Origin of the sequence: Paenibacillus campinasensis, from assembly GCF_002272015.1 — a bacterium.
GTDB lineage: Bacteria > Bacillota > Bacilli > Paenibacillales > Paenibacillaceae > Paenibacillus_AQ > Paenibacillus_AQ campinasensis.
Genome location: NZ_NPBY01000013.1, coordinates 1 through 115343, shown reverse-complemented (window position 1 = coordinate 115343; position 115343 = coordinate 1). Strand labels below are relative to the sequence as shown.

At 51.6% G+C, this 115343-nt stretch carries 95 protein-coding genes, 1 tRNA gene and 1 pseudogene (1 of these 97 running past the window's edge); 23 read left to right on the top strand and 74 right to left on the bottom strand.

Annotated elements, in window-relative coordinates:
• On the top strand, positions 1-245 hold the final stretch of the coding sequence (locus CHH67_RS04870) for a LacI family DNA-binding transcriptional regulator (protein ID WP_095263862.1). Its footprint begins 778 nt before the window's first position; the window shows 245 of its 1023 coding nt (coding positions 779-1023); the start codon falls outside the window, past its left edge; the stop codon is at positions 243-245.
• 143 nt (positions 246-388) lie between these two features.
• Entirely contained in the window at positions 389-2374 is a 1986-nt protein-coding gene (locus tag CHH67_RS04865; RefSeq protein WP_095263861.1) for a DUF4832 domain-containing protein, read from the top strand.
• Between the two features lie 139 nt (positions 2375-2513).
• Here CHH67_RS04865 and CHH67_RS04860 read toward each other — a convergent pair whose 3' ends face one another.
• From CHH67_RS04860 to CHH67_RS04830, 8 genes and pseudogenes are all read right to left on the bottom strand, one after another.
• Positions 2514-3605, bottom strand: coding sequence for a serine hydrolase domain-containing protein (locus CHH67_RS04860; RefSeq protein WP_095263860.1), 1092 nt, complete (start codon positions 3603-3605; stop codon positions 2514-2516).
• An 82-nt stretch (positions 3606-3687) separates the two neighbouring features.
• Entirely contained in the window at positions 3688-4269 is a 582-nt protein-coding gene (locus CHH67_RS04855; protein WP_095263859.1) for a TetR/AcrR family transcriptional regulator, read from the bottom strand.
• A gap of 263 nt (positions 4270-4532) precedes the next feature.
• Positions 4533-9809 carry an endo-beta-N-acetylglucosaminidase gene (locus tag CHH67_RS04850; RefSeq protein WP_095263858.1) on the bottom strand — a complete coding sequence of 1759 codons (5277 nt, stop codon included), beginning with the start codon at positions 9807-9809 and terminating at the stop codon, positions 4533-4535.
• A gap of 367 nt (positions 9810-10176) precedes the next feature.
• The gene (locus CHH67_RS04845) at positions 10177-10869 is read right to left on the bottom strand and encodes a 4'-phosphopantetheinyl transferase family protein (RefSeq protein ID WP_095263857.1); all 693 of its coding nucleotides are present in this window, start codon (positions 10867-10869) and stop codon (positions 10177-10179) included.
• Entirely contained in the window at positions 10869-11045 is a 177-nt protein-coding gene (locus CHH67_RS26465; protein WP_218832003.1) for a hypothetical protein, read from the bottom strand. Before CHH67_RS26465 ends, CHH67_RS04845 begins: the two co-directional genes overlap by 1 nt.
• Positions 11046-11185: 140 nt before the next feature.
• Positions 11186-11338, bottom strand: a pseudogene (locus CHH67_RS04840) (diaminobutyrate--2-oxoglutarate transaminase); the annotation flags it as partial.
• Positions 11335-12054 (bottom strand): thioesterase II family protein, encoded by a 720-nt coding sequence (locus tag CHH67_RS04835; protein WP_095263856.1) that lies wholly within the window; start codon positions 12052-12054, stop codon positions 11335-11337. The gene CHH67_RS04835 and the pseudogene CHH67_RS04840, both read right to left, overlap by 4 nt.
• Entirely contained in the window at positions 12051-12485 is a 435-nt protein-coding gene (locus tag CHH67_RS04830; RefSeq protein ID WP_095263855.1) for a hypothetical protein, read from the bottom strand. Before CHH67_RS04830 ends, CHH67_RS04835 begins: the two co-directional genes overlap by 4 nt.
• A 265-nt stretch (positions 12486-12750) precedes the next feature.
• Between CHH67_RS04830 and CHH67_RS04825 the strand changes: the two genes are divergently transcribed.
• The 7 genes from CHH67_RS04825 to CHH67_RS04795 all read left to right on the top strand — a co-directional run bounded on the left by CHH67_RS04825 (position 12751) and on the right by CHH67_RS04795 (position 20740).
• A complete protein-coding gene (locus CHH67_RS04825) occupies positions 12751-13449 on the top strand; it encodes a response regulator transcription factor (RefSeq protein WP_095263854.1) in 699 nt (232 codons plus the stop codon).
• A gap of 20 nt (positions 13450-13469) precedes the next feature.
• On the top strand, positions 13470-14894 hold the full coding sequence (locus tag CHH67_RS04820) for a HAMP domain-containing sensor histidine kinase (protein ID WP_095263853.1): 1425 nt from the start codon (positions 13470-13472) through the stop codon (positions 14892-14894).
• 89 nt (positions 14895-14983) lie between these two features.
• Positions 14984-15742 carry an ABC transporter ATP-binding protein gene (locus CHH67_RS04815; RefSeq protein WP_095263852.1) on the top strand — a complete coding sequence of 253 codons (759 nt, stop codon included), beginning with the start codon at positions 14984-14986 and terminating at the stop codon, positions 15740-15742.
• Positions 15743-15746: 4 nt separating this feature from the next.
• Positions 15747-18155, top strand: coding sequence for an ABC transporter permease (locus tag CHH67_RS04810; protein ID WP_095263851.1), 2409 nt, complete (start codon positions 15747-15749; stop codon positions 18153-18155).
• 37 nt (positions 18156-18192) lie between these two features.
• Positions 18193-19044 (top strand): DUF4097 family beta strand repeat-containing protein, encoded by an 852-nt coding sequence (locus tag CHH67_RS04805; protein WP_095263850.1) that lies wholly within the window; start codon positions 18193-18195, stop codon positions 19042-19044.
• Positions 19045-19459: 415 nt separating this feature from the next.
• Positions 19460-20242, top strand: a complete 783-nt coding sequence (locus tag CHH67_RS04800; RefSeq protein ID WP_095263849.1) for a helix-turn-helix transcriptional regulator — start codon at positions 19460-19462, stop codon at positions 20240-20242.
• Positions 20243-20314: 72 nt separating this feature from the next.
• Complete coding sequence (locus tag CHH67_RS04795; RefSeq protein WP_095263848.1) at positions 20315-20740, top strand: VOC family protein; 426 nt, start codon at positions 20315-20317, stop codon at positions 20738-20740.
• Positions 20741-21062: 322 nt separating this feature from the next.
• Here CHH67_RS04795 and xynC read toward each other — a convergent pair whose 3' ends face one another.
• Positions 21063-22328 carry a glucuronoarabinoxylan endo-1,4-beta-xylanase XynC gene (gene xynC, locus CHH67_RS04790; protein ID WP_095263847.1) on the bottom strand — a complete coding sequence of 422 codons (1266 nt, stop codon included), beginning with the start codon at positions 22326-22328 and terminating at the stop codon, positions 21063-21065.
• 289 nt (positions 22329-22617) lie between these two features.
• Here xynC and CHH67_RS04785 point away from each other — a divergent pair, with 289 nt between their 5' ends.
• Positions 22618-23400: a helix-turn-helix transcriptional regulator gene (locus tag CHH67_RS04785; RefSeq protein ID WP_095263846.1), complete on the top strand. Its 783-nt coding sequence runs from the start codon at positions 22618-22620 to the stop codon at positions 23398-23400.
• A gap of 89 nt (positions 23401-23489) precedes the next feature.
• Here CHH67_RS04785 and CHH67_RS04780 read toward each other — a convergent pair whose 3' ends face one another.
• The 13 genes from CHH67_RS04780 to CHH67_RS04715 all read right to left on the bottom strand — a co-directional run bounded on the left by CHH67_RS04780 (position 23490) and on the right by CHH67_RS04715 (position 42400).
• On the bottom strand, positions 23490-24884 hold the full coding sequence (locus CHH67_RS04780; RefSeq protein ID WP_095263845.1) for an ABC transporter substrate-binding protein: 1395 nt from the start codon (positions 24882-24884) through the stop codon (positions 23490-23492).
• A gap of 358 nt (positions 24885-25242) precedes the next feature.
• Positions 25243-27429 (bottom strand): MMPL family transporter, encoded by a 2187-nt coding sequence (locus CHH67_RS04775; RefSeq protein WP_095263844.1) that lies wholly within the window; start codon positions 27427-27429, stop codon positions 25243-25245.
• Between the two features lie 345 nt (positions 27430-27774).
• Positions 27775-28425: a response regulator gene (locus CHH67_RS04765; RefSeq protein WP_095263842.1), complete on the bottom strand. Its 651-nt coding sequence runs from the start codon at positions 28423-28425 to the stop codon at positions 27775-27777.
• Positions 28426-28429: 4 nt separating this feature from the next.
• Positions 28430-29629, bottom strand: coding sequence for a sensor histidine kinase (locus CHH67_RS04760; protein ID WP_095263841.1), 1200 nt, complete (start codon positions 29627-29629; stop codon positions 28430-28432).
• Between the two features lie 54 nt (positions 29630-29683).
• On the bottom strand, positions 29684-30028 hold the full coding sequence (locus CHH67_RS04755; protein ID WP_095263840.1) for an Asp23/Gls24 family envelope stress response protein: 345 nt from the start codon (positions 30026-30028) through the stop codon (positions 29684-29686).
• A 583-nt stretch (positions 30029-30611) separates the two neighbouring features.
• Complete coding sequence (locus tag CHH67_RS04750) at positions 30612-32837, bottom strand: ABC transporter ATP-binding protein (RefSeq protein ID WP_095263839.1); 2226 nt, start codon at positions 32835-32837, stop codon at positions 30612-30614.
• 23 nt (positions 32838-32860) lie between these two features.
• Positions 32861-33388 carry a DUF1854 domain-containing protein gene (locus tag CHH67_RS04745; protein ID WP_095263838.1) on the bottom strand — a complete coding sequence of 176 codons (528 nt, stop codon included), beginning with the start codon at positions 33386-33388 and terminating at the stop codon, positions 32861-32863.
• On the bottom strand, positions 33385-35652 hold the full coding sequence (locus CHH67_RS04740) for an ABC transporter ATP-binding protein (RefSeq protein WP_244908086.1): 2268 nt from the start codon (positions 35650-35652) through the stop codon (positions 33385-33387). The genes CHH67_RS04745 and CHH67_RS04740 overlap by 4 nt, the downstream gene beginning before the upstream one ends.
• 100 nt (positions 35653-35752) lie before the next feature.
• Positions 35753-36526 carry an alpha/beta hydrolase gene (locus CHH67_RS04735; protein ID WP_095263837.1) on the bottom strand — a complete coding sequence of 258 codons (774 nt, stop codon included), beginning with the start codon at positions 36524-36526 and terminating at the stop codon, positions 35753-35755.
• Positions 36527-36647: 121 nt separating this feature from the next.
• Positions 36648-38351, bottom strand: a complete 1704-nt coding sequence (locus CHH67_RS04730) for an RICIN domain-containing protein (RefSeq protein WP_095263836.1) — start codon at positions 38349-38351, stop codon at positions 36648-36650.
• Positions 38352-38387: 36 nt separating this feature from the next.
• Positions 38388-39911 carry a glycoside hydrolase family 43 protein gene (locus CHH67_RS04725; RefSeq protein WP_095263835.1) on the bottom strand — a complete coding sequence of 508 codons (1524 nt, stop codon included), beginning with the start codon at positions 39909-39911 and terminating at the stop codon, positions 38388-38390.
• A 45-nt stretch (positions 39912-39956) separates the two neighbouring features.
• The gene (locus CHH67_RS04720; RefSeq protein ID WP_095263834.1) at positions 39957-40997 is read right to left on the bottom strand and encodes an endo-1,4-beta-xylanase; all 1041 of its coding nucleotides are present in this window, start codon (positions 40995-40997) and stop codon (positions 39957-39959) included.
• Between the two features lie 98 nt (positions 40998-41095).
• Positions 41096-42400, bottom strand: a complete 1305-nt coding sequence (locus CHH67_RS04715; protein WP_095263833.1) for an endo-1,4-beta-xylanase — start codon at positions 42398-42400, stop codon at positions 41096-41098.
• A 305-nt stretch (positions 42401-42705) separates the two neighbouring features.
• On the opposite strand from CHH67_RS04715, the gene CHH67_RS04710 reads away from it, so the two are divergent.
• Positions 42706-43485 carry a helix-turn-helix domain-containing protein gene (locus CHH67_RS04710; protein ID WP_095263898.1) on the top strand — a complete coding sequence of 260 codons (780 nt, stop codon included), beginning with the start codon at positions 42706-42708 and terminating at the stop codon, positions 43483-43485.
• Between the two features lie 111 nt (positions 43486-43596).
• Here the strand turns inward: CHH67_RS04710 and CHH67_RS04705 are convergent, their stop codons facing one another.
• The 13 genes from CHH67_RS04705 to CHH67_RS04645 form a co-directional block, all read right to left on the bottom strand.
• Entirely contained in the window at positions 43597-45258 is a 1662-nt protein-coding gene (locus CHH67_RS04705; protein ID WP_095263832.1) for a glycoside hydrolase family 43 protein, read from the bottom strand.
• Between the two features lie 170 nt (positions 45259-45428).
• Entirely contained in the window at positions 45429-47051 is a 1623-nt protein-coding gene (locus CHH67_RS04700; RefSeq protein WP_095263831.1) for a response regulator, read from the bottom strand.
• On the bottom strand, positions 47044-48795 hold the full coding sequence (locus CHH67_RS04695) for a sensor histidine kinase (RefSeq protein WP_095263830.1): 1752 nt from the start codon (positions 48793-48795) through the stop codon (positions 47044-47046). Before CHH67_RS04695 ends, CHH67_RS04700 begins: the two co-directional genes overlap by 8 nt.
• Before the next feature lie 86 nt (positions 48796-48881).
• On the bottom strand, positions 48882-50567 hold the full coding sequence (locus CHH67_RS04690; protein WP_095263829.1) for an extracellular solute-binding protein: 1686 nt from the start codon (positions 50565-50567) through the stop codon (positions 48882-48884).
• A 393-nt stretch (positions 50568-50960) separates the two neighbouring features.
• Positions 50961-51905 (bottom strand): carbohydrate ABC transporter permease, encoded by a 945-nt coding sequence (locus CHH67_RS04685; protein ID WP_095263828.1) that lies wholly within the window; start codon positions 51903-51905, stop codon positions 50961-50963.
• A 15-nt stretch (positions 51906-51920) separates the two neighbouring features.
• The gene (locus CHH67_RS04680; RefSeq protein WP_095263827.1) at positions 51921-52838 is read right to left on the bottom strand and encodes a carbohydrate ABC transporter permease; all 918 of its coding nucleotides are present in this window, start codon (positions 52836-52838) and stop codon (positions 51921-51923) included.
• Positions 52835-55393, bottom strand: coding sequence for a DUF5696 domain-containing protein (locus CHH67_RS04675; RefSeq protein WP_095263826.1), 2559 nt, complete (start codon positions 55391-55393; stop codon positions 52835-52837). Before CHH67_RS04675 ends, CHH67_RS04680 begins: the two co-directional genes overlap by 4 nt.
• 12 nt (positions 55394-55405) lie before the next feature.
• Complete coding sequence (locus CHH67_RS04670) at positions 55406-56032, bottom strand: YIP1 family protein (protein WP_095263825.1); 627 nt, start codon at positions 56030-56032, stop codon at positions 55406-55408.
• On the bottom strand, positions 56029-57480 hold the full coding sequence (locus CHH67_RS04665) for an NHL repeat-containing protein (protein ID WP_095263824.1): 1452 nt from the start codon (positions 57478-57480) through the stop codon (positions 56029-56031). The genes CHH67_RS04670 and CHH67_RS04665 overlap by 4 nt, the downstream gene beginning before the upstream one ends.
• A gap of 20 nt (positions 57481-57500) precedes the next feature.
• Positions 57501-58364 (bottom strand): carbohydrate ABC transporter permease, encoded by an 864-nt coding sequence (locus CHH67_RS04660; RefSeq protein WP_176475499.1) that lies wholly within the window; start codon positions 58362-58364, stop codon positions 57501-57503.
• 14 nt (positions 58365-58378) lie between these two features.
• Positions 58379-59290, bottom strand: coding sequence for a carbohydrate ABC transporter permease (locus CHH67_RS04655; RefSeq protein ID WP_230875634.1), 912 nt, complete (start codon positions 59288-59290; stop codon positions 58379-58381).
• Between the two features lie 68 nt (positions 59291-59358).
• On the bottom strand, positions 59359-62250 hold the full coding sequence (locus CHH67_RS04650; RefSeq protein ID WP_095263821.1) for an extracellular solute-binding protein: 2892 nt from the start codon (positions 62248-62250) through the stop codon (positions 59359-59361).
• Positions 62251-62346: 96 nt separating this feature from the next.
• Positions 62347-63738: an ABC transporter substrate-binding protein gene (locus CHH67_RS04645; RefSeq protein ID WP_095263820.1), complete on the bottom strand. Its 1392-nt coding sequence runs from the start codon at positions 63736-63738 to the stop codon at positions 62347-62349.
• 294 nt (positions 63739-64032) lie between these two features.
• Between CHH67_RS04645 and CHH67_RS04640 the strand changes: the two genes are divergently transcribed.
• Complete coding sequence (locus CHH67_RS04640) at positions 64033-64728, top strand: response regulator transcription factor (RefSeq protein ID WP_095263819.1); 696 nt, start codon at positions 64033-64035, stop codon at positions 64726-64728.
• A 250-nt stretch (positions 64729-64978) separates the two neighbouring features.
• Here CHH67_RS04640 and CHH67_RS04635 read toward each other — a convergent pair.
• Both CHH67_RS04635 and nrdR read right to left on the bottom strand, forming a co-directional pair.
• Positions 64979-65051: transfer RNA gene (locus CHH67_RS04635), tRNA-Ala, on the bottom strand.
• 255 nt (positions 65052-65306) lie between these two features.
• Entirely contained in the window at positions 65307-65780 is a 474-nt protein-coding gene (gene nrdR / locus CHH67_RS04630) for a transcriptional regulator NrdR (RefSeq protein WP_095263818.1), read from the bottom strand.
• A 115-nt stretch (positions 65781-65895) separates the two neighbouring features.
• Here nrdR and CHH67_RS04625 point away from each other — a divergent pair, with 115 nt between their 5' ends.
• Entirely contained in the window at positions 65896-66120 is a 225-nt protein-coding gene (locus CHH67_RS04625; RefSeq protein WP_095263817.1) for an alpha/beta-type small acid-soluble spore protein, read from the top strand.
• 72 nt (positions 66121-66192) lie between these two features.
• Here the strand turns inward: CHH67_RS04625 and CHH67_RS04620 are convergent, their stop codons facing one another.
• The 20 genes from CHH67_RS04620 to citZ all read right to left on the bottom strand — a co-directional run bounded on the left by CHH67_RS04620 (position 66193) and on the right by citZ (position 89085).
• A complete protein-coding gene (locus CHH67_RS04620; RefSeq protein ID WP_095263816.1) occupies positions 66193-66756 on the bottom strand; it encodes a lytic transglycosylase domain-containing protein in 564 nt (187 codons plus the stop codon).
• The gene (gene coaE / locus CHH67_RS04615; protein ID WP_095263815.1) at positions 66753-67355 is read right to left on the bottom strand and encodes a dephospho-CoA kinase; all 603 of its coding nucleotides are present in this window, start codon (positions 67353-67355) and stop codon (positions 66753-66755) included. Before coaE ends, CHH67_RS04620 begins: the two co-directional genes overlap by 4 nt.
• A 9-nt stretch (positions 67356-67364) precedes the next feature.
• Positions 67365-68114: an MntP/YtaF family protein gene (locus CHH67_RS04610; RefSeq protein WP_095263814.1), complete on the bottom strand. Its 750-nt coding sequence runs from the start codon at positions 68112-68114 to the stop codon at positions 67365-67367.
• A 138-nt stretch (positions 68115-68252) separates the two neighbouring features.
• On the bottom strand, positions 68253-69122 hold the full coding sequence (gene mutM / locus CHH67_RS04605) for a DNA-formamidopyrimidine glycosylase (RefSeq protein WP_095263813.1): 870 nt from the start codon (positions 69120-69122) through the stop codon (positions 68253-68255).
• A gap of 129 nt (positions 69123-69251) precedes the next feature.
• The gene (gene polA, locus CHH67_RS04600) at positions 69252-71912 is read right to left on the bottom strand and encodes a DNA polymerase I (RefSeq protein WP_095263812.1); all 2661 of its coding nucleotides are present in this window, start codon (positions 71910-71912) and stop codon (positions 69252-69254) included.
• Between the two features lie 193 nt (positions 71913-72105).
• Positions 72106-72765: a phosphate signaling complex protein PhoU gene (gene phoU, locus CHH67_RS04595; protein ID WP_095263811.1), complete on the bottom strand. Its 660-nt coding sequence runs from the start codon at positions 72763-72765 to the stop codon at positions 72106-72108.
• A 34-nt stretch (positions 72766-72799) separates the two neighbouring features.
• Positions 72800-73555 (bottom strand): phosphate ABC transporter ATP-binding protein PstB, encoded by a 756-nt coding sequence (pstB, locus tag CHH67_RS04590; RefSeq protein ID WP_095263810.1) that lies wholly within the window; start codon positions 73553-73555, stop codon positions 72800-72802.
• Between the two features lie 46 nt (positions 73556-73601).
• Positions 73602-74477 carry a phosphate ABC transporter permease PstA gene (gene pstA / locus CHH67_RS04585; RefSeq protein ID WP_095263809.1) on the bottom strand — a complete coding sequence of 292 codons (876 nt, stop codon included), beginning with the start codon at positions 74475-74477 and terminating at the stop codon, positions 73602-73604.
• A 1-nt stretch (position 74478) separates the two neighbouring features.
• Positions 74479-75411 carry a phosphate ABC transporter permease subunit PstC gene (gene pstC, locus CHH67_RS04580; RefSeq protein ID WP_095263808.1) on the bottom strand — a complete coding sequence of 311 codons (933 nt, stop codon included), beginning with the start codon at positions 75409-75411 and terminating at the stop codon, positions 74479-74481.
• A gap of 44 nt (positions 75412-75455) precedes the next feature.
• The gene (locus tag CHH67_RS04575; protein WP_095263807.1) at positions 75456-76472 is read right to left on the bottom strand and encodes a PstS family phosphate ABC transporter substrate-binding protein; all 1017 of its coding nucleotides are present in this window, start codon (positions 76470-76472) and stop codon (positions 75456-75458) included.
• 141 nt (positions 76473-76613) lie between these two features.
• Positions 76614-77765, bottom strand: coding sequence for a methyl-accepting chemotaxis protein (locus CHH67_RS04570; protein WP_095263806.1), 1152 nt, complete (start codon positions 77763-77765; stop codon positions 76614-76616).
• 127 nt (positions 77766-77892) lie between these two features.
• A complete protein-coding gene (locus CHH67_RS04565; protein ID WP_095263805.1) occupies positions 77893-78624 on the bottom strand; it encodes a response regulator transcription factor in 732 nt (243 codons plus the stop codon).
• A gap of 79 nt (positions 78625-78703) precedes the next feature.
• Positions 78704-80503 carry a two-component system histidine kinase PnpS gene (gene pnpS / locus CHH67_RS04560; RefSeq protein ID WP_095263804.1) on the bottom strand — a complete coding sequence of 600 codons (1800 nt, stop codon included), beginning with the start codon at positions 80501-80503 and terminating at the stop codon, positions 78704-78706.
• Between the two features lie 68 nt (positions 80504-80571).
• The gene (locus CHH67_RS04555; RefSeq protein WP_095263897.1) at positions 80572-81573 is read right to left on the bottom strand and encodes a bile acid:sodium symporter family protein; all 1002 of its coding nucleotides are present in this window, start codon (positions 81571-81573) and stop codon (positions 80572-80574) included.
• A 296-nt stretch (positions 81574-81869) separates the two neighbouring features.
• Positions 81870-83420 (bottom strand): fumarate hydratase, encoded by a 1551-nt coding sequence (locus CHH67_RS04550; protein WP_095263896.1) that lies wholly within the window; start codon positions 83418-83420, stop codon positions 81870-81872.
• 367 nt (positions 83421-83787) lie between these two features.
• Positions 83788-84654 (bottom strand): SDR family oxidoreductase, encoded by an 867-nt coding sequence (locus tag CHH67_RS04545; RefSeq protein WP_095263803.1) that lies wholly within the window; start codon positions 84652-84654, stop codon positions 83788-83790.
• Between the two features lie 364 nt (positions 84655-85018).
• Entirely contained in the window at positions 85019-85444 is a 426-nt protein-coding gene (locus tag CHH67_RS04540) for a hypothetical protein (RefSeq protein ID WP_095263802.1), read from the bottom strand.
• Positions 85445-85599: 155 nt separating this feature from the next.
• Positions 85600-86541 carry a malate dehydrogenase gene (gene mdh / locus CHH67_RS04535; RefSeq protein ID WP_095263801.1) on the bottom strand — a complete coding sequence of 314 codons (942 nt, stop codon included), beginning with the start codon at positions 86539-86541 and terminating at the stop codon, positions 85600-85602.
• Between the two features lie 13 nt (positions 86542-86554).
• On the bottom strand, positions 86555-87847 hold the full coding sequence (icd, locus tag CHH67_RS04530; RefSeq protein ID WP_095263800.1) for an NADP-dependent isocitrate dehydrogenase: 1293 nt from the start codon (positions 87845-87847) through the stop codon (positions 86555-86557).
• A gap of 125 nt (positions 87848-87972) precedes the next feature.
• Entirely contained in the window at positions 87973-89085 is a 1113-nt protein-coding gene (citZ, locus tag CHH67_RS04525) for a citrate synthase (RefSeq protein ID WP_095263799.1), read from the bottom strand.
• 384 nt (positions 89086-89469) lie between these two features.
• Here citZ and ytvI point away from each other — a divergent pair, with 384 nt between their 5' ends.
• Entirely contained in the window at positions 89470-90588 is a 1119-nt protein-coding gene (ytvI, locus tag CHH67_RS04515; RefSeq protein ID WP_095263797.1) for a sporulation integral membrane protein YtvI, read from the top strand.
• Positions 90589-90758: 170 nt separating this feature from the next.
• On the opposite strand, the gene CHH67_RS04510 is transcribed toward ytvI, so the two are convergent.
• The 8 genes from CHH67_RS04510 to CHH67_RS04475 form a co-directional block, all read right to left on the bottom strand.
• A complete protein-coding gene (locus tag CHH67_RS04510; RefSeq protein ID WP_095263796.1) occupies positions 90759-91151 on the bottom strand; it encodes an FxsA family protein in 393 nt (130 codons plus the stop codon).
• 6 nt (positions 91152-91157) lie between these two features.
• Positions 91158-91589, bottom strand: coding sequence for an acyl-CoA thioesterase (locus CHH67_RS04505; protein WP_095263895.1), 432 nt, complete (start codon positions 91587-91589; stop codon positions 91158-91160).
• Between the two features lie 184 nt (positions 91590-91773).
• Positions 91774-93198: a pyruvate kinase gene (pyk, locus tag CHH67_RS04500; protein WP_095263795.1), complete on the bottom strand. Its 1425-nt coding sequence runs from the start codon at positions 93196-93198 to the stop codon at positions 91774-91776.
• Between the two features lie 138 nt (positions 93199-93336).
• The gene (locus CHH67_RS04495) at positions 93337-94338 is read right to left on the bottom strand and encodes an acetyl-CoA carboxylase carboxyltransferase subunit alpha (protein WP_095263794.1); all 1002 of its coding nucleotides are present in this window, start codon (positions 94336-94338) and stop codon (positions 93337-93339) included.
• On the bottom strand, positions 94338-95228 hold the full coding sequence (gene accD / locus CHH67_RS04490; protein ID WP_095263793.1) for an acetyl-CoA carboxylase, carboxyltransferase subunit beta: 891 nt from the start codon (positions 95226-95228) through the stop codon (positions 94338-94340). Before accD ends, CHH67_RS04495 begins: the two co-directional genes overlap by 1 nt.
• 94 nt (positions 95229-95322) lie before the next feature.
• Entirely contained in the window at positions 95323-95511 is a 189-nt protein-coding gene (locus CHH67_RS04485; RefSeq protein WP_095263792.1) for a glutamate decarboxylase, read from the bottom strand.
• A 154-nt stretch (positions 95512-95665) separates the two neighbouring features.
• Positions 95666-96151, bottom strand: coding sequence for a phosphatidylglycerophosphatase A family protein (locus CHH67_RS04480; RefSeq protein WP_095263791.1), 486 nt, complete (start codon positions 96149-96151; stop codon positions 95666-95668).
• 160 nt (positions 96152-96311) lie between these two features.
• Entirely contained in the window at positions 96312-99995 is a 3684-nt protein-coding gene (locus CHH67_RS04475) for a DNA polymerase III subunit alpha (RefSeq protein ID WP_095263790.1), read from the bottom strand.
• 191 nt (positions 99996-100186) lie between these two features.
• On the opposite strand from CHH67_RS04475, the gene CHH67_RS04470 reads away from it, so the two are divergent.
• From CHH67_RS04470 to CHH67_RS04460, 3 genes are all read left to right on the top strand, one after another.
• Positions 100187-100513 carry a YtrH family sporulation protein gene (locus CHH67_RS04470; protein ID WP_095263789.1) on the top strand — a complete coding sequence of 109 codons (327 nt, stop codon included), beginning with the start codon at positions 100187-100189 and terminating at the stop codon, positions 100511-100513.
• Between the two features lie 3 nt (positions 100514-100516).
• A complete protein-coding gene (locus CHH67_RS04465) occupies positions 100517-101014 on the top strand; it encodes a sporulation membrane protein YtrI (RefSeq protein WP_095263788.1) in 498 nt (165 codons plus the stop codon).
• A 100-nt stretch (positions 101015-101114) separates the two neighbouring features.
• Complete coding sequence (locus tag CHH67_RS04460; protein WP_095263787.1) at positions 101115-101426, top strand: YtpI family protein; 312 nt, start codon at positions 101115-101117, stop codon at positions 101424-101426.
• A gap of 100 nt (positions 101427-101526) precedes the next feature.
• On the opposite strand, the gene CHH67_RS04455 is transcribed toward CHH67_RS04460, so the two are convergent.
• From CHH67_RS04455 to CHH67_RS04440, 4 genes are all read right to left on the bottom strand, one after another.
• Positions 101527-102858, bottom strand: a complete 1332-nt coding sequence (locus CHH67_RS04455; RefSeq protein WP_095263786.1) for a DRTGG domain-containing protein — start codon at positions 102856-102858, stop codon at positions 101527-101529.
• A gap of 200 nt (positions 102859-103058) precedes the next feature.
• Positions 103059-103364, bottom strand: coding sequence for a hypothetical protein (locus CHH67_RS04450; protein WP_095263785.1), 306 nt, complete (start codon positions 103362-103364; stop codon positions 103059-103061).
• Between the two features lie 178 nt (positions 103365-103542).
• The gene (locus tag CHH67_RS04445; RefSeq protein ID WP_095263784.1) at positions 103543-103890 is read right to left on the bottom strand and encodes a YlbF/YmcA family competence regulator; all 348 of its coding nucleotides are present in this window, start codon (positions 103888-103890) and stop codon (positions 103543-103545) included.
• Positions 103891-103990: 100 nt separating this feature from the next.
• The gene (locus CHH67_RS04440; protein ID WP_244908087.1) at positions 103991-105166 is read right to left on the bottom strand and encodes a DUF445 family protein; all 1176 of its coding nucleotides are present in this window, start codon (positions 105164-105166) and stop codon (positions 103991-103993) included.
• Between the two features lie 126 nt (positions 105167-105292).
• On the opposite strand from CHH67_RS04440, the gene CHH67_RS04435 reads away from it, so the two are divergent.
• From CHH67_RS04435 to CHH67_RS04410, 6 genes are read left to right on the top strand one after another with little or no spacing between them, the layout of a single operon-like run.
• Positions 105293-106660 carry a YheC/YheD family endospore coat-associated protein gene (locus tag CHH67_RS04435; RefSeq protein ID WP_095263783.1) on the top strand — a complete coding sequence of 456 codons (1368 nt, stop codon included), beginning with the start codon at positions 105293-105295 and terminating at the stop codon, positions 106658-106660.
• Positions 106661-106674: 14 nt separating this feature from the next.
• Positions 106675-107820, top strand: coding sequence for a YheC/YheD family endospore coat-associated protein (locus CHH67_RS04430; protein WP_095263782.1), 1146 nt, complete (start codon positions 106675-106677; stop codon positions 107818-107820).
• A complete protein-coding gene (locus CHH67_RS04425) occupies positions 107817-109190 on the top strand; it encodes a YheC/YheD family endospore coat-associated protein (RefSeq protein WP_095263781.1) in 1374 nt (457 codons plus the stop codon). The genes CHH67_RS04430 and CHH67_RS04425 overlap by 4 nt, the downstream gene beginning before the upstream one ends.
• Positions 109187-110302 (top strand): YheC/YheD family endospore coat-associated protein, encoded by a 1116-nt coding sequence (locus tag CHH67_RS04420; protein ID WP_095263780.1) that lies wholly within the window; start codon positions 109187-109189, stop codon positions 110300-110302. The genes CHH67_RS04425 and CHH67_RS04420 overlap by 4 nt, the downstream gene beginning before the upstream one ends.
• Positions 110303-110328: 26 nt before the next feature.
• Positions 110329-110862: an N-acetyltransferase gene (locus CHH67_RS04415; RefSeq protein WP_095263779.1), complete on the top strand. Its 534-nt coding sequence runs from the start codon at positions 110329-110331 to the stop codon at positions 110860-110862.
• Entirely contained in the window at positions 110844-111980 is a 1137-nt protein-coding gene (locus tag CHH67_RS04410) for a YheC/YheD family endospore coat-associated protein (RefSeq protein ID WP_095263778.1), read from the top strand. The genes CHH67_RS04415 and CHH67_RS04410 overlap by 19 nt, the downstream gene beginning before the upstream one ends.
• A 115-nt stretch (positions 111981-112095) precedes the next feature.
• On the opposite strand, the gene CHH67_RS04405 is transcribed toward CHH67_RS04410, so the two are convergent.
• The 5 genes from CHH67_RS04405 to CHH67_RS27200 form a co-directional block, all read right to left on the bottom strand.
• Entirely contained in the window at positions 112096-112752 is a 657-nt protein-coding gene (locus tag CHH67_RS04405) for an HAD family hydrolase (RefSeq protein ID WP_413773647.1), read from the bottom strand.
• A 209-nt stretch (positions 112753-112961) separates the two neighbouring features.
• The gene (locus CHH67_RS04400) at positions 112962-113294 is read right to left on the bottom strand and encodes an HIT family protein (protein ID WP_095263776.1); all 333 of its coding nucleotides are present in this window, start codon (positions 113292-113294) and stop codon (positions 112962-112964) included.
• Between the two features lie 21 nt (positions 113295-113315).
• The gene (locus CHH67_RS04395; protein WP_095263775.1) at positions 113316-113735 is read right to left on the bottom strand and encodes a hypothetical protein; all 420 of its coding nucleotides are present in this window, start codon (positions 113733-113735) and stop codon (positions 113316-113318) included.
• Positions 113736-114262: 527 nt separating this feature from the next.
• Positions 114263-114937, bottom strand: coding sequence for a hypothetical protein (locus CHH67_RS04390; protein WP_095263774.1), 675 nt, complete (start codon positions 114935-114937; stop codon positions 114263-114265).
• Positions 114934-115086 (bottom strand): hypothetical protein, encoded by a 153-nt coding sequence (locus CHH67_RS27200; RefSeq protein ID WP_369680147.1) that lies wholly within the window; start codon positions 115084-115086, stop codon positions 114934-114936. Before CHH67_RS27200 ends, CHH67_RS04390 begins: the two co-directional genes overlap by 4 nt.
• Positions 115087-115343: the final 257 nt, after the last annotated feature.

Below are 115343 nucleotides of genomic sequence, written 5' to 3'. Positions count from 1 at the left end.
CCATGGCCGCTCTGAACGCGCTATACAGCAGCGGCATTTCCGTTCCGAATGACGTGGCGGTTATCGGGCTCTCCAATATCGAAGTATCCAAGTATTCCAATCCGCCGCTATCTACAATTGATGTTCCGACTAAAGAAATTGGCATGGTTGCTGTCGATAATCTGTTAGACCGGATCAACGGAAACCAATTGCTGCCGAAGAAGGTAATATTGCCGACACGCCTGGTCGTGCGCAGTTCCACTTAGCAGGCATAACTCCAGGACAACCGACGGCATATCGCAGCCTGGTAACCCGAAGAAGCACCTGATCCGGTGCTCCTTTTAATGAAAGGAGGTGAACATTCGGATTCATTCTGCTGTACATCATCTTTCTATTGAGGAGGTTTGACATGATCGCACAGAGGAAATCTATGAAAATGTCGCTGTTGGTTGTCATGATACTGGCACTTCTGTTCCCGTTCTTCCCTTCGTCTCTATTGACGTCCACCGCAGCGGCGGCCCCGATCATCGTAGACGGAAACCCGGCGGATTGGGAGGAGGTGCCGGCCATTGCGGTCAACTCCGGAAATGCAAGGGGATTAAAGGCAACGCATGATGACACGAATCTGTATTTACTTGTCGAAGGGAGCAACCTGAGCACCGTGATAGGCAGCTTCTGGCTGAACACGGACAGAGATGCTTCGACCGGATATCAAGCATTCGGATGGGGAGCAACCGGCATCGAATGGCTTCTGGAGAACAACTCCCTGTACCGCTATGCCGGCAATGGAAGCAGCTGGGAGTGGACGCTGGAATTATCCCTCCCCTCTTCCGCTATCGCTCGTACTTCATCCGTGATTGAGGCAGCCATTCCACTGTCTACGCTTGGGCTGACCGCTGGCAGCAGCGTGAGCATAGGGTACCTGGACAACAATTCGGATATTCATCGCTTGCCGGCCCAGAGCCAGCCGCTGCCATCCTATACCCTAAATGAAGGGGGGACAGGAGCTCCAATGATTGAATTCTACCCGACCGAGCTCGACGATCCGCTTAACAATCCGTTTAAGGGCTGGGCACCATCCGCCAAATTCAGGAACTATCCTCAGGATCACCGTCTCGTTTATGCCGGTGTCACCTGGAAACAGCTTGAACCCGTGAAGGGCCAATATGATTTTAATGCCATCGAGACGGCCAATCATTTCGACTATTGGCACAGCCAGGGAGTTAAAGTCGTCCTGCGCTTTATTATGGACAGCCCTTCCGGAGTGCCGCACCAGGATATTCCCGACTGGCTCTATAATGATATGATCCGTCTAGGACAATCACCGGGCACGGCCTATCACGATGAGACCGGAGGAATGGGAGCCGGCAACAATATGGGATTCTCCCCGAACTACAGCTCTGACTATTTGATTGCAAGGCACAAGCTTGCGATTGAGGCGATTGCGGAGCATTATAACCGACCTGACAGCCCGATCGCGTTTGTCCAGATCGGTTCGCTCGGTCATTGGGCGGAATTCCACACATGGCCGTACGTCGGACCGAATGGTGAGCGCAATTATACAGGCGTATTTCCGCCGAACGAAATTTCCAATCAGTACATCCAGCATTACATTGATGCTTTTGCCGACCAGGAGTCACATACGCAGGTGTTGATCAGAAGAAGTGTGGAGCTGGCCAAGAACAACAACAAAGGGTTGATTCTCGGCATGTTCAATGATGTGTTCGGAGATCAGCCGAGCTTCGACTCGGAATGGGGATGGTATACGGGCACCCAGAACGGTTACTGGGATGATATCGGCCAGCGGCAGCCGGATCATGCGAACTTCTGGGACATCCGCATTTCCGCAGGCGAATTTTACGGCGGCGCCTATGGGATGAACGCTGCGCTTACCTCGGGCAGCGGCTTTAGCGAGACCCTTCGCCAGACCGAGCTGAGCAAGCCGAGCTGGCTGGGGCCGAATTCTCCGGCTTCCCTGGCGCTCGGAAATCCGCTGCAGGACAACATCGATCAGCTCAAGAAGCGGATGGGCTACCACTTTGTGCTGAACAAGGCCTCATATCCGCAGCAGAGTAACGGAAGCTCACTGGACGTATCGGTCGTTGTAGAGAATAAGGGCGTACAGCACTTCCCGTTCAACTGGCCTGTCGAAATTCAGCTGCGCAGCGGCAACGCCATTGTGGCCCGCCAGACCGTATCAGCCGATTTAACGACTTGGAGAACCGGACTGCATACGATCACCGGCTCCCTCTCAACCGCTGCGCTGCCAAGCGGCACTTATGATTTGGCCATCGCCATTATTGATCCGACAACGAATCAGCCCGGTGTTGATTTCGCCAATACGAACCGGCTTTCAGATGGCACTTACAAGCTGGGTACATGGACCAAGCCATAATTAACAACAACCAAGAAATATATCGATACTTACGCGTTCAACGAGCGGCATTCGGGCGGGGGAACATCCTCCCCCGCTTCGGCCCGCTGGTATTGCTGGCTCCGAAGCCGTCCCGAAAGCCTCCCGTGAATGGCCTAATTCATTTCGAGATATTCCCCAGCTTGCGCAGCACGTTAAAGAATAGGTAATTCATCGCCTTCGTGCGGTACGTCGTCTGATTGAAGGTACCAGCAAGATAAACGTCCATAGCTGGCACGTACAGCATAAAAGCCCCACTGGCGCCGAGGCCCCCCCACACCGTGTATTTGGATGTGAATGGAAGGAAGCGCAGCTGCATGAGGCCGTAGCCGTACCGAAGCCCCATCTGAAGCGGTCGCCATGTCTGCATCACACGCAGGCTTTCCTTTCTCACCAATTGACCTTTAACGAGCGCTTTCATGAAAATCAGTAAATCCGCTAAGGTGCACACGGTTTGGCCACCGGAATAAAAGCTGCTGAGACTGCGATATTGATCCACCTCGATCTTGATATGGTCCAGGTACAAATGCGCGGTCGGGGCTGCGCTTTGCACTGCAGGGAGAGAGAATTGGGACAGGTAGGAGTGATTCATCTGAAGCGGCCTGAAAATGCGCTCATGCAGCACCTCCTCATAGGAGGACCCGGTGATGGACTCAATGACCATCCCCAGCAGATTGTAGCCCGTGTCGGTATAGTACACTTTTTTGCCGGGTGGAAAATGAGGCCGAAGATGCTCCTTGGACCATTCCACCGTATCCCGGGGCGTCCAGAACCGCTGCGGATCGTCCAGCACCTCCTGTAACATGGAAGGTCGATGCTTCGGCTTTTCCTCGAAAAAATCCGGCAGTCCCGAAGTGTTGCTCAATAAGTGCTTGATCTGAATATCCTGTGAATAGTCTTTGCCTTTGTAAATATGCATGCCTTGAATCAGTTCCGGTGGCAAATACTTCGCAATCGGATCGTCAAACCGGGCTAGCCCGCTCTCGACCAGCTGGGTCAGGATGACCGAAGTGAAGGTTTTGCCTACGCTTGCGGTGTGGAATGGCTGATCGGGCGTGGCTGCCACCCCGTCCGTGCTCCCTGCTGCCATCGGCCAATGAATGTTCAGCCGATCCGAATGGACCAGCAGATAGACATTATGCAGACTGGGATCCGAGTTCACTTTATTGATGAGCTGCTGCTCCACCTCTTGCTTCAATGCTTCATATGCCACTTTCAAATTCCCCCTTATCATTCCCGGCTCCCGTCCCGCTGTAAGCGGCCTGTCTTACGCCGGATTACGCTTATCAGTCTTCTCAGTTGCTTCCCTTGCTTTTGCGCCATCGTGCAGCCAGCACGACATCCTCAGCGGCATCGTCAAGAAGCGCCTTCAAATGATCCAGATCCATCTCGGCCGGCAGCTGCCCATTTACAGCCATGATCGACAGACCCGCCTGGAACACCCTCATTTTGAACAAAATCAGCCGCAGCTCCTCTTCGTCAAACTCTGCAAGGTCCGGATCCTGCTTCATATGGCTGACCAGCGCATCGCCCATATCCTGATCATAATTTTGCATATAATCGTTGGGCTTCATGGCCAAATCCCTGAACAATATCGGATATTCCTTGGCAAACTGGAGGCTTGCCGCCCCGATATCACCGAACGGGCTGCCCGTATCCTGCTCTAGCACCATCTGCTTCCCCAGCTCATGCACTCTCTGCACCACGGCACGCTTCAGCTCCTCCACATCCTCAAAATTGACATAGATCGGCGCAATCGAGCTTCCCATCTGCTCGGCCACCTTTCGGATCGTTATGCTGTCCATCCCTTCCGTTTTGGCAATATGGAATGCCGTTTCTACAATTTGCTCTGCGGTAAATTTTTTCTTTGGCGGCATGACTGACACTCCTGTCACAATCATTATATATCACATGTTATATATCTTATGATATTTTATTTTTGGTATGTTGTAAACCCTGGAATTAGAATTTAAAGAGCTGACTTTGGCGTGAGCATCATGTTCACGTCCAAACGAAGGTCGCCGGTCATTTTATGCAGAAGCTTGTTTCCTATGGCATAAGGACCGCTGCGTTCATTCCTACAGAGATATGTAACAAGGCGCCGGTGAACATGCCTCACCAGCGCCTTGATTCGTATGACTTATTTAGAAGATTCTGCCCGAATATAATTCAATATCATCTGGGCTGTTTCCGCGCGGCTGGCTGGTTCGGCCGGTGCAAAATGATTGCCCCGTCCTTGAACCAATCCGATTGCCGCCGCCTCCCTCACATTGAGCAGTGCCCAAGGCGCAACGCTTGCTTCATCGGCAAAAACACTCGCAGACGGCTCGATCGGCTGATCCCCATGCTCCAGCCTGTATGCCCGCATCAAGATGGTAACGATCTCCTGGCGACTGATGCTTTCATTTGGCTCGAAACGGTCTTCCTTACGGCCATTGATCAAGCCTGCCTTCACCATTCGGGCCAGTTCCTCCTCGTACCATGCACCTTCCGCGACATCGCTGAAGTTCAGAGTCTCGGCATCCTGCAGTCCCAATGCTCTGGCCATAATAGCCACGAACTCTGCCCGCGTAACCGGGCGATGAGGCTGATATTGATCCTCGGATACACCCTTGATTAAGTGCTTGGCTGCCAATATTTGAACGGCTTCGGCAGCCCAGTGATGATTCGGAACATCGGTGAAATTGGCATGGTACTCCATTAAAACAAACATTCCGGTTTGCTTCACCTCAGTCTCCAGCATCTCTCCCACACGTGTTCCGCCCACATAAGTCAAGGAACCGTTGCTGCCTACTTGGTAAATTCCCAGCAAATCAACATGGTTAGAAGCACCGACGGACAGCTTGATCTTCAGAGGCTGTACAAGCTCAGATAAAGCTTGCGTCTGGCCATCATGAGTCACGACGGCAAGATTTACCCCTACAGCATAGCCGTTAACATTCACCATGTTTCGGTTCGTTACAGATTCATTCAGCAACTCCGTCTGAATGCCAATCACAATTTTGCCGCCGGAAGACGCTCCACCCTGTGTCAAATCCCGTAATTGGCTTAGAATTTCCGTTCCTAATTCAATGGTCAACCGATCCGTTGCCACTTCCAGACGGCTTGATCCGAGAAGTTCGCTAGCATGAAGCGGCAGCTCAATCGTTGTTACGTCGGGACCGATAGCGATCGTCTTCACGCCGTCCGTCTCCGGTTTGCCAAGCTCTTCAGGAGAGATGACCGCTACCGTTGAGCCTGTATCCGGCCTCGGAGCCGGTGCTGGTGTATTTCCTGGCGTCCCGTTCCCTGAACCAGATCCCGGAGAAGTTACCGGCGGGGTCACCGGAACATAAACAACCAGAATAACCCTCTTGGCCTGGAGCAGATTAGCATAGGCTTGGGCGAGTTCGTTAGCCACATGGCCAGCGGTCAGCGACTTGGCGGTGCTGTAAGCAGAACTTGACCTTAATGCAGCGATCGACTCGGCCGTATATGGATCATTGGCTCTCAGCACATCAATTTCGGACAACAGATTTTGCAATTGCATCCATTCCGTTGAAACCGACGCTTCTACCGTCAATTGAACCGGATCACTCATTTTCGAAGCGCTATATTCCTGACCGTCTACAAGCTTTAAATTAGTCACTTCCACTGTATAGATTCCTGCATCAGCTTCAGTGACGCTCTCCATGCGATATACGGCATCAGTAGCTCCCGGAATGGAAGCATTGTCCTTGCGCCATTGATAACGGAGCGTATCCGAACCGGTCGCTTGAACGGTAATGCTGACTTCATCACCGGTTTTTGCCGAATTATTGGATATCGTCACATCTTGAATTTGTGGTTCTGGCACGGAGACAATCGGGTTAACCTGCAGCGTCAGTTGCTGGCTTACCGCTGTAACAGGATGGGTGCCTCCTGGTTCCTTTCCGGTTAGCACTACCCGGTACTCGGTCCCGTTATCCTCAGCATTTGCCGTGAATGTGTAGACAGGAATGCCGTGTGCTATCGGTGACCACTCATCTTCGCCCGGTGCCTTGGCTTCCCATGCCAGCGAATCCACATCTCCCTCTGGAACAACGAACAGCGTAACCGTATCTCCGGTTGTCACGGTCTGGATTGTATCCAGATCTGTTTCAAAGCCGGGAGCGATCAGATCAGCATCAGCCGATACAACCGACACGATGGTTTCGGCTTCCGCTGCTAAACCATCCTCGTTCGTGACGACAACTTTGTACTTGGAGCCCTCCATATCCATCGTGATTGCAGGAAGCGCATAAGTCGCTTCGGTCACCGATATCGGAGTATATCCGCTTCCGTGATCTTCATGCCATTCATAGGATAGCGTTCCTTGGCCGACCGCAACCGCAAACAGCGAACCGCTGCCTCCCTCTCGGAATGCTCCTGATTTGCTCATTCGAACCTCAGGTGCCGCGAGCTTCCATTTCGCTGTTAACGTAACATCTTCCTTGACCGTGTCTGAAGCAAAATCCCACTTTACTCCATTGGCAGTATACCAACCGTCAAACACATAACCGGCTCTGCTGACCGCCGCTGGTTCGGCAATTGGGGCATGAAAAGCAGCTTCCATATGCGGAACAGCAGGCACCCCGCCGTTGGTATCAAACGTTACGATATAACGCGCTTTGCCTTTCAGATATACCGGTTCCGATCTGTTGCCTGCATAGTCCTCCATGACCACATATACGTTCTGGGCAGTCGAAGTGAATTTCAAGCTGGCCTTGGTCGTTCTCCCGCGAATGATGCGGTCTTTATTGCCCACATTATAAGTTGTCGGGAATTCTCTAAGCTTCCCATCCTCGTAGACATACATATACCGCCAATCCCTTGTGTTCGGCATCGGCAAATTCAGCGTATTGCCATCCCAGGACCAGTCCTCGGCATATGGCTCAGCCACCTTGTCAATGAAATTGCCGCTGACCGATACAGGCGTTATATTCGCGGCGGATAACGTCACGATATAGTCGTCACCGTTTATCGGCATGCCTTGGAACATAACAGAGGTCTCCCCTGCTGGTACCGTTATGCGCTCAGATACTGGGGCAGGTGTCGTAATCCAGTTCCGGGACTTCACGCTGACCGTCATATTTGCTGCTGTATTCTGCGGGTTCGTCCAGCTTACCAGGAAGTCGCCGTTCTCGCGGGAATCGACGATGATATCCGATGGAGATTCGGTTAAATCGAAGCGAACTGTCGCAGCCTCACCTTCCCGTCCGTCCGCGCCGACGGCGGCAACCTTAACGACGCCTGAACGTGCTGGCAAGTTTTTGATATAAAAGATGTCATCATACTTCCCGCCCACATATACATCATTCACATAGATGTTGTACTGCTTGACCTTCGAATAGTCTGGATCCATGTTCCATGTGATGACCATTTCCCCGGTATCCGTATAGGCTTCAGCGATCGTCAGTCCCGTCGGCGCTGCCTGCTGGGCGATTGAACCGTCGTAAATCCGCAGCTGACCGATGTTCATCTGATAATCGGCTACGCTTCCCGCACCCGGATCAAACACAAGCCCGAGGGTGGCAATCGATACTCCAGCATAGGGACTTAAATCAAGTTCAGTGGTAACCCATCCATTGGTTTTCCTACCGCTGTCCGGAACAGGAATGTGAATCACCGTGCTCGGATCGTCCTTCATGATCAAACCGATGCTCATCGTGGAACCATCATCACCCGCGGTTTTGTTATATGTAACCGACAGCTTGGAATCCGCTCCCACGCTTAAATCCGTCTTATACAGTCTCAAGAGATTTTCAGCATCTAATTGGCCGCTTACGACCAGAGAGCTTCCGCCTTCATAAGCCCCGATTTGCTCATAGTCGAACCGGGATGTATCCGCAATGTTATATTCCGGCCCATAATCAAAGTCGACCTGCAGCTTGTCTCCAGCCGTCTCCTGCCACCACTGCCAAGTGACTGGAATGTCCTGGAGACTCATGTTGGACCATTCCTCCGTATTCGAGACCGCACCGCTAACATAATAGGACAGACCATGTCCTGTATTAAAATTTGTGTAAAAATGCGTATCGCCAATGACTGAGCGTTCAGCAATCACAGATGCCATCCCCGGCCAATAGCGGTTATCCGCATGCACGTCGGAGGCTGTATTGCTGGTTGATACCGCCGTGTGGGTCGGATCGATATTCGGTCCGGACCACCATAATTGCTCACGAACCTTCGTCATCCATTGGTAATCATTCTCCGCCCGGCGATTTACGGGCCAAGGCTGCCCCATATCCTCGTCGAGCCCCGCATGTACAAAATCAGCTCCCAGCGTCGAGATACTCAGTCTTGGCAGACCATTGCTATCCAGCTTGTTTCTCAAAGCCGAGCCTTGAACGCTCTTGAACCGGTCCCTTCCGGCTTCAAGTCCGGCGTAGCCCACATCAGAAATGTTGAAGCGCTCTCCGTACGTTTGATTAAGCGTGCTGAGATAATTCTCGGCTGCATTGATTTGGTTATTTCCCATTCCGTAATCAAAGAAAAAGGACTGCGAAACCTGCTCCCCCGTATCTTTGTCATACAAAAATGAAATGTTGTTATCATTAAATGTTCGCGCAAACATGTTTTGACCCGTGGAGGTATTCAGCGAATCATACCACTGTACATATAGCCCTCCCTTTTGCAGCGCTTTCATAAATCCAATGTAATCCGGGATATCCTCAATCGCTACGTTCGGATTTTGCTCCTCCTGGTTAACAAAATACCCGTCATAGCCAAAATAATGTGCCATCTCAATTAACTTCTCTGCTACCGGGTAATTACCGGACTCATCCTTAACGATCATTTGTTTATAGGTCTGCTGACCGCGATCATTATTGGAGAAGAAGATGCCTGCGAGAGAAAGAACGCCGTTCTTGTGCGCTGCATCGGTATAGGTGGGGTTCGGAATGTTCAGCATGCCGAATTCAAACCATTTTTGCTGCCAATCCCGCTGTGCCAGGTCGTCATAGTACTCCGGAGGCGTATACGCGGTTGCAGTTCCATGCCAGTAAGAGTAAAAATCGATATATTGCCAGAAATTAAAATGATATTGCGCAAATTTATTCGTATATGGCGCGTTCTCTATGAATGCGTTACCATAATCGCCCGCAACATTCATCATCTTTACATCAGGACTCAGGTTTGGATTGGCCTGCGTAGCCGCAAAAGGATCGATCCGCTTCTGCAGCGGTACTCGTGATCTGAGCAGCTCCGCATCGGGATCGGTTTCCGGGCTCCAGTTCATAACATGGCTGCTGGTGTACCCGTGCACGCTAGGCTGGTTGATTCCATGGGCGCTTGCCCCCTGAAAAGGCCACGTATCGCCCGCTTCCGCAATCAGCGGAAAAGTCGATAGCAACATCGCGGTTGCCAGTACGACTGACGTGATTTTTTGAAATCCTTTTTTCTTCCCTCGATCATTCATTAACTGTTCCCTCCTGCAATCATGATCATCTGCCGTCTCTCATCAACGACAGGCTTCTTTCCACTCCCTTCCATATTGGTTTATAACCCAATTTATATGATGAAAGCCTTTTCAAGTAGAGGTCAAATTAAAGATATACTAGACAAATTAAAGAGCTTTCCCGTTGAAGTTCACAAATTTATACCTTGTGAATGCCACATATATTCATAGGAATACATAATTATGATTTTCTTATAAATTATGGTTAATATTGATGGAGACAGTTCAGCTATGTTGTTTATATGCCCACAAAAAATCTGCCTCAAGAATCGGATACCCAATTCCGAGGCAGATAATTTCACTTGCTTATATACGGTCATTCTTTCGTCTACAGACGAAGAAATCCTTCGAGCAGCTCTTGTTCGTTCACAGCAACCGGATCTATCGCTGCTTCTTCCATCGCACATACCGCCATCACATAATTAGGCGGCAGGCGGGTGGCCGTCAAATGGTATGGCTCTGGGGCAGGAGTCTCCAGAGTGAAACGGTCATCACCGTTCTCATGCCGAAATGAGAAGGAGTCCAGCGGGATGGACAAGCCTTGCCCCACCGCTTTAATATAGCTTTCTTTCAACGTCCACAACTGATAAAACTGCTCCAGCCGCTGGGCCTCATCCGCCTCCATCAGCCGGTTGTACTCGGCGGTCGTAAAGAAATTTTTGGCGATATCCAGTTCGATCGGTTTGATCTGCTCAATATCAATGCCAACCGGCTGTTGATCAACCGCACACACCACCCACTCGCCCGAATGAGAGAGATTATAATGAAAATGGGGGCTGGATACGAGATAAGGCTTGTTATAAGAGTTCTCACCAAAAACAATATCTTCATTCCGCACCCCCAGCTGATCCATTGCCAGCCTCCTAACCAGCAGCTCTGCCGTAATGGAACGCCTTGCATCCATATAATTTCTGAATTTCTCAACCCGGCTTTGCCTTTCTGCTGACAAATGACGAACCACCTGATCGGTGAGAGACCGGCCAATGCGCGGGTCCAACTGAACCATGTACACCTCTGGCATTATAAGTCCTCCTGAAACATTCCTTCCAAAAAGCGGTCCAAATGCGCCCTCAACGCTTCTTCCTCCCCTTTCGGACAGAACGAGCTGAATTGCAGCCGGTTACCAGACACATACACGTTCGTGGACTTGCCCTCATATGCAGCCCCTTTCCCCTCCTGATTCCCGGACACGTTCATTGGCGGTAAATCAGCACTCTGATCTTGACCATACAGGGCCCTCCGTGTACTTATCCTCCTCATGGTAGGAGCCAAATAATTCGCAGGTCCGGCTGATGATGTAATCCTTCTCGGCCCTATCCCCGGCCCGGTCTTGCCGCGCCGTAATTCAGAGCCCCTGCCCCTGCAAAAAAGTCTAGGTAAGCGCGCCCGGATTCGCCGAAAATGACATCGTTCTTTGCTCCGGTAAACACATCGTTAAACCAGCGGCAATACGAACGGACATTGGATTCATGCATTTCAAACGTTATCAACGTCTACCACCCTCTCGTGATTCGATTACGGTTGCTTCCTGGCAAAGCAATTGATTGATCACTTGTACGATGTCGGCTGTTCGCTCATTCACAAAAAAATGCGTTCCGCGGAATGAATAGTAGCCGCACGGCCTCCGGGAATACCGATTCCACTCGAGCTTGTGTTCGCGGCGAATGTCGGTCTCGCTGTTAAACAGGCTGACATCGCAGCTGAAGACAGGCAATTCTCCTTTCCAGCTGTACAGCTCTACAGCACGAAGGTCGTTTCGAAGAAGCCGGAACAAGGTCGCAGCAAAATCATCCTCGTTCACCAGCAGTGACGGGATGCCGCCCATTTCGAGCATTTTCGTTCTGAAGCTGGCTTCGTCCAGCAAGTGATGGTTCTTGTTCTCATACAAATGCGGCGGCTTCATGCCGGACAGAATTAGATGCTGCGGCAACGGCAGCCCCCTCGCTTCAAGCGCCCGGTATACCTCCAGCACCACGTAGGCGCCCATGCTGTGACCGAACAAAGTATAGGGCTCCTGATCCGCTTCGATGTGGCGAAGGCAATGTACCGCCATCTCCTCGATGGTCGAGCACAGCCTGTCTCTTGAGGCATCGCTTCGCCCGGGGAGCTCGATAGGATGAAGCTTGATTCCCTGGGCAAGCAGCGGCTTCCATTTCAGGTAAGTAAACGAGTAGCCGCCAGCATACGGCACGGTGTACAGCCTCATGCGCTTACCTCTGCAAGCTGTGACAGGGATGAGGCCAAGCGATTGCGGTCTGCGGCCGTTTCGTAGTTATAGATTTCGATCGACTTGCTATGCTGTCTCAGAAGCCGGGATAGAATTTGCCCGCTTCCAAGCTCGATAAACGTATGAATGTGTTGTCTCTGAATATAGTCGATGGTGTGATGCCATTTAACGGAGTGTTGTAATTGCAGCAGCAGGTTGTCGATGATGGAAAATGCAGTGTAAGGCCTGATCGAAATATCCTGCAGGCTCCCGTGATGACCTTCCAAGCAAATTCTCGCGATATCAAGCCCGACGGCATCCGAAGCTTCTTCGAAAGTGTGCCTGACCCGTTCGCTTTCCCTATACAGATCTGTCAGCATACCAATTCTCTGAGATGACTGTCCCGGAAAAACAAAAGCTGTTTTCTTCAAGCTCGCTCACCTCTCCACAGAATCACTAGTGCTATTCAACTACAAAACTATGAAACCTAAGACTTTTCAACCATGTTGTTTATACTATTCCATAATATACCATTCGTCAACATACGTATCATTCTCACATTTTATGATTTTATAATCAATCGTTTTGTGTAAAAAGAACGTAAAAATGTTTTATGCTTGAAGTATTTTTATCCCTTTGCCATAATTTAGATATCGTATTTCTCGATAAAAAAACTTACAGCATGGGAGAATGGTAATGTCTCGACCAAAAAAGATTCTCATCATCGAAGACGAAAAGGATATCTCTCGAATTCTGGCAGATTACCTGATAAAAAATAACTACGAGGCTGCTGTTGCCGGAAACGGTCAGGATGGGCTTACCATCCTAGACATGCTGGAACCGGACTATATCATCCTGGATATTATGCTCCCGGACATGGACGGCGTCGATCTGTGCCGCAAGATCCGGGAGAAGAACAATGTGCCGATCATGATCCTAAGCGCCAGAGGAAGCGACACGGATAAAGTGCTCGGTTTCGGCTTCGGGGCGGATGACTATATGACCAAGCCCTTTTCCATCACGGAGCTGCTGGCGCGCATCAATGCTTATTTCCGCAGATATGAAAGCGTCAGTACCGTCCATCAGGACCCGGATATTTTGCGTTTCGGGCATCTTGAAATCAACAAAAAAGCGTATATCGCCGCCGTAAACGGAGCTGAAGTGTCGCTGTCTGCCAAGGAATTTGAGCTGCTCTATCACTTAGCCTCCCACAAGAACCAGGTCTTCTCCAAATCCCAACTGCTGGATGCGGTATGGGGATATGACAACTACGGGGATGAGAATACCGTGACCGTGTATATCCGTCGGCTGCGGGAGAAGCTTGAAGCTGACCCGTCCAATCCCGTCTACCTCAAAACCGTATGGGGCGTAGGCTATAAATTCAGTGCAGACTAACCAACAGGAGGCAAGGCGACATGACATTAAAGGGCTGGACGAATAAAACGCTGACCATCGCATGGCTGCTGCTTGCAGCTCTGCTCGGTGGCAGCTTCTATCTGCTTTCCTATGCTCTATCAGACAGCAGGGACGCGGCTCCCCAAAGCGTCATTCATCAAGTGCGCCTGGCCGTCAATCCACTGATGCTCTATTTGGAGCAGCATCATGAACATATCGGGACGCTTGAAGTGCAGACCGAATTAAACCGTCTGGCGACCCAGCGTGAGATCGGGCTGGCTTATGTCGAATTGGACGGGTCTGTATCGTTCAGCTCAAACGCTCTTCCGCCCCTCCCGCAAGATAACATCAACCGTTTTCTGCGCTATGATATGTACTCCGGCCTGCACAACAACGGGCTGTTCCAGATCGCATTTCCTGTCATTGACGAAAGCTCCCTGCGTCAGGTGGGAAATGCCGTGTACTTCCTTCCGGAAGCCCAGGTGTTTCCCGCGCAGTCCGACTATCGGCCCATTGTTGCTTTTGCCGCTATCATGCTCGTGACCCTCTGCCTCTTCTTGCTGCTCATCGTGATGAAACGGACCATTCACACCCACTTCATATCGCCAATTCTTGAGCTCAGGCTTCACGTCGAAGCCATCTTGAAGGGCAATTATGAACAACAGCCCAGCTATGCCAGCTTGAATGAAATGGGCGCATTGTATTCGATGTTTGACCAGATGCGAACTGAAATCATGTATTTAAGCATGCAAAGAATCCAGCAGGAAAAAGCACAGAAGGAACTCATCACCAACATTTCACATGAAATCAAAACACCAATTACCACGATCAAGGCCTACATTGACTCCATCCTGGAAGGCGTCTGTTCCGATACGGAAACGATGCTGGAGTATGTCGAAATTATGCGGACGCATACGGATAAAATGGCCAGGCTCGTCGAGGATCTCCTTCTTCAGACCCTGCAGGATCTGGGTCAAATTACCGTCGAACCCCGCGAGCAATACAGCCGGGAGGTTCTCCATAAGATTCTGAAGCCGATTGGCCACTATGTCCGCACGAACGAGCTGACCTACATCGGGCCTCAGGAAATCCCCAATGTATTGATCTATATTGATGCCATTCGGATTGAACAGGTCATATCCAACCTGGTGTCCAACGCGCTGAAACATACCCCGCCGAGCGGCTCGATCCGAATTGATGTTCAGCTTGAAGCCGGCATGCTGAAAGTGATCATCGCCGATACAGGCAGCGGAATTCGTCCGCAGGATATGCCTTTTGTTTTTGAGCGATATTTCCGGGGGAACCCGGGTTCTGCCCCGCAGCGCGGCACCGGCCTAGGACTGTCGATATGCAAAACCATTATCGAGGCACATGGCGGAACGATTTCTTTCACAAGCAAACACGGCGAAGGAACTACCTTCTATTTCACCCTGCCCCTATGTTAATTCCGCCTGTAATACTTTATTAATAACTTAATAAGTCTTCTGCAACATTCTGAAGGTAAAGTGGAGGAAAATAAAATAGGGGTGAGGGTATGGCCAAGACAGCGATTATAACGGCTAAAAATCTCAGTAAAACTTACAACAGCGGCAGCGAACAATATCACGCCATCCGTAATTTGGATCTGGAAATATATGAAGGGGATTTTACTGTCATTATGGGAAATTCCGGCTCCGGGAAGTCCACCCTGCTGTACATGCTCAGCGGGCTGGATAACGTAACGGCCGGCGAGGTTTATTTCCAGAATCAGCGCATCGACAATTTCACCGAGCAGGAGCTGTCTGAATTTCGCTCGAGAAGAATCGGCTACATCTATCAGAGCATCAATCTCGTTCCGGACCTGTCCATTCTGGATAACATTACTTTGCCTGGTTATATCGCCGGACAGAAGAAATCGAATATTAAGAAAAAAGCTGAAAGCCTCATGAAAGCGATGGGAATCGCAGGGCAAGGCAGCCGTCTGCCTGCTCAAACCTCCGGCGGGCAGCAGCAGCGTGCCGCCATTGCGAGAGCCTTGATTAACTCCCCGGATATCGTGTTTGCGGACGAACCGACGGGAAGCCTGAATTTTGAACACGGCCATGCGGTTCTTGACATCCTGACCGACATCAATCGTAACGGTCAATCCGTCGTTATGGTCACTCACGACATGAAAGCCGCTTGCCGGGCAGACCGGCTCATTTATATCCGCGACGGCAAAATTGGCGGCGTCCTGGAGTTTGATAAATACGATGCCCATGATACGCATGATCGGGAAGCGATGATTTTTGCGTTTGTAACAGGGAAGGAGTGATCGCATGGCCGCCATCTGGACGCTTTGCTGGTCACATATCCGGAAGAACAAAATTCAGAATCTGTTCATCCTTCTGCTCATTTTGCTGTCTACGTTGCTGGTGACAACGGCAACGATCATCATTGCCAATACAGGCAATATGTTCTTTGATATGCACAAGAAAACGAACGGCTCACATCAGATCATCATGCAGGAAAAGGGGCTCCATGATCCGCAGCTCGTCCATCAATGGTGGGAAGCCCAGGAAGGCGTATCCGTCTCCAAGCTGCTGCCATACCGGACCTTATCGGGCATCACCTACGATAACCAGAACATTCCGAACGCCTATCTGCATATGATGCAGACGCCGGAGCGCCCGTTTGTGGTGGATGATTTGGTTTTTGCAGAAGGAACAGAAAGTGCTTCGCCGGCCAAAGGCACCGTCTGGGTTCCTACCTCCATGGCCAATGCTTACGGAATGTCTGTCGGGGACACCGTCAGCTTTCATATCGGGTCCGGACAGCTGCCGCTCAGCATATCCGCAGTTGTCGTTGACGTTCCATTCGGCGCACCGTTCACCAATACGTCCCGCATCTGGATGAACACGGACGATTATCAGGAGCAGATCGCTCCGCTGCCTGGACAGGATGCTTACATGACGGGGTTGCGGTTTGACGACTATGACAGAAATGCAGCCTATTGGTCGGACTTTGAAGCCGCGCTCGGCGGGCCGTTCCTTGAGACCAAAATGGAGTTTGAGGCGATCTCCTCCTTCTACCTGATCATCGGTCAGATTGTCGGTTTCATCATGATTTTCCTCGGCCTGGTCATGATGCTGATTGCCTTGATTACTATCGGATTCACCATTTCGGATGCCGTTCTCGCCAATTACAAAACGATCGGCATTCTCAAGTCGCTGGGCATGACCTCCAGCAATACGATTGGAACCTATATGATGCAGTACGGCTTGCTGGCTTTCATCGCCGTCATCCCTGGACTTGCGCTCAGCCGCATGCTGTCCAAAATTGTGATCGGCATGTCGGTCTCCTCTCTGAGCACCAGCAATACGCAGATGGAGATTCGGGGATTGGATGCCGCCGTGCTTGTCGGTGTGTTCTTATTCGCGGTGGTCATCCTGTTTGTGGCGCTGTACGCCAGAAAGGCCCGCCACGTCCAGCCTGTACAAGCGATACGCTTTGGCATGTCCGAGGCGAAGAGCAGCAAGTTCGCCCAAAGAATGAATGCCGATGGCACCAGCAAAATCGGGTTTGGCAACCTGCCTGTAATGGCTGTCCTCGGCATCAGAAATCTGATCAAGAACAGAAAAGGCTCTGTTCTGATGCTGATTCTAACGACGCTGGCTTCCTCTGTACTGGTGCTCGGGTTCATCGTTCTCAACAGCATTTTCGGCATTCAGCAAACCGCCGCCAAGTGGGGATATGATTCAGCCAACATCTCCGCCTTGGTCATTAATAAAATGACCTTCCCTCGCGAGCAATTTGAGCAGGCTGTTGCAAACGATCCAAGAATCAAGGATATCGGGTGGCAGGGCAATACAACGGCGATGATCGCCGATGAATCGGCCTCTGGATCCGCGGAGGGCAGCAGCCCGCTAAGCATCTATTTAAGCGTGCTGGACGGCAGCTACGAGCAGATGGGCTTTGACACCGTATCCGGATATAATCCGCACTACAAGAACGAAATTGCCCTCGGCGTCAACGTAGCACGAACGTTAAACAAAACGATCGGCGATACGGTCGATGTCTATATTGAAGGAAACAAGCAGACGCTGCTCATTACCGGCATCTATCAGGCGATCTCGAATTCTTCGTATTCCGCGCGCGTCACCATCGATGCTGCCAGAGCCGCCAATCCGTCCTTTGACCTGCTGGATGTTGCGTTTATAAATCTTCATGACGTGACCGAGGCGGATGGCGTTGTCAGCGATCTTAATGAGGCGTTTCAAGATTCGGCGTCTATCGTAACGCAGCAAACACTGCTCGACTCCGTCTTTACGGAAGCGGCCAACATTATGATCTACCCGATGAGCTTCATCGGATTGTTGTTTACCATCGTCACCTTCATCATTATCTATAGCACATGCCGGATCAATATCCGCAAGGAAAGCCGGAATTACGGCATCTATAAGTCACTTGGAATGACCTCCCGGCAGATACGGACGTCCATTACGCTCGGCATTGCCGCGCTTTCCATACTCGGCGCGCTGCTGGGCATCGTGATCGGCATCTATGGTCTTCCGAACCTGCTGCAGAGTATCCTCGTCGGCTACGGCATTGTGGAGCTACCTATGATCCTCCATTCAGGAGGAGTCGCTGCAATTGCATCCGTGAGTATTATCGCAGCAGCGCTTGGTGCGTGGGGAGCTTCCAAAGTGGTTCAGAAATCTTCTCCGCGCATCCTGGTGGTAGAATAACGGCTGCCTAGCCGTAAATAACAAGGAGCTGATGATCATGAATAAAAATATACAGAAGTTGCTGCTCGCCGCACTTGGTTCCATGCTTGTCCTTTCCGGCTGTGACAGTTCCCAAGGCGAAAGCAGCACAGCCGATGAAACGTCAAGCTCGGCTGCCAAGTGGTATGATCAGATGCTCAGCAACAGCGTGAGAGAAGATCTGAGTGTCATCATGGAGGATGGCATCACGGAAGCTGTGAAGATCGAAAATTCCGTAGGCAACATTGAGGTATCCGCAAGTCCGGATGATACGCTGAGTGTGAAGGCATCACTTCAAACCTCGAATAACCACCGGTACAAGACGATGATGGAAGAAATCGTCAAGGAAGCGGGCATTTCGGTACGGGTAGAAGGTGATCAGATGGTTGTTGTCGCCCACCCCCAGGGAGATCCGGAAACAGACTTATGGACTTGGGCCGAGCGAAAATTTGGAGACTCCAAATTCGGGATCAACTATGAAGTGCAGCTGCCTGCCAAAGTCACTCATTTCGATATTTCGACAGATGTCGGCGAAATCGGATTAAGTGGATTGGATGGCGAATACAACGTATTCAACAGCGTCGGTGTGATTCGCATCAACGAAGCGAACCTGAAGGGCAAATCCAGTGTGCAATCCGAGCTTGGCAACCTGCGTATTCAGCTCGACGGAATCGAGAGCGGAAGCGCCTTGAAAGCCACCACCGATGTCGGCACGATTACCGCCAAGCTTCCCCCGGATGCTTCATACAGCTTAAGAATTACAACGGATCTAGGGCGCGTCAGCGGAGCAAGCAAAGGAAAAAGCGATGTGAATGGCGGCGGTCCACTGATTACGCTGACCTCCTCCGTCGGCTCGATTACGGTAGAATAATCAGGATTACAGAAGCCGCTCCTACCATCGGAGCGGCTTTTGATTACTTCCACTTTTTTCGAGCCCTTGCATGATTATCCCGTTTGGTCAGGCAGCAGAAACAGACAAGGTTGGTAAGAAGAAACAACCTATGGAGCTTGAGCCATGTAGGGATGCCCAATTTTTCAAATCGAATCAAGCAGATCGTTAGTAATCTCCATCCGCTGCTATTTACTTCATTTTTCTTTGTTCCTCCCTCTTGCTTCTGCTCCCTTCCCCGCTCCTATGCTCCCTGAATGAAAGGGATACTGATGCAAAGGCTGCATCATGACACTTTAATAGAGCACTTATGCTTGCCGTTTAGATTGTTCCCCGGTGGACTGGATTTATGGTACAGTAAACTAAAATGAACTGAGTCAGCGAAAGGAGCAGGACCGTGAAGGAACGGATTCCTGACATTCTTGCGTATATGCAAGCATCTGTCACACAAGATATCACCGTGGAACAAGTCGCCAACCATTTCGGTTACAGCAAGTATCATTTCAGCCGAGAATTCAAGCGTTTGACAGGATTTTCAGCAGCGGATTATTTGTCTTCATTAAAAGTCGAGTTCGCCAAACAGGCCCTGCTCCGGCATGAACATTCTGTGACTCATTCCGGATATGATGCAGGTTATTCCAGCATCGGCACGTTCTCTACCACATTCACAAGAAAAACCGGACTCTCTCCCCGCGAGTATAAGCAGCAAGTCGAAGCGCTTTACAGCGTGGCCAAGAAATGTGAAGAAACGGATGCAACGGTTATTGGCCATCACGAGGCCCCGCTTGCATCGGAAACAAGTCGATGTCTTGTGTCCGTCCGTTATCCCGAAGGCTACCAAGCCGGAGTTACGTTTGTAGGATTATTCCACAGCCCCATCCCCAATCACCGGCCGGTGGTCGGAGTCGCACTCACCAAGAAGCACACGCATCTTTTTGAACATATTCCGAACGGGACCTACTATCTCCTTGCATGTTCGATTGAGAAAACCTTCAATCCGATGCGTTACTTCGTACTGGATGATTGCTTGCGCGGCCGTGTGCAGCACCAAGTGCGTTTCCCCCAGGATCACAACCAAGCCTTTACAATCACGCTGCGTGAAGCCCTCCCGGAAGACCCGCCCATCGTGGTCAATGTCCTGAAGCTGCTCGCAGACTCATTAAAAAACCGCAATGCATGAGAAGTTATTCGCTCGTTTTTCTGTCAGTATGAACTTGTACTTCTATTTACAACAGAAAGGAATGGGATAACGATGGATATCGTCATTACGCCATATCTGATGCTGGACGGCAGGGCCCAGGAAGCCATTCAATTTTACCAGGAGCTCTTCGGTGCGGAAATCATTGGACAAGAGTATTTAAGGGACTGGCCTGGAGAAATGGGGATTGAGGTTACACCGGAGAATGAAGGACGCGTGATGCACGCTCACCTGAAAATCGGAAATTCCGAGATCATGCTGGCCGATTACCTTCCCGGCCAAACTCCGCAGCCCGGCTCTTCCATCAACTTAATGATCGTTGTTAAAGATGCCGAAACCGCGAGAAAACTCTTTTCCCTTTTGCAAAACGGTGGGAAGGAAATCATGCCGCTCCAGGAAACGGGATTCAGCCCGGCCACAGGTCAAGTCATCGATAAATTCGGGATTGAATGGCAGATTGTGACCGATCAACCCTCATGAGGAATTAACGATGTAGCGTACATGTCCACAAGCCCGTCTGCAATGGAGTCTTATCCCCTGTTTAACTAGGTGCAGACGATCTATCTTTTAATGGATGCATGATAAAAAGCCTTCAAACAACAGTCGAGCAATTTCTGTGTTTGAAGGCTTATATAATTATGGAGCCTAAAGGTAAACCGCCTGAAATATAATGCGTCTGAGCATCGAAGGGCAGCTGACTAATTTGCAGCCAGAACAAAGAGCTGACCTTCCAAGTCGTCCTGTACGATCTGAAGACAGAGCCCTTTGTCTTGTACTTTGATTCCTATGCATTATCGGTATGTTACCGCCCGAGTTCACCCACAAAAGTTGTAACGCTTTGCGCGGGAAGATGAGCCCAGAAATTGCGCCCTGTTACATTGAGAGATGTTCCTGGCTGGAGATTGCTATTGCTGCTCGTGATCCACCTTGATACCTGCGAAACCGATCCGTTTTGCAGGACAAAGTTCTGATTGACCCCAACGCTGCTCCGGTTAATCGCAACGATAACGATTTTGTTGTCACCTTTATAAGCTGATACGTAAACGTTGGATTCAGGATTTTTCGTGGCATCCACCCTGACATAGCCGGGGCGGACAAACTTGGAGAAATGAGCCATATTGTAGCCGCGTTTGCTGATCGTGCCATCCTCCTTCATCGGGCCGTAAGATCTGCGGATATACCACCATACGTAAGCTTGAAAATCGCCCTCTACCATCGCGTTGTGGATATGGTAAGACACATCCAGGGCTTCGGGCCAGCGATCCGCCGAGTTGTTGTCGCTGTTCGGATAGTATACCTCCGTCATCCAGAGATCTTTTCCCGCTCCTTTTTGTTTGAATAGCGGATAAGCGAAATTGCTGATCGGGGTCCCGTACAGATGAGCGCCGAGAATATCCATATTGGCAAGCGCCTGGGGATCATTCAAAATCGGATCCGACATATTTTTCAGATACTGGAACGATTCCGGCGCGATGACTCTCGTGTTGATCGATCCGGCATTTTCTTTCATAAACCGAAGCATTTCCTGCGGTGTCCACCATGTCCAGTCATGTGCATAATCGGGCTCGTTTTGGACGGATATCGCATACAGATCGACGCCATTGTTTCTCATGTACGTCACGAAATCGTTAAGATGCTGGGCATACGCGGCATATTTGTCGTATCGAAGTCGTTTTGCGGACACGCCGTTACGGTTGAAGGTCTCAATCATGTCGGCGGGCGGATTCCATGGCGAAGCAAAGACAATAGCTCCAAGAGCAATGGCTCGTTTGGCCGTCTCCAGCTCGCGGTACCATTGATTTCGGTCTTCATGCACGTAGATTCTTAGTATCGAGAAGCCTAACTGATTCGGCCCGTTCCCGAAAGCGGTCTCTCTCTGTGCTGCCGTCAAATCGCCGATCCATGCCGGGTGGTTAATGCCTCCGAAACCGCGAATCACTTGTTTCTCCGACGATACATTCACGACGGCGTCACTAGCTGCGGAAACATCACCAGGTACCGCCATAAGAGACAATGCAATGACAAGAGACAAACATGTACATAATGCTTTTTTAATCCATGAATTCATGAAAATGCTCCTCCCTAATAATTTTTGGTTTCGTGAATCAGAGCGTACTCGGTTGAATACCTATCCAGCTTGTCAATTCCACTCCATCGCTTGCTCCGCTAACAATCGGTTAATCGCCTTAGCTAAACAAACAGCACGCCGAGCGTCTTCCGTTCCCTTCTCGCATTTGACAATTTCGATAATCACAAGCGGAGATTCCATGGTGATTCCATGTTAAATACAATCCAATCACAGGTTGTAAATGATCCTTGGGACATTACAATTTGTTTTAAAAGGAGGCGATCTTCGCTTGGAGCTTGAATATCACCCTCATCTCGTACCGAATGTTTTTCTGTTCGTGGACCGCAAATGTTATCCGGATTGGAGAATTCAGAAGGCCCGCATCGGGTTTCACGATTTGACGTTCGTCGTTAATGGCCGGGCAAACTACTACATTGACGGCAAAAAATTTGCAGTTGAGGCGGGCGATCTGGTGTACGTACCCAGAGGAAGCGTACGGGAAGCCCATACCTTCAAGGAATCTCCCATGCATGCGTATCCTTTCAATTTTTTCTGGGCCGAGCCGCACAATCATATCCGGCTTCCGTTTGGCGTCGTTACGAAGAAATTGATCACCAAGGAGATTCTTGCCTACATCCGGGAGTTCAACCACGTGTGGATGAATAAACAACCGTTTTATATGATTCATGCCCGTGCATTGTTCGAACTCATTCTCCATCGGCTCCTTCACGGCATGCATCGCCAAACGATCATGCCTATCGATCCGCGAATCAAGAAGCTGACTTCCTTCATTGAAGAACACTATGCGGAAGACTTGTCGTTAAACGACTTTGCCGAGCAGTTCAACCTCCATCCCGTTTATTTAGGGAAACTATTCAAAAAGAATACCGGTTCGACCTACAAGGAATACCTGCAGCGGGTACGTGTCAATAATGCTGAAATCATGCTGATGGCCGGCGGCGTTACCGTGACGGAAGCCGCTGAATCCTGCGGCTTTCAAGATCTTTCCTATTTCAGCAAAGTGTTCAAGGAAGCGAAAGGCTATCCACCGTCTGCCGTTAAAAGGCATTGATCTAAAGTCGCTTCCATCTGTAACGCTGTACCTGACTCTTCCCTTCAATACGCCGGGAGGACTGGCCTAGATTCCTTTTGAGACCATGATTACTTTTTCCAAACCGCATCAATCGCCGCCTGGAACGGCCCTTTATATTTCTCGACGACCGTCGATACCGGGATGCCTTCCATGATTTCCCCTATAAATTCGTAATATGGCATGGATGGGTATCCGCTCTCGGTATCAATCACTTTAATGCTCTCACCGGCCAGCTTGGCATTCTGAATATCGTCCTCGTTGCTGAATAAAGTCTCCAGCGTAGATTGTTTCGGATAGTCGTAGATCGAGTCGATATCGTTGATTTTCTCGTAGATATACACCAGACGTTCGGGATGCTCTACGGCGCTTGGAATCGTCAGGTAATTCGGGATCGTATTATGCGAATGATAGCTTGATGCGCTTGGCCCTCTCGGAAATGGGAGAAATCCGATATCGTAATCCGGCATGTCCTGCTTGAAGTTTTCCATTTCATAATCGCTGCCTGCAACCATCAATGTGTTGCCTTGGCGAAAAAATTGGCCCGGCTCGGTCCAGTCTCCCCCTTCCGTTGGCCTCCCCACCGACTCGGTTGCGAGACGCGACAAGAAGTTCAGCACTTCCAAGGTTTTGGGATCCTCGAGTCCTTGTTGATCGAGAATGACCAGATTCGCTTCGTTCGAGGCCATGGCAGGAACCAGCAAGGAAGCGGATGCAAGACCCCAAATATCTAACTTGCCGTCGTTATTGGAATCTTTGTTTGCTTCTTTCGCGACCTGAATGAACGTCCCCCAGTTCCAGTTGTCTTCGTTGACGTAGTCCTGCAGTGGCTTCATGCCCAATTGATTCATTAACGTGCGGTTATAGAAAATGCCGGATGACGCGCCGTTAATGCCGGTCCTGAACCCGTAGCCCCTTCCTTCGTATTGGGAGTACTCGTTCGTGTACTGCTGGATAAATACCTTCTCATTCTTCGTGTATTCATCCACCGGCGCGAACAATCCTTGATTGACCAGCGTCGGAATCATCCATGGCCGCGCTACCCGGATGATGTCGCCGATCGGTTCGCCCGCCACCAGCGAGGCTGTCACCTTATCCTGGTACTCGCCGAAATCCACGACTACGTATTCCATTTTGAAATTATGTTTTTTCATCAGCTCTTCCAAGTTATGTTTCCGTTCAATGTTGTCAGGGTTGTCTTCCTGGATGGACTCGTCATACCAGGACACCCATTTGATGGTGCGGCCGCCCATATCAAAATCCATCTCAGACGTACCGGTTAATACTCCCTGGCTGCTTGAATCGTTTGTCGGCTGCTCGTTTGTCGCTTCCGCAGGCGCGTTGACGGCCTCTTCCGCTTTGTCGGGGTCGACTGTCTTCGCATCACCTCCCAGGCTGCTGCTGCATGCCGTCATGATCACCAGAATCAGACTGCATAACAGCAGACTGATTTTACGCATCCACATGCGCTATTTCCCCCCCTTAATGGCTGCATGAATATGCAGCGCTTTCATTTTGATGCTCACCAAGATCATATAACTGCTTACGAAAACGAACCATAGAGAAACTAAACATGATTTGTAAATATTAAAAAGCGCGTTACCAGTTAAACTGGATACTAATTCTCCTTCTCCACGTATAAAAACCCACTGATCTTTTTATACACAGCGGGTTAAAAAACCGAGAAACTAATCGGAAACCAAAAAATCGTACATGAAGGGCGTGCCCTTTATGTACGATTTGGAAGCAAAATCTACTGTCCTTTGTATCACAAGTAAGAGACTTGAGCTATCACTAAACTTCAGGATGGCCGAACGATAAAGCTTATCCCTTGGATCCCTGATCCATTCCTTGTGTGTCTTTCATAACAGATTCGCCTTCTACATCAATGTTGGGCAAGATACGATCCAACCATTTTGGCAAATACCAGGAACTCTTCCCAAAGATCGTCATGATCGCCGGAACAAGGGTCATACGTACGATAAAGGCATCAACCAGAATTCCAAAGGAAAGTGCCAGTCCCATGGACTTGATGATTGGATCCTCGGCCAAAATAAAGCTGGCAAATACGGCAATCATGATCAGCCCTGCTGCTGTAACCACCGGACCGCTATGTGTGATTCCGTTTTTTACGGATTGGCGTGCATCGCCCGTATTTGTGTACTCTTCGCGCATCCTACTGACAAGGAATACTTCATAATCCATAGCAAGACCAAACAGAATGCCTGTTACAAGGATCGGCAGAAAGCTTAGTACAGGGCCAGGTTCGGGAATGCCGAACAGGCTCGCAAGATAACCGTCTTGTATAACCCATACAATAAAGCCCAGAGTAGCTCCTAGCGTAAACAAGAACCCAATTACGGCTTTTATCGGTACAAGCACGGAACGAAATACGAGCATGAGAAGCACGAAGGCAAGACCAACGATCAGCAGCGCAAACTTAGGCAACGCTTCAGCAAGCTTTTCGGAAATATCGATGTTAACCGCTGTTCCGCCTGTGACCATGATTTCTAAATGGCTGTCCTTATTGATCTGGTCTGCCTTGTCCCGAATTGTCTTTACAAGCTCGGTCGTACGAATATCATGTGGACCCGTCTCCGGCAGCAAATTGATGATAGCCGTCTCCCCCGAAGGACTTGGAATGGCTGGCGATACACTTGCTACATTTGGCAGTTCTTTTATATATGCCGTTGCCTTTTCAATATCCGTTTGAGCATCTGCACTCCCTTTAGCTCTTGCCACAATTACAAGAGGTCCATTAAATCCTTCTCCGAATCCCTCGGCTAGCAGATCATAGCCGCGGCGCTCCGTCGTATCGGTAGACTTCAAGCCATTGTCTGGCAACCCAAGCTCCATGTGGAGAAACGGTACGGTGCATGTGATCAGAATGGCAATGCATAGAATGGATGTAAGCCAAGGCTTTCTCGTTACGACCTTGCCCCAACGACTACCGCCGACCTTCTCCTTTTTACTCCCTGACCATCTCCGAAGCCATTTATTCTCACGTGAAGGACTGATCCGCTCCCCTGCAGCTCCCAATACGGCCGGTACAAATATAACGGCGATCAATACTGCGAATAGTACACTAACCGCTGCGGCGAGACCCATCATGGTAATAAACGGAATCTGTACAACGGACAACCCCACCAGAGCTATGATAACGGTTAATCCCGCAAATACAACCGAACTTCCGGCCGTAGCATTGGCCTGCGCAATTGCCGTATGACGGTCGTATCCTTCTGCCAGTTGCTGGCGATACCTGGAAACGATAAACAAAGCGTAATCGATGCCTACGGCCAAAGTGAGCATGACGGCAAGCGTAATCGAGAAAGATGACATCGATATAAAGTTGGAGCCGATGATGATGGTCATTAATCCAATGCCAAGACCGATGACGGCCGTCAAAATCGGAAGACCAGCAACAAGGAACGATGTAAAGGTGAATGCCAGAATCATAAAGGCAATCAGGATTCCGATTACTTCAGAGATTGCACCGATTTCAATTTCCGAGAATGCCACGCTGCCTGCGAGCTCTGTCTGAATCCCTTTCCCGCGTAAGGATTCCACAATTCCCAGAACATGCTCTTTTGAGTGCTCTCCAACCTCGTTTGCCGGCTGAACATACGTTATATCGGCATATCCGATCTTTTTGTCTGGGCTTATCGTCATTGCGTCGTATGGACTCAACACGGATTTTACGAACGAATCCTTTTGGACGTCCTCCAAAGCCTGAAGAATCCATTTCTTACTGATGTCTGATTCAAGGGTGCCATCATCGGCTTTAAAAACCAACCTTATCTGACCACCGTCATCGGACGACGGAAATTCTTCTTTTAAAATGTCAGCGGCCTGGTCTGATTTGGTGCCAGGTATGGTCATCTCCCCCGTAAAGGAAGTTCCCAGGCTAAGCCCCAAGGTCGCGAGCAATATAAGCAGTGCGAATCCTCCAATAATTACCGATTTCCTTTTCCTCGCAGACCATGCACCGAGGCGATATAACCATTTTGCCATAACTCTATTTCTTCCCCTTTCATCAAGCAGTAATCGAGAGGAATTGCCTGCAGGACAACCTCTTTACCCGATCATATCGAATAACGGATCAAAAAAAATCGTACAAAAGGGCATGCCCTACATGTACGATCGGGAAGAAAAAATATGGACTGGTGGTCATCATACATCCAATTCGGAAACTTCCTTGTCATATTCTCGTTCCGTTTCTTCATAATGAAACAAAGGATTCCACACTTGTGCAAAGAAGGGATCTACGACACAATAAAAAAATCGTACGATAGGGTCTCCTATGGTACGACCAGGCAGATAGAGAAGTATGGGCAGACCAAGGCTAAGTGCGATGTCTTACAATTGAAGAATTCCTTTTTCGATTGATACAGCTACCGCCTCCGACCGCGAGTCGACTCCCAGTTTGTTATAAATATTGGTTAGATGAGCTTTCACCGTTCTTTCCGATATTCCCAAGTCCGAGGCGATTTCCTTATTTCGCGCCCCTCTTGCTATCGCTTGTAAAATGATTCGCTCTTTCGGAGTGACCTGGTAAGATGATTCGGGCACTAATGAGGATTTCCGATCCTGGCGGAATGCAAACACTCTTGACGTAATTTCAGGTTGCAGCAGCGTCTCGCCACGCAAGGCAGACTGGAGCGTTCGAAACAAGTTATCTCTGCTTGTATCCTTCAGCAGATATCCTTTGGCGCCTAGGGCTAGAGCATTCATCATCAGCTCGTCCTCATTATAAGTCGTCAAGATGATCACCGGTATTTCCAATTGGAGCTCTTTCATCTTTTCCAGCGTGCCCAGACCGTCCAATCCACCAGGCATATTCAGGTCTAACAAAATGATGTCCGGCTCGGCTTCCTTGATCAGGCCTATCGCCGACTCTCCCTCTTCGGCTTCGCCGATGACTTCATACTGCTCATCCGTTTCCAGAATCATTTTCAATCCTTCCCGTACCACCCAATGGTCGTCCACAATCAGTATCTTATGTTTCATGATCTTATCCGCCTTCCGATTCCTTTTTCTGTAATAAAATCTGAATACAAGTACCTGTTCCCGTATTCAGAATGTTTACATGCCCGCCAATCAACCGAACACGCTCCTTTATGCCGATAAGCCCATAGTGTCCCGCTTGGTTACCGATGATGTCCGGATTAAATCCGATACCGTTATCCCGAATCGTCATACGGAAGTTCCCATCGGTAGTGTCTTCCATTTGAACGATAACATCGGTTGCCTCGGCATGCTTTGCGATATTCGTTAATGCTTCTCGTAGTACATAGAGAAGATGCTCCATTGTCTTCCCGGACAAGCGCATCTTAACGGCATTATTTAGCTTTACTGGAGTGCCTGTTGCAGAGGAAAATCGATGAATCTCACTCTTCACTGCATCCTGCCAATCAAGTTCAGGCAGCGTCCGAGCACGCAAATCATCAATGGCATTCCTTGCATCAGCCAACGTTCGTCTGGCCTGACTCATCGATTTATTAACTATTTCCTTGGCACGCTCCAAGTTCCCTCTATTCAGATGCGCTTCAGTCGCTTCAAGTTGCATAATGAGCCCCGCCAGCCCCTGTGCAAGCGTGTCATGAAGATCTCTTGCCATTCGTTGCCTTTCGTTGGCGATAGTAAGTTGTTCGACTTGATCATGAGCTTGCTTTAAGTCCTTCAGAAAAAATTCGGTCCGCATCCGAGATTCAACTTGCCTGTAAAATAATATTGCATACGATATGATGATAATGGTCATAAAGATCATCAACGCAATGAATAACAATATATCATTGGACCACTGCGTATTTAAAGTAAATATGCAAAAACAAGCGTACAGAATCCCGAAAATCATGGATACAATGATTAACCTACGATAGATAGCCAAGCACTGACCAATTAATACGGGTAGCAGCCCGATCAACAGCGCTGGCATACCATCAGGCATCAAAAGGGCTGTACTGAAAATTAAAACGCCCTGGACGGTGACGTAAAGTAATCGAGAGACGGATACGACGACCTTCACATGCCAGTACAACAACACATGGACGGCAATCATAACAAGGAAATAAATGGTCGGAACAATGACAGGATTGACGATCGTCTGCAACGTTATGGTTGCTGTGGTTACGAGAAGAACCCACAATACGATAGGGATCCTTGCGGCCGTTAAGGTAGTTTCTTTTCCAATCCAATTAGCGTTTAACTCCATTCTCTTCTCCTATCTTCATGATATATATCTGCAAGTTCTTAATGTCAGTCTTTTCTATGATAGGGACAATCCTTCCACACGAACATGAACCGCAGCAACCGTAAGACCGCTTAATTGTTCGATAGCTTCGCGGACGTTACGCTGTAAACCATGGCATACCTCGTGGATCTTCAACCCGTGTTGAACAATAATTCTCAGTTCAACTGAAACCGTTGCATCTGAGATTTTTACTTGAATTCCCTTCATCATCCTTTTGCCGCTTAAATGCTTAACTGCCCCGTCCACAAGGCCAGCGGTCATCGATACAATACCATCTGTTGCTTTCGCTGCTGTTCCGGCAATCTTCGAAATAACCTGATCCGTTATGTTTATTCTCCCTATGGATGTGTGCAATGTCATATGAGTACCCCCATCTGAATATGGATTGCAAATTAATCGGTTGTGCCATTCACTGTGATAACCTTCTTTATTATTCATTATACATGATCGATTCGGACTAGATATCGTACATAAGGGCAGATTACGTCGTACCATAGGGCAATAGTAAACGAGATACGAGTGAAAAGGAGTGTCGCATCTGAACACGCCTTCGGGATTCTATGCGCGCGCCGAGGCTACATTTGCCAAATTTCTTTTGCAAGCCCGACAACAGTCTGAATCATTATGCCTACGGTGCGGTGGTCAGTTGGCTATTCGAAACCGTGGCTGGCATAACCGTCCTCCCAAAAAGAAACCCGGTTCATACTTAAACCACAACAGCGGAATTGAAATTGCAGAACGATTCCAGAATACTGCAGCCGGGAAGGCACGAGATCCTAGCGGCAGTAAATTAAGAGGTACTCGCCACTGCGAACAAAATGAATAGCTGTCATAAAAAACATACAAAACGACTCGATATTTTCATTCGAGTCGTTGTTTAGGCTTACAGCAAAAGCCCACATTCATTCAATTGATTTCGCTGCCACGCCTTGTACCGACCTGCCTAAACTTGCGGCGATACCACCGCGGACGATCCGCTCTTGCGGGACATGCTGCGCTGGGCGGCAATCAGCTTATAATAGATGCCCCGCTTCTCCATCAATTCGCGATGCGTGCCGATTTCCGCGATCCGCCCCTTGTCGAGAACGACAAGTCGATCGGCATTGCGCAGTGTAGAGAGACGATGCGCGATCGCGATCGTCGTGCGATTCTTCGTCACCCGCTTCAGTGCCTCCTGGATGGCCGCTTCCGTCTCGATATCTAGCGAGGCCGTCGCCTCGTCCAGAATGAGGATTCGGGGATCGTTCAGCACGGCGCGGGCGATCGCTATGCGTTGTCGCTCGCCTCCCGACAAATTGTTCCCGTTCTCTTCGAGCCTCGTGTCGTAACCGTCGGGCAAGTTGATAATAAAATCATGCGCGTTGGCGATTTTGGCCGCCTCGATTACTTCTTCCGGTTTCGCGCCCGGCTTCGAGTATTGAATATTCTCCGCAATCGTCCCGCTGAACAGGAAGGTCTCCTGCAACACAACGCCGATCTGCGAGCGCAAATCCTCCTGCCGGATCATCCGGATATCGATGCCATCGATCCGTATCTCCCCTTCATTGACATCATAAAAACGGGAAATCAGGTTGATCGTCGTCGATTTGCCCGAACCGGAATGACCGACAAGACCGATCATTTCCCCCGGCTTCACGGTGAGGTTGATTTCCTTCAGAACAGGCTCATACGATCGGTAACCAAAAAAAACGCCCGAGAACTCGATCGAGCCCCGAATCCGGTGCCCCACTGCGTCCTTTGCATCGATGACTTCCGGCTGTTCGTCGATCACCGAGAATACGCGATGCATCGAAATGACGGCATTCGCAATCCAGCGCGGCATGAACATCAACCAGGAGATCGGCCCGAATATCATTGCCGCATAGGCACTGAACTGGATCAGCTCGCCTACGTTCATTTCCCGGCCGATAATCATGTAACAGCCGATCATGAGAACGAGATATTGCCCGATCTGAATCAAATAATTTGAGATAGGCGATAAAATGCTGTACAACTTCTCGCTCTTGATCGCGGCAGCGGCGAATTCACCGTTGTATTCCCGAAATCTGCGGATCTCCCGCTCTTCCTGGCCGAACGCCTTGACGACCCGAATGCCGCTCAGGACATCATGAAGGAACGAGTTCGCCTTGTCGGAGATGCGCCACTGCTTGTGAAACAGCTTGTGCAGCACGTGTCTCCAAATATAGTAGTGCAAATAAGCAACGAATGGCGCCGGAAGCAGCACGATCAGCGCCAGCCGCCAATCCGCCGAAAAGAGCAGCGTCGCTGAAGCGATCAGGATGATCAGTTGGTAGATGGCCGTCGTGCACATCTCCTGAATCAAATGACGGATGCGGTCCGTATCGGCCGTCACCCTGTTCATCAGGTCACCCGCCCGCTGCGACGTCAAAAATCCGAGCGACATACTCTGAATCCGATCGAATACCGTTTTGCGCAAATCGGCCGCAATGCCCGAACTGACGCTGGCCATGATCCGATTTCTGGCGATGCCGAGCAGCTCGCCGAAGGCCAGGGTGAACAGCATCCCCGCCAGCGCAAGGATGAACACTCTAACGCTCGCTTCTTGCCCGGCAGGGGGCACCAGCGCAGCGTTGACGAGCAGCTTCTGGAAATAAGGTCCCGCCAGCGCCAGCGCCGAAGCGGCGATCAGGACGCCAAGACCGAGCATCAAGCTACGCCAGTGACTTCTCGATACAAGAAGCAGTCGTTTGAAAGCGGCTGCTTTGCTCATACAGCGGGGACATACCCGCGTACCCGGGACGAGCGATCGCCCGCATGCTGCACAAACCGGGTCCGCTTCGTCATGATAAATCCGGACGGGGCGACTGGCGGCCATGTCGTTCAAGATTTGGGCGATATAGCCGTACCTTGCCGCATGCTGCATCGTCACCCTGACGATGATTCGCTTCGTCTCGTTCTCCGTGGCTTCGAGCACCGCATTGCCAACGAACGGCATCAGCTTGTAATCGCTGGCCTCCGCGATGTCCCCGTGATCCCGCACCTGGCCGTCTTGCACATACGCCCACCTGCCGCCGCCGATCGCCAGATAGCCCTCCAGCCGCCGCCCTTCCAGCGACAGGTCGGCCGGGACGCAATAAGCGATCTCCCCTCCGACGATTTGGCGTACCGCCGCTAGATCCTGATCTGAGAGCGTGAAATTCAAATTCATCGATATTCCTCCGTTGCCGTCGTTTACATTCTCATTTCGATCATTCGGTATTCCTTGTCGCTCAACTGATCCACCTGCGGGATGACGAAGCGGTTTCCGTCGACGTCGGTGATCAGCAGGCGGTTCTCCGCCGCGAACTTGACGTTGCCGCTGCCGTTTCGCACCGTAAACCGGCAAAGCCCGGCCGTCGTTGCTACTTCCCAATAGGAATAGCCGAACTCCTCGCTTACGGCAATAACCTTCGTAATTTCCGGCGTAAAATAACGAATCTTCATCTGCCTTTCGATCAGGGAAGCCGTCCCCTGTGGAAAATCGTCAAGATGGCGGATCATGCCGATCTCCTTGTTGCCCGCCGTTCGAATCGACAAGAATGAGCGCTGGTTCGTATGCGGGAAGGAGCAATGCACGTATACCGGCGAATGCATCTCACCTCCGGTCCGGACCGACAGCATGCGGCCGCTTGTCTCCATAAACTCCGAATTGCCCGGCGTTAAATATCGGATGCCCGCTGCATCCGCCAGCTCCATTCCCCGATGTTCTTCCATCCTCATGCGATGATTTCCCCCTTCATTCTGAGCGCTTCATCATGTTTGCGGACGAGTTCCCGATAGATGCCCTCCGTCGCCATCAGCTCTTCGTGCGTACCGGCTTCGACGACAACGCCTTTATCCATCACGACCAAATAGTCGGCTTGCCTTAGCGTGGACAGCCGGTGTGCAATCGCGATCGTCGTCCGTCCTTTGACAAGCGAATCGAGCGCCTGCTGGATATACAGCTCCGTCTCCGTATCGAGCGATGCGGTCGCCTCGTCGAGAATGAGCACCTTCGGGTTGTGCAGCACGGCTCTGGCGATCGACAGCCGCTGCTTCTCCCCGCCGGACAAGCTATAGCCGCCCGTACCGACCTCCGTATCGTAGCCGTCGGGCAGCTTCTCGATGAAATCGTGCGCGTTCGCGATCTTGGCTGCATGCAGGATGTCCTCAACCGAGCAATCGGGATCAGCGTATGCGATATTTTCGGCGATGCTGCCCGAGAACACATAAACATCCTGAGAGACGATCCCGATATGACGCCGCAATGAAGCTGTCGAAAGATCCTTGACATTGACGCCGTCAATCCGAATTTCTCCCTCGGTTACGTCGTACAATCGCGACACCAGATTGACGAGCGTCGATTTCCCCGCACCCGAATGGCCGACGATGCCGATCATCTGCCCCGGCCTCGCGCGCAAGGACACTTGTTTCAAAATCGGTTTGTTCGGCTCGTAGCCGAACGTGACGTTATCGACTTCAATATCGCCTTTCATCGCCGGCAACGTAACGGCGCCAGGACGCTCTGCTACATCCGGCACGGCGTCCTGGATCTCGAAGATACGCTGCGCCGCCGCCATACAATTGGACCACCAGCCGACGATATTGTTCATGAACTGAATCGGCCCGTACAGCATCATCATATAGTTGACGAACGTCAGCACAGTGCCGAACGACATCTGGCCTTGCATCACATACCAACCGCCGAACGCCCAAATCAATATCCCGCCCGCTTGGGTCAGAAAATTGAGAATCGGGAACACCGTACCGCTCAATTTGTTGAAACGCTGTTCCGCCACGGAAAATGCATTATTCGACCGCTGAAAGCGGCTGATCTCCACCTTTTCTTTACCGAATGCCTTGACGACCCGCGAGCCGCGAACCGAATCGCTGATGATTGAATTCAGAACGCTTACCTTGCGGTGTCTCCGCCAGGACAAGCGCCACAGCTTCGGAAACGCGCTCCGGACAAGCCATAGTACCAGCGGCATCGGCAGCAGGCAAATCAGCGTAAGCCGCCAATCCATCCACAGAAGCACGGCGGTGATGCCGATGATGTTCATCGCGTTCACGATGAAATAAGAAAGCCCGTCGACGAAAAAATATTGCAATTCCTGAGCGTCGTTGTTCACTCTGGTCATCAGATGGCCGGTCTGCCTGCGCATGAAAAAATCGAGCGATAACCGCTGCAACGCGGTAAATACAGCCGTTTTCAAATCGAAGGCGACCTTGGCCGCCAGCTTTGCGATGATGGTGCCGAACAAGATTCCGAATAACAGCGATAGCGTACGGAATGCCAGAATGATCACAATGACGAGGCCGATCCGCCCCGCGAAAGCCCCATTGCCGGCAAGCGCCTGATCAAATAGCACCGTGCCTTGAAAATAAGGAATGACGAGACCGGTCACCGAGTTCAGCAGCATAAACAACACGATAAAAAAGATGGACAGCTTGTACTTGCCTGCAAATGAAAGCAAACGTGCGAAAACGGCATGTCTTTTCATGCATTTCGGGCAGAACGGCCTGCCTTCTTCAGGGTAGATCAATCCGCATGTCGGGCAGGAAGCCCCATGCGCTTCCTCATCCTGTTCGAAGGCCTCAATGGGCTCGTTCTTCTTCATTTTGTCGAAGGCTTGCGCAAATCGGACAGCCTGTTTCATATGACCGCTTGTGAATGCGCCGATCACTCGCTCCTCCTGCTCCTTGGCGACGACCATGCCGGAAGCGACCAGATTGACGATGGTCAAGGCTTCAAGTCGTTCAAGGGGAATGCGCTCCCATGCCCAATCGACGGAACCGTCTTGCACCAGCTTGCCAGTGTCCTTATGCCGGCCGGCTGCATATCCCGAAAACGTCTTCTCCTTCGAAATGCCGCTGCTACGGAAGATGTGGAGTGATTCCCGGGACAAGATGAGATAGCTGTCCGCAAAGCCGCCGTCCGGCAACCGGTCGCACTCCATCCAGTACACCAGATCAGCGGCTTTTGTACCGTTTCTGTCCAGCATGGACATGATTTCCTTCGGCAATATCGTCATGTTTTTACCCTTTCGTTCATGGCTGAAAGTAAAAAGCCCGGCCAATAAGGCGCAAGGCTTCCTTCTTACATTAGTTATCTTTAAATAGGAGCTGCGAAAAATGATACAAATCGTTCTTCCATACGGGCCAATCATGTCCGCCGCTTTCCTCATACCACACATGAGGAACGCGATGCTCCGATAAATACGCATGTGTCCGATCGCTAATCGGCTTAAGATTGTCTTCATCGCCGCATGACAGCCAGAGCAATTTGAGTAATGCCGACGCTTCTTCCGGATCCGGGACGAGCTGTTCCGGTGATTTCGTGTTGGGAGCCGGGGAAAAAGCGCCGATCCATGCGAAACGGTCGAGATGCTTCAAGCCGATATTTAACGATTGCCCCCCGCCCATAGACAACCCCGCAATCGCACGGTTTTCCCGGCCTGTCGATACCGAATATCGTGACTCGACGAAGGGAATCAGATCATCAAGCAAATCGTATTCGAACGTCTCGAACGCTTTCACTTTGTCCGGATCAAACAGGTCCCCTTCCGCCCGATCGTTCGGCATCGCACGGCCATTCGGAAACACGACGATCATGGGCGCAAGTTTCCCTTCCGCATATAGATTATCTAGGATCGTCTGCGGATCGCCATGACGGTACCATTCGGTTTCATCACCTCCGATGCCATGCAGCAAATAAAGAACGCTGTATACGTTGTCTTCCGCGTACCCCGGAGGCGTGTAGATCATCGCCTTACGATCATTGCCTACCGTTTCGGATGCATATTCCACCGTTTCGATTTTCCCCCTGGCGATATGTTCCCGATGCCGGTCGTATCCGGCCGGAGCCTTCTCCCTCATGTTCCTCTCCCCTTCAGTACATTGGTTTGGCACCGGGCGATATCCAATCAAACACACCGCCCGGCAAACTATGTCCTAATGCTATCACTCAAATGTAGTCACTTTTATGCAATCATGCTGTTTAATTCACCTTGACCAGCTGCCATTGCTGATGCAAATCCCCTCGATAAGGATTCTGCTGGAGCTTGGCTCCGTCTGCGGACGAACCACCCGCCACTTCGACGGCTTTATTGCTGTTGGCGTTAAGGATGCTCCAGTATCCGTTGCTGAGCTTGATCAGACGGAATCGCTGCGCTTGATTCCCATAATCCTGCATGAGCTGTATTGCTTCCCCGTTGTTTGAAGAACCGTTTCTAACATCCATCACCTTGCCGTCGCTCGAACTGACGCTGCGAAGCCGGTATACATTGTTGTATGCTCCCATATCGTCCGCAACCCATCGCTGCGCCGTGGCGTTATTGTCTGGCCATTGCTGCAGCTGCAGCGAATTGCTGTTTTGTCCGCCCGGGACGTCGATCACCTTCCCTGAGGCACGGTTCACGATTTTATAGGTTTCTCCCGATATAATACCATTCCATATGCCGTTCCATGGATGAAGCTGCGCACGTTCGTAATACCATTCGAAGATAAAGCGGGCCATGCCGTCCCGTGCCGGATCGCCGTCGAAGAGCAGACCTGACGTCGGATCGGCAAACGTGCTTCTTGGCCCCGGCTGCAGAAGAAAACCGTTCATGTGGACCGCGATGCTGACGTTCCCGGCTGTCGTAAATATCGCTTTGGTGTTTTTGCCGAAGCCTTTGTTCGAGCCGTTGAACAGCTCCCAGTACTCCGAGTCTCCCGGCAACCGTTTGAACCAGGTCGTTTCCGTAATATTGATCGGATAATTGTCCGCGCAAGGCTTAATGTTGGTATCCCATTGCTGCTGGAGTATCGAGCCGTTATCCTTTGCTCCATAGCCCGGGTACCAATGCACGGCATATCCGATGTTGTTCAGCGGATCGGTTAGCGGACGCGTGGCGCATAACTGATAATATTGATCCCATCCAAGGCCGGCGGCCCATATCACGTTATCTGCCCCTTGACTGCGGATCGTGGAAATGATGGAATTTTGAAAATTGCGCAGCGAGTCCCAAAACGCCGGAAAATCGGGATCAGACGGGTGTCCTCCCCAGCGTCCATTCGCATAGGACAGCACCGGCTCATTGATAATCTCGAACATGACGTTGTCTGCGCTTTTAATCGCCGGCTGTGCCGCAAGATATCCCCAGATTTGATTGAATTTCTCGAGATTGGCTTGCGTCGTTGCCTGATTATCCTGGAGCGTGAAGTCGAGGCCTAGCGTAACGTAGATTCCCTTGCTCTTAGCATACTGGATATAAGGCACGACAACATTCTGCGTAAAGGACTGCACGCCCGCAAAATTATACGTTCCGGCCGCCACGTCGCCCATGTCTTCGCGGTCGATAAAGAGCCTGACCTGATTCATATACCAGCCGTGATTGTTGCCGTACTTCGGAGACGTATCGGAGAATGTGTCGGTAATATCCTTTAGATATTCCAAAATGGCAGCATGGCGATTTCCTCCATTCCGGTTCAGGTAGTAGTTGCTTCCCTGATACGTCCAGTACGAGCCCCCAGGCTGGTGCCATCCGCTGAGGACAACGGGCTGCCCCTCGCTGTTTACCAGCTGATTGCCGCTGACGCGAAGCTTGGACATCGGCATGCCCGACCATGCGTCAGCAGCACCGTTAGGGTGCCCCAGCGTTATCGGCAGCAGGAGCAGCACGGCCAATAACAACTTAAGCGTCCATCCAGTTCTTTTCATACATCGATCAACTCCTCTTCATTTTGTTTACGTGCTCTACCGCTCGGCTTTTTCGTAACGAAAATAATCGAAGTCGGCATGGCCGCCGGTTTGCCTGGTCGCATAATAATAAAGCCCGATGCGATAACCCATAAAGTGATCCAAGGTATACCGCATGTTCAGCTCACCGCCGATCGGCATCCAATCAGCCCCGTCGACAGAATAATGAAAGGAGGCCACATCCTTGCTATTCTCAAAATCAAAATCAATTCTCAAATGTACTTCCCTGCCGCGGTACCGAACCGTTTCCAGCTCCTTCTCCCTGCCGTCCCCATCGTTCACGCTCATCGCTATGAACTTGTCGCCGTTCTCCGCGACCTTGACGCCGACGGTGCCGAAATGGCTTTGCAGGGCAACAAGCCCTGCATGATCACCGGGCTTCATACGCCCCGTGTCCAATAAGACAGTCCCCGTGCATGCCGGCCCTTCCGTGCGCTGCGTCAGCGTATTCCGGGCCTGCAGCACGCCCGCCGGTGCCAGGCTTCCTGTTGTCAGCCTTAGGAAACCGGGACGTTCGGTCACGGACCATAACCGATGATCCGGGTTGTGGTTCCATTGCCAATTCAGAGCCAGCTTATTCGATTCGTATTCGAATTCATCGCTGATCACGAGCGGCTTCGCAACGGCTTGCGGCAAGTCGACCTCAAACCGTTCCGGCACCTTGCCTTCGATGCCGAACACGGGCCAATCCTCCTCCCAGGTTACCGGGACCAGGCAAGGGATTCTCCCGACGGCATCATGATCCTGGAACAGCATCGCGTACCACTTGCCATTCGGCGTATCGAACACCCCCCCTTGGGCGATTCCCTTGTTATGGTAGCCGAGATCGTCATCCAATACGATTTTTCGTTCATAGGGGCCCAGCAATTCCCGTGACCGGTAACAGATTTGTCTGCGCCGGCCGCTGCCGAACCCTGCCTTCGGCCATTCAATGAACAGTAAATAATAGTAACCGTTGATGTGGTAGGCATGACAGCCTTCGCAGCGCAAGCCGATGCCCTCCGTTTCCGTTTCAAAGAGCCGCTGGTGGATTCCGTCCGGCTTAAGGGCATCTGCATCGGCGGTCAGCTCGGTGATGTAAATATCCCCGTTACCGTAGATCACGAATACCCGGTCATCCTCAAAAAGCAGGCCCGGATCATGCCGCAGTCCATCAATGACGGATCGTTGCCACGGCCCCTGATTAACATCGTCCGTGCGGTACACATAAAACCGTCCGGTATCGTTGCTGGAGAAGCAAACATAAAATTCCCCCCGATGATGGCGGAGGCTGGCTGCCCAAGAACCTTGCCCGTAGATATTGCTGCCGCCTTCCAGACGATGGGCCTCGTTGTCTTCGAACGTATCGTATACGTAACTGACGATCTCCCAATGCATCAAATCCTCGGACCTCATGATCGGACAGCCCGGCATGGAATGCATGCTGGTGCTGACCATATAATAGACGTCCCCTACCCGGATGGCATCCACATCCGGCACGTCCGCCCATATGACCGGATTCGTGATCTGCGTTTTGTTCATCTGATGGATTCCCCTTTCAACCTATGGCGACAGCCGAAATACGACTTACGAACGTATCTCTTGGAATGTTCTTTCGGGATTGGCTTCCTTGAGCAGATTCCAATAGGATTCCTTCGGAAGATGGTTCTCGTCGAAGACGAACGGCCAATTTTTACGGCCCCTTACCGGAAAATGATCCAGCCAGGTATAATCGTCCGCCGCTCCCCAGAAGGTTACGGAAGCGATGCTGCCACTGTACTCCTTAAGCAGCCGGAACAATTGCCCGTAACGCTCCGCCTGGCGCTCAAGCATTTCTGCCGTCGGCGCTGCCAGATCGGTCCGCTTATCCTCATGTGCAAAAACGGATACGTCAAGCTCCGTTACATGCAGCAACATGCCAAGGCTTGCATATCTCTCGATGGCCCTGCGGATATCATCAAGCGATGGAAACTCCAAATTCCAGTGGGCCTGAAGCCCGACGCCGTGAATCGGCACATCCTGCTCCTTTAACGATTTAAGGAGCGTGTAAATCTTCTCCCGCTTCTCGGGTACGGATTCGTTGTAATCGTTATAAAACAGCAGCGCTTGCGGGTCTGCCTCGTGCGCGTATTCGAAAGCCTTTGCGATAAAATCCTCCCCGATTGAAGCAAGCCACGGAGAAGAACGAAGAAGTTCGCCTCCGCCGTCAGCAACGGCTTCGTTCACGACATCCCAGGCATGGATGTCTCCACGGTAACGGCCAACCACCTCATGGATGTGCGCTTTCATCCGCGCCAGCAGCAGCTCGCGGTCGGCCTTGCCGCCGGAGCTGTCTTGAAATACCCATTCCGGCGTCTGATTATGCCATACGAGGGTGTGTCCTCTCACCGACATTCCGTTTGATTTGGCAAACGATACGATCTCGTCGGCTTGCTCGAATGTGTACACCTCTTCCGATGGGTGCAATCGCTCGAACTTCATTTCATTTTCCGCCGTCACGCTGTTGAAATGGTGTGCCAATAAATCCTTTTGGGTCACCATCGTGATCGGATTCACGGCAGCGCCGATCTTGAAGCTATTGCCGTAAGCTTCATGGAGCTTGGGCAGCCTTTCCATGCTTCTGCTCATCACTCGTCTCTCCTTATCAACGTTATTTCGTAAGCGACATAAAGCTATAGACATTAAATCCATAAATGTTAGCCCGGCTATACGGAAACGTCCGCTTATCACTCAGATCTTGCCGCCTTAACAACGGCCCAAAACGCCGGTTTAGGCTGATGCTGTCGGTCGAATAGCAAAGGCGCATTGGTACGTGCGACCGGAAAACCATGAAGCCAGGTATGGTCGTCGGCGATACCCCAAAACACGACGCCGCTGAGAATGTCCTTATTCTGACGGAATGCCTTGAATAACTCGCCATAACGATCAGCTTGCAGGTTCAGGATATCTTGCGGGAGATCTTGGCCGTAATCACTGCGGTCATTCCACGCATAAATGCTCATATCGAGCTCAGTGACAAGATTGTCGAGGCCCAGCTCCGCGAATTTTCGCATCGAGGTGATGATGGAATCCACCGATGGGCCATAGATGTCAATATGCGTCTGATGTCCGACCCCGTCGATCGGAACACCTTGCTCCAGCAAATTTTTCACAAGCTGAAACAAAAGGTCCCTTTTCACAGGGTTATCCGTGCCGTAATCGTTAATATAAAGCTTCGCTTCGGGTCCTCCGGCTTCCCGGGCCGCTCGGAATGCCGTTGCGATGTAATCAGTACCGGCTATTTTATACCATTCGCTCGCGCGCATTCCGTCCGGATCCCCCGGTTCAATGACTTCATTCACCACATCCCAAGACGTAATCTCGTCCTTATATCGGCCGACGATCGTCCTTACATGGGTATCCAGGCGTTTCAGCAGCAATTTTTTGTTCGCTTCCTGGCGCTTGGGGTCTGTCTCATCCACCATCGGCTTGCCTTCCTCATCTTGGAAAAACCATGCCCCGACTTGGGTATGCCAGACCAACGTATGAAAACGGACCTGCATGTTGTTCTCCTTGGCAAATTCCACGATCCGGTCGGCATTTGTCCATATAAATTGGCCTTCCGACGGCTGGATTGCATCCGGCTTCATGACATTCTCCGCCACCAGCCAGCGGACATGCTTCTTCAGCAATTCCGATGATGGACCGCTCGTCTGGTTCGGTTCGATCGCGGCGCCGATTGGAAAATCCTCCTCGAAGAGTTCATGCAGCGAGGGAATATCTTGCGATGCGGACGGCTGTGCCTGCGGCTCAGTTGACGCAGTTTGATTAGTGCCGGCAGGGGGTTCGGCATTCAGTTTTCCGTTCGACGCATCCGAATCCCCTGTTAGCTCCACTGCTCCTTCCCCCGGTTTTCCTGGGGCCTGACTTTCGGCGGGGGGCTTGTCACGGCTGCCCATTTGGGGCAGGATTAACAGGACAACAACGGACGCGGCAACCGCAGCAGCCACAGCCGTGGCCGCCCATCGGCCGCGTTTAGGCATGCGATGCAAAGCATGACCTCCTTTCCACTTCAAGCAAGTGATAGGGATCCGGTGTCGGACCCGGCCCGAATAAATACAACTTCATATTAGCGCTTACAAATTATTGAAACAACCTGCCAAATTTGGGATCGTTCACCCGTCCAATCTCCGGTTGCCAATGTTCCTTGCGCATAGACAGGCCCCGTATTTTTCAGTAAGAAGTAAATATCGGTTAGAAATATAAAAATCGGCACATTGTGATCCGGCTTTCCGTTCCCCATAATGTTATCAAACCGTATGAAAGCGTTATTACAACGAAGTTGGGGGGAAGCTTTGTGCACGATGTCCTGTTTGTTGATCTGCAATCCCATGATGAAGCAACACCGGGAATCCGGCCGGATTGGAATGCGTTGAGATGCTCGCGGCGCCGCTGCGTCAGGTCCGCCTCGTCCGCCATGCAATTCATTGCTTTGGAGCCTTACACCTTGGTGATTATCCATGCGCTTGGCTCAGATTCCGAAGGTATGGAGTTATGCGCAAACATCCGGTGCGTAAGCCAGGTTCCCATCATTATTACCGGAGGCAGCACGGAGTTTTATTGGACCCGGAGAGCCTTGCAGCTGCAAGTTAACGATTATCTGCCTGCACCGTTCACGGTCGAAGAGCTCAACACTTGCTTGCGGATGATTTTGCCGGCACCCCCTTCTGGTGACGGGCATCCGGATAATAGATGGTCCCAAGTCCATGCGGAAAAGGAGGATCAGGTCATTCAAGAGGTCAAGGCATATTTGAAGGATTCGATGTATCAAAACATCACCTTAAAAGAAATTGCCGAACGGATGCATTTCAACTATTCCTACTTGGTGCAGAAATTCAAATTCCACGAGAAGATGACGTTTAACGAATATCTGCTGCAGCAGCGAATGGAGAAAGCGAAATTCTTGCTGACGCATACCGACATGAAAATATACGAAATCGCTGACGCAGTGGGGTACAACGATATGGATTGGTTCTATAAAAAATTCAAGTCTTATGCTGGTATAAGCGCTAACAATTATAGAAAATTACATGGCTCCCGTACGGTTCCGGTTCCCGTTGCCTCTGGCCAGCACTAACTTGTACGTACATTTTTACCTGAAGCACTTATAAAAGGCGCCGCTTGACTCGCGAGCGCCTTTTTAGCTGGCTATCATCACGTTATGAATGGACGGGCTGTATATATGCAGTCACAGCTCAAATTGCCATGCTTCGAAGTCAAATAACTTCTGATCCTGCTTTCCGGTAAATACGAAGTATAGATGATGAATGCCGGATGCGCCTGAAACTTCAATGGATATTTCCTGACGCTGTTTCGCACCGGATGCTGGCGGTACGTTCACTGTGCCGATCCGTTCTCCTTCCGGATGGTCCAGCCGAAGCTCCATGCTTCCTCCTCCTTCCACTCCCGAGACCCAAGCCGTAAACGCGGATGCTCCTTTTCCGAAATCAACATTGGCCACAGCGATCCAATCCCGGTCGTGGATGTCCGTGACCGCCAATATCGGGCTGTCCTGCGAGTCTTCAGCGGCAGTAGACGGATTGACTTGAATTCCGGCATTCCATGCCATCGTTACTGCCTCCGTTCGCTGGAAGGGATTGTGCAACTGGACCCCCTCCACACCTTCCATATCAGCGTCTATCTCTCGGATGGTACCGTCCGTCTCGAAATAAACGCGGTTCAGATGGGTGGAACGATAGCCTTTCGGAATCCCCATGGACTTTGACAACGTTTGGGCGTGATAGGCAATATACCAGTTTTGTTGAAACTGAAAGATGGCGTGATGATTATTCCCTCCGACCCCGAAGAAATGCCCGGGATTTTTCAATATGGTCCCTTGATACGTCCATGGGCCCATCGGATGCTCACTGACCATATAGGCGATTTCGCCGGGAGGGGGACTGTTCTCCGGCCGCGTTCCTTCCGAGAAATTGGAGCAGTACGTATAGTAATACTTTCCGTCAAATTTGTTAATTCCTGAATCCTCGAACATATAAGGAGCCGGAATCGTGACGGCTTCGCCAAGCACGCTGATCATATCGTCGCCCAGCTGCATGACGCGAGCCGTGTTCGGCATTTCGGCTTCGCCTTCCGGAATGCCGCCGCCAAAGTAGATATAGGCTTTCCCGTCATCGTCAACGAGCACGGCGGGATCAAACAGCCACGTGACACCTTCCACGCCCGGCGTGTTTCTTGTGATCAGCGGCTTTCCGATCGGATCCGTCCACGGGCCAACAGGGCTGTCGCTCGTCAGCACGCCGATGCCGCTGGCATTGTTGGCAAAATACAAGAAGAAGCGGTCCTCGCCGTCAATCACCTTGTGCGCGGCCGCTGGCGCCCACGATTGCGTTGCCCATGCGGCAGCGCCGGTCGGTCCTGCGACCTGGATTGCTCCGTGATCGGTCCAGTTGACCAGGTCCGAGGAAGAGATGACGGACAGCTTGTTGATCGTGCTGTAGCTGTTGTCCTTGACATTTCCTTCACCGTCATATTCCAATGTGTCGTACGTGTTATATAAATAAACACGTCCGTCAACTGCCAGTGCATAGGGATCCGCACCGAATTTATGGGAGACGACCGGATTCCCGTTCGGAGGAATCTTGCCGATTGCGGCCGCATACGCCTCCCTGCGGGTGCTGTTCGCATCCCGGCTCACAACATTGCCTCCTTGATCCATCATTTCAGTTCCTGTTTGGCCGGCTTTAATTTCATTACTCATCTTGTCACTCAGCTCCTGATTAAACATTTTGGGATCGTCTTGGCCACGACTCGCCAGGCTTGCAACAACAACGATAATGCAAGCGAAAGCAAATACGGCAGATATGACCAGTAACGTCTTTCCGGGCTTCATCCTGAATACGCCCTCCTCCATCGTTACTTGGTGACCTGTCATTCCGATCTGGTCGGTCCCATCACGGTCGACATGAACGAAATTGTTTTGTAAAAAGTGTACCTTGGGGTAAGCGGGGCAACAACCGGACATTCCATCTGAAAACACCGGGCAAATGATAGGTTGCCTGCCTATTTTGCGAGATGGTCCCGGTACTCCTGCGGCGTTAAACCCGTCGCCTTTTTGAAGAAGCGAGTAAAGGAATGGGCGGCATCGTATCCGACTAATGGCGCCACGTCCCTTACCTTCAAATCCCCTTCCTTAAGCAGCTCCTTTGCTCGCCGTATTCGGCACTTTTCGATATATTCCGAAAGATTGATTCCCCGTTCCTGCTTGAACAAACGCGAGAGATAGGAGGGATTAAAAAAATAGCGTTCGGCCAAATGCACAAGGGTGATGTCCTGATCCAGATGCTCCTCGATATACTGGCATAACCGATCAATGACATGCGCCGTTTTGCCTCGTTCATCCAGGCGCTTGAAATCGAAGATATCTTCGGCCGTTCGCCTCAAATACCGAAAAGCTTCCTTCATGGAATCATGACTTTCCAAATCCAGCAGTTTCCCCCGTTCACCGGTAGGGTCCTGAAGCTCAAGCCGGGTCAGCTTGGCATACAGCACAAGAGCGATAGAGTAATAGGCTTGTGCAGCATGCTGATGATGATCTTCTCCGTTCAGCACGAATTCCGACAACTGCTCCAATTCCTTCATGAATTCGTTCTCCCTTCCGGCCTCCAAATGGGCTTCCAAGATGCCCGCCTTATGGCTCGTCTCCACTCCTTCTTTGCAGTGAGGCGCCTGGGAAGAGTCAACTTGATCCTTCAAGATCATCGGAATCCCGTTGCCCATCTTTAACTGCTGGAGCCTTCGCAGTCGTTCATACTGCGGTGTTACGTCCTCCCACCGGCAGGGGTTGCCGCTTATGGTGAACGAAATGGCAAGTCCTAGAGAATCCAGACAGGCTTCCTGGATCAGTTCTAGCGTCCCTTCCGAATAAATAACAAGACGATCCACGGATGGATTCTCAGACCGCGGCTGGAGCATCCATAATAAATCCCCATGTTTGTCTAGGACACCGATGCTTCGGACATGCTCATCCATAAAAGAATTCCAAATCAGCCTCACCGAGCGGTGGTCGTTTTTCTTTTCTACATACGCTTTTCCTGCTGAATAAGCTACACGGCCAAGAGCCAGCAGCACAGGGAGCTCCGGATCCAATCCGATGTTCAAGGCCCGGAAATCGCTCCGCATGGCTTCCTTGTCCTGTCCAAGCAGGCTGCTGTCCGCGACGAATTGCCGGAAGTATTCTCCCTGCTCCATCCATTCCAGCGCTTCGGTCTGCACGCGGGATTGCATGAGCCATTCATTCATCCGGTGGCCGCTCTCGATTTCATGAATGACTTCCTTCACGACCTCCATGACCTTATCGAAGCCTTCCGTCTTCAACAAATAGCGGACATTCGGCATCTGAATCGCTTGATAGGCGTAATCGAAATCGCTGTAACCGGTCAGAAAGATAATTCTGCACCTTGGCCAGAGCGCCCGGATGCTCTCCGTCAATTCCAATCCGCTCATGCCCGGCATGCGTATGTCCGTCAGGACGATGTCGATTCGCGTGCGCGACATCCAATTCAGCGCTTCCTTGCCGGAGTATGCCCGGCAAACGTCAAGGTTCTCGGGCATCCACTGATGAAATACTTCGTACAAACTGTTCGTAATAATCTCTTCATCGTCGACGACCAGCAGTCTATACATGTTCATTCCCCTCCGTCAGCCTGATTCGAATTTGGACCCGCAGTCCGTTCAATGGACTCCTTGATAAGACTAATCCGCTGCTTTCCCCATACGTCAGGGCAATTCGCCGATGGATGTTGATAAGTCCCGTCACTTCAGGAGATTCGGCAGATTCAGCTGTGCGTTCAAGCCGCTTATTTATCATGTCGATATCGTTATCCGTCAGCCCGTTCCCGTTCTCTTCAATCACGATGGAAGCTTCTTGGCCATCCAGATGAAACGACACACGCAGGAAGCCTTCTTCCTGCATCTTTTCGAGGCTGTGCTCATAGGCGTTTTCGATAATCGGCTGAATGATCAGTCGCGGCACCTTGATGGCCTCCATTTCCTTCGGCAGCTCGCCGAATTCTACGCGGATTCGCCTTGAGAATCTGAGCTTTTGAATCTCGGTATAAATGCGGGAATGCCTCGTCTCTTCCAGCAATGGAACGTTGTCCGCATCATTGCGGGTAATGAATCGAAAATATTCTCCCAGCATGTTCGTGAACAGCTCGATTTGCGTGACATCCCCCGTTTTGGCCAGGGAGCTCAGGATGAAGAAGCTGTTATATAAAAAGTGGGGATTGATCTGGGATTGGAGCTGTTTCAGCTCCGCCCTTTGCATCATGAGCTTGTGCCTGAAATTCTGGTCAATCAGATGCTGCAGCTTGATGAGCATCTGATTGAATCGATCGTACAAATAGCCGAACTCGTCCCTTTGTCCGTGCCTGATCCGGATATTAAACATGCCATCCTCCATTTTTCTGAAGCTCTGGACAAGCAGAAGCAGTGGTTTATGAACCAATTTGTACGTCGATACGGCATAGATGGCGATGGCTAAGAAGGTCGTGCCCGCAAACAGCCAAGCCCACACATAAAATTTACTTAACGGCCGCTTCACCGCCTCAGTGGGCAAGTACGTGAACACGGATAGATCCAGCTTGTCGGAATACGCCTTGTCGATCAGATACCTGCCTGTGCCGATATTCAGAATTTGACCATTCGCATGTTGGATGGCCTGCATGGCCTCTTTCATTAAACGATCCGCCTCTTCATGGCTGGCCAGGGCAAAGCCGGACGGCTCGGAGACGATAAAAGCCCCGCTTTCCGGATATACGCTGATTTGCATCAGGGATTCCCTGAGTTTGCTCGCATCCAGTTCGATCTGAACGATCAGAAGCGGCTCTTCCCCTTTTCGAGCCCCGTATTTGGCCGCCACAAGATGGAACGTATCGTCGATCTGCAGCAGTCTTTGATTGCCGCTCGCCTCACCTGCATAAACATCGTTATACCGTCTCGAGTCGAATGTATTCATCGCGGTCATGGCCGAAATCGTTTTATCCATACTGCGGATATGAATGAAAACATCTTTGATGTAGACACTGCTGTTTTTGATGGAGACCAGCCGCGGCAGCAAATAATGCAGACTTGCTTTTCTTTCGACCGTGCTCATCATATCCCATGTCAGCACCATTTTGTTCAGTTCACCATCCTGCAAAATATCGTATTGCTGAATTTCCAGCCATTCGATTTCCCGGTTCAACCCGTCCAGGTAGGCCGAAAGCTGCGCTTGCGTATTTTTGGATACTTCCTGGCTAGCGTATTGGTAACTCCAGTTATATAGATAAACGCCGAGTATGATAAGCGGAAGAATGACGAAGAGATAGGTAGCGACCAGCCGAATAAAGATGCTATTACGAATGGAATTAACAGGTAACTTAAGCAATTAAACTCCTCCGATGTGTGTGAATATGCATGTTAATTTGCCGCCTGTCAGCCTCTAAGGCCAACCGTGCGGGTGTGGCTCATTTGTTATGGACGGCTTTTTTTGTCCTCATGCCATTGATTCACTTCAGCCGTAATGTCAGCACCGCCAAGCCGATACCATTCCTCCACGAACCGGTCGAATTGTTCTACGGGCTCGCCGAGTATGATATTGACGAAATAATCATGCTGAAGATTGTCCAGAATCGTTTGTTTTTCAATCATCGTTTCAGTCGGCGCGCCGGCAAAAGCATCGAACAACAACTGATGGTTATCCTCGTATTGGTCGAGAATACTCATCGCACCGGACGGCCCGTAGATCTTCTCCCAACCCCAGCCGGATTCGCCGTCTTCTTTCTTATCCAAATATCGATCGATTCGACCTTGTATGAATCCGGGCTCGCCCTGTAACTGAGACGTCGTGCCCTGACGACGCGCTTCGGCGATTTGCCGGTATGCCTTGAGATTTTTATCAGCAGGGAAAGGAGTCACGGGAGATAGGCCCCACACGGGCGAGGAATTGTTGTAGTAAGTCCCGTAATCGGCTGTTTTGCCCCAATTTTTTTCAAGATGCAAATTGAACATTTTGAGAATCGCCTCTGGGTGAGCGAAATCCTTCCTTACGGCGTAAAAATAACTTGTCGTAAATTTAAGAGGAACCCTCCTTGCCTTGCCAGAGTCAGTAACAATGGGAAAGGCCTGCCACTCCGCATCCGGATCGCCGCTGCGGCTGGACTGAAGCATGAATGCTCCCCATTGCTCGCCATAGGCCATGCCGATCTTCCCATCAGCAACGAGCTGTTTAGCTTTGCTTCCGTTTTTAAAAATGAATTCACTGTCGATTTCATGATTGCGATACATATCCTGAAGCGCCTTGAGCGCCTGTTTCACTTCAGGCTGAATGCCTCCGTATACGAGCTTGCCACTCTCGTCTTCAAGCCATATGTTCGGGTAAGCTCCATAACCGGCCATGAATCCGGTTAAGCCCATGATAGGATCCCACAAATAGTGGGTAGCTGCTATTCCATAGGTGTCTTGTTGGCCATTTCCGTCGGGATCCCCTTCTGTAAACGCTTTCGAAATTGCCAGGACGTCATCCATTGTTTTCGGTGGCAACAGCTCCAATCGGTCCAGCCAATCCGTTCGAATCCACAGAAACATCGCCTTTTCAATGGAGGAATCGGTCTCCGGGATGCCCATCAGCTTGCCGTCGATCATGCCGGATTCCAAGGTACCGCTCCCTTCTTGACGGTGAACTTGCTGTGTTAACGGCGAAGCATATTCCTTGTAAACCTGCGTCAGATCCTGAATCAGACCGGCATGGCTCAATTGCCTTAGCTGCTGGGCATTCACCTTAACGATATCGGGAATGTCTCCTGAAGCCAGCATAATATCCAGCTTCTTGTGGTATTGTTCGCTTCTCACAGCCCATTCGTATTTGATTTGAATGCCCAGAACTTGTTCGTACAACTGACTCCATCGATTGTCCTCCAGCGTTTCATCCGGCAATGCCTTCAGCATATCTTCCAAACCGTCACCGATTTCTCTCACCAGCGTGACTTCGATCGGCGGATGATAGGCGCTTAATGACTTATCGCTGTATACGCCCTCTCCCGGTGTTCTCCTATCCGGATTGGGGTCGATACCGCCGTTTTGGTGACAAGACGCCAGTGTGGAACCAAACAGTAAAGCACTTAGCACGACTTTGGAGAAGTTCTTTACGATGATCAGCAACAGAAAACACCCTTTCCTATCGATTAATTGTATTATTATACTTTAAAGGCCAAGGCCCACAATAATCATTTTTTTACTTTCTATCCCAATATTGACTTGTTGTTTCGTTCAAATCCCAATATATTCCACCCTCTTAAACCAACCCTTTGATTGTTCGATAAATTCGATCGAGCCCTAAAAGATAAGATATCTGCAAATAAACAACAGCCAACCCCAAGGACAGATGGGGCTGGCTGCGATTTTCATATATTAAGCGCAAGGAACTCTTTTACTTGAGTGTTGGCTTCGGTATTTGGGCTAACGATACGTAATAGATTGGGGAGGGATGACGATCAACAGCATAGCAACGAACAACAGCCAATTTTATTGCCAAGCCGTATAATCATCCGTGATTTAACCCACGATGCCCGTACGCTCGATACTTTCCACGAAATAGCGCTGAACGAACAAATAGATGACGATCAAGGGAAGGATGGCCAGCAAAATGCCGGTATCCTGCACCATACTCAAATAAAAAGGGTCCGCCTTTGACGGATCGCTGCCCAGCATAATGGACAGATTGTACGGCAGCGATGACAGCTGGGTGGACATGACTTTGCTTGAAGTCAGATACGTCGTCGTGTAGAAGCTGTCGTTCCACTGCCAGACGAAGGAGAACAACGTCGTGGTAATGATGGCAGGAATCGCGTTCGGCATCATGATGCGGGTAAAGGTGGTTCCGACGCCCGCGCCGTCAATATAAGCCGCCTCCTCCACCTCCTTCGGAATGCCGCGGAAGAATTGCCGGAAAATAAAAATGTACAAGCCGGCTTTAAGCGAATTGGCGGTCAGCGAAGTCAGAATGAACGGCCAATAGCTGTTCAACAGGTTGACGGACTTGCCGGTGAGGAGCGGAATCAGGCCCATCAGCGTAAAATCCTTCAGATTCAAATAAATCGGGATGAGAATCGTGGTTGGGGGCACCAGAATCGTCAGGACAACACAGGCGAACAAAAGCTGGCTGCCCTTGAATTTCAAACGGGCAAAGCCGTAACCCGCCAGTGCGCAAGAAGCGGCCGTCAAGACCGTCGTCGTCGTCGACAGCGCAAACGTGTTGAACAGCGTTTCCCAGTAATCCATAATGCGGATCGCATCAAGGAAATTGCTCATTGTGAAATTTTCCGGAATCCATACGACGACCGGTGAATAAAGATCGGCCTTGTCTTTGATGGCCGTCGAGATTTTTTGCAGAATCGGATACAGAATGACAAAGGACAAGCCAGCGATCAATGTTAAACGTATGAAAGACCAGAGCCATCGTTTCCAGCTTTCGAGCGATAGCCACCGAGAAACCGACATTGCATTCACCTTCTTCTATTCATGGTAAAAGACCTTCCTGGATACAAAGTACGTGCTGATCAACAGGATGATGGAGATGGCCAGGAAGTAAATCCAAGCCATGGCTGAGCTAAGTCCGAAATCGAATTGGACGAAGCCCGTGGTCTTGATCAAGTCTGTCAGCTCATTTCGGGAGAACGAGTCGATAATCGTATAGATCATGTTGACCAGAATCAGCGGGCTGACCATCGGAAACGTGATTTTCCAGAAGGCTTCATAACCCGTAGCTCCTTCCATCTTGGACGCTTCGTACAGCTGGGGGGATATCGTCTGTATGCCTGCCAGGAATATAAGGATCTGCACGCCGGATTGGCTTACGATCTCATAAATACGATCCACGGCTCCCGTTAAATAGTTTACGATCGTCTCGCTTACGCCGGCCTGAAGCATCAATCGTTCGAGTTCAAAGCTTCCCAGTGCATTAATCAGCCCGCCGGAACCGGCATTCTGATCATTGATCGCCTGAACGAGGCTGCTGCTTTCCAGGGTCAGAATGACCCCGGAAGCAAGAATGACGGGCAGGAAGAATATCGATCTGGCAAAGGAACGACCAAGGAACTTCTGATTCAGGACGACGGCCAGAAAGAGACTGAAAATAACGATCAGGGGCACGTTCACCGCCATGTTCACGATCGCCTCGGTCAGCATCCGGTTAAAGCTGGTGTTGACCGTAAAGGCAGTCACGTAATTTTTCATCCCCATAAACGTAATGCCGATGCCTTCGGAATTTGCCGTAACGGTGCTGAAACTGTAAATCAGGGAAGTCAGCAAAGGGATCAGGAAGAAAAAGATAAAGCCGAGCAGCCAAGGCATCACATAAACAATGCCCCATAATGCCTTCTGTTTCCCATAGCTTCGCTGCTTTTGCCCAAATCGCTGGGTTATGGATTTCATGGCGCTTCACCACCCGTCACATAGCTTTCGGCTTCAATGGTTACGCCATCTATCGTCACCGGTGCACGATTGTAATTCACGATGACGTACACGCCGCTCTCGTATGTCGTCTTGAACACGCCGTCAGCCAATTCGTCATGCCCGACGATCCGCTCATGGCGAACCTTTTTCAGAAATGCATTGACTTCCTCGTAGATGCGGGCGGCCTCGTCGATCCATAACGCGTAATTGGCAGAGAACAGTTCGTTATGCTCTGTGTCCTTTATTTTATGATTAGGTTCATAGAACCATTGAAAATACACGCCAGCACCATACTCCAAACACTTCAAAATATATGGCTTGGCATCGGTATATGCGGACAGGTTGTAAGGCGCTCCCGTGTAATCGATATGCCCGCGGACAACCATTTGATAGAAGGGGATTTCCGCGTCTTCGATTTTAAAGCGGCTGCTAGACATGGGCGCATGGGTGATATCGGTTAAGAAAGGCAGCGCATAAGCATTTCCTCCGTCAGCCATGACCTGAAGATTGGCATCTGAAATCTTGTTCAGCGCATCCAGAGACAACTGCTCGGACTCCGTACGGTCAATTTGACGATGCTTGCGAAAATCGCTGTTGAGCTCGGCGGCAAGATCACTCAGCGACACGCCAATAGCGCCGTATTTTCCATAATCCTTTAAGAAAGCTTCCGTGTAGCTACCTATGAACCGCGGTGAAACTACATAAGCCGGCGAACCGGTCCGATCCCGCCGATTCAGCGCCGGATTGAAGGAATAGATCTCTGCGGGGATGCCTCGCAGCGTTCTGGACGCCTCCTTCGCCTCGTTGAACCCGGAACCGGACAGCGCGGTAAGGATGGCGACATCCGGATACAGCGTTACCCCATTCTCGTTCGCATAGGATAACAGACGCCGGAGTCCCTTCTCTCCCCCTACCTGTTGATCAACGGAGACGCTGTCTGGAACCTCATGAGCCAGCCCCTTGTTGAACCAGCCGCTATACTTCAATTTGATGTCATGGATGCCTCGCTTGCCCATCTCTGTCAGAATGCTTTGCGCTTGTTCGAACGTCGTGAGCGGCTCCAGCGCCCGATACGGAATTCCTGCAAAATGCTTTTTCTTATAAATGCTTCCTACAAGCTGCATATAGAACGGCATATTCTCTTCATTTCTCTCGGCAATTGCCGGGAGGCCTCCCTGTTGCTCCAAGTAATTCCTGTAATAGGCGGCGAGTCCCGGATAGGAAGCCGACTGCTTGCCTACAAACGCATACCGGACCGAAAAATCGCTTCGCATCGGATCCTCCTGGAACTTCGGGAGCGAGCGCTGCTGGCCGTTCGCATCCAGGCTTAAGTCGCCTTTGTTGATTACCGTGAACGCCGGGTATACGTAGTTATAGCTGTTCAGTCTGCCGCTGACGTCGGCATGGATCGTCGCGGCCGGAGCCCCTTCCTCGATGATGCCGATAAATGCCCCGCCTTCACGGATGATACCGAACACCGGCAGTCTGACATCTTGGCTGCTATCCGCCGTTTCAATCCCGCTCATCGTTCGGTCCATTCCGTACACGCTCTGCTGGTAGGAAGGGTACCGCGTCTTGCCGTTATTAAAATGGATCAGTGCCCCAGATCCGTCTGGAACAAGGATTGAGCCCTTATCCTCCGCCCCCCCTGCACCGAAGAAGCTAAGGAACGAGACCGTATTCACTGGATATTCAGCCGGGAAATCGATGCTGGAAACCGGAAGCTTGGCGATCAGACTGTCGCCGTCCAGCGTATATTCGATCGAGGCATGAAATACCCGCGGTTCAGGCTTGGTCTGATCCAAATGGTTCTCCTCGATGTCCACCAGCAAATCGTCCTCGGTATATCCGGCATCCTCAAAGGCTTTAAGCGCACGTTCCAGCTGAAGACCTTTGAGCGCGCCGTCGGACCGGACATACACCCCTTGCTCGGCATCTTCCGTGTACGCGATTTTCAGCGTTCGCTGGCCGGCGCTGTCCAGCTTGCTTAACAGGTTCTGTTCAAAACGGGTCTTGCTGATCTTCTTGGGCATGTCGTCCATCGTTTTTTTGTCCGTGCCGAACCGGTAGTTAACGCGAACGCCGTTTGGGATTTCCTCCATGCCGATTTGCTTGTAAGCCGCGCTGTCGGCGTGCGAATTGACCGAATTTATCTGTCCGAAGCTGTTATAAAAGTCAAGCTTCAACTGAGAGGACAACAAGCTTTTGTTCACGCCCGCGGCCAGCGGATCCGACTCATGGCCAGGGGGATTGCTGTGCCAAATTTCGCCGCTTGCCTTATGCACGACGGCGATCGCCCCCGTCTGATCGTCCGTTAGCAGCTGGAGCTGATCGTTCTCGGCAATACCTTTCATGCCTTTGACGCTCGGATTGACGAACGATGACTTAAGGGCTGCTCCCGGCGTGAAGCTGTTGGCGGGCCCATTGCCTTCATCGCCAGCTGCCTTTTCCGGTCCTTTATCCGTACAACCGGCCATCATCAGTGCTGTCAGCACACTGGCAGCAAGCAGCATATATTTAGCGAAATTGCCCATCCTTCCTCCTCCTTAAGTTCTCATGACCAATTCTTGATAGATGACGGAAATAAAGGCCACGATCTGTTGGACCAAGCTGAAAAACAGCAAACTGATAAAAGCCATAAACCCCATGGCAACCAGGGTCAGCAGCATAATTCCGATCGTTTTGGACGGAGAAAACTGATGCACCGTCATATTGCCGACAAACAGCAGATAAACGAACCAGAGCACCGCAACGGAGTTGGAAAAATAATAGAATGCGGTCTCTTCCAGAGAAACGAGATTGCTGAGCCAAATCCATGGAAACTGTATGATCACGAGCGGCAGGAGCGCGAAGCAGGTCGACGTAAAAATTTCGACGAATTTGCCCTCCCCATCCATCAAGGTCGTAAGCGACCAGTTGGCCACGCACCAGAACAAGAGCGGCACGATCACGTATACAATTTCCATGACACTGTTCATGCTCTCAGGATTGTACACATGGACTAGAAAACCGCTGTACTGGCTCCTCAAAATGTTCGTAACGGCAACCAGGAACAATACGCTAAATGAAATGATTAACGTGAAATTTCGGCTGCGATCATATTTCAGGTCCCAATAGCCCTCAAAGGGATGAACCATGAGACTTAGGGGAAATCGAATCCATTCCCTGCTCATGCGGAAGCCCCCTTTCTTCGTTCCTTCACATTCCGAATCCTGGACACGGCAAATATCCCGGTTCCAGCCAAGAACAGCATGGTCATGATCAACGGAAAATGTTCCCTCATGACCTCTTTGCGGTATAGCAGGAATGCTTTCGAATAGTTTTTCTGATCCAAGCTGCGTTTGAAATGCACCATGGCACCCTTATAATCGCCTTGACGAAGCAAGGCTTTGCCGATCCCCGCATAGGCGAATTCCAGATTAGCATTCATGGCGATCGTTCGATTAAACAACGCAAAAGCGGTCTCTTCCTCGCCACGATAATAGCTTTTGACGGCTTCGTTCAGCGTTCGACCGTATTCAGTCGTTCGGAAGACGGTAATTTCGCCAAGCGCCTTATCCAGCACAAGAAAATCCTCGCCGATTCGGTCAATGGCCACCGGTGTATGAAATTGACCCAATTGGTTCCCCAACCCGCCAAATACATACATCAGATGTCCGTCCCCGTTGTAAGTGAACACCCGTCCCCGCTTGCCATCGAGCACGGAGTAAATCTCGCTGTCGGCAACATCGATGTCGATAAGCCTAGAAGGACCTTCGCTGCTGACGTAAAGAATGTCGCCCTGCGGGTCGGAATACCCCGTTCTTCTTAAAATATCGCTGCCTTGCGCATTAAGCTTCTTAATGTTATTCCCCCACTGGTCCCCGTTCGTGGCATAGATGAACCCTTCCGAGTCAATATCCAGATTCGTAAACTCCGTAGGCGTAAACATGACCATCTGGCTGCGCTGCGCCTTGGTCGAGATTTGCTTCCAGAAATACTCGATCGGATCGATATAAACGCGATTCGCGCCAATGAAGGAAGTAAACGCCCCTTCGGCGTCGAATTCCATGAACCCGTCAAACACGCCGGCAGCCATGACATAAATTCGCTGCGCATGGTCCATGACGATCCGCACAGGTTCGAACCTAAACGAATCCTGGAGTAGCTCCGACTCCGGCGAATCGATAATCTTGATCAGTTCAAAATCCGAATCCAAGTGAACCACCCTTTTGTTACCGGTGTCCGCTACGAGCACCTCGCCGTCATCGGTCACAAAGATTCCCTGCGGTTGCAGGAATGCATCCGGCTCGCCCTCTCTTGTGAAGGAATCCACAGCCGTTACCAGCTTTAGATCATGGTCCAGCACAACGATCCGATTGTTGCCGGAATCCAGTACGTATACGCGATGATCGGCGGTGACGTGGAGATCGCTCGGCTCTTGAAAAGCTCCCGTCCCCAGGTCGGAGCCGCTGATCCATTCAGTCGCTACATAAGCGGCCGGCGCTGCCGCAGCATCGCCCCAATAGGAATAAATATAGGAGTCCGAGGCGCGCTTGGCGCTTACGTTCCCCGCTCCTGCCCCAACCCCCAATAAACAGCAGATCATGATGAGGAGAGGCGTCTTCAGTTTGCGTTTCATCAATCTGACATGCCTCCTTTCTAGTCCTTCATCCCTGAAGTGGCCATCGTTTGCATGACACTGCTCTGGGATATGATAAAGAGCGTGATGGGAACGATCATCAGGAGCAGTGCAACGGCCGCAGCAACCCCGGCTCTAGCGATTCCGCCTTCCGTAATCTGTCCGAGCGCGAAATGTAACGTCTTCAGATGCTCGCTGTAAATGAAGCTGCCCCCATCGCTGCCCCAAAGTGCCGGAAATTGTAAAATCATTAGTGTCAGCCAGGCAGGCTTCACGTTTGGCATCACAATGGACCAGTAGATCCGATATTCGCTGGCCCCGTCGATTTTGGATGCCTCAAGCAGGGCATCGGGAATCTGCTCCATGAATTGCTTCATCAGAAACAGCCCGAGCGGAAATGCCAAGGAAGGCACGATAATGGAAGCATGCGTATTGATCCAACCCAGCCAAGACATGACCATATAGTTGGGAATCGCCGTAACATGAGGCGAAAACATCAAGGCAAGCACCACTATGGAAAACAGCGCCCTTGAGCCGGGAAAGCGGTATTTGGCCAGCGGATAGGCTGCTGCAGACGCCAGCAGGATATGTCCGGCCGTGCCAATGATGGTGATCAACAGCGTATTTGCGAAATAACGCGATAAGGGGACCCACGAATTCCCCATTAACACCATCAAATCCAGGAAATTATCCATCGTCGGATTGTTTACGAAGAACCGTGGGGGGAATATGAACAATTCGTCCAACGGCTTGAATGCGTTGTTCACCGCGTAAATCAAGGGCAATGCCATGAAGGCTCCGAACAAGGCGAGCAGCGAAAACAGCAAAATGCTAACGGGCAAAGAGCGGTTCAGCGTTCTCGGCAGCCGGAAATATCGAATCATTTTCGCAGCCAACGTTACTCACCTATCTTTCTCAACATTTTTTGCGTTAATTTGTTGGTCCCGACCATCAGCAAGAACAGGAACGTCGCAATGGCCGATGCGTAGCCCAGTTCGAAGCGGATCGTACCGAAATCCATCAGATGGGTAACAATGGTGTGCGCCGCATAGTTAACGCTCGGAAACCCGGCTAGCGCGATGGAGATATCTGCGACGGCAAATGCGGTTGTGATCTGCATGACAGCCCCGAACATCAGCTGCGGCCTCATGGACGGCAGCGTAATATACCAGAGCTCCTGCCAGCGATTTTTGATGCCGTCCATCGCCCCGGCTTCGATCAGCGACTTGTCGATTGTTTGTAGTCCGGCGATAAACGCCAAGAAGCTGGTGCCCAGGCTGAGCCAAAGCTGTACGATAATCACGATCCATAGAATATAGTTTTCATTCAGGAGCCATTGAATCGGTTCCAGGATAAAGCCAGCCTTCATCAGAAACCCGTTTAAATACCCGTAGCTGTCACCGGAGAAGATGATGAGCCAAATGAAATAAACGTTGCCCGATATCGAAGGCGCGTAAAAGACCAATGTCATGAACGCCCGCACTTTGGGCGACAATTCATTAATGATCCATGCGAATACAAAACAGGCGATATAACTGACGGGACCGGTGATGACGGCAAACATCAGCGTATTTTTCAAGGCGATCATAAAGATATCATCATTCAGAAACAGCCTCGAATAATTTTGCCAACCGACGAACCTAGGAAATTCCAGCATGTTGAAGTAGAAGAAACTTAGGGCAAAGGAAAAGACCACTGGAATGACCGTAAACAGAAAGAAAATAATCATATACGGACTCATCAGCAAATAATAGTGCTTGCTGCGCTTCAACTCTTTTGTGAAAGAGACCCAACGGCTGTTCTGCTGCATATTCGCTTTGGGGCTCTTTACGGTTTGAATTCCTGGTTCAACTTGCATCGACTACCGCACCTCCCCTGTTAATATGGCAAATTGAACTCCTTCCGCTTGATCTCAATTTCATCGTTAATGTACAGAATATAATCAGATAGGGCTTCGCGAGGATTTTCGCTGGCATTGACCACTTTCCTGAAGGCATTGTCCAAATGCCGGCCCGTGAAATATCCCCCTGGCACTTGCGGAATGCCTCGTACCCACCGCCACTGGTTATCCAGATTCCGATAATCCTTCACCGGCCATGGCAGTTCCTCCAGCGCTTCGATGTTGGCCGTTGGATAGCGGGCAGCCTCTCCCATCAAGCCTTCCATCTCTCGGCCATACGCAATTTGCGTCTCCTTGTCGGTCCACCACTTCAGAAATTGCCAAGAAGCCTCTTTGCTCTTTGAATTTTGAAGCAGCATGACGGCGGTCGTATGGCTGGCAACTTCGTGGTTTACGGTGCCGTCTTCGCGTTCAGTGCCCGGCACGATCGTGAAATCCCACAGCCCCTTTATCTCGGGGGCCATTACCGTCAGCATGTTGTACGTCGTGTAATCCGCAATCCCGATCGGCATTTCCCCAGTGCGGAAACGGTTCGGGAAATCCGCTTGCAGCGGGAACTTGTAGCTGGTATAGAACTGCGTCCACTTCTTGAAGGCTTCCATGGAGATGTCGGAGTCGAGCGCGCTCCTCGTATCATTATCGCGATAGAACTGCCCACCGTTCTGGTACAGCAGCATCGCAAACGTCGCATTCGGGACTAGACTCGCATTGGCGGCTTCAAGCGGCAAATAAAATTCCATGTTGTGCTTCTGAAGCACCGAAATCATGTCATAGATTTCTTGCCAGGTCGCGGGCGGCTTCAAGCCAAGCTCCTCCAAAATATCCTTGCGATAGAACAACATCGGGAAGGTCTGCTGCTCAGGCAAGGCGTACACTCCACCGTTATATCTATAAGGCTCAAGCCCGCTATCGCGGAATCGGGTGACCACCTCTTCGAAATCATCGAATTTCGTTAGATCAGTTGCAGCGCCCCTCATCGCGTAATTGACCGGCACGTCCTCGCCGATTTGCATGGCGACATCCGGACCTTCTCCGGCAAGCGTGGCTGGCAGAAGGATATTTCCCGGAACAAGCCGGAGATGCACCGGAATGTCCGATTCTGGCGTAAACGTGTCGTCGATCAATGCTTTCAGTACTTGCGCCTGATCGCGTCCTGTCGTCACCCAAACGGTGATGGCTTCTTCTTCATCGCCGGCGTTGCCGATCGTGTCATAGTCTTCCGTGTACGAAGCCACGTAAGCGCCTAGCTCATGGCCCGCAACCTCGAGTAACGACGCATCCGCTTTGGGCAGATTACGATCCGGCGAGTGAATGATCAGATAATCGAGCGAGATGGGCTGCTCTTTAATCTGCAGCATCCAGGTTCCCAGACCGCCTACGTTCACTTTATACGTATCCAAGCGCTTGGCGACGGTTTCGGGATTTTCGGCAAGCTCGTTCAGCTGGTGCACCATCGAATGCAGGACGGCTACCTTGTCGCTTCGCTCGCCCGTTGCTTCTTCCAGATAATCGGCAACGCTCTGAATGATTTCGGCCTGCTCGGTGAACACCTCCACCATATCCGGAATCCGTTTCTCCAATTGATAATCGCGGAACGGATCCGGCGTATTGGAGGTGATCATTAATATTTTGCGGTACATTTCGTTCAGCTCCAGCACGCTGGATTCAATCGTCTGCAAGAGCGGCGCGATCTCGCCGAGAGACACCATCATTCGAATTTGATGCGTCCCTTTAGTGAAATGGAATAAATAAGGTTCTTCCTCGCCCAGTACGTTCATTTGCCAATCGCGATCATAATGAAAGCGGATTCGTTTCATTTCCTCAAAGGGAAACTCCCCGTTGATCATAAGACTTCGGGTAGCAAATACGCCCCGGAGCTGGTCCTGCTTTTGCTTCAAGGCGATTTGGTACAAACCGTCTTCTTCCACCTCGAACTCCCATTCGATCCATTGCCCCGGCAGCTTCCAGTTGACGCCTCCGATGGTGTTGATTCTGATTTTGGAAACGTCGTACGGCACAACGGTCGGGCTGGATCTGTCGGATGTAGGATACAAGGTCGGCGACGATTTCCGCTTGGCATCCTCCGCCTGAATCAGAATGTACTGACCCCGGGTCGGTTCCAAGCCCTCAGACTCATATTCATTCGCCAGCTCCTCGTATGTTTTCAAGGCATGCTCCTGGTACAGCTCGATATAATCAATGGCCATCGGCTCCCGCAAGGACGTTAGCGTAAGCTTCTGCTTGCCCTTGTCAAAATAAAAGGAATATGGTTCATCATAGTAGCCGTACCGATCGGAGAGCGGCGCAAGCTGCCAGGAAGGCTGCTCGATCTGCCTTGGCCGCAGATCGTTTCCGCGGTTATCCTGTCTGATTTCCTCGTCCCGGTTTCCCCATACCCTGTCGAATAGTAGGATATCTGCTCCCTTGAAAGGCACCTCGTCATTGATAGAGAATTGCCTTTCGATTGCCGAACTCTTCCCCTCTATTGGATAGAATCGGATCCGGACATGGTATAAGCCCGGTTCTTCCACGTTTACGTCCCATGAGATGGAGCCAACCTCTGGCGTGATCACGGACTTCCCTTCGGAGCCGTATAATTTCTCCGCGATCTCGAATCCTTCCCCAGAGGTTGATGCAAAGGACTCGCCTTCGATGCGGACGATGCGGTCCGGACGGCTCGCCGATACATGGGCGTCTAAATACTGGCTGTACCCGTCCTGCCCTTCCGTTTTCATGACCGCTTCAAAGTCGGAGGTCGCTTGAACGAAGCCTTGGTTTGTCGATTTCGAAGGGTAGAAGGCCCATAGAGACAAAAAAAATAGGACGATGACAAGTATGGCGCTGCCGAAACGCTTGTTCCTGGTGTTCAATTTCTCTCCCTCCCATACGGTTAATCCATCCAATGACAGTCCCTGCCGCAGCAATGCGCTGCGCAGGGACGTTCGCCTCTCGGCTAATGTTCTATGTCAAGGACCATATACTTCGTCAATGGCCGCTTGGAAGGTTGACTTGTACTTCTCAACAACGGTAGAAACAGATATCCCTTCATTCAGCTCGCCGACGAAATCGTAGTACTTCAAATTCGGGAATGTATTGTGGTCAAGAATAATCATGTTTGGCGCCACCATTTTGGCGTTATTTAAATCGTCTTCGCTCGAGAATAACGTTTCGTAAGAGGCTTGGTCCGGATAGTCGTATACGGATTCAATGTCGTTGATTTTCTCCCAGATATAAAGCAGCTGTTCCGGATTTTCGACTGCTTTCGGAATGGTGAGCGCCTGGAAGAGTGCTTCGGCAGAGTGGTACTCCGTTGCGTTCGGCCCTTTCGGAAAAGGTACGAAACCGATGTCGTAATCCGGCATATCCGTCTGCATGCCGCTCAACTCGTGGAGGGCACCGGCGTACATTAATGTATTGCCTTGACGGAAAAATTGGCCTGGCTCCGTCCAGTCGCCGCCCTCGGTTGGTCTTGCTAGTTTCTCGGTAGCAATACGAGAAATGAAATGAAGAGCATCCAGTGTTGCAGGATCTTCTAGATTTTGCTTATCTTCTTTGGTCAGACCCGTGTTGTTGGAATATAAGGCATGATCCATAAGCGAGGAGTTTGCTAGCCCCCAAGTGTCCAGCTTGCCATCGTTGTTCGTATCTTTGTTGGCTTCTTTAGCCACTTTTATGAATGTTTCCCAATTCCAGTTATCTTCGTTCACATACTCTTGAAGCGGCTTTAAGCCAAGCTGATTCATAAGTGTACGATTGTAAAAGATGCCCTGAACCAGATTTGCTTGATTTTCGGTGAATCCGTACCCCCTGTCTTCATACGTGTAGTATTCGTTCGTAACCTTTTGATTAAAGGCGACGGGGTTTTTGGTGTATTCGTCGATCGGCCAGAGCAGATCCTGTTTAACCAAGGTAGGCACCGTGTAGGTTTTGCCAAGGCGAACAATATCACCGACCGGTTCACCAGCGAGCAAGGAAGCAGTAACTTTCTCTTGGTACTCGCCGTAGTCGATGGCCACGTACTCCACTTTAAAATTATGCTTTTGCATCAGGTCTTCAAGATTCTTCTTGCGCTGGATATTGTCCGGGGTATCCTCCGGAATCGTCATATCCCACCAAGAGACGATTTTGATCGTCTTACCGCCTAAATCGAAATCCATTTCCGGCGTTCTGTAGACTTCATCCCCGCCGCTGTTTTCCGTCTCGTCCGTTCCCTTCGACGTCTCGTTTTCAGTGCTGCTATTCGTCCCCGATTCCACGGCTTCTTGAGTGCCGCTGCTCGGGTTGTCCGAGCCACCGCTGCAGGCTGCAAGCAGCAGAACCAGTCCCAATAACAGAACCATTAATTTGCGAACACGCATCTTTAATCCCCCTCAACGTTTGATGTTTGGTCAAGATTCACCCAAAGTTTAGCGCTTACATTTCCATGCAACAACCTGGGGAAATCGAGATATTCTACCCCTGAAACGCTAGAAGACCGTCCCCTGCAACGGCTTGTCCGCCAATCTATTTCAACCCAGCTTTGCAAGAAGTAAAGAACGGTTAGGAATGCAAAGAAAAGCACATTGTGGAAAAGGGGGGCCGGACAACATAATGTAAGCGAAAACATTTTGGTGGATATGCTGCTTATCGCATTATCTGGGGAGGGAGTCATTATGTCTAAGTTACTGTATATCAATCTGGGCTGCTGCTCCGATGACATGCTTCGCCTGCAGGATTGGCGCAAATGTGGGATGAACATGGAAATCTGCGATGATGATTCTGAGGCATCGCTGCGCCAGATTGAGGAGAATGGCTATTCACTGGCGGTTATCAACATGACCGGCAGCCCCAAGAAAGGGTTGGAGCTGTGCGGTCGAATCCGGAGGATCAGCCGATTGCCCATCATTGTTGTTGAGGATACCATGGAATTTGCCTTCATCCGCAAAGCGCTGCAGCTGCAGGTAAGCGATTACGTACCGAGCACGTTGCCGGCTGAGGAACTGGTGAAGAGCGTAGCTGCTGTTTACGCGAACCAACGCCGCACTGAGGATGACGTGATTCACAGAGTCAAGGAATATGTGGGGAAGAAGCTTCACGAGAATATTACGCTTAAAGACATTTCAAGCAAATTCCATTTCAACCGCTCCTATCTTGGCCAAAAGTTCAAAAACCATGAAAATATGAGTTTTAACCAATATTTGTTCATTCAACGTATGGAAAGAGCGAAAATGCTGCTGGAGCAAACAGATCTGAAGATTTACGAAATTGCGAACGAGGTGGGATATACTGAAATCGACTGGTTTTATAAACGATTTAAATCCTATACCGGCGTAAGTGCCAACGAATATCGTAAGATGGTCGCCTCCTAATCTGCCAAGCCAATACAAATTAGTCCTTGAGTTATCCAAGGACTGCTGTCTGACCATACGCCTGGTCGCAATTATTGTGCTCCATCCCGGCTTAGCCTGAAGGTTCGGTATTCCTGCGACGTCAGGCCGAATGAACCGATCTCACCGATTTCCCACTGATTGATGTAAGACACTCTTAAGAAACCAAGTTCTAAGTTCTTATTAAATTCGGCAAACAAAAAACCCTTGAATATCAAGGGTTTTCTTCTTATGGAGCCTAGGGGGATCGAACCCCTGACCTCATCGCTGCCAGCGATGCGCTCTCCCAGCTGAGCTAAGGCCCCGTATGTTATTCATTTGCGAATTCAACGATACCCGTTTTCTTCCCGCCTGAATAATATACCATATAGCATCCTGGACATGCAATAGTTTTTTTCAAAAAAACCAGCAGCCAACGGGAGCTGAATCGCGGACGAGCTTAAGCTTAACACGGCGGCTCCGGGCAGATCTCGGCATGAAGCAATTCCGCCTGCCTAAGACTGCCCTGATTCTCTGCTGCCGCATATTCAGGCAGCTTACGCACCTCGGTTCCTCTTCTTCTATACCTCGGTCTCGTCCGTTCCCTTGGACAGCAGACTCTTCAGTTCCTTCATAAACATGTTGATATCTTTAAACTGACGATACACCGAAGCAAAGCGGACATACGCCACCTCATCCACAGGATATAGCCGCTCCATCAACAGCTCGCCAATCTGGCGGCTCTCGACCTCTGCAGCCGCGGTATTGCGAAGCGCCTGCTCCACGTCGGATACAATTTTATCAAGCTGATCCACCGACACCGGCCGCTTCTCACAAGCACGGATCAGACCGCGCAGCACCTTCTCCCTGCTGAATTCCTCACGGCTCCCATCCTTCTTCACGACAATGAGCGGCGTCTCTTCCACCATCTCAAAGGTCGTAAACCTCCTGCTGCACTGCTCGCACTCTCTGCGGCGGCGGATCGACTTGTTCTCATTCGCCGGACGGGAGTCCAGCACCTTGGTCCCTGCATGACTGCAATACGGACACTTCATACGCTACACCACTTCCTTATATAAAAATTACCAATAAATGAAAAGTCATTTTAGGTTATGAAAATCCGAAACCCGAGACATAATACTTGTACCAACCCAAGGAGGTGAACTAACAATGGCACAAAGCAACAGCTCCAACAACCTGGTTGTTCCTCGCGCAAACGCTGCTCTTGAGCAGTTGAAGTACGAGGTGGCTCAAGAACTTGGTATCTCCATCCCACAAGACGGCTACCAAGGTAACATGACTTCCTACGAAAACGGTTCGATCGGGGGATACATCACCAAGCGTCTGGTAACCCTGGCCGAGCAACAATTGGCTGGTCAATTCTCCGGTCAATAATCGATTCTTCCTTTGACAAAGTGAGTGTTGGGAAGGCTTGAGCATTCAAGCCTTTCCAGCGCTCTTTTTCATTCAGAACTCATCGTATATGCTCGTATACTGATTATAATAATAAATGACTCGCTGTACATAATGCCGGGTCTCGCCAAAAGGGATGCTCTTCACATTCTCATAGCTGCCGTCCCAGGTGCCTTTACTGAGCCAGTTCTTGACGTTCCCTGGCCCGGCATTGTATGCCGCAATCGCCGCTATCGGATTGCCGTCCATTTGCTGGTACAGGTTTCTGATGTACCAGGTGCCGAGCTGGATGTTGACGTCCACCTCATGCTTGACGTTGTCCAGCGAGCTGGCCGGCAGCTTGGCCATCTCCATCGCCCAGTTGGCCGTATCCGGCATCAGCTGCATAATGCCGAGCGCGCCTTTCTTGGACTCCTTGCCCGGCTTGAAATTGGTCTCCACGCGGATAATCGAAGCAACAAGGAAAGGATCGACATCATAATAGGACGCATGTTTCCGAATCTCATCCTTGTAATGGATAGGATACAAGAGCGACATCCAGTTGGACGTCAGAAACAGCAGGGATAAAAAAGAAATCAACAGCAGAAGCAGCACTCTCTTTTTCCGGAGCCACCTCATGCCTCTCTAACCATCCTCTGCCATAGCTTGTCCACCTGCTGCTCGGTATCCGCCAATGTCCCGCTGTTGTCGATCACGATGTCAGCCAACTGCTTCTTCTGCTCAATGTCGAGTTGGCTGCTTAATCTGGCCTCTGCCTGTTCCTTCGATATTCCGTCACGTTCCATAAGACGCTGAAGCTGCACTTCCTGCGGCACATATACGACCACAATCGTATTCAGGTACGGGTACTCCTCCCTCGCTTCCAGCAGCAGTGGAATGTCCACCACCACAGGCTGACCGGGATGCTCCCGCTCATAGGCTTGTACCTGCCTGCGGATTTCCTGGCGGATGGCCGGATGGGTAATGTCATTCAGCGCCTGCCGCTCGCTCGGATTGTGAAAAATAATCTCGCCCAGTCTTTTCCGATTCAGGCTTCCGTCCGCCAACAATATCTCTTGTCCAAAATGAGCAGTCACCGCAAGCAGAACCGGATGGCCCGGGAGCATCACTTCCCGGGCGATAACATCGGCATCAACGAGAAGCGCTCCCTTTTCGACCAGCATCGAGGACACTGTGCTTTTTCCTGTTGCGATTCCCCCGGTTAAACCGATATTCATGACTTCACCTCATAACAGCTTCATTATACCCATGATGATTAATAAAAAAGCAGGCAGATAGGAGATATACTTCATACTCCTGCTCGAAGCGAACCGCAGCCCGATCTTCATCCCCAGCAAGAGAAAGGTGCCGCTGAAAATAGCCACGATCACCGCTGTCCCAAGCGGAGAGAAACCAAGCATCGCCGCGCCAAGCCCTGCGCCAAACGCATCCAGTGACAATGCGATGCCGAGCCACATCGCTTCCCATGGCGATATGCTTCCCGAGTCATCCATATCCGCTCGCGCCGGGCTGCGCAAAATCTGAATGACGATGCCCAGCTTCCGGATCTCAAGCGAGAAGACCGCCTTCTGACCGTCTCCCGGCTCACTCCGCTTCGCGGGTATGCCCGCTGCTGTTGCTGGAAGCTCACCGGAAACGGATGCTTCACTGCGCTCCTCCACTTCCTTATGAAGCACCAGCGGCGGCTCGGACTCTGAATCACCTGCTCGTTTGAGCTGCTGCCACAACGACCAGCAGCCTAACAGAATGAGGATCACAGCCCCGATGACGGAGGCTGCAAACGGGGAAAAGAACCGTTGTAACAAAGCGCCTGCCTGCATGGAAATGCCGAGTACAAGTCCCGAGCATAGCGAAATGATCAGTACGGATAGCAGCGGGATTCTCGTTTTGCGTAGACCATATGTAACCCCGGCCCCGAATCCGTCCAGGCTAAGTGCAAAGGCAAGCAGTACAGGTGAGAAAATAAGACTGAGCACCCTCTTCCCTCCCTTGAAGGCCGCGGCATCAAGATCAAGCCGCTTCTGTGATGAACAGCGGACATCCTCACGCCTTCGGCATATGTTCATCACAGTATATGGCTTTCGGAAAAGATAGGTGCATGCCTATATTTTATCTTAGCGTTTGCGCTTCATCTTGCCAGCTGAAACAACTACAGTCCCCAGCGGCTGGCAACTCGGACAATAATGCGTGCCCCGGCCGCCGACCACCGTCTTGTGGACCGGTTTCCCGCATGAATGACAGGGCTCATCCTTTCGCCCATAAATCTTCAGACGTTGCTGGAACATCCCCATTTCCCCTTGACCGTTCACATAGGACTTGATGGAAGAGCCGCCGGCTTCCACCGCTTCAGTCAGTGTGTCCACAATGGCCTGGTGCAGGCGGTCCAGCTCAGCCTCGCTCAAAGTGTGGGCAATGCGCTCCGGATGGAGGCCTGCCCTGAACAGAGCCTCATCCACATAGATATTTCCGATCCCGACGATGTATGCCTGGTTCAGCAGCACCGCCTTGATTTTGGTTTTCTTCGTGCGGATGATGGCTTTGAACTTGTCAGCGGTAAAAGCCGGGTCCAGCGGCTCAAAGCCCAGCTTGGCGAGAGGAGGATGCTGAAACTCCTCCCCCGTCGCAAACAGATGCATCGTGCCGAACTGGCGCACATCCTTATACCGCAGCTCCGTTCCGTCTGTAAAATGAAAGATCACATGGGTATGCTTCTCCACAGGCTCCTCGGCCCGGTATACCCCATAGCGTCCTTCCATCCGCAGATGGGAGACCAGCACAAGCCCGTCCAGCAAGATCCGCAGAAACTTCCCGCGCCGCTCCACTCCCTGGATCGTATGCTGCTCTAGCATGAACGCAAACTGCTGAATGTCGTCAGGACGCTGAATAATGCGCGGCAAATTCACGGTTACGCGTTCTATATGTTTTCCAACGATAAGTTGATTTAATGTTCGTTTGACTGTTTCGACTTCCGGTAGTTCCGGCATGATGACTTCACCTCATTCTCCATTATACCGGATGCGAACCTCTAGCGGGGCAGCGGTTTTTGGAAAAACCAATCACAAGCCTACAACGTGAACGGCCCTGCACCAAGCTTCGTCCTGCCGGCGTCAATCTTACTTGGCCTCGTACCAGTTGCTGCCGTAGCTGACATCCGATTTCAGCGGAACCGACAGCTTGAGCGCGTGGCTCATGACTTCCGGCACCAGCTTTTTCATGACTTCAAGCTCATCCTCCGGCACCTCAAATACCAATTCGTCATGCACCTGAAGCAGCATGCGGCTCTTCAGCTTCTTCTCCTGCAGTGCCTTGTCCATCTGCACCATCGCCAGCTTAATGATATCGGCCGCTGTGCCCTGGATCGGCGTATTCATCGCCGTCCGCTCGGCAAAGGAGCGAAGATTGAAATTGCTCGCATTGATTTCCGGCAGATAGCGTCTGCGTTCGAGCAATGTTTTCACATAACCTTCCTGCTTCGCCTGCTTCACGATCTCATCCATGTAACGCCGAACACCCTGGAACACTTCAAAATACTGGTCGATGAAAGCGGCCGCTTCCTTCCGGGTAATGTTCAGGTTCTGGGACAGGCCGTAATCGCTGATCCCGTACACAATGCCGAAGTTGACCGCTTTGGCCGAGCGGCGCATGTTCGCGTCCACCTGATCCTCACTTACACCGAACACGTCCATCGCTGTTTTCGTATGAATGTCCATATCATGAATGAAGGCTTCCTTCAGCCGCTCATCATCCGATATATGTGCCAGCACCCGCAGCTCAATCTGGGAATAGTCTGCTGCCAGAATGCTCCAGCCGGGCTCGGATGGAACAAATACCTTTCTCAGCTTCCGTCCTTCCTCTAAGCGGATCGGAATGTTCTGCAGGTTCGGATATTGGCTGCTGAGCCGCCCGGTCGCAGCAATGGTCTGACGATAATACGTATGCACTTTGCCGGTGCGATCCGAAATCTCCTTAAGCAGCCCTTCCACATACGTTGATTGCAGCTTGGCTATCGTCCGGTACTGCAAAATTAACCGCACGATATCATGATACGGAGCCAGCTTCTCCAGCACCTCGGCATCGGTCGAGAAGCCGGTCTTGGTCTTCTTGATCACCGGCAGCTGCAGCTTGACGAACAGGATCTCCCCCAGCTGCTTCGGCGAGTTCAGATTGAACTCGGTTCCGGCAATTTCATAGATTTGCTGAACCAGCTTCTCGATCTGCGATTCGAACTCACGGCCAAGCTCTTTCAAATCCTCCACATTGACGGCAATGCCCTGCTTCTCCATGTCCGCAAGAATCCGGGACAGCGGCATCTCCAGCTCATGGAACAGCGGCAGCATCCCGTTAGCCTCCAGTTCTTTCTCCTGGATCGGAACCAGTTCGGAGACGGCCAGGCACTTTCTGGCCAGATTCTCGCTCAGCACCGCTTCATCCGGTACTTTGTATTTCGCTCCTTTTCCGAACACCTCTTCATCCGCCTGTAAATAGGACAGCCCGTATTTACCAGCAAGCCCGCTCAGGCTTTGATTCGATTCGGTCGGATCGAGCAAATAGGCAGCCAGATGTACGTCAAATGCGGCCCCGGCAAAAGCAATGCCCTGCCAGTGAAGCGCCAGATCAAGCCGGTGCAGGTCATATCCCCGCTTCGGAATTTCACTGTCAGCGAGCCAAGCACGGAGCGGTTCCGCTTCTTCGGACTTCAATACCTCAAAGGGAATGTAGAACTGCCGCTGCTCCGTCGCCAGTGCCAGTCCGATCACTTCGGCATGATGAGGATTGTCGCCATGGGTTTCCACATGCAGCACCTGGACCGAATCCAGTGCCTCTTTAACTTCAGCCAGCTCCCCAGCATGAACTACGGTGACGTTCACCTGTGCCTGCTTGGCGGCTCCTTCTGCTGCATCTGCGCCAGCATGCGTGCTGAGATCCAGACGTTCGATCAAGGACTTGAATTCAAGCTTCGCCAGAGCCGGCCCCGCCGTCTCCTGATTCAAGCCGTCAAATTTCATGTCGTCCAGAGACAGCTCCAGCGGAACCTCGCGATAGATGGTCGCCAGCTTCTTGCTCAGCACAGCGGAATCCGCATGCTCTTCGATCTTCTCCTTCATCTTGCCTTTCAGTTCATCCGTCCGCGATATGACCTGCTCTACCGTGCCGAACTGATGCAGCAGCTTCAGCGCCGTCTTCTCCCCGACGCCCGGAATCCCGGGAATGTTGTCCGAGGCATCGCCCATCAGCCCCTTAAGATCAATAATCTGCTCCGGTGTGAGGTCATAACGCTCCTTGATCTGCTCCGGACCAAAATATTCGATTTCCGTCACGCCCTTGCGTACGACAGCGATCGTGGTATTACCGGAAGCCAGCTGGAGCATGTCCTTGTCCCCGGACACAACCATGACCTGGCGGCCGGCCTCATCGGCCTGACGGGTAATTGTACCGATAATATCATCCGCTTCATAACCGCTGATCTCAAATTGGGATACGCCGAGCCCCTTCAACAGCTCCTTCAGCAGCGGAAACTGACCGGACAGCTCCGGCGGGGTCTTCTGGCGTCCGCCTTTGTAGTCCTGGTAATCCGCGTGGCGGAACGTTTCCTTGCCCGCATCAAAAGCGACCATCATATGCGACGGTTTATGCTCTTCGATAAGCCTCAGCAGCATCGTAGTAAAGCCGTAAACCGCGTTCGTCTGCTGACCGCTGGCGTTAGTCAACGGCGGCATGGCAAAAAACGCTCTGTAAATGATATTATTTCCATCAATCAAGATCAGCTTCTCCATATTACACCTCGCACCAATATAACTTCCTCCACCCATCATAACATAGGTTTGCCATATTTCCGAACGATCAGGACCAGATCGAAGCCCGCGTCGTGATGGATACGTTAATAAGCCCTCTTAACAAAAAAAGAAGCTGCCCACCCTTGATCTTATGATCGGTGATGGCAGCCTCTATAAGTTCATTTACACACAGCTACTGGTTCAAGTCCGGACGATGCCCGGTGACCAGATATACCGTGCTCTCGCCGATGTTAGTGGCATGGTCAGCAATCCGTTCGATGTAGCGACCTACCATAATCAACAGCATCGCCTGATTCGCATGATCCGGATCGGATGACAGATGCGAATACAGCTCCTTCAGAATCTTGCTGTACAAATGGTCAACCTCGTCGTCATCCTCCGCCATTTTATAAGCAAGGTCCGTATTCTCGGTCAGATAGGATTCGATGGATTCCGATACCATCGCCCGTACCTTATCCGACATCTGGGGCAGATCAACCAGCGGCTTGATCAGCTTCTCGCCTTGAAGACGAATGGTTACCTTGGCCACGTCACGCGCCAGATCCCCCATACGTTCCAGATCGCTCGCGATGCGGAATGCAACAAGAATTCGACGAAGGTCTTTAGCTACCGGCTGTTGAGTCACAATAAGACGAGTTCCGATATCCATAATCTGCTCTTCCATCGCATTCAGCCGCACGTCATTGTGAATGACATGCTGCGCTTTCTCTGCATCCAGACTCTTCAGAGACTCAACAGCAGCAGCTAGCGCTTCTTCCATATGCCTGCCCATATCCCGCAGTGTGGTTTTCAGCTCTTCGAGCTGCTGATCAAACTCAATTCTCCGGATCATGTGTGCTCCTCCCAACTGTCACTATAATAATTGATTAGCCGAATCGGCCCGAAATGTAGTCCTCTGTACGAGGGTCCGAAGGCGTGGAGAACAGCACGTCCGTATTGGCGGATTCCACCACTTCACCGTTCAGGAAAAATACCGTTTGACCCGATACGCGGGCAGCTTGGTGCATGTTGTGTGTGACCATAACGATGGTGTATTTGCTCTTCAATTCCTGCACCAGCTCTTCGATTTTCAGCGTCGAGATCGGATCAAGCGCCGATGTCGCTTCGTCCATCAGCAGAATATCAGGCTGAACAGCCAGCGCGCGGGCAATACACAGGCGCTGCTGCTGACCGCCCGAAAGACTGAGCGCCGAACGCTTCAAGTAATCCTTCACTTCGTCCCACAGCGCCGCTTGCTTCAAACTCTGCTCCACGATGCCGTCCAGCTCAGACTTGCTCTTAATCCCGTGCAGACGCGGACCGTAAGCGATGTTGTCATAAATTGATTTCGGGAACGGGTTCGGTTGTTGAAACACCATGCCTACCTGCTTGCGCAGTGCCTCGACATGTACCTCATCACTATATATTTCAGTGCCTCCGATTTTAATACTCCCCTCGATCCGCGTCCCGGGAATCATATCATTCATTCGGTTTAGGGTACGCAGCAGCGTAGATTTACCACATCCGGAAGGTCCGATAAACGCTGTAACTGTTTTTTCGGGCAAATCCAGATCGACGTTTTTCAGCGCATGATACGTGTCGTAGTACAAATTCAATTTATTTATCTGAATGATGGCTTCCATATCTTGTTCATGTCTCCTTTTTTACTATTAGGATACGCCCATCGGTTTACAGGTTCTTCGAATACTTGTTCCGAATCCACACCGCAGTAATGTTCATAATGAACAGCATGATGAGCAGCAGAATAATACCCGACGCAGCCAGCTCATGGAATGCCTGGCTTGGCCTTGAAATCCAGTTGAAGATCTGGATCGGCATGACGGAGAAGGAATCCATCAGATTCTCCGGCAAGAAAGCCACATACGTCAATGCGCCAATCATGATCAGCGGTGCGGTCTCCCCGATCGCACGGGACAAGGCCAGGATAACCCCGGTCATAATGCCCGGCATCGCCGATGGAAGAACCGATCTTGATACGGTTTGCCATTTTGTTGCTCCCAGTGCAAACGAAGCATCACGGCGATTTTTCGGAACAGCCCGGATCGCCTCCTGAGATGCAACAATGATAATAGGTAGAACAAGCAATGTCATTGTCAGGACACCGGACAGCAAGCTTCGGCCCAGACCCATGCCTCGGACGAAAATCGCCAGACCGAGAATCCCGTATATAATGGAAGGAACGCCCGCAAGCGTACTGATGTTCAGCTGTATCAACCGAATCCAGCGGCCGCGTCCCGCATATTCCTCCAGAAAAATCGCCGCGCCGACACCAAGAATAAAGGAGATCGGCGTCATAAGCAGCAGCAAATAAATCGTACCGACAATCGGTGACTTCATACCTGCTCTGTCAGCAGAACGGGACGGGTAGTTGGTGAACAAATCAGGGGAAAGCCTGTGTACCCCGTCCATTATGATGGTGACAAGCAGCGCCATCAGTACGATAATACCGACGCTAGTGCATGCCAGGAAGAGCAGATGCAGCGCTTGGTCACTTCGGCGTCTCCGGGTAATTCCCTTGCTGTCGCCCAGATTCAATTGTTCCATCCTAGTACTCCTCCCTGAAGCGGCGAGCGACCCACTGCGCCAAAATGTTGAGCAAGAAGGTAATGACAAACAAAGTCAGACCTACTGCAAAAATCGTTCCATATTCGATCGTTCCGCGCGGAACGTCACCCATGCTGACCTGGACGATATAAGCGGTCATCGTTTGGATGCTATCCAGCGGGTTCATGGTCAGCTGCGGCGTAGCGCCCGCTGCAACGGTAACGATCATCGTCTCGCCAATCGCACGGGAGAACGCCAATACGAAGGACGATACAACACCGGAAAGTGCAGCTGGCAGCACAATTTTAAGCGCAACCTCAAATCGTGTGGCACCAAGTGCATACGCACCATTGCGCAACGTCTTCGGAACCGCGCGCATCGCGTCCTCACTGAGAGACGAGATCATTGGAAGCACCATAATGCCGACCACGATTCCCGCACTCAGTGCGTTGAATATACCCATACTCGGGAAAAATTTTTGAAGGAATGGCGTTACTGTTTCAAGTGCAAAATAACCATAAACAATCGTTGGAATACCAGCTAGTACTTCCAAGATTGGCTTAATAACCTCCCGAACCCGGGCAGGAGCGTATTCATTCAAATAAATCGCGCATGCCAAGCCGATAGGCACTGCGAAAATGATCGCAATGCCTGTAATCAGCAATGTGCCGCCCAATAAGGGCAGCACGCCGAATTCTTTAGGAGGGAGAATCGGACTCCATTTCGTTCCTGTCAGGAAGGACCATACCGGCACTTCTCTGAAGAACACAATGGCTTCCTGAAGAAGCGTATATACGATACCGATGGTAGTGACAACCGAGAGCAGGGCACAGACCCCTAGAATAAACGGAATGATTTTGTCAGAGATCCGTGTCTTGCTTCGGCGAAAGGTCATGTTCTTTGTCGCTACTACCTCGGTCGATGTTTTGTTCATTCTCCTCTTCCCTTTCTATTCCCCGCTTTTAAATGCCTTCAACCTTATTGCTCAAGCTTGGCCAGTTCAGCTGTGTACTCATCATCTTGCAGAGATACGAAGCCTGTTTCTCCAGCCAGTTGACCTGCATTTTCAAGGTAGAAGGTTACGAAAGTTTTCACTTCAGGACGCTCAAGTTCCTTCTTGCTTACGTAAATGTAAAGCGGACGAGACAGCGGTGAGTAGCTGTTGTCTTTAATTGTTTCTGTGCTTGGTGCAACTGTTGCAGTGCCGTTGTCGATTGGAACCAGCTTCAGGTTGTCTTGGTTCTCTTCATAGAAAGAGTAGCCGAAGTAACCTACGGAGAACTTGTCACCAGCAACACCTTGTACTACAGCGTTTGTATCCGCACTGAATGTGATTTGGCTATCGTTTCTGCTCACTTGAGCTTCGCCGTTGATTGCTTCAGTGAAGTAGTCGAATGTACCATGATCTGTACCTGGGGAGTAGATTTTGATTTCCTCTGCCGGCCAGCCTTCACGTACGTCAGCCCAAGTTTTCACTGTGCTATCTGGCTCATAAATCTTTTTAAGCTCATCTACAGACAGCTTGTCTACGAAATCATTGTCTTTGTTTACAACGACAGACAGTCCGTCGTAAGCAACCAGGACTTCCAGATATTCAACGCCGTTTGCTTTCAGATCTTCAGCTTCGCTGTCTTTGATTGGACGGGAAGCATTGGAGATTGCGATCTCACCAGCTGCAAAACGTTTGAATCCAGCACCTGTACCGCCTGTTCCGATTGGAACGCGTACGTCAGGGTGTACTGCACCGAACTCTTCAGCGATGGCTTCAGTCAATGGATGAACCGTACTTGAACCGTCAATTTCAATTGTTCCGGACAAAGCTTCTACTTTAGTTTCTTCGCTTTGCTGCGAACCATTGTTTGCATTATTCTCTTCAGTTCCGCTGCCCGCAGTAGAACCACCGTTGCTGCCGCCTCCGCATGCTGCGAGAATTGTGCTCAGTAGCAGCACCAGAACCAGAATACCTGCAGGTTTACGACCCCTTTTTCTAAACAAACCAATCCACTCCTTCAAAATGATTGTAATCATTTCCTTCGACTTACATATTAGATCATAATGCTGGTTTGTAATTGCAGTTTTTCAGAAATGTAAACTCTGTGTAAAATATTAAACTTTCATAGCTTGTAAGTTTTAACTCTACCGGATTCGCGCTTCCTCTACGTGTCCGCCTATCTCGAGCAGCTCCTGCTTCACACTCGATATGCGTGACGTCGTTTCTGCTGCCAGCCTATGTACGCGTTCCCCGGACTCCTCCACCGTGCGTGCAGCTTGTCTAAGCTCGTAGAACATCTGACTCCCCTCGGCCACGTAAGTCTCGCAAGCATTCAGCTCCTGAAGCGCGCTGGCAATGGCCTGCGCGGTGTCCGCTGCCAGCAGCTGAATATCGCCCAGCAGATCGGCAATATCTCCCGACAGCTTGCGCGTCTCCTTGGCAAGCACCTGCACCTCGCTGGCTACAACTTGAAATCCTCTCCCGTGTTCTCCGGCATGCGCCGCTTCAATCGAAGCATTCATTGCCAGCAAGCTGCTGTGGCTGGCCACTTCAGCGATCCGGGCGGCAATGGAAGAAATGCTGTTCGCCTTCTCTGCCAGTTCGGCCACCTGTTGTTCTCGTTGGGCCATGTCACTGACGAGCTGCTGATATGTCGTTCTTACTTGTTCCAGTTTCTCCGTGCCGGAAAGGGACCATGATTTCATTTGCACGGTTTCCTCTTTCGTGAGTGCAGCGGCCTCCGACACTTTTTCAAGCGATTCTTCCATATTGCTCGTATGGCGGAAGCTCTCTTGCAAAATCCATTTGCGCTTTCGCTCCGCATCCGTCTGAAGTTCGCTCGATAGAATCATTAAGTCACGGACTGTGAGCACCCCAACCAGTCGACGCTCTTCGGTAACAATGACACAATCATAGAACTTGGCATCCGGACGCTCGAGCGACAGCTTCAGCAGCTTGTCCACTGGATCATTCAGCTCAGCCATAGCGGGGCTGAGATCCGCGAACGTGCAGGCAGGGCGTGAATAGAAAAGATCCGCCGCGAATCTGCCCATCATCCGCTGGTAAAACGCATCTCTCATAATAAGACCTGTGGGCTCTCCGTTTGTCTCGTAAACAACACACGGTATCGCCTTGTCCCTGGCAAACACTCTCAGCACCTCTTGGCAAGTCTCGGTCTCGCTGATCACAGGAACACTCCGGCAGTATGGAAGAACGGACAATGACTGCACCTCTTCTTGTTGTATAACTAATACATGAGTCTCATCAATCGGGTCTTTGGTTGGAAGCAGCGTCATGCAGCTCCACTCCTTTCACTAGTCCTCAAGACGCATCTTAACGGAGGAATGTTAAAAGAATATGCATGGTAAGATAACGTATTGTAAACCAGCCCGGATCTGGCCAATAAAAAAAGCCCCACATCATTTAAATAGAATGATGGGAGCCTTTTTTCGGATTAACTACTAATTTATAGCCCACTCCGCGAATGGAGTCGATGTGCACAGATTCAGGGTCTAGCTCCAACTTTTTGCGAAGCGAGCTGACATGTACGTCTACCGTACGCTGGCCGCCGATATAATCGAAGCCCCATACGACGTTCATCAGATCATCCCGAGTCAATACAACCCCCGGCTTCTTCGCCAAATATAGCAGAACCTCGAATTCCTTCGGACGCAGGTTGATGCTCTGTCCGCCAAGTCTCACTTCATACTTGTCCGGAAAGATTTCAAGCTGTCCGAGTGAAATCACGTTGCTCTGATCCTCTTTAATCTTCACCTCTTCAGGTTGACCGGACGCTCTGCGCATCACCGCCGACACTCGTGCGAGCAGTTCGGATACGCCAAACGGCTTCGTAATGTAATCGTCTGCCCCCATCTTCAGCCCCTGTACCACCTCTTCTTCGGCATTTTTGGCCGTTAGAATGATGATCGGCGTGGTAATTCCCTTACTGCGCAACTTTTCCAGAATTTGAAAGCCGTTCATCCCCGGAAGCATAACATCCAGAAGGATGAGATCGAAGCTTTCCTGTGATGCTCGTTCAAACCCAACCGTTCCGTGCTCTTCCACTACGACATCAAAACCTTCTTGAGTCAAGTTGTAAGATAACAGACGCGACAATGTGGGCTCATCTTCAATAACAAGCAAACGTTGAGTCAAAGTTACCCCCGCCTATTCTATAAATTTATCATTCACATGTTGAAGTATATCAACGGAATGTTAAGCCAGTGTTAAACGTTCACATCTCGTTCATTTCTTGCAGAATCGGAAGCTCGATCATAAAGGAACTGCCCACCCCGACTTCGCTGTCCACACTGATTCTGCCATGATGCTGCTCTACCAAATGTTTCACAATGGACAAGCCCAGCCCCGTTCCGCCTGATCCGCGTGAACGCGCCTTATCCACCCGGTAGAAGCGCTCGAAAATGCGCGGCAGGTCTTTTTTCGGGATCCCGATTCCCGAGTCCTTCACCACAATCTCGATCATATCATCCTGGTTGTCTCCCCCCGGGATCTCGCGAGCCGTCACCTCGACTTTCCCGCCCTCCTGGGTATAATTAACAGAATTAGAAATCAAATTGACGAAAATTTGACGAAGCTTGTCCTCGTCCCCTTCAAGGAACAACTCTTCGGATACATCCACATCCAGCGTAATCCGTTTCTTCTCGGCTACCGCGCGCATCATTTCCGTAATCGTATCAAAGAAACTGGACAGATGAATCGGAGAATAGTCCATCTGGATTCGTTTGGATTCAATTTTGGACAACTCTAGAATATCACCGATCAGCCTGTTCAGCCGCTCGGACTCATCATAAATAATTTGCAGGAACGAACGGGCGGTCTTCTCGTCGCTCACACCACCGACCAGAAGCGTCTCCGTAAATCCCTTCACGGCAGCGAGCGGCGTCTTCAGCTCATGGGACACATTCGCCACGAATTCGCTGCGCATGCGCTCCAGTCTGCGAATGTCCGTCACATCCTGGAGGTGGAACAGCATGCCGCGGTAGGAGCCGTCCTCCTGCACCATCGTCACCCCGTCCATACGGATAATCGATTCTGCAGGATACAACGTCCGCTCTTCCCGGAAGCTGCTTCTGCTTGCCATCCCATCCTCAATGAGCTTGGTCAATTCATAATGCTGGCGCAGCTCGCGATACGATTTCCCGGTTACAACCTTCGCCTGAACGCCCAGCATCTCCTCGGCAGCGCGGTTGATGAGCACAATGATGCCTGCCTGGTTAACCATAATGATGCCGCCGGTCATATTGTTCAATACACTTTGCAGCAAATCCTCGTTGTCGCGGATCGTGCGCAGCTGGGTCTGAAGGCTATCCGCCATTCCGTTAATGGCCGAGGCGAGATGCCCGATTTCATCCTTGCGCTGGATATCCACCCTTGCATCGTATTCCAATCTGGATATGCGCCTTGCCACTTTCGTAATTTTCTCCAACGGGGACGTAATCTCCCTCGACACCCGATAGCTGACAACCGCTGCGATGACAAACAGTACAAACAGTCCGGCCCCCATCATCATCCAGCCTTGCCGAATGCCCGAATCGACCGCCTGCAGCGTAACCGATAACCGGATGTACCCGTCATACGCCGTACCCGCCTGGACCGGCAAAACGACATATAGCATATCCTCATTCAACGTGCTGCTGTAACGGACTGCACTTCCCTGGCCTTCCTCCACAGCTCTCAGCATCTCTTCACGGTCTGCATGATTGTCCATCGTCCGCGGGTCCATTTCTGAATCTCCGATGACGGTCCCGTCATTTTTGATAAACGTTACCCGGACCTCGGAAATTTCCCGCAACCGGAGAGCGAGATCCGTATAATAGTCGATGGCCGTGTCGCTGTTCATATCGGCAAATTCCATCGTTGCCTGCAGCAATTTTATTTCCCGGGTCATATTTTGCTCCAGCATTCGAATATGGGAATCCTTGAATACCTTCACCATAGCCAGTCCAGCTCCCACCATGGACAGACCGATTAACGTTAGTATGATTAATGTCAGCCGGTTTCGATACTGCTTCATTGCCCACTCCTCTTTCTCTCGTTAGTGTTCTGTCATCGGGATGCAGCTTTCCTTCATCAGCCATTGGCCTAGGAACTAATTCGCCGCTTCCAGGCGCCTTCCTGCTCGGCTCGACCTCCCTTGTTCCTTCGTCTGCTCCACCAGGCATGAATCAGCGTAGCTGCCGGCTGCTGGAACATGATCCCGAGTACAACTGGAATGGAAGCTTGCGGAGAAAAATAAGCGGTTGCCAGCACCATGCCAAGTGATATGTTCCGCATGCCGGAAGCATAGGTTACCGTAATCTGCAGCTCCCGGCTCGGTTTCCGCACAGCATATGCGCCAAAGTAACCAAGAGCATAACAGATCATGATCAGCAAGATCACAGCCGGAATGACAATCATCATTTCCTGTTTCATCCCGGCCGCATGCGGGGCGATCGAGGCCGCATTCAGCAGCACAACCAGCATAAAGAACACCTTCGATATCGGCTGGGCCACCGGCGCTGACCACGCTTTAATTTTCCCTTTCGAGCATTCATATAACAGCACGCCGACCAAGGTAGGCAGAACGACCATCTGCAGCAAATCCACCATCAGCCCCTTCGCATCCCAATCCATCGCAGCATTGCTAAAAAAAGCTCCCATCAACGTCGGCACAACGATAGGACTCAGCATCGTATCCAGGACGACCAGCGCCAATATGAACGGCACGCTTCCGCCGGAGGTTCCTACCCACATCACTGAGGAAATACCGAGCGGAATAATCGCAAACAGCAGCAATCCGATGGTGTAATCCGACTGCGGCCCGAACACGGCAGCTCCCAGGCCATATGCAAGCAGCGGTGCCGCAGCGTGGGCGATGAGCAATGTCAGAATGACGGCCAACGGCCGCTTCATCACGTCCCGCAAGTGCCTGACGCCACATCCAAGTGCCATCACAAGCGTAATGTAGCCGAACAGATACGGGATCCAGCCGACATAAGCGATCAGATGATCCGACAAAAGCCAGCCGAGCACCAATGAGCCGGGAATGAGGATGAACGTATATTTTTCAAACCAAGCAGCAAAAGTTAGTCCGTATTTCCTCACGTGTTCCTCCTCGCCACCTGCCGGTGTGCGAAACTCTTTCATTCGTATTTGTTTCTCATCATACCTCCTTCGCCGGCCTAACCGCAACGAAAGATTTAAACGCCTTGACCACAAACTTGATATCGTCTTGGAAAAACACTCGGGCATCGTTAATTCCTTGGCAACACCATATCCTGACCTTCGAAAAAAAGACTTAATAAAAAAAACACCGATCGCCTACTGACAGCAATCGGTGTTCGTGGTTATAAATCCAAGCGCGTGGCTATTCACGCATCGTTGATTCAGCTATCTCCTAATTAAAGGAATACCGGCTCTTTAAACATCTCCAGCTTGGCGGCCGAGTCTTTGTTCACATCAGCGTGCAGGCTGTTGCCGTGAGAGTCCATCGTCACGATGGCTGCAAATCCGTCAACCTCCAGATGCCACATCGCCTCCGGAATACCAAACTCCATGAAATCGACGCCGTTCACCTTGCGGATACATTTGGCATAATATTGCGCCGCTCCGCCAATGGCGTTAAGGTATACCGCGCCATGCTCCTGCAAGGCCTGAAGCGTCTTCGGCCCCATTCCGCCTTTGCCAATGACCGCACGAATGCCAAATTTCTTCAAAATATCGCCTTGATAAGGCTCCTCCCGAATGCTCGTTGTCGGACCGGCGGCCTTGACATGCCAGCCATCCTCATCCTTCAGCATCACTGGTCCACAGTGATAAATAACCGCACCGTTCAGATCAATCGGCGCATCATGGTCCATCAAATATTTGTGCAGCGCATCGCGGCCAGTATGCATTTCCCCGCGGATAATGACCACATCGCCGACCTTGAGACTGCGAATCTGCTCCTCGCTGATCGGCGTCTGAAGCACGATTTCACGTCCGCTGGATGCTGTGCCAGCTGCATCTGTCGCAGCCAGCTCTTTCTCCGTCTCCGGATTCATGCCTACTTCATGCCCGGACTCATACAGCCAGTCGGTAATCTCGCCACTGTCTGGCTGGATCAGGACGCCCTGACGGCGGAAGGCCCAGCAGTTATAGGCAACCGAGACGAAAAAGCTCGCCGGCAGCCGGTTCATCGCGCCGATTTTGCAGCCAAGCAGCGTGACTTCACCGCCAAAGCCCATCGTACCGATGCCCAGCTTGTTGGCATTGTCCAGAACATACTCTTCAAGCTTTCGCAGATCCTCATTCGGATTGACATCATCGACATTCCGGAACAGCTGCTGCTTCGCCAGCTCATATCCGGTTGTCCGGTCCCCGCCAATGCCAACGCCGATAAAGCCGGCGCTGCACCCTTGACCCTGGGCCTGATAAACCGCATGCATGATGCATTTGCGAATGCCGTCCAGATCCCGTCCCGCTTTGCCCAATCCTTCGAGCTCTGTCGGTAGGCTGTACTGGATGTTTTTATTCTCGCAGCCGCCGCCCTTCAGAATCAGGCGCACCTCGACCGCATCCTTCTCCCACTGCTCAAAATGAATGACCGGGGTGCCCGGGCCGAGATTATCTCCACTGTTGGCCCCGGTTAGGGAGTCGACAGAGTTCGGACGCAGCTTGCCATCCTTGGTCGCTCTCACAACGGCGGCGCGGATTGCCTTCTTCATTTCGATTTGATTCGCCCCGACAGGCGTATGTACGATAAAGGTAGGCATGCCGGTATCTTGGCAGATCGGAGATACTTCCTGCTCCGCCATTTCAATATTTTGCGTAATGGTGGCAAGCGCCAAACCGGCGCGCGTTGCGGCATCCTCTGCGGCTTTTCCGCGAAGAACCGCTCTTCGCACATCACCCGGAAGGTTCGTGGAGGTTTCTACGATCAATTGGTACATGCTCTCTTCAAACTGCCTAATCACTTTAGACTAACTCCTCTCTCATGACCAGAACCTGGTGGCTGTGATAATAATCATACTTATTCTAGTTCTATCATATCATATCCCTTCTGTCATGAAAGGGTTTACTTAAAAATTGATTATCCGAACATGCCGCTTGCCGCCGAGTGGTATAATCGCTTGAATCCGACCAGAAAAACAGCGGGCATTCGCATGCCCTAATGCATGCCGCCCGCTGTTATGTCCCGTGTTATAATCCCGGTTCGTGTCCCTCAGATCCTCGTCAGGAAACGATTCCGCTGCTTCGCTAATCTTTACTGTGAATCTTTACCGTGAATCTTGACCGCTAATCTTTACTGCTAATCTTGACTAATCCTAACCGTTCGTCTTACCCGTTGATCACTTCGCCGCCGTTGACATGAATGACCTGTCCGCTAACGTAAGAGGAATCGCTTGATGCCAAGTATACGTAAGCAGGTGCTAGCTCTTCCGGCTGGCCCGGTCTCTTCATCGGCTGCGTTCCGCCGAACTCGCTCACCTGATCCGCCGGGAAAGTGGACGGAATGAGCGGCGTCCAGATCGGCCCCGGAGCTACGGCATTGACACGGATGCCCTTCTCTACAAGGTTCATGGACAGGGAACGCGTGAACGCAACAATCGCCCCTTTCGTCGACGAATAGTCGAGCAGCTGCGGGCTGCCTCGGTATGCGGTAATCGAGGTTGTGTTGATAATGGTACTCCCTTTGCCCAGATGCGGCATGGCCGCCTGAGTCAGATAGAACATCGAGAAGATATTCGTCTGGAACGTGCGCTCAAGCTGCTCCTTCGAAATATCTTCAATCTTCTGCTGCGGATGCTGCTCAGCTGCGTTGTTGACTAGAATGTCCAGCTTTCCGAGCTCCTCCACCGTGCGCTTCACGGCATCGCGGCAAAATCCGTCATCGCCCACATCACCAGCAATCAAAATGCATTTACGCCCTTCCTGCTCGACCTGGCGCTTCGTCTCCTCCGCATCCTGATGCTCGTTCAAATATACAATCGCTACGTCAGCGCCTTCCTTGGCATAGTGGACCGCCACCGCGCGGCCAATGCCGCTGTCTCCTCCGGTAATGAGCGCCACCTTGCCCTCCAGCTTGCCAGCAGCTTTATATTCACTCGTCTCAAATACAGGCTGTGGATTCATTTCCGTCTCAACGCCTGGCCGGCGATCCTGATGCTGCGGCGGCAGCGTTTGCTTCCCGTTGTTCTGTGACATTTGCTTATCTCTCCTTTCAGGTCAGTATCGGCCTTTCATAGGATGTGTCTGTTTTGGCTCTTTATTCTTGCCGGAGCCTTACGATATGATAATTACCACAGTTTCCGCTTGATCAAACGCCATCGCCCGGAAGGCTTGGCCCTGGCTTATCCCGCTTAACCCGCTCATCCCATTCGTCCGAACCCAATGTTCCCACTACCAGCTCTATTGCGAACATTATATATGGCGGTCCAATATAAAAAACCGGACCAGCAAGGGAAATCCCCTTAGCCTGGTCCGGTTATCGTCTGAAGAACACGGCCTGTCTATCTAACCTGCAGATAAACAGCAGATCAGCCGCGCTTCTCACGCTTCATGCGCGCTCTTAAATAATGTTGTCAAATACCATGAAGAAAATCATAACGAGCAGCAGCAGCGACAGCACCGCACTGAATGTGCCGAGCTTGCCGATGTCGGCTTTCACATCACGCTTCTCCCGAATTCCTGCGAGCGCGTTCTTAAGCGGCTTGCTCATGATGCCCCCAACCGCGAACATCGCAAGCAGCAGAACCGTTACTACCGCCATCCACACGTAGGTGTAGTTGCCCTGGGACATCATGTATCCCCCAGTCAACAGCTGAAGCACCAAACCATACTGTGCAACCCGATTCGCTACATGAATAGTGCTAATTGCCCCTTCTTGTGCACCTGAGGACAGCTTCTGAATACCGCCGACAACCAATGGCAGAATCAAATAAAATCCAAGCGCTGCCGTTCCGACCATATGCAGAAAAAATGTCACATTCCACATGAATAAATTCCTCCAACATCGTTAGTGTAATTCATGTCACTTTCTTGTCATTATCGCCTTATATTATACTGGACAATCTCTCCAAAGAAAAGCAATCCCGCCCCGAAACATCGGGACGGGATTGGATTCTAGGCAATTTTGTGAAATCGCATTCGTTATAACGTCACTACAGAAGTTACACTTCTCACCGATTCGGCCGATTTGTCGAGCGCTGCCTTCTCTTCCGGCGTCAATTCCAGCTCGAACACTTTCTCGATCCCATCTCCGCCGAGAATAACAGGCACGCCCATAAACAGATCCTGGTAGCCGTACTCTCCCTCGAGCAGCGCGATGACCGGCAGAATCCGCTTCTTGTCCTTCAGAATCGCCTCGGTCATCTGGACGAGAGAGGCAGCCGGCGCGTAATAGGCACTGCCGTTGCCCAGCAGGTTCACGATCTCGCCGCCGCCTACCCGCGTGCGCTGCACGATCGCCTCAATGCGATCCTTCGGAATCAGCGTGTCGATCGGAATGCCGCCAACGCTGGAATAGCGGACAAGCGGCACCATGTCATCCCCGTGGCCGCCGAGCACGAATCCGCGCACATCCTCAACGGATACATTAAGCTCCTGGGCAATAAACGTACAGTAACGAGCAGTGTCCAGAACGCCGGATTGTCCGATCACCCGGTTTTTCGGGAACCCAAGACTATGGTAAGCCACATAGGTCATAGCATCCACCGGGTTGCTCAAAATGATGACCGTGGAATTCGGCGCATGCGTCTTCACGCTCTCGCATACCGACTTCACGATGCCGGCATTCGTGTTGACCAGATCATCCCGGCTCATGCCCGGCTTGCGGGCTACGCCAGCCGTAATGATGACGATGTCGGAATCCTTGGCATCCTCATAGCTGGATGTTCCGACAATATGGCTGTCAAAGCCTTGCACCGGGCTGGCCTCGAGCATATCGAGCGCCTTCCCTTTCGTCGGATTCTCCAGTTGGGGAATATCAAGCAGCACGACGTCGCCCAGTTCCTTCTGAGCCAGCATCAAAGCCGTTGTTGCTCCCGTAAATCCAGCACCCACTACCGTTATTTTCTTACGAGTAATTGCCACGAAGCTCTCCCCCTTACAGGTTATTAATGATCTCGTTTGCAAACTCGGAGCATTTCACTTCCGTTGCACCTTCCATCAGACGTGCGAAGTCATACGTAACGGTTTTGTTGTTGATCGCTGTTTCCATGCCCTTGTAGATCAGGTCAGCCGCTTCCTGCCATCCGAGGTGCTCAAGCAGCATTACGCCGGACAGGATAACAGAACCCGGGTTCACCACGTCCTTGTCGGCATACTTAGGAGCCGTGCCGTGAGTCGCTTCGAAAATAGCATGTCCTGTCACGTAGTTGATGTTCGCGCCTGGAGCGATACCGATCCCGCCGACTTGAGCAGCAAGTGCATCGGACAGGTAGTCACCGTTCAGGTTCAGCGTTGCAATGACATCGAAGTCTGTCGGACGCGTCAGAACTTGCTGCAATGCGATGTCTGCGATCGCATCCTTCACGATGATCTTGCCAGCCTCTTCCGCTGCCTTCTGGGCTGCGTTCGCTGCATCTGTGCCTTCTTTTTCCTTGATGATGTCATATTGTGCCCAAGTGAACACTTTATCTCCGAATTCAGCCTCAGCCACTTCATAGCCCCAGTTCTTGAAGGCACCTTCGGTGAATTTCATGATGTTGCCTTTATGAACGAGCGTGACGCTCTTGCGGTTATGCTTGATTGCATATTCTACCGCAGCGCGCACAAGGCGCTTGGAGCCTTCGGAGGATACTGGCTTGATCCCGATACCGGACGTTTCAGGGAAGCGGATTTTGTGAACACCCATCTCGTCCTGGAGGAACTTGATGACCTTCTTCACTTCTTCCGTGCCTTCCTTGTACTCGATGCCTGCATAGATATCCTCTGTATTCTCACGGAAAATAACCATATCAACCAGTTCCGGACGTTTAACAGGGGAAGGTACACCCTTGAAATAACGTACCGGACGCAAGCAGGTATACAGGTCAAGCTCTTGACGAAGAGCAACGTTCAGGGAACGGATGCCGCCGCCGATCGGAGTAGTCAGTGGGCCCTTGATAGCCACGATATATTCACGGATCGCTTCCAGTGTATCGTTAGGCAGCCACTCTCCGTATGTATTGTATGCTTTCTCTCCGGCAAACACTTCATACCATGCCAGCTTTCTGGAACCCCCGTAAGCCTTCTCAACCGCTGCATCCAGCACGCGCTTGGAAGCTTTCCAAATGTCACGACCGGTTCCATCGCCTTCGATGAAAGGAATGATCGGGTTGTTAGGCACCTGCAGCTTGCCGTTATCAATTGTAATTTTCTCGCCTTCGGTTGGTAATGCGAATTTCTCCAGTTTCATGAGTATGAGTTCCTCCTTCGAATATGTTGATTCAGAAGCATGAAAGGACATAGAGAAAGCCGCCGTCGCGGTTTCACCGGCGTTCGAGCGGTCTTCTCCTGTCTATTGTACATGAAAACAGCGAATTAGCGAAGTTCTACCGGCACATACTTCTGATCCGTCAGACCCGTGTATTCTGCACGAGGACGGATAATGCGGTTGCCGTCGTATTGCTCCAGGATATGGGCGGTCCATCCGGACACGCGGCTGATTGCAAAAATCGGTGTGAACAGCTCTTGCTCAATGCCAAGCTGTGTATAAACGGATGCGGAGTAGAAATCAACATTCGGTTTCAGCCCTTTCTGCTTCGTCACCGTCTCCTCCACCAGCACCGACATTTCATACAGCGTCAGATCGCCCTTCATCTGACCCAGCTCGCGGGACATCTTCTGAAGATGCTTCGCGCGAGGATCGCCATTCTTGTATACCCGGTGACCGAAGCCCATGATCTTCTCACGGTTGTTCAGCTTCTCCATAATATACGATTCTGCACGATCAAGCGAACCGATCTCATTGAGCATCTTCATAACCGCCTCATTGGCCCCACCATGGAGAGGCCCCTTCAAGGCGCCAATAGCTGAGGTTACGCCCGAGTAGATGTCCGACAGCGTCGCTACCGTTACCCGAGATGCAAACGTCGATGCGTTCAGCTCATGATCCGCATGCAGCACCAGCGCCTGATCCAGCGCCTTCACGGAAGTCTCCTCCGGATCTTCGCCCCGCAGCATATACAGGAAATTCTCGGCGACAGAAACCCCGGCTTTCGGAGCCACAGGCTCCTTACCCTGCCGAATGCGGGCGATTGCAGCCACGATCGTTGGCAGCTGAGCCTGAAGTTTAACCGCTTTCTTCTCGTTCGCTTCACGACTCATGTCGTCGCTTGTTTCATCATACAATGCCAGCGCCGATACCGCCGAGCGAAGGGCCGCCATTGTGTTGGCATCCTTCGGATACAGCTTCAGCTGCTGAATGAGCTCATCCGGAATGGCAGCGTAGTCGCTCAGATCCTGCTTGAGCGCTTTGAGCTCTTCGGCATTCGGCAGCTTGCCGAACCATAGTAAATAAGCCACTTCTTCAAACGTTGCGTGCTCTGCGAGATCATCAATATTATATCCCCGATAAGTCAGAACGCCATCAACGATCGAACTAATCGAAGAAGTGGTAGCTACAATGCCTTCCAAACCCTTGGTAGCTGTCATGTTTCATCTCTCCTTTTATCGTTAGATAAACTGATTGGTGACGTCAATGAAAACATTTTCATGAAGTCGGATGAAAAAAAGCAAAAAAATAGTGCCTATGCTCACTTCCTGAAGCTGACTGTAAAACCTTCTCATATCATACTGGATTTTGTCTGATAAGTGAACATAAGATGGAACATTCATCACATCAAAATTGTTTATCGTATTCATAAACATTTTTTTGAAATCACTTACAATTCCATTATAACTGTGACATTTGTCCTTGTCGAATCTTGAAAAAAGATTGTTTTAATCTATTAGCCTTATGGATGGATAAGCTGCATACGTATATAGAAGTCGACCTGTTTCCACTTGTCCTGATGAACACACAAGGAGCGTGATCTCTTGGAACGATTGCTGCTTAAACGCATCGGCAGAGGGCTCTGGGTCATCTCCTCTATTACCCTTGCTGTGTACGCCATCTATATGCTGCTGCCGCTGCTGTACCCCTTTCTTCTTGCCTGGCTTGTCGCTTATGCCATGAACCCGTTTGTAGGCCTGCTCCAGCGCAGGCTGAAGCTCCCTCGCTGGCTTGCAGTCACGCTGTCGCTGATCGTCTACGTCGGAAGCGCCCTGCTTATCCTGACTGCGGCGGTGACGAGGCTGGTCAAGGAGCTGATCGCCTTGACGCAATCGCTGAATCTGCATATGGATTCCTGGATTCAATGGGTTACGGCCTGGACCCAGAATGAGAGCTTTCAGAGCATTGTGAATGAAATCAGCCGTTTCTATCAGAACAACCCTAATTATCACGATACAATCAACCAAAATATCAGCAAAACGACCGAGACGCTCGGCACAGCGGTTACCGAGCTGATATCCGGCATTTTTAACGGCATCCTGCAAGTGATCTATTCCTTGCCGAATCTCGGCACCATTCTGATCGTGGTGCTGTTGTCCGCCTTCTTCCTGAGCAACAGCTGGGAGCGGCATAACCGCACCTTGCTTAAGGCCGTGCCCGACATGGTCCGCAAGCCGATGTCCACCATTGTATCCGACCTGAAAAAAGCGCTGTTCGGATTCGCTAAAGCCCAGCTGATTCTCATCTCCATCACCGGGGTTATCGTCGTCATCGCCCTGTATGCGCTCGGCGTTAAATCCGCGCTTGCGATCGGGCTATTGATCGGGCTGGTCGATCTTCTGCCCTATTTGGGTGTCGGAATCGTCCTCGTCCCCTGGTCCGTCTACTGCTTCATGACCGGCAATCTCCCTTTGGCCATCGGCCTGACCGTCCTGTACAGCGTCATTCTGATCGTCAGACAGATTATGGAGCCGAAGGTGCTGGCCAGCAGTGTCGGACTGGACCCGCTGGCTGCGCTGTTCGGCATGTTTGTCGGCCTCAAACTGTTCGGGTTTCTGGGACTCATTATAGGCCCGGTGTCCCTTGTCATTCTCGATGCCTTTCGAAGGGCCAATGTCTTCCGGGACCTGCGAAACTACATTATTGGCGGAAGGGTGCGCTAATGGGTGCATATCCCAACAAAACAAGCCAGCCAGAGCATGCGAACATGCTCGGCTGGCCTTGCTATTCTATCCCTTGACGGGGAAACCATGATTCTTGTGATCCAGCAGATTCATCCGCTAGCCGCTGTATCCCGCCATAGCGATGCAGCTTCACAGCCCGGCCTATGCGATTATCTGCGGAAAATCGTAATTTTGCCGTCTTTTATATTTTTCATCAGCCATTTGAGCAGCAATAGTTTGTACAGAGGACGGGTCAGCGGAAATACCATCGTGAAGCCGATAATATCCGTTACGAATCCAGGCAGAATCAGCAGCATACCGCCGAGAAATATACAGAGCCCATCCGCCATCGATGATCCCGGCACCATCCCCGAGTTCATTCTCAGCTTGGCATCCTCCATTGCTTTGCGGCCCTCGAACCGCATCATGGCTACACCGATGGCAGAGGTCAGGAGCGTAAGAAGCAACGTGTTCATTCCCCCAACCTGCTCGGCGACATACTGAAAACCGAATATTTCAATGGCAGGCAGGAAAATGATAGCCGCCAATATCCATTTCCACATAAGTGTTTACTCCTTCCTCCCCAAAAGGGTGTTCCTTAATGCATCATACAGCTTTGGCGAGCTTTTATCCAGTCTGGCCGCTTTCCACTCCTGATTCAGCCATACATGCCGGGTCGCCCCGGAAGCCAGCAGCTCCCCTGGAAGCTGTGCCGCACCCTCTTCAAGGAGCGATTGCACCTGAGCGAGTTCCGCCTCGTTTAAGTTGCGGACTTCGTACTCATAGTTTATTCGCAATGGAGAAAATGAACTCATGCGCGTGAACACCGTAACGACATCGTCATATTTGGCGGGCTTCCGATAACGGACATCCAGATCGACCACCGGCAGCAGCAACCCTTCTTCTTCCATATCTCGGTACGAATAGCCCAGCTCCCTGATCATTGCCGTTCTTCCGATCTCAAACCAGTTCAGGTAGTTGGCGTGGTATACAACGCCCATCTGATCCGTTTCTTGATAACGCACCCGAATAGAGATGCTGAACCAGCGGCTCAGCTGTAGTTCCGATGAAGCTCCCACGAGATGAAGCCCCCTTATCTATGCAAAAAGCAATGGCCCGATACTCGTCCATTGCTTGTTTGCTCTATATGCAAAATCTAAATTGTAATCATCGATTGCGGTTCTATTATTGTGCAGGAACCTGTTCAACCTTCAGCAGGTTCGTCGAGCCGGAACGACCGAGCGGAACGCCAGCCGTGATAACAACCAGGTCGCCTTCCTTCACAAGACCGGATTTGATGCCGCCTTTAAGGGCATATTCGAACATTTCGTCCGTGGAAGTAGCGGTTTCGCCTTTGACCGGGGTTACGCCCCAAGTCAGGGCAAGACGTCTCAGCGTTCTCTCCTGCGTAGTTACAGCGATAATTGGTGCTTGAGGACGATATTTGGACACCATCCGTGCCGTGTGGCCGGACTCTGTGGACGAAATAATCGCTTTGGCATTAAGATCCAGCGCCGAGATGGCCACCGATTGGCTGATCGCCTCGGTTACGCTCGTTTCCTGAGCAATGCGCTGCTTCAGGAACATCTCACGATAGCTCAGTGCGGACTCCGCTTTTTCAGCGATACGGGACATGGTGAGCACCGATTCCACCGGATATTTACCAGCAGCCGTTTCGCCAGACAGCATGATCGCATCGGTTCCGTCGAAGATAGCGTTGGCCACGTCACTCGCTTCAGCGCGTGTAGGACGCGGGTTGCGCTGCATGGAATCCAGCATTTGTGTAGCTGTAATGACAGGCTTGCCGGCGAGGTTACATTTCTCGATCATGCGCTTTTGTACAAGCGGCACTTCTTCTGCAGGAATCTCAACGCCCAGGTCCCCGCGGGCAACCATCAGGCCGTCGGACACCTCAAGAATCTCATCGAGATTGTCCACGCCTTCCTGATTTTCAATTTTGGAAATGATTTGGATATGCTCTGCGTTGTGCTTTTTCAGCAGCTCGCGAATTTCAAGCACGTCGCTTGCTTTACGAACGAAGGAAGCCGCGATAAAATCGATGCCCTGCTCGATCCCGAAAATGATATCGTTGGCGTCCTTGTCGGTAATGCCCGGAAGCGAGATGGACACGCCAGGAACGTTCACGCCTTTTTTGCTCTTAATGGTTCCGCCGTTAACAATGCGGCATCTGATTTCCGTGCCTTGAACCTCCACTACGGTTAAACCGATCAGACCGTCATCGATCAGAATCGTAGATCCAACTTGAACATCATTTGGCAGATCCTTGTACGTGATGGAAAGCCGGTTTTTGTCTCCGAGAATTTCTTCGGTTGTCAAGGTTACATACTCGTCCTGCACAAGCTCAATCGGCTCTACCGCAAGCTTGCCGGTACGAATTTCCGGTCCCTTCGTGTCAAGCAGGATTGCTACCGTTTTGTTCAATTCTTCGCAAGCCTTGCGGATCGTTTTGATCCGGTTGCCATGCTCCTCGAAGTCACCGTGGGAGAAGTTCAGACGAGCCACGTTCATGCCAGCCATAATGAGCTTCTTGGTGTTTTCCAACGATTCACTGGAAGGACCGATGGTACATACAATTTTCGTTTTGCGCATTTGGGTTTCCTCCGTTTTTTTCAAGGGTCTCTATATCTCTTTTTCCAACAACTAAATTTACTACAAAATGACTCGTTTGTATAGGAACTTTGTCATATCATCCGAATATCTTCATCTTTATGCTGAATAAAAAAGCAGCTACAGCACGGCATCCTGCTCGTCCTGCTGCTCGATCGGCTCGCTTGCCGCCACCTCAAATTCGCCGATCTTGCGGAATTTGCGGTACCGGTCTTCCTTCAGCTCGCAGGCATCCATGCCCGACAGCTCGGACAAATGGCGCAGAAGCGCACTGCGAATGGACTCGGCCGTTTCTTCATAATTCTTATGGGCTCCGCCTTTGGGCTCCGGAATAATCTCCTCGATCACTTCCATCTTCAACAGATCCTGTGCGGTAATTTTCATCGCTTCCGCAGCCTGGTCTGCCTTTGAGGCGTCCTTCCACAGAATCGATGCAGCCCCGTTCGGGGAAATGACCGAGTAGATCGCATGCTCCAGCATCAGCACACGGTTGCCTACTGCCATCGCAAGAGCACCGCCGCTTCCACCTTCGCCGATGACCACACAAACAACAGGCACCCCGAGCGATGACATTTCCCGCAGATTGCGGGCGATCGCCTCGGACTGACCTCTCTCTTCAGCTGTATTGCCAGGGTATGCGCCCTTCGTATCAATAAACGTAATGATCGGGCGACGGAATTTGTCCGCCTGCTGCATCAGGCGAAGCGCTTTGCGGAATCCTTCGGGATGCGCGCTTCCGAAGAAGCGGGCAATGTTATCCTTCGTATCCTTGCCCCGCTGCTGGCCAAGCACAGTCACGGGCACACCGTTCAGCTTGGCAAGCCCGCCGACAACCGCCAGGTCATCCCCGTACAGACGGTCTCCATGCAGCTCGATAAAATCGGTAAAGATCAGTTGAATCAAATCCAGCGACGTCGGCCGCTGCTGATGACGGGCCAAATGCATCTTCTGCGAAGGCGAAATGTTGGAGTAAATCTCCTCTTCCAACCGCTTGTAACGTTCTTCAAGACGGGCGATTTCATCCGTGAAATCGATCCCTTTCTCCTGACCGAACTGTTCCAGCTCTTCGATCTTCTTGCGCATCTCTGCCAGAGGCATTTCAAAAGGCAGTTCGCCTGACATCAAAATCCCCCTTTCACGGCATGCATATCCAGCAATTTACCGAGCGTGGAACGCATGTCTTTTCGATGAACAACCATGTCAAGCTGACCATGCGCAAGGTTGAACTCCGCCGTCTGGAAATCATCCGGCAGCTTCTGGCGAATGGTCTGTTCAATCACGATCCGGCCGGCAAAGCCGAATACTGCGCCCGGCTCGGCGATGTTGATGTCGCCAAGCGTCGCAAAGCTCGCCGATACACCGCCGGTGGTCGGATCGGTAATAACCGAAATATAAAGCCCGCCCAGTTCATTGAATCTGGCCAGGGCGGCGCTGGTTTTGGCCATCTGCATCAGACTGAGGATGCTCTCCTGCATCCGGGCTCCGCCCGATGTGGAGAAAATAATAAGCGGCAAGCGCTTTTCCGTTGCCGTTTCAATGGCGCGTGTTATTTTCTCACCGACAACCGACCCCATGCTGCCCGTGAAGAAATCAAAGCTCATCACCGCAACGACGACAGGCTGTCCAAGAATCGAGCCTTGTCCGGTAATGACCGCTTCCCGAAGTCCCGATTTCATCTTCTGCTGCTCCAGCTTGACGGCATAGCCAGGGAACTGGAGAGGGTCCACGGAGATCATATCGGCGTCAAACTCCTCGAAGCCTGTCTCATCCAGCGTCATTTGAATCCGTTCCAAAGCGTTCAAACGCATATGATGGCCGCATTCCTGACATACCTTCAGATTTTTTTCAAGTTCCTTGCTGTATTGAATTGTGCCGCATTTGACACATTTGTTCATCAAACCTTCTGGTATTTCGCGCTTTGGGCGTTCGCCTTCCTGCTGCCCTGCCGTCCCCAGTCGTTCTGATGGGATGGTTGCGTATTTCCTTTTTTTCTGAAACAGATCTTTAAACACAACTACACCTCTTCAGCCGTAGATTTGAATGGCCGCCCGCGCTAGCGATTCGCTGACCCGAATTGTTGCTTCGCTATGTAACCCTTTCAAAAAACTAGGGGTGCAATATCGAATTTAATACTTCCTGTACTTCCTCAAGCTCACCGGAGGGTACCAAAATCTCAAACTGCTGTTTGGAAAGATTCACAGGACGGCTCTTAACCAAAAAACCTTCTTCCGTCAGTCTGGTTTTAATCATTTCCGCCATCTTAGCCGTCGGCGCAATATAGATAACCGTCCACATGCCTTTCAGATCCCCCTAATCTCGCTTTCACAGGCATATCCTGAGCCGATATAATGGATAATGATAACATACTTCAGTTTTTAGCTCAACAAAGAGAGAAGGGGGCTGAAGGGCTCTTCTTCTTCCAACGGAACGGGATAAGACCGTTCTCTCGTTAATCCGTATACTTCACAGCATCCGGGTTGCGGTGGGCGATTCTTGACGATGCGGCGGCTGCGATGCCTGCGATCAGATCGTCCAGAAACACATGAATGCCGTCCTTTCTGGAGTTCAATATTTCGATTACGCCAATTTTTTCCTTGTCCAAATATCCGAAGCTGGTCAGCCCGATCATGCCGTAGATGCTTGTCACCCCGAGAGCCATCGTTTCATCTACGCCATACAGCGGCTCATCCTGCTCCATAATCGACTGCAGGGGCTCGGGCAACAGCTTCTTCTCCGCCAGTTCATCAAGAGCAATCCCGGTATACAGCGTATACTGAACCTCTCTTTTTCCCAGAACGGCCCGCACGCTCTCTTCGCATTGCGCCATCGTCAATGCCGGGTGGTACCGCTGCTGCAGTGTAAACACGATGTCGGCGATCGAACTGACTGTCACTCCCCGGCGACGCAGCATTTGTTCTGCCATCTCTGCTGACATTCCTTAAATCCCCCTCAACACACTTGGGCAAGCAGGACAGCGCCCGGGTCTGCCGGACGTTCTGGGCCGCTCGGCCAAGTTATCCGTAGTGTCCTAATTGTATGCGTGAGGGGGACAAAACGTTCATCCCAATTTTAGATCAGATGACCGCTAGGCTGATTCATCGCACCTTGACGGTATCGGCGCCGAACATGCGCTCGATATGGCCGAACAGCTCCGGCGAAGGCTTGATGCGGTACGCCTCGCTTAAAGCTAACACCTTCTGGCTTCGCTCATAGAAGAGCACGGTCGCGACAGGACCCGGATGCTCCTGGAGCAGACGCTTCAGCTGTGTCAGCAGCTCGGGCTTTTCCGCATCCGCCGTGATCTTGACGAACACGCGCTGCTCCGTCCGCGCCCGGCCCGCCGCTCCAGCGGCGCTGCCCTCTGCCGCGCGCGGCGCGGCGCTGCCCGGCGCAGGCCCCGGCCCCGCTCCTGCCGCCGCCGCACGCTCCGGCCCGGCGGCGCGCTCCGCCGGGAGCACCCGGGCCGCCGACGCCGCGGCAGCCCCGCTGCCTGCGGCCGGCGGCTTCGCCGCAGCGCCGGTGCGGCGAGTCTTGCCGCGGCGGGCCAGCTGCTGCAGCGACTCGGGGCTCAGCTGCGCCACTTCCTCGGCCAGCAGCTTGAAGCCCTCGTCCTGGTGCTGAAGCTTGGCCCGAATGGCAAGCAGCGCCCCCTTCTCGATCAGGTGCGCGCTTCGCTTCCACACCTCCGGGAACAGCACCACTTCGCTGCGCTCGATCTGGTCTTCGCACTGCATGAAGGCCATCGCTTTGCCTTGCTTGGTCGTAATCGTTTTGAGGGAAACGACCATGGCGGCTACCGTCACAAGCGACTCGTCCTCCCCTTCATGGAGATCCATCAGCCGGTCCGCACCCGTCTGCTCGAGGACTTCCTCATAGCCGTCCAGCGGATGGCCCGACAAATACATGCCGAGCAGCTCGCGTTCGAACTCCAGCTGCTGCCCGGCAGAGTACGGCGGAATATCAGGATATTCGATCTCCCAATTCGGCGTCTCCACAAAGTCAAACAGCTGAATCTGCAGATCATCCCGCTCCTTCTTCCACTTCAGAGCGGCCTCCACCGTTTCATCGAGCATCGCCACAAGCTGCGCGCGATGTCCCGGCAGCGTGTCAAAGGCTCCAGCCTGAATAAGCGATTCAATGACCCGCTTATTGCATACCCGCAGGTCGACCCGGCGGCAGAAATCGACAAGACTCTCATACGGCTTGTCCTTCCGGGTCTCCACAATCGTCTCGACCGCCTGCGTGCCGACGTTCTTGATCGCCGCCAGACCGAAACGGATACCAGCGGGGCGGCCAGCACCCTCCGCCTCCGAACGTTCAAGCGATACCGGGGTGAAATAAGCCCCGCTCTCATTGACATCCGGCGGCATCACGTCAATGTTCATCCGCCGCGCCTCAACGACATATTCCGCCACCTTTCGGTGGCTGCCCATGACGGCGGTCAGCATCGATGCCATGAACGGCACCGGATAATGCGCCTTCAGATATGCGGTCTGAAAGGCCAGCACGCCGTATGCAGCCGCGTGCGCGCGCGGGAACCCGTAATCGGCGAAGCGCACAATCATATCATAGACGCGGTTCGCTTCCTCTTCGGTATATCCCAGTCCAGCGCTTCCGGACACAAAATGGCTGCGCTCGCGGTCCAGCACCTCCCGCTTCTTCTTGGAAACTGCCCGGCGCAGCAAATCCGCTTCGCCCAGCGAAAATCCGGCCATCTTCGAAGCGATCTGCATAATCTGCTCCTGGTAGACGATGATGCCGTACGTATCGGCCAGAATCGGAATCAGATCCTCATGTGGATATTCCGGCTCAATCAGGCCATGCTTCGCCTGAATGAACTTCGGAATGAACTCCATCGGACCCGGCCGGTACAGGGCGTTCACGGAGACGATATCCTCGAAGGAGGACGGCTTCAGCTCCTTCAGCACCCGCCGCATGCCCGGGGATTCCAGCTGAAATACGCCCGTCGTCTCTCCGCGTCCCAGCATTTCATAGGTGCGGCTGTCGTCATCCGGCACCGTGCCGAAATCGGGAGCCGCTCCTGTCAGCTCGGCGATCCATCGCATCGTTCGTTCGATAATCGACAATGTCCGCAGGCCGAGAAAATCCATCTTGAGCAGCCCGATGGCCTCAAGATGCTCCATCGAGTACTGCGTCAGCGCGGTCGTCTCGCTGCCTTCCTGCAGCGGCACCGCATCAGTCAGCGGATCGCGCGATATGACAACGCCGGCCGCATGCGTCGAAGCATGGCGAGGCATGCCTTCCACCTTCATCGCCATGTCGATTAACTCGCGAATCCGCCGGTTCGTGTCATACTGCTCCTTCAGCTGCGGACTCTCCTCAAGCGCCCTGGCGATGCTGATCCCGAGATGTCCGGGAATCAGCTTCGCCGTCTTGTCAACGTCGCCAAACGGCACGTTCAGCGCCCGGCCCACATCCCGGACGGCGGCCCGGGCAGCCATCGTGCCAAACGTAATGATTTGGGCGACATGCTCCCTGCCGTATTTCTGGACGACATAGTCAATCACCTCGTCCCGGCGCTCGTCGCTGAAGTCAATATCGATATCCGGCATGGTCACCCGCTCCGGATTCAGGAAGCGCTCGAAGAGCAGCCGGTATTTCATCGGGTCCACATTCGTAATGCGCAAGGTGTAAGCAACCAGGCTGCCCGCCGACGAGCCCCGGCCCGGACCGACGGCAATATGATGCCGGTGCGCATAGGCGATGAAATCCCATACGATCAGGAAATAGTCGCTGAAACCCATGCTGTCGATAACGCCCAGCTCGTACGCAAGCCGCTGCTCAAGCTCACTGCGCAGCTCCTCGGACGCCCAGCGCTCACTGCCCTCATAGCGCTCCTTCAGCCCCGCATAACACAGCTCGCGGAGATAGTCGGATGCGCTCTTTCCTTCAGGCAGCGGCCGGTATTCGGGCAAAATCGACTGCCCGAACTTAAGCTCCACGTTGCACTGCTCCGCGATCAGAAGCGTGTTCTCCATCGCTTCCGGGACATGGGGAAACAGGCGGCCCATCTCCTCCGCGCTCTTCAGATACAGCTGATTGGTCGTCATCTGCAGCCGGTCCTCGTCCTGCACCGTTTTGCCGGTTCCGATACAGATGAGCATGTCCTGGACCTCCGCATCGGCAGCGGTCAGGTAATGAACATCGTTGGTTGCCACGAGAGCAATGCCCGTCTCGCGGGCAAGCGCGATCAGCTGCGGATTGACCCGCTTCTGCTCCGGCATCCCGTGATCCTGAAGCTCCAGATAGAAATCGGAGCCGAAGATCGCCTGGTAACGAAGCGCAGCCGCCTTCGCCTCCGCTTCCCGGCCATGCAGCAGGTGCTGCGGCACCTCCCCGCCAAGGCAGGCGCTCAGGCATACAATCCCCTCGCTGTGAGCCGCCAACGCCTCCATATCGATTCGCGGCTTGTAATGAAAGCCCTCCAGATGGCCGATCGAGATCAGCTTCATCAGGTTGCGATAACCGGTATTGTTCTTCGCCAGCAGAATCAAATGATAGATCGGCTGATCCTTGCGGCTTCCCCGCTCCTTGCGCGATCCGGCCGTTATATAGGCCTCGCAGCCGATGATCGGCTTGATGCCATGTTCAAGACATGCTTTATAAAACGGAACGGCGCCGTACATGACCCCGTGGTCGGTCAGGGCAAGCGACTTCATCCCAAGCGCTGCCGCTTCACGCACCAGGTCGCCAATACGCGCCGCCCCATCGAGCAAGCTGTATTCGCTATGCACATGCAAATGCACGAAAGAGCTCATCCTTAACGCCTTCCTTTCGCGATGAAATAACTCACGTTATACGTCCCTCGACGTGTATTCGTACATTCTAAAAATCAACTTCTATCATTTTATCATAATCCGGCAGGACCCGCCCATAGAATGAAGACAAGGATGCTAATCGGACAGGCGGTTGGCACCCTCTGTAAGGGAGCAGAAAGGAGACGACGTCCATGAGCGCATTTTTGTCAAAAGCGATTCTCGACTTTTTCATAGCCTTCGGCATCGTGCTTGGCGGCGCCATGATCGGAGGAGTCGGTGCCGTATTATCCATGCAGCCCCCGACCACAACGATGCTGGAAATTGCCGATCGCATCAAAATTTGGGCGCTGGCAGCAGCGATCGGCGGCACGATCGATCCGATGCGCGTCATCGAAAGCAACATGCTGGGCGGCAACATATCTCCGGCGGTCAAGCAGATCCTGTATCTCGGCTTTGCATTTCTAGGCGCACATATGGGCAGCGAGCTGGTCAAATGGGTGTGCTCGGGCAGGAACTAGGTCATGAGAGTGCCGCCTTTTGAACGTTTCCGCCCCTTCTATCAGGCCACCTCCATCTTCCTGCTCGGCATGATCGTCGGCAGCGTCTTCTATAACTCGCTCTATCATGCCAGCTACAATAAGCTGTGGCACACCAATCATGAGCAGCAGGTGGAGATCCAGCAGCTGAAGGATGATATTACCTCCTTGAAGAAATACAGCACGCAGACGACTGTCATTCGCGAAATCAAAATCCGGGCCGAGGACAATGGAAAAGCCCCTCTGGATGCGCTGATCGAGAGGGAGATCATCAAATTGATGGGGGAGGATCTGGCCCCGCTTCGCGGCCGCAACGTGTTTGACATCGATACCGACAGCAGGCTGACCCGCTCCCTGCTGGACGACAAAATATACACCGTAAGGGAGAAGGATTACCGCATCCGGATCAGGACGATGCTGGTTATGGAGGGCGTGCTGCAGATCTGGATCACCATCAGCCAGATGGATGCAAACGCGGGCTGAGCATGATACAATACCAGTATCTTCAATAGACCGATACGGACCTTGCTTCCCGGCGCTTCGCCGTCAGGAGCAGGTGCTTGGATGACAAAGGAGCTTACTCATGCTAGCAATCATTCGATACGCTTTATTTATTATACTCGTTCTATCCTGCATCTCGGCTGCCCTGTACAGCATCCGGGCCCGCCGCATGCCGGATCCTGCGGACCGCGGCATCAACCTTGCCATGATGAACATCTGCATGGGCATCATGCTCGCATCCCTGTCGCTCGTCTGCATGTTTCTGTTCAGCGGTTCAACGCTAGCTGTCATTGTGGAAGCCGCCTTTCTGGTGCTGGGCGCCTTCAACCTGTTTGCCGGCTTGCGCAGCCGGGATTACTATAAGAAACTCAAGAACTCTCCATCCTCCAGTTAGCAACAAGCATGACAAGGACAAGGGCTTCCCGCCGCGGTCAATCGCCACCGCCGGGAAGCCCTTTAATGAATGTGCGCAAGAAGAGGCTGTTCCCTGCGCATTATCCGTGATCAATCGCCTGCATCGTCATGACTGACTTGGCCACCAGGCTCGACTGATGCTGAATTTCAATCTCCATCTTGCATGTCCGCCGGCTCAGCTCAAGCAGCTTCGGCAGCACGACAATGGAATCCTCGATCTGTACCGGGCGAATGAAATAGGTGGACAGATTGTCCATTACATAATCCCAGCCGCTCATTTCCTTCGCGGCTTTAAATGCGGCCTGACTCATCACCGTGGTGAGCACACCCTGGGAGATGGTGCCCAGTTCCGTAGCCATCTGGGGCGTAATAAACCCGTGAAAGAACAGCCGTCCCTCATCATCGCGGTCCTCGGCCATTCCGTTCCAGATCAGCTGGTCAAACGTCTCCCCAAGCTGCGGCTGATTCCGGGCATCCCGCAGGGCGGTCAACACCTCTTTGCGGGTTACGGTCGCAATGAGCTTCCGGTTGCGGTCAACGATCGGAAGAAAGTCGATGCCTTCCCACATCATCGTCTGTGCCGCCGAAGCGAGCGACGTCTTCATCCCGGCCGTCACCGGATTGCGGGTCATCGCCTTCTCAATCAACTGCGAATCGGCCAGCCCGTCCACATCCCGGATTCCGACTATGCCGATAACGCGGTTCCACTCATCGGTGACCGGGAAGCGCTGTTCACCGGTTTCCGCGGCAATTTGCTTGAAATCGCGGACCGTCACCGAGTTTTTCACATAATTCCGCGGCTTGTCGAGAGCGATATCCTCCACCAGCATAATTTTCTTCTTAATGAGACGGTCAAAAATGGCGCGGTTGATCATGGAGGCTACGGTGAACGTATCATGCCTGGAGGAGATGATCGGCAGATTCAGCTGATCTGCCAGCTGCTTGACCTCACGGCTGGTGCCGAAGCCGCCGGTAATCAGCACGCCGGCCCCCGTCTCCAGCGCAAGCGAATGCGCATCCTCCCGGTTGCCGACAATCAACAGGTCGCCCGGGTCGATATACCGGATCATCGCCTCGACCTTCATTGCACCGATGACGTATTTATGCAGCGTTTTGTTCAAGCCCTCCGCCCCGCCGAGAACATGGCCCTCTACAATTTCGACAACATCGGCAAATGTAAGCTGCTCGGATATATTTCTCGGTTTGCGCTCAACCCGCACGGTTCCGATCCGTTCCTTCGTTACGACAATCCCGAGACTCTCCGCTTCCTTGACCGCCCGGTATGCGGTCCCCTCGCTCACCCCCATCTCCCTTGCGAGACGGCGGACCGATATTTTGCTGCCTACCTTCAAACTTTCGATATGCTGTACGAGCTGCTCGTGCTTCGTAATCGTATCATCACGTACGTCCAACTGTTACACCCCCGGCACTCAAACTGTACTATACTGTATTCATTTATTATAACACGTTTTGTCAGGAGGCATACTGTGGGGTTTGTCCCATATGCCGATAACAGCAAGCCGTCGCCAGCATAGCAAAGCAAAAAGCCTCCCCTGAAAGACCGCCCGCCTATCATCGGCTTGCTGTCGTTCAGAGGAGGCCGCCCTTTCCCTTACCCCTGCATGCCCTGGCCGCCCGCTTCTTTGCCCTGATGATCATCCGGCCATTTCAGCTGCCACTGGCGCATCTTCTCCTTGCGAATCGCCTCCAGCTGCTTCTCCTTCGCTTCATCGACACCGATTAAAATGTACATGTGCGACGCAATGACCAGCAGCGCAAATCCGGCCCATACCGCTCCGAACATCGACACCCAGGAGAATCCATCTGCAAATGAAATGCTTGGCAACGCATAGATCAGCATGCCGAGCGCAATCAGCAAATACAGCGTATGCTTGAGTTTGTTCTTCTTCCTTTTCATCGTTATGCAGCTCCTCTACTCTTTTGAAATCTATATTTCTACTCTATGAGCGAGGTTGGCATTTTATGAGACAAGTTTTCGCCTCAGCTGATGAAATTGAGTCCACCCTCGGCCATGCCAAAAAAAGCGAACCGCCGGAAACCCTCCGTCGGTTCGCTTTCATACATGGATGAACGGATTACAGACCGCTTGGACCGTACAGATCCTGCAGGCTGTCCGAGATGATTTTGTTCACATCTTCGATGATGACACTGAGGCGGCGCTCAGCATCAAACAGGCGGCGGATATTCAGGTTCAGACTGAGCAGCTCGAATTGCTTCTCTACCGTTTCCATCTCTTCCTGGGAAGGCATGTCCCCTGACATCATTCTTTGCTGAATCTCCATCTGCTTGCGGCGGAAGTCCTCCAGCATGCGCTTGCTGTCCGGATCGACATCCACCAGCTTCATCGCAGCCTGGATCTCTTGAACTTCCTCGCTTTCCTTCATCGCCTTCGCCAGATCGTGAGCCTTATCGTAAATGTTCATATTCGTATCCTCCTATCGGCAGATGCTGCCGTTATTCATTCGTATCTGTGCTGTTCATGTCTGTTCTGCTATTGATCACGCTCGCCTGTCTTCGCCCTGCCTATCTCCACATCAAGGTCATGAAGGACTGGAACAGACCGATGACGGCGCCAAGCCCGACGCCAAGCCATGTAATCGCCCGGAACTCCCGGCCGGATACACTGAGAATGACTTCCTCGAGCCGTTCCACAGGGAATTTCTCCACCTGCTCCCGCACAAGCTGCGGAAGGTTGACCGCCTTCATGGCGACCGGAACGCCGCGTTCCAGCATCGCCAGTCCTTTCTCGAGGAATCCGGGAAGCACGGACATCAGCCATGGCATTCTCGGGCCCAATATTTCCTTCAGCTGCAGCGCCTCCAGCCGCTCGATCCAGTCCATCCACGGAATCGCCTCCTCAAGCTTGCCGATAAGCAGCTCCGGCCCCGATTCCCCGGACATCGCCTCAAGCAGAGAACCGATCGGCATCTCGCCGTATTCCTCCAACTTGCCTGCTACGATCCCTTTGACGGTCTCTCTGACCTTCTCGCTTGACAGCTGACCGACAAGCATCGGCGTCAGCTTCGTGACCAGCTTATCCTCATCCACAAAGATGGCCGCCATTGCCCCAAGGAAGCCCCCGGCCCGGTCCACCATCGTCACCGCCATATTACGCAGAAGCCGCTGTCCTTCGGCAGACAGGAGCGTATCACTCAGCTCCTTCAGCACCGTATCCGCGGCAGCGCCGCTCCATTTATCGATCGTGGTCTCCGACCATCCCGGCACCAGCACCTTCAGCGGCTTGTTCTCCAGCTCGTACTCGCGCCAGATCGCATGGACACCGCCAGCGGTCAGCCGCCTCGCCGATTCCTGGGCCAGCTGCTTCAGGCGATCCCATTGCTCCGGTCCCCAGAGCGAATGCGCGAGCTGGCCAACGGTCTGCTCAGACTCGCTCCATTCCTTCAGCTTCTGGACGGCGGTGTCCTCTATTTTGTTCCGGAATGCCGGCTTGCGGATTAATTCCTGAATGCCTTCGCTTGTCACAAGATAGTCGGAAACTACATTGCCGAGCGATACGGCAATCTCCTGCTTCCGTTTCGGGATAAGCCCCGGTGTAAAGGGCAGGCGTCGGCCAAAAAGCACGATCTTCTCCCGCGGATGAAACAGCATTTTTATCGCTAAATGGTTCGTGACACCGCCGACAAACGCAGCGACGACCATATTGACCAAAACAAAGAGCCAGTCTGGCAATTTCAGCACCTCCTTTTTCACCAGCGGTACAATCACCAAGGGATATATGTCCTCATATGATGCATTACATGCAATGATCAGATGAAGTCCAATCTGTTCACCAGACATCCAGTTGTAGTCGGAAGGAGATCCATGATGTCCAAATCCAAGATCACGGTTCAGCTTATGAGCTCAGCCCTTCTCCCGAATGACAATATCAAGCTGGGCGACCGACTCATCAAGCAGTTGCGTATTCCTACAGACCGGTCGATATGGCTAGCTTACGGGTCCTTCAAGCAGGAGGTGCGCGTCTACTCGGGAGGAAAAACGGCCACGCTTCGACTTCACCCTTCTTTATTCAGCAGATCCGGACTTCTTCCTCGCACCGTATTAAACGTCAAGTACAACGCATTAGAGGGGACGCTGAGGCTCGGTCCGCTCATCGGCGTGATGGTCAGCCGCTACGATTCCCGTGATCACGGCAAACCGTTCGGATCGATCTCATCGTTCTGCTTGGAAATGGTCAAGGCCTGCAAAACCCAGGGTGCATATGTATACTTCTTTACCCCTGACATGATAGGTTCTAACCTGTCATCGCTTGAAGCGGTTCACTATGACGCAGGATGGAAAAAAGCGACCTTTCCGGCTCCCGACGTCATCAATAACCGGCTGTTTACGCGCAAGCTGGAGAACAGTCCTAGCGTACAGCATTTTATGAAAGAAGTAAAATCTCGGTTTGGAACTCATGTGTTCAACGAAAAATTCCTGGACAAATCGGAAGTGTTTGAGGCGCTTGGCTCCAATGAAAAGCTTCAGCCGTATTTGCCGGAATCCTATTTGCTGAGGAACTTCAATACGCTCAAGGCGATGTGCAGGACCCATTCCACGGTGTTCCTCAAGCCGGTGCGCGGAAGCCTCGGCACAGGCATCATCCGGATTACCCGCCAGGGAGACGGCACTTACCAGACGATGACCACCTCGCTTGCAGGTACCAAGAAGAAGACATACCCATCGCTTTTGAAGCTGTTCAGCACCATTTCCTTGAAAATGAGAAAAACCAGGTACCAGATTCAGCAGGGACTCGATTTGATTCGCATCCAGGGCCGGAATGTCGACTTTCGCGCACTCGTCCACAAGAACAAGAGTGGTGACTGGTCGGTGACTTCCATCGTGGCCCGGATCGCGGGCGACAATCACTTTGTATCGAATCTGGCACGAGGAGGCAGCCTGTCGACGGTGAAGGATGCGCTTGCCTCAAGCGGAGTTCCGCTGACGGCCAGACAGACCGCGCTTCCCCGGATGAAGCAGGCGGCGCTTGAAATCGCAAGCGGGCTGGAGAAAGCAATCCCGCTGCATTTCGGTGAGCTGGGCATCGATTTGGCCGTGGACACGACGGGGCATATCTGGCTGCTGGAGGTCAATTCCAAGCCGTCCAAAAGCGAGAATGCTCCCCTTAATTCAGCCAAGATCAGACCTTCGGCGGTACGGCTGGTTCAATACTGCCGCTATCTGTCCGGCTTTTGAAGAAGGAGGTCCTTATGTCCTCTACGACAATAGGTTCACTCGGTGTCATGGTATGCCGAAGATCGGGCTTTCCTCCCTTTGCCGAGAAACATTATCTCCAGGAATTAAGCGAGGTCGGCGAGAGGCTCGGTGTTTCGGTATTTGTGTTTTGCCCTGAGGAAGCGCCGCGCTACGCGGTTTCTCTTCCTTCCGAAAATCCCTCGGCCCACATTCGCGGTTATCGGTATGCATCCGGTCAAGGGTGGATATCCTGCAGTTTTCCCATACCGGGTGTCATCTATGATCGCTGTCTGTACAGAAGCGCCCGGGAAAGCGCTGCGGTGGCCGCCTTTTTGGGGGGACTGCCGAAAGCCGGATGGAGGTTATGGTCCCGGGGGCTTCCCGGCAAGCTCAGTGTTTACAACACGCTAAGCCGCTCTCCCGACGTCATCGATTTTCTTCCCCCTACCCTCAGCTACACCGGTTCGAAATCACTTTCCCGGGCGCTTGCCACCTTTCACGGGGAAGTGTTCATGAAGCCGAGCGGGGGATCACAAGGGCGACGTACATTATATATCTCGCTTCGGGATCAAGGAAGCGTCCGTCTGCAGGGGAGAGACCGGAGCAATGACATCTTCAGCCGGCTCATCGCTCTTCCAGAGCTGCCGGAATGGGTGAGCCGCTTTACCGCAAAACGGAGATTTCTGATGCAGCCGTTTCTGCACCTATATTCGCGAAGCGGAAATCCTTTTGACGTCCGGACACTCGTTCAGAAGAACGCCAAAGGATTATGGTCCTTAACCGGCGTCGCGGTTCGCGAAGGCGCGGGGCTGGGGCTAACCTCAAACCTTCACGGGGGCGGGACCGCCTTGTTAGCCCAGCCCTATCTTGCAGCGGAGTTCGGAGCCGAGACGGCTGCCTCCGTACTGGCCACGATTCGCCGGTTATCCCGGCTCGTGCCTCCCCTGCTTGAGAGCAGCTTCGGTCGGCTGGGCGAGCTAGGCATCGACTTTGGCATCGACAGAGAAGGAAAGGTGTGGCTCCTTGAAGTCAACTCCAAGCCTGGCCGAGAAGCATTCAAGCAGACAGGAGAGCAGCCTGCGGCAACAAAGGCCATCGAAAATCCGCTGCATTACACGCGTTATTTATTGCTTCGACAACTTAGGAGGGTAAATACATGAGTTTGAATTACGGTAATATTCATTTCTCTCAGCAGCCCGAAAAAGTCGTCCTTGTGTCCGGTTCGCTAATGAGAAGCCTGGGTCTTTCCGGCAAAAAAAACGTCCTGCTTCGGATCGGCACGAGCGCGGTTACGGCAGCTGTGAAGCCCATAGAACGATCGGGGAAGCAGCTTTATCTCAGCAGCGGGGTGCGCAATGCCGTCCATGTCCCAAGACCAGGTCCTGCTTACATCTATTCACCAAGGGAAGGCGAGATTCGGCTTGGGCCTGTCGTCGGTGTACTGTCCGACGGCCCTCGCAATCCGGCCACCCCCTTCGGTTCCCGCACAGGGTATATACGCCAGTTGCTTCGGGACGGCAATAAACGAATGTTCGTCTATGCCTTCGCGCCCCGGGACATCAACTGGCAGAGAGAGACGGTCCATGGCTTCCTGCTCAGTTCAAATGGCGGCTTCGTCCGCAGAACGGTCCCGCTGCCCGATGTCATTTATAACCGTCTGCCCAGCCGGAAAACCGACTTCTCTCCATTCACTAACCAGCTGAGACAACGGTTCACGAAGCGCAACATTCCATTTTTCAATTGGGCCTTCTTTAACAAGTCCGATATTTTCAATCGTTTGGAGGGAGACGTTCAAGCAAGCCGCTTCTTGCCGGAAACGTATTCGAACCCGAGCCCCGAGCGAATCAAGGATATGCTCGATCGTCACAGCTTCGTATATTACAAACCTTCGGCTGGAAGCCTCGGACTCGGCATATACCGGCTGACCTATCATCCCAAGAAAGGGTATTTCGCCCGCTATCACGGCAATGGCGGCAACACGCTGCTCAAATTCCCGAGCTTCAACAGCCTGATGCGAATGCTGCAGGCCAGACACGGCTCGAAGCTCCACAACTATGTCATCCAGCAGGGCATCCGCCTGATCGAAATTGACGGCTGCCCGATCGATTTCCGCTTCCATATGCATAAGAACGGCAGAAACCGCTGGAGTGTCGTGGGCATCGGTGCCAAAAAAGCCGGACGGGGCAGCGTCACAACCCACATCAAGAACGGAGGTTCCTTGCTGACGCCAGAGAGCGCTCTTTCCCGGGCTTTCGGCGCAAGAGCCAAGGATGTGCTGGAACGTGCCAAAGAGGCGGCCATCATCCTCTCTGAGTCGATTGAGAATCATCACACTCACCTGCTTGGGGAAATCGGATTTGATATCGGCATCGATCAGAACGAAAAAATCTGGATGTTTGAGGCCAACTCCAAACCGGGGCGTTCCATCTTCCATCACCCATCTCTGAGAGGCGAAGGCAAGGCATCCGTAGAGCACATCTTTGATCACAGCTTGTATCTGAGCGGCTTCAGCAGGGGGAATGACACGTGAACAGACGATACGAGAGCGATAGAAGAGCTGTAGTAGCGATCCTGACCATGCATGATCCCGACTATATGTTTCGGGGCAATCGGCAAAATTTCCAGGAGATCCTTAAAGCCGGAAAGGACATGGGCTATCAGGTCTATGTCGTTACGGCGCGGGATTTGAAGCTGAAACAGGACACCGTGAAAGGCTACTATGTCGGAAGCAATCACAAGTGGGAGCAGAGGCAGTATCCTCTGCCCCAAATCATATATAATCGGATTCCAAGCCGTGAGGACGAAGCCATCCCCTGGGTCCGCCAAAAAATAAACCAATGCCTCAAGCATCCCGATATGATGATTTACAACCCGTTCTTTTTCAACAAACGCGAATTGTTCAAGTGGCTGAGCAAGTCACGATATACGAAAAAATGGGCACCGCCTACCCGAAAGCTGCGAGGAATCGCAACGCTGCAGCAAATGATAAAACGCATGCCTTATTTGTACCTAAAGCCGGAAAACGGCAAAGCAGGCCGCGGCATCATGAGGGTGAAATATCAGAAGAACAAGTCGCTGCCTTACCGGATTCAAATTCAGAGCGACAAAAACAGCACGACGTATAAAGCCGCCACCTTGAACCGGTTATGGAACCGTGTCAACAAGGAAACCCAGGGCAAATCCTATCTCGTGCAGCAGGGCATCGAGCTGGTCTCCGTCCACGGTCGCGCCTTCGATCTCCGCATTCTGGTGCAGAAGACGGAGACCGGCCAATGGGCGGTAACCGGTATCGGTGCGCGCATGGCTGGAGCCAAGAGCATCACGACGCATGTGCCGCGCGGCGGCTCGATCGAGGACCCGGAGAAGCTGCTGCCGATTGTATTCGGCCCGGAACGAACAGCCGTTATTCTGAACGAGGTGGAGAAAGCCGCCGTATCCATTGCCAGACAGATTGAGAAGGGCTCTGGTTACATGCTTGGCGAAATGTCGATGGATCTTGGCGTCGACGCGGATGGCGCACTCTGGTTCTTCGAGGCCAACTCCCGGCCTATGAAATTTGATGAACCGGCCATTCGCAAAAAATCGCTGGAGCGGATCTTCCAGTACTGTGGCTATTTGTTGGATAACAAATTAATGGTTTGAATCTGTACTCATAAAGGAGGGTTACTATGGAAATCGCACGTCTCCATCTGCATGATCCAGCCGATTGGCCTCATCTACGCCGGGAGTGCCTCGAATTTTTCAGCCGATGCGGGGGCAGGCGCTTGAAGGCCGGGCCTATCGGGCATCTGGCTTCCCTGAGCTATGAAGCGCTCCATCAGCCAGGCACCTCCATTGTGGCAGCCACCGTTCGCGGGGAGCTTGGCAGCATGCCGGTCGGGATCAGCTATGCCGCAGATTATGGAAAGGAGGCCTGCATGACCGCGGTACACCCTCTTTACCGCAACCGCCGGATCGGGTCCTCCTTGCTGCGCCTGCAGATCAGCGAGCTCGGCCAGCTGCATTGCACTGTCGCGACCGGCCATACGGCCGCGTTAAAAATGTGCTTTCTTGCCGGCATGCATGCCGAAGGCCTCGAAATGGACGCTGCCGGCAGGCCGGTACTGAATTTGAAAGGGGTAGACATCCGGCCTGCGGCTGTAAAAGGGGCCAGCCCCGACTCTAATCAAGAAGGTGAACTTCTATGTCTCAGCCTGTTCTAGGCATCCTAACGCTCTACTTAAATGATCGCAAGGTTCTGGAAGAAAGGCATATCTATGAGCGGATGATTACGGAGGGCCGGAAGCTCGGCCTGGACGTCTATGTGTTCACCCCCGCCGATGTTCATGCGCGAAATGGCATGATCCATGCACTCCATTACAGTCCGGAGCAGCGGAAATGGTTCAGAAGGTGGCGCTCCTTTCCGAACATCATCTTCGACCGGTGCCGCATCCAGAAAAGCGCGCGTTTCCGTCAGCTCGTCAGCTTCCGCTCACGCTACAGAAAGCTGCTGTTTCTGAACAGGCCGCTGCGCAATAAATGGACGATTCATAAAGTGCTTCATGACAGGAGAGAGTTTCGCCAGCATCTGCCGGAAACCCAGCTCATTCACAGCCTTCAGGACGTGCAGCGGATGCTTGCCAGACACCAGACGGTCTATCTGAAGCCGATCAACGGCACCGGAGGCCGCGGCATTCTGCGCGTAAGCAAACGGCAGCTGCTGCCCGGCATCTATGAAATTCAAGGCCGAAACCAAAGCCGGAGCATCATCAAGCCGAGACGAGTCACCCTCTCGCAGATCGGAGGGTATCTCTCCAGTTGGAACATGCGGGGCAACTATGTTGTGCAAGAGGGGATTCAAATCGAGCTGCCGACCGGCCGGGTTCATGATTACCGGATGCTGGTTCAGAAGAACGGCTTTGGCGAGTGGGAGGTGACCGGATGTGTCGGACGCATGGGGCCGATGCACAGCGTGACCTCCAATCTGCATGGCGGAGGCCGGGCCATCCCGATGGACCGGCTGCTGGATAAGTGGATTCCCGAGGTGCAGAAGCGGGAGGAGGTCATGCAGGAGGCTTACCGTCTAGGCGTGGAGATTCCCCGTTTCCTGGAATCGCAATACGAGGCGCTGTGCGAGCTTGCGCTTGATCTTGCCATTGACAGAAACGGCCGCATTCTTCTGCTTGAGGTGAATCCCAAGCCGTCCCGAGAAGTCTTCTCCCAGATTGGAGATCACGTCTCCTACCGGAAGTCCATCGTCAGGCCGCTTGAGTATGCCCTGTGGCTGTACAAACAAAAAAAGGAATCCCGGCTCGATTCCACAGACAGCGCGGCCCTATAGTTCTTGTAAACAGGTCATGAAAGCCGGCTTCTGAACATATCAACGAAACAGGGGAAGCTCTTGCCGGACTTGTGGCCGGAGAGTTCCCCTGTTCATGCTCGATATTTAAAGCGGATTACGCTTCCTTCGCCTGATCATAAAGGGTGAGCAGCTGTTCGAATGCGTCGATGATCACATCAGACCCCTTCAGCTCCTCCGTGCCACCGAACCCTGCATAACGGCAGCCGATGACCGTCTGCCCATTCCCTTTGCCTGCCTCGACGTCCGAAGAGCGATCGCCCACCATCCAGGCGGTCTTCACGCCGTGCGTGTCCAGCAGCAGCCGGACCAGATCCACCTTCGTGGCTGTCCCATGCTCCCCGGCGCTGTACACCCCTTCGAACAGCGGCATGATGCCGCGGGCTTCCGCAATCCCTTTGACGTATTGCTCCAGACCGTTGCTTGCCACAAACAGCCTCACTCCCCGGCGATGAAGCTCTTCCAGCGTCTCCTTCACCTTCGGGTACAGGACGGCCTCTTCGTTCTCAAGACCTTCAAGCTCCAGCTGCAGCAGCAGTTCATTCGCCCGCGCGTGAGCCTCAGGCGTTCCGTCAGGAATGACCTTCTTCCAAATGTCAGGCAGCAGCATCCCCAGGCAGCTCAGGACGAGCTCCTCGTCCGGCGTTTCCCCTTCGTAATGCCCTTCCTCCCGCAAAATATCAAACAGCTTGTTATGAGCAGGCAGCAGCAGTGTTTCCGTTTGAAACAACGTCCCATCCATATCAAAAATCATAGCTTCCGGTTTGACAAGTCTCACAGTATTATCCAATTCGGTCCTTCCCTTCCTCCCATTTGATCATCATCTTCTGTAATATCTCTTCTCATCATAATGGAACGGGAACCCCCCTGCAAACCTTCTGCTTCTTTTTTAACACTTAATTAACACACGGGATCAGGCTCCATGACGACAAGGCGGTTAGGCTCCCGCGCCCTCGTATGGGCCTACCTCTTTAGCGGCTCGCCAAACACCACATGGAAATGCAGATGCTTCGAATCCTGATAATTGCCGAGATTGGTATTCACTCTGGCAGCGCCGTGCTCGGCAACGACCTGATTGGCCACCTGCTTGATGATGTCCATCATCTCGATCAGCAGGGGATTGTCCGCTTCCTCCAACGTGACAAGAGATGCAATATGTCTCTTCGGTATGACCACAATATGCACCGGGTAATAGGGACGGGTATGATGAAAAGCAAGCACCCTTTCCGTTTCGAACACCTTCTGTACAGCCGTTCGCCCGTTTAACACTTCGTCGCAATAAAAATCATCCGTCATCTTCGCTCCTCCAGTACCCGATTATTTTTTCACAAAACTAGTAAAAAAAGAATGTCCGAAAATAATGCTAGAAACCATAGTAATATCATGATGCTCCAGAATATATTCATATAGAGACTCGTAAAAGTCAAACACGCCAAAATGGGCCAACAGAGGACTTATCGTCACGAGGAGCGACGGCAGGGCCAGAAGCAGCAGCTTGGATTTGTTCAGACCAATTCTTCCCCCGCGCGAACGCTTGAGCCCGCTTAGACCGAGCACGACGCCGATACCTCCGAAACACAGAATCAGAACTGCAGTTTCATAGTACAAGTTGTGCTCGAATCTGGTTCGAGCCTCGGCCCTGTACTCAGTCAACATGTCCGATCCGATCGCAAACAGAACGATTATCAGCACCAGATATACGAAATGCAGAAATATATTTTTTTGAGCTTTATTCATAACGCAGAGGCCTCTCTTTCTATAAAAAGATTGTCCTTACTTTATCATCAAAAGGATAATTAATCCAGATCGATGGCCAGCGTTGATCAGCCGGCTGTCCGCACGTCAAAAAGCCAGGCCGGGAACAAACGCTCCCTTCACCTGGCGGTCATGCCGTATCCTCGATAACACATGGGCACGTTATGTGTTCCATGTCTCATGGTTCATTCCTATCAACTTGATTCACTACTTTGCTGTCCATCACCAGACTGCTGTTTCTCGCAGATCAGGTAGACGCCCTCCTGCTGGCCGAGTTTTCCTATATAATCGGTAAGATGATTTCAAAACAATTTCCAGCCCGATCTATTTACAAAATATTGATTTTAATTTAAAAAACTGTAAGTCAACGAAGATTAAAAAATACAGGTCAGTCACGGTGGTATCTGACCATAACGACCTGTTCAACATAACGCTATTAAGGTATATTATTGTAGCTTTTATGTGTTCATCTCAATTCATGACAACTTCCTACAGGTCCCCCCCGTAACCTAACTCTCCCACTGTATCCCGATTTCTTCAAACGAAGTACTACTTTCACTCAATCCCTCATGATCATCCGTTCCAATCATTTTAATTTCTCTTTTAGTTAGTATGATCTTTGCTTCTGGTTTTTTAATTTTTCTAGTATATATGGACTCTAACAGATCGACTTGTACATTGGTCATCTCATAATAATCTCGCCAAGACTCAACCGCAGAGTCATATTCCATTAGCTGTCTCTCTAAAAGATAACCACCATTTTGAATCAATCTTACGATATTATCATTAGAAAAAATTCTGTCGTCATCAGCCCAAAATGCTGTTGTAATGTAAGGTCTTGACATACCATCGTCTCCTTCCTCGAGAAGATACTCTAAAGTCTCATTTTTTGATAACTCAAGGACTTCTGGTGGTGCGCCTTTATAAAAGTCAATAGCTGAAGAAAATTCTGTACGGGTGACGTTATCATTACGAAACGCCCCAACACAATATTTATCTTTAAATGTAATTGTTCCTCTTCCTCCTGAACCATCAACTACGCTATAGTTTATTCCGTCCCATGAATGTTCATATGATAACTCAGGATAGTGAGCAACCATAATTCCATGTGCAATTGATGCAAGTATGCAACCGTTCCACAGACTCTTTTTATTCAAACCATCATTCAAAATAATTGGTTTCATTTCTTCCTCCTTGTCGGCTTAGAAGGTGGCTTATTTTTATTTGGTTCATTTGAGTCAGAAGGTAATTTATTTGACTTATCTCTATTTTCCTTACGAGTAAGCACTTGAGCATTACTATAACTGTTAGTTCCACCTTTATCTTTAGGAATGATGTGATCAATTTGCCACTCATTTGGATCTGGTGTAACGCCTTTTTGCTCTTTTGTGGCTTAGTAGCGACTTTACCTGACGAATCAGATTTAACTAGCCCACCATTTTTCTTCATGTTCTCTTCTATTATCTTTTTCTTTTGAGCCGCAGTAAAGTCCTTTCCAGGTCCTACAAACTTTGAATCTTGAATATGCGAATATGGACCATTTCCAGTTTGGGTATTACTTTTCTTTTCAGGAGTATGTTTTTGAGGTTT

Bases quoted from the DNA above. Each gene is read 5' to 3' on its own strand.
- CHH67_RS04780 (WP_095263845.1), bottom strand. From the start codon at position 24,884: ATGTGGATGCGTAAAATCAGTCTGCTGTTATGCAGTCTGATTCTGGTG.
- CHH67_RS26465 (WP_218832003.1), bottom strand. From the start codon at position 11,045: ATGAACGTGTCCGGGAATCAGGAGGGGAAAGGGGCTGCATATGAGGGC.
- CHH67_RS04645 (WP_095263820.1), bottom strand. From the start codon at position 63,738: ATGCGTGTTCGCAAATTAATGGTTCTGTTATTGGGACTGGTTCTGCTG.
- CHH67_RS04700 (WP_095263831.1), bottom strand. From the start codon at position 47,051: ATGTATAGACTGCTGGTCGTCGACGATGAAGAGATTATTACGAACAGT.
- CHH67_RS04810 (WP_095263851.1), top strand. From the start codon at position 15,747: ATGGCCGCCATCTGGACGCTTTGCTGGTCACATATCCGGAAGAACAAA.
- CHH67_RS04480 (WP_095263791.1), bottom strand. From the start codon at position 96,151: ATGTCAGCAGAGATGGCAGAACAAATGCTGCGTCGCCGGGGAGTGACA.
- icd (WP_095263800.1), bottom strand. From the start codon at position 87,847: ATGAAACTGGAGAAATTCGCATTACCAACCGAAGGCGAGAAAATTACA.
- CHH67_RS04660 (WP_176475499.1), bottom strand. From the start codon at position 58,364: ATGATTCGATATTTCCGGCTGCCGAGAACGCTGAACCGCTCTTTGCCC.
- CHH67_RS04435 (WP_095263783.1), top strand. From the start codon at position 105,293: ATGTCCAAATCCAAGATCACGGTTCAGCTTATGAGCTCAGCCCTTCTC.
- polA (WP_095263812.1), bottom strand. From the start codon at position 71,912: ATGGAGAAGCTGATCTTGATTGATGGAAATAATATCATTTACAGAGCG.
- CHH67_RS04670 (WP_095263825.1), bottom strand. From the start codon at position 56,032: ATGAGCAGGGAATGGATTCGATTTCCCCTAAGTCTCATGGTTCATCCC.
- CHH67_RS04805 (WP_095263850.1), top strand. From the start codon at position 18,193: ATGAATAAAAATATACAGAAGTTGCTGCTCGCCGCACTTGGTTCCATG.
- CHH67_RS04795 (WP_095263848.1), top strand. From the start codon at position 20,315: ATGGATATCGTCATTACGCCATATCTGATGCTGGACGGCAGGGCCCAG.
- CHH67_RS04545 (WP_095263803.1), bottom strand. From the start codon at position 84,654: ATGTCACAGAACAACGGGAAGCAAACGCTGCCGCCGCAGCATCAGGAT.
- CHH67_RS04760 (WP_095263841.1), bottom strand. From the start codon at position 29,629: ATGGAGTTAAACGCTAATTGGATTGGAAAAGAAACTACCTTAACGGCC.
- nrdR (WP_095263818.1), bottom strand. From the start codon at position 65,780: ATGAAGTGTCCGTATTGCAGTCATGCAGGGACCAAGGTGCTGGACTCC.
- CHH67_RS04850 (WP_095263858.1), bottom strand. From the start codon at position 9,809: ATGAATGATCGAGGGAAGAAAAAAGGATTTCAAAAAATCACGTCAGTC.
- CHH67_RS04755 (WP_095263840.1), bottom strand. From the start codon at position 30,028: ATGACATTGCACACATCCATAGGGAGAATAAACATAACGGATCAGGTT.
- CHH67_RS04505 (WP_095263895.1), bottom strand. From the start codon at position 91,589: ATGGGCGTTGTATACCACGCCAACTACCTGAACTGGTTTGAGATCGGA.
- CHH67_RS04740 (WP_244908086.1), bottom strand. From the start codon at position 35,652: ATGCTGGACAGAAACGGTACAAAAGCCGCTGATCTGGTGTACTGGATG.
- CHH67_RS04470 (WP_095263789.1), top strand. From the start codon at position 100,187: ATGAGCGCATTTTTGTCAAAAGCGATTCTCGACTTTTTCATAGCCTTC.
- CHH67_RS04835 (WP_095263856.1), bottom strand. From the start codon at position 12,054: ATGAGGCTGTACACCGTGCCGTATGCTGGCGGCTACTCGTTTACTTAC.
- CHH67_RS04720 (WP_095263834.1), bottom strand. From the start codon at position 40,997: ATGAGCAGAAGCATGGAAAGGCTGCCCAAGCTCCATGAAGCTTACGGC.
- CHH67_RS04735 (WP_095263837.1), bottom strand. From the start codon at position 36,526: ATGAGGGAGAAGGCTCCGGCCGGATACGACCGGCATCGGGAACATATC.
- CHH67_RS04410 (WP_095263778.1), top strand. From the start codon at position 110,844: ATGTCTCAGCCTGTTCTAGGCATCCTAACGCTCTACTTAAATGATCGC.
- CHH67_RS04685 (WP_095263828.1), bottom strand. From the start codon at position 51,905: ATGTCGGTTTCTCGGTGGCTATCGCTCGAAAGCTGGAAACGATGGCTC.
- CHH67_RS04820 (WP_095263853.1), top strand. From the start codon at position 13,470: ATGACATTAAAGGGCTGGACGAATAAAACGCTGACCATCGCATGGCTG.
- CHH67_RS04475 (WP_095263790.1), bottom strand. From the start codon at position 99,995: ATGAGCTCTTTCGTGCATTTGCATGTGCATAGCGAATACAGCTTGCTC.
- CHH67_RS04415 (WP_095263779.1), top strand. From the start codon at position 110,329: ATGGAAATCGCACGTCTCCATCTGCATGATCCAGCCGATTGGCCTCAT.
- CHH67_RS04825 (WP_095263854.1), top strand. From the start codon at position 12,751: ATGTCTCGACCAAAAAAGATTCTCATCATCGAAGACGAAAAGGATATC.
- CHH67_RS04775 (WP_095263844.1), bottom strand. From the start codon at position 27,429: ATGGCAAAATGGTTATATCGCCTCGGTGCATGGTCTGCGAGGAAAAGG.
- CHH67_RS04390 (WP_095263774.1), bottom strand. From the start codon at position 114,937: ATGAAACCAATTATTTTGAATGATGGTTTGAATAAAAAGAGTCTGTGG.
- CHH67_RS04405 (WP_413773647.1), bottom strand. From the start codon at position 112,752: ATGATTTTTGATATGGATGGGACGTTGTTTCAAACGGAAACACTGCTG.
- CHH67_RS04445 (WP_095263784.1), bottom strand. From the start codon at position 103,890: ATGAACATTTACGATAAGGCTCACGATCTGGCGAAGGCGATGAAGGAA.
- CHH67_RS04675 (WP_095263826.1), bottom strand. From the start codon at position 55,393: ATGGGCAATTTCGCTAAATATATGCTGCTTGCTGCCAGTGTGCTGACA.
- phoU (WP_095263811.1), bottom strand. From the start codon at position 72,765: ATGATCCGGAGAATTGAGTTTGATCAGCAGCTCGAAGAGCTGAAAACC.
- CHH67_RS04620 (WP_095263816.1), bottom strand. From the start codon at position 66,756: ATGAGGTGGCTCCGGAAAAAGAGAGTGCTGCTTCTGCTGTTGATTTCT.
- pstA (WP_095263809.1), bottom strand. From the start codon at position 74,477: ATGGAACAATTGAATCTGGGCGACAGCAAGGGAATTACCCGGAGACGC.
- CHH67_RS04430 (WP_095263782.1), top strand. From the start codon at position 106,675: ATGTCCTCTACGACAATAGGTTCACTCGGTGTCATGGTATGCCGAAGA.
- CHH67_RS04725 (WP_095263835.1), bottom strand. From the start codon at position 39,911: ATGAACAAAACGCAGATCACGAATCCGGTCATATGGGCGGACGTGCCG.
- CHH67_RS04640 (WP_095263819.1), top strand. From the start codon at position 64,033: ATGTCTAAGTTACTGTATATCAATCTGGGCTGCTGCTCCGATGACATG.
- CHH67_RS04495 (WP_095263794.1), bottom strand. From the start codon at position 94,338: ATGTCAGGCGAACTGCCTTTTGAAATGCCTCTGGCAGAGATGCGCAAG.
- CHH67_RS04845 (WP_095263857.1), bottom strand. From the start codon at position 10,869: ATGCCAGAGGTGTACATGGTTCAGTTGGACCCGCGCATTGGCCGGTCT.
- pnpS (WP_095263804.1), bottom strand. From the start codon at position 80,503: ATGAAGCAGTATCGAAACCGGCTGACATTAATCATACTAACGTTAATC.
- CHH67_RS04705 (WP_095263832.1), bottom strand. From the start codon at position 45,258: ATGAAGCCCGGAAAGACGTTACTGGTCATATCTGCCGTATTTGCTTTC.
- CHH67_RS04625 (WP_095263817.1), top strand. From the start codon at position 65,896: ATGGCACAAAGCAACAGCTCCAACAACCTGGTTGTTCCTCGCGCAAAC.
- CHH67_RS04745 (WP_095263838.1), bottom strand. From the start codon at position 33,388: ATGAGGATGGAAGAACATCGGGGAATGGAGCTGGCGGATGCAGCGGGC.
- CHH67_RS04485 (WP_095263792.1), bottom strand. From the start codon at position 95,511: ATGTGGACGGTTATCTATATTGCGCCGACGGCTAAGATGGCGGAAATG.
- CHH67_RS04680 (WP_095263827.1), bottom strand. From the start codon at position 52,838: ATGAAATCCATAACCCAGCGATTTGGGCAAAAGCAGCGAAGCTATGGG.
- CHH67_RS04730 (WP_095263836.1), bottom strand. From the start codon at position 38,351: ATGAAAAGAACTGGATGGACGCTTAAGTTGTTATTGGCCGTGCTGCTC.
- CHH67_RS04460 (WP_095263787.1), top strand. From the start codon at position 101,115: ATGCTAGCAATCATTCGATACGCTTTATTTATTATACTCGTTCTATCC.
- pstB (WP_095263810.1), bottom strand. From the start codon at position 73,555: ATGGAAGCCATCATTCAGATAAATAAATTGAATTTGTACTACGACACG.
- xynC (WP_095263847.1), bottom strand. From the start codon at position 22,328: ATGAATTCATGGATTAAAAAAGCATTATGTACATGTTTGTCTCTTGTC.
- CHH67_RS04540 (WP_095263802.1), bottom strand. From the start codon at position 85,444: ATGTGGAATGTGACATTTTTTCTGCATATGGTCGGAACGGCAGCGCTT.
- CHH67_RS04815 (WP_095263852.1), top strand. From the start codon at position 14,984: ATGGCCAAGACAGCGATTATAACGGCTAAAAATCTCAGTAAAACTTAC.
- coaE (WP_095263815.1), bottom strand. From the start codon at position 67,355: ATGAATATCGGTTTAACCGGGGGAATCGCAACAGGAAAAAGCACAGTG.
- CHH67_RS04655 (WP_230875634.1), bottom strand. From the start codon at position 59,290: ATGCAGCAGAACAGCCGTTGGGTCTCTTTCACAAAAGAGTTGAAGCGC.
- CHH67_RS04665 (WP_095263824.1), bottom strand. From the start codon at position 57,480: ATGAAACGCAAACTGAAGACGCCTCTCCTCATCATGATCTGCTGTTTA.
- CHH67_RS04425 (WP_095263781.1), top strand. From the start codon at position 107,817: ATGAGTTTGAATTACGGTAATATTCATTTCTCTCAGCAGCCCGAAAAA.
- mutM (WP_095263813.1), bottom strand. From the start codon at position 69,122: ATGCCGGAACTACCGGAAGTCGAAACAGTCAAACGAACATTAAATCAA.
- CHH67_RS04765 (WP_095263842.1), bottom strand. From the start codon at position 28,425: ATGAAACATAAGATACTGATTGTGGACGACCATTGGGTGGTACGGGAA.
- CHH67_RS04865 (WP_095263861.1), top strand. From the start codon at position 389: ATGATCGCACAGAGGAAATCTATGAAAATGTCGCTGTTGGTTGTCATG.
- CHH67_RS04855 (WP_095263859.1), bottom strand. From the start codon at position 4,269: ATGCCGCCAAAGAAAAAATTTACCGCAGAGCAAATTGTAGAAACGGCA.
- pstC (WP_095263808.1), bottom strand. From the start codon at position 75,411: ATGAACAAAACATCGACCGAGGTAGTAGCGACAAAGAACATGACCTTT.
- CHH67_RS04570 (WP_095263806.1), bottom strand. From the start codon at position 77,765: ATGACGCTGCTTCCAACCAAAGACCCGATTGATGAGACTCATGTATTA.
- CHH67_RS04510 (WP_095263796.1), bottom strand. From the start codon at position 91,151: ATGTGGAAATGGATATTGGCGGCTATCATTTTCCTGCCTGCCATTGAA.
- CHH67_RS04750 (WP_095263839.1), bottom strand. From the start codon at position 32,837: ATGAATTTGAATTTCACGCTCTCAGATCAGGATCTAGCGGCGGTACGC.
- CHH67_RS04450 (WP_095263785.1), bottom strand. From the start codon at position 103,364: ATGAAAAGGAAGAAGAACAAACTCAAGCATACGCTGTATTTGCTGATT.
- CHH67_RS04465 (WP_095263788.1), top strand. From the start codon at position 100,517: ATGAGAGTGCCGCCTTTTGAACGTTTCCGCCCCTTCTATCAGGCCACC.
- CHH67_RS04395 (WP_095263775.1), bottom strand. From the start codon at position 113,735: ATGAATAAAGCTCAAAAAAATATATTTCTGCATTTCGTATATCTGGTG.
- pyk (WP_095263795.1), bottom strand. From the start codon at position 93,198: ATGCGCAAAACGAAAATTGTATGTACCATCGGTCCTTCCAGTGAATCG.
- citZ (WP_095263799.1), bottom strand. From the start codon at position 89,085: ATGACAGCTACCAAGGGTTTGGAAGGCATTGTAGCTACCACTTCTTCG.
- CHH67_RS04400 (WP_095263776.1), bottom strand. From the start codon at position 113,294: ATGACGGATGATTTTTATTGCGACGAAGTGTTAAACGGGCGAACGGCT.